This window comes from Albidovulum salinarum, assembly GCF_025673475.1.
In the GTDB taxonomy this organism is placed as follows: Bacteria; Pseudomonadota; Alphaproteobacteria; order Rhodobacterales; family Rhodobacteraceae; genus Albidovulum; species Albidovulum salinarum.
Genome location: NZ_JAOVQO010000007.1, coordinates 55394 through 166839, shown reverse-complemented (window position 1 = coordinate 166839; position 111446 = coordinate 55394). Strand labels below are relative to the sequence as shown.

Below are 111446 nucleotides of genomic sequence, written 5' to 3'. Positions count from 1 at the left end.
GGCCACCAGTGCTACCCGCACAAGATCCTCACCGGCCGCCGCGACCGGATCCGCACGCTGCGCCAGAAGGGCGGGCTCTCGGGCTTCACCAAGCGCTCGGAAAGCCCCTACGACCCCTTCGGCGCCGCCCATTCGTCGACCTCGATCTCGGCCGCGCTCGGCTTCGCCGCCGCCCGCGATCTCGGCGGCGAGGCGGGCGACGCGGTGGCGGTGATCGGCGACGGCGCGATGTCGGCGGGCATGGCCTACGAGGCGATGAACAATGCCGGCCACCTCGGCAAGCGGCTCTTCGTCATCCTCAATGACAACGAGATGTCGATCGCGCCGCCGGTGGGCGCGATGTCGGCCTATCTCTCGCGGCTCTATGCCGGCGCGCCGTTCCAGGAGTTCAAGGCCGCCGCCAAGGGCGCGATAAGCCTCCTGCCCGAGCCCTTCCAGGAAGGTGCCCGCCGCGCCAAGGAGATGCTGAAGGGCATGACCATCGGCGGCACTCTTTTTGAGGAGCTCGGGTTTTCCTACATCGGCCCGATCGACGGGCATGACCTCGACCAGCTCCTGCCGGTGCTGCGCACGGTGCATGAACGCGCCACCGGCCCGATCCTCCTCCATGTGCTGACCAAGAAGGGCAAGGGCTACGGCCCGGCCGAGCGCGCCGCCGACAAGGGCCACGCCACGGCCAAGTTCGACGTCATCACCGGCGAGCAGAAGAAGGCACCCTCGAACGCGCCCTCCTACACCAGGGTCTTCGCGGAGGCGCTGGTCCGGCAGGGCGAGCGTGACGACAAGATCGTCGCGGTCACCGCGGCGATGCCCGACGGCACCGGCCTCAACCTTTTCGCCGAACGCTTCCCGAAACGCTGCTTCGACGTCGGCATCGCGGAGCAGCACGCCGTCACCTTCGCCGCCGGCCTCGCCGCAGCGGGGCTTAAACCCTTCTGCGCGCTCTACTCGACCTTCCTGCAGCGCGGCTACGACCAGGTCGTGCACGACGTCGCGATCCAGCGCCTGCCGGTGCGCTTCGCGATCGACCGCGCGGGCCTAGTGGGCGCCGACGGCGCCACCCATGCCGGCGCCTTCGACATCGCCTTCCTCGCCAACCTGCCCGACATGGTGGTGATGGCCGCCGCCGACGAGGCCGAGCTCGTCCACATGGTCGCCACGGCGGCCGCGATCGACGACCGCCCCTCCGCCTTCCGCTACCCGCGCGGCGACGGCGCGGGCGTCGAGATGCCGGAACGCGGGACACCGCTCGAGATCGGCCGCGGCCGCATCGTCGCGACCGGCGGCCGCGTCGCGATCCTCTCCTTCGGCACCCGCCTCGCCGAGGTCCTGAAGGCGCGCGAAGCCCTCGCCGCACGCGGCCTCGCCCCGACGGTGGCCGACGCCCGCTTCGCCAAGCCTCTCGACCGAGACCTGATCCTGCGGCTGGTCCAAGACCACGAGGCGCTGATCACCATCGAGGAAGGCGCGATCGGCGGCTTCGGCAGCCATGTCGCCCAACTCCTCGCCGAGGAGGGCGTCTTCGACCGCGGCTACAAGTTCCGCTCGATGGTCCTGCCCGACACCTTCATCGACCAGGCGAGCCCCGAGGACATGTACGCCACCGCCGGCATGAACGCGCCCGAGATCGAGGCCAAGGTGCTCGAGGTTCTCGGCGTCGCGAGCGTCGCGACCAAGCGCGCCTGAGCCCCCTCAGCCGGTCCGGTCCATCCGGCTGGAATCGAGCTTCGCCTCGATCGCGGCGAGCCGGGTCAGCACCTCGTCGCGATAGGCATCCGTCATCGCGTGTTCCTCCTCGCCATGCGCCTCCTGCATCGAGTTGACGATGAGGCCGACGACGAGGTTCATCACCGCGAAGGTGGTCATCAGGATGAAGGGCACGAAGAAGGCCCAGGCCAGCGGATAGACCTCCATCACCGGCCGCACGATCCCCATCGACCAGCTCTCCAGCGTCATGACCTGAAAGAGCGAGTAGCCCGACCGGCCAAGCGTGCCGAACCACTCCGGGAAACTCGCGCCGAAGAGCTTCGTCGCCATCACCGAGGCGGCATAGAAGATGATTCCCATCAGCAGGAACACCGAGCCCATCCCCGGCAGCGCCGAGATAAAGCCCTCGACCACGCGCCTGAGCCTCGGCGTGACCGAGATGACCCGCAGCACCCGCAGGATCCGCAGCACCCGCAGGACCGCGAAGCCCTGTGCCGCCGGCGCCATCGCCACCGCGACGATGACGAAGTCGAAGAGGTTCCAGCCGCTGCGGAAGAACCCGAGCCGCCGCGCATAGAGCTTCGCCGCGATCTCGGCCACGAAGACCGTCAGGCAAAGCGTGTCGAGCAGGTGCAGAAGCCCGCCCGCCCGCGCCATCACCACCTGCGAGGTCTCGAGCCCGAGGATCACCGCGTTGAAAAGGATCACCCCGATGATCGCATTGCGCACGGTTGGTGTCTCAAGAAATGCCGAAACTCGTTCGCGCGGCGTCATCATGGTATCCCTCGTCCTGTTCGGCTCTCATATGGACGCAGGCGGGCGGGCCGACAAGACCGCCGGAATGACAGGAGGCACCATGTTCGGATTGATCCTCGCACTCGCGATGCTGGCACTGCCCGCCGCCGCCCAGACCGCGCCCTCGGCGGCCGAGATCGCCGCCTACGACGGGCTCCACCGCGCCGCGCAAGAGGGCGATGTCGCCACGATCCGCCGCCTCGCCGCCCAGGGCGCGAACGTCAACGCCCGCGACGGCCGCCGCCGCACCCCGGCCCATGTCGCCGCCTTCGCCTCGCAGGACGAAGCTCTCCGCGCGCTGGCCGAGGCCGGGGCGGACATGAACGCGCTCGATGCCGACGCCTACGACACCGTCACCATCGCCGCGGTCGCGAACGACCCGGACCTGATGTCGCTCGCCATCGCGCTCGGCAATGATCCGGGGCTCACGACCAGCCCCTATGACGGCACCGCGCTCATCGCCGCCGCCCATCTCGGCCATGCCGAGGTCGTGCGCCGGCTGATCGCGGCGGGCGCGCCGCTCGATCATGTTAACAATCTCGGCTGGACCGCGCTCATCGAGGCGGTGATCCTCGGCGACGGCGGGGAGAACCACCAGGCGGTGGTGCAAGCCCTCGTCACGGCGGGCGCCGATCCCGCGATCGCGGATCGCGGCGGCACGACGCCTCTCGCCCATGCCGAGGCCCGCGGCTTCGACGCGATCGCCCGGCTGATCCGAACGGCCGAGTGACCGCCCGGTCCGGCCTTGGACCCGTCAGGCCTGGTGGCCGCGCTCGATCCTCAGATACTCGCGGAGCTTCGCATCGTTGTTGCGCTCGGTGGTGCGCTCGTGCAGCGCCTTGGTGGCGGGATGCGTGCCTTCCTCGCCATGGGTCTTCTCGACCTCGACATAGTTCTTCAGACGGCCACCTTCGGGTGATTTCCGACGGTCGACGGCATGCCGGCTCATACTCTCCTCCTCCTTCGGTTTCGTCTGCCCCCAGGCGTCGGGGCGAAGTCCAGCATGGGGCCGAATCGGCCACATGACCACCCCCAATGCCCTCCTAAGTCCCGCTCCGGCCTCACTCCGCCAGCCGGGCGACGGCCCAGCGCGCGGCGTCGGCCACGGCCGGATCGGGATCGTCGCAAAGCGCCCCCGCCACCGGCCAGAGCGCCAGATTGGCAGAATTTCCGATTGCATACAACACGTTGCGCACGAACCTGTCACGCCCGATACGCTTGATCGGCGAGCCCGAGAACCGCTCCCGGAACCCCGCATCGTCGAGCATGGCGAGCTCGGCCAGTTCCGGCGCACCGACCCGCGGCCGGTAGCCGATCTCGCGCGCCGCCGCCGCGAACTTGTTCCACGGACAGGCGGCAAGACAGTCGTCGCAGCCATAGATCCGGTTGCCCACGAGGCCGCGCAACTCCTCCGCCACCGGGCCCCTGTGCTCGATCGTGAGGTAGGAGATGCAGCGCCGCGCATCGAGCTCATAGGGCGCCGGAAAGGCCGCGGTCGGACAAGCGTCCAGACAGGCCCGGCACGAGCCGCAATGGTCGCCCTCGGCCATGTCCTTCGGCAGGTCGAGCGTGGTGAAGATCGCGCCGAGAAAGAACCAGCTGCCGAGTTCGCGGCTGACGAGATTGGTGTGCTTGCCCTGCCAGCCGATCCCCGCCGCCTGCCCAAGGGGCTTTTCCATCACCGGCGCGGTATCGACGAAGACCTTGATCTCCGGCGCCGGCCCCTCCTTCGCCGCCGCCTCGATCAGCCAGCGCCCGAGCCGCTTCAGCCGCTTCTTCACCAGATCGTGGTAGTCCTTGCCCTGCGCATAGACGCTGACCGCACCGCGGTCGCGCTCTGCCAGAACCACCCGCGGATCGGCCTCCGGCGTATAGACCTCGGCGAGCATGATCACGGTGCGCGCCTCGGGCCAGAGCGCCGCGGGATCGCCGCGCCAGCCCATGCGCTCCGCCATCCAGCCCATCTGCCCGTGCCGGCCGGCCGCGACGAAGGCCGAAAGCCGCGCCGCCGCCTCCGGGATCGCCCCCGGCGCGCAGAACCCGGCCGCCGAGAATCCCTCCTCCAGCGCCCGCGCCGCGATCCGTGCCTTGAGCGCGGACATATCCATGCTCCTGCTCACTTTCTGTCCGAAAACACTCCACGGGGGTCCGGGGGTGTGAAACCCCCGGCGGCCGGGATCAGAAATCCAGATCCGCGTAATGCGGCGGCGGCGGGAAGCCCGGCACCTGGTCGGCCAGGAGCGACCGGAACGAGGGCCGCGACTTGATCTTGGCATACCAGTCCCGGACGTTCTGGCTGCGGTTCCAGTCGACGTCCGAGATGTAGTCGAGGCTCGACAGATGCGCCGCGGCGGCGAAATCGGCCAGCGTCATCTCGTTGCCGGCGAGCCAGCGGCGCTGGTCGAGCAGCCAGCTCAGGTAGTCGAGGTGGTACTTGATCCTCGTCGCGCCCGCCTTGACGTTCTTCGACTCGGGATAGCCGAGCCCCATCACCTTCTTGTTGACCCGCTCGTAGAGGAGCTTCGAGGTCACCTCGTCATGAAACTTGTCGTCGAACCAGGCGCAGAGCCTGCGCACCTCGTAGCGCGCGTCGGGATCCTTCGGCATCAGCCGCGGTTCCGGCACGGTCTCGTCGAGATATTCGCAGATCGCCTGGCTTTCCGACATCACCCGCCCGTCATGGCGCAGGACCGGGATCTTGCCGGCCGGGTTGCGGCGCAGGAAATCCGGCCCCTGTTCCCAGTAGCGCTCCTCGACCAGCTCGACCTCGATCCGCTTCTCCGCAAGCGTCAGCCGCACCTTGCGGCAAAAGGGCGAAAGCGGAACGTGGTAAAGACGGGTCATGGGCTGAACTCGGTTGCAATCTCCCCGGTGATAGCGGCGCGGCCCCGGCGGTTCAATCCTCGAAACAGGCCGAACGCCCGTCGGCGCGGATCGTCGCCGCCCCCTCGCCGATGGCGCGGGCGCGTTTCTTCAGGAAGCCCGAGGGCCGGACCGGGTTGCGGCCCTTGGGATCGGGCAGCGTCGCGGCGATCAGCGCCGCCTGCCCGGCGCCAAGCTCGCTTGCCGAAACACCGAAATAGCGTTGCGCGCCGGCCTCGGCGCCGAAGGTGCCGATCCCGGTCTCGGCGACGTTGAGATAGACCTCGAGGATCCGCCGCTTGGTCCAGACCAGTTCCACCACCGGCGTCATCAGCGCCTCCAGCGCCTTTCGCGGCCAGCTCCGCCCCTGCCAGAGAAAGACGTTCTTCACCACCTGCTGGCTGAGCGTCGAGGCCCCGCGCCCCGACCCCTCGTCGAGCGCGGCGCGGATCGCCCGCATGTCGAAGCCCCAGTGCAGGCAGAAATTCGCGTCCTCCGCCGCGACCACCGCGCGGGCCAGCTCCGGCGCGATCTCCTCGATCGGCACCCAGTCGCGGGCGATGCCGCCGCGGCGCCAGCTTTCGGCGACCATGTAGGGCGTCATGACCGGGTTGATGAGGGTGAAGGCGAGAACCAGGAACAGGAACCCTCCGACCACGCCCGCAACCCCGCGCCGGGCCCAGCGCAGAAGGTCGCGCGGCGTCAACGCCAAAACCGCTGCCGCGCCCTTCGGCGCCGCCTTCCGCCGTGGTTTCCCTGCTGTTGACCTGCCCTTCGCCATTGCCGGAACCATAGCCACGGCCGCCCCCCCGGGGTCAAGCCATTCCCGCCAGCTCAGGCCACGAAGAGCCGCGCCTCGCGCGCGTTGGCCACCGGACGCGCCGTGCGCGAACGGCGTCGCGCCGCGGCCGTCGCGAGCTCGGGGAAGATCGCCAGGATCTCCTCCCTGAGCGCCCGGTCGCTCTCCAGAATGACTTCGCCGGGATGGAAGCTTTCGGTGGCCGCGCCCTCGGCGAAGATGATCTCGTGGCGGTCGAACATCAGGTGCAGGTAATCGACCTCAGCCATCGGCGCGCGAGCGATGCCGGGCATGCCGACGAGATGCGCGGCCGCGGCCAGCACCTCGCCCTCACCGGTGACAAGTTCGGCCGGCCAGCCGCTGACCAGCATCCGGTGCTGCGGCGAGACCAGAAGCGCGCGGCGGTTGCCAAGCACACCCTCCGAGATCCGTACCGGCGCGAAGCGGTCCATGCCGCCGACCCGCCGCCGTCCTGCCCAGCGCACCGGCTGCGCCCCGTGATCCATGGTCGTCACAAGATCGCCGACGCCGATCTCCTCGACCTTCCGAGGCCCGTCGGGTGTCGCGATCAGCGTGCCCGGCGTAAAGCAGGGCGGCACCGGCCAGGGCGCCGGAGGGCTCACGACGAGATCATCGATGTTCAGCTGGGTATTGCCGTTCTGGAGATCCGGCGTGTCGTCGGCATCGGCATTCATGTCGATGGCGAAGGTCAGAAACGTGCCGTCACCGAGATCGACGCGGATGAAACCCGCCTGCTGCGTCGGATCGCCACGGACATTCCCGAACCCGAGAAACGCGTACGTAAGCTGCGTCGTGCCGCCGTCGAGCGAGACATATTCGCCAGGCTGCACCGTGCCGAGCTTGCCGTCGACATCAGTAAAGGTCAGCGACGTCCAGGCGTTGGTGACGATATTTATGTTCCCGCCCGACTGGAGCGGATCGCCGTTCACGTCCTGCGCCGTCAAAGTGAACGTGGCCATTCTTCCGACCCCTCCCACCGTTACGAACACGACTGCCGTCACGATGAGAATAAGCGCTCGCGGCGTCCAACGGAATATCCGGGAGGAAAGTCAAGGAAGTGTTGCCAAAGCCCCACTTTCGGTCGGGCATCGCTACCCGTTTCCGGCAAAGTGCCGTGCCGGAAAGCACGGGACCGGGCACTCCGCCCGGCCCCGATGATCTTGGCGCGCCCGCCTATTCGGCCGGAACCGCCTCGGCGTCCGCGCTCAGGGGATGCGGCAGGTGGACCAGCATCTCCTTCGGGCAGACCTGCAGGAAGTTCGCCCGCTCGCTCTCCCAGTGCTGCAGGATGCGGTTGGCCTTGACGCTGCCGGTTTCGGCCGCGTGGCGCTCGATCAGCCCCTTGAGCTCGGCCTCCCAATGCGGGTGGCTCACCGCGCAGGTGACGAGGCTTTCAAGGTTCATCAGCTCCTCGGACTTGCCGTCGGGATCGTAGACATAGGCCATGCCCCCGGTCATGCCGGCGCCGAAGTTCGCGCCGATCCGGCCGAGGATGACCGCGACGCCGCCGGTCATGTACTCGCAGCCGTTCGATCCGCAGCCCTCGATCACCACCTTCGCGCCCGAGTTCCGGACCGCGAAGCGCTCGCCCGCGCGGCCGGCGGCGAAGAGATAGCCGTCGGTCGCGCCGTAAAGCACGGTGTTGCCGATGATCGTGTTCTCCGACGCCTCAAGCGGCGAGGCCATCGGCGGCCTGACCACGATGAGACCGCCCGAGAGGCCCTTGCCGACATAGTCGTTGGCATCGCCCGCCACTTCGAGCTTCAGCCCCGGCGCCGCGAAGGCGCCCAAGGACTGACCGCAGGAGCCCGTCAACTTCACCGTCAGGTGGTCCGGCTGCAGCGCGTTGCGCATCCCGAAGTTCTTCACGATGAGGCTCGACGCCCGCGTCCCGATGGTGCGGTGGGTGTTCCGCACCGCATAGGAAAGCTGCATCTTCTCGCCGTCTTCGAAGAACCGCGCCCCATCGCGGATGATCTCGGCGTCGAGCGTATCCGGCACCACGTTCCGGGGCTTCGAGCGGTCGTAGACGATCTTCTCCGCGCCATCGACGGTGATGAGGAGGGGATTGAGGTCGAGATCGTCGAGATGCGCCGAACCGCGGCTCACTTGGCTCAGAAGATCCGCCCGCCCGATCACCTCGTCCAAGGACCGCGCGCCGATCTGGGCGAGGATCTCGCGCACTTCCTGGGCGTAGAAGGTGATGAGGTTCACCACCTTGTCGGCCGAGCCGGTGAACTTCTGCCGAAGCGCCTCGTTCTGGGTGCAGACGCCGACCGGGCAGGTGTTCGACTGGCACTGGCGCACCATGATGCAGCCCATCGCGATGAGCGCGGCGGTGCCGATGCCGTATTCCTCGGCTCCCATCATCGCCGCGATGACGATGTCGCGACCCGTCCGCAGCCCGCCATCGGTCCGGAGCGTGATCCGGTCGCGAAGCTTGTTCATCGCGAGAACCTGATGCGCCTCGGTCAGGCCCATCTCCCACGGCAGGCCCGCGTATTTGATCGAGGTCGCAGGCGAGGCCCCGGTGCCGCCATTGTGGCCCGAGATCAGGATCACGTCGGCCTTGGCCTTGGCCACGCCCGCGGCAATCGTGCCGACGCCGGAGGAGGCCACCAGCTTCACCGTCACCTTGGCGCGCGGGTTGATCTGCTTCAGGTCGTAGATCAGCTGCGCCAGATCCTCGATCGAGTAGATGTCATGGTGCGGCGGCGGCGAGATCAGCGTCACGCCGGGCGTCGAGTGACGCAAGCGCGCGATGAGCTTCGTCACCTTCATGCCCGGAAGCTGGCCGCCCTCGCCGGGTTTCGCTCCTTGAGCGACCTTGATCTCCAGTTCCTCGCAGGCGTTGAGGTATTCCGCCGTCACGCCGAAGCGGCCCGAGGCCACCTGCTTGATCTTGGCCGAGGGGTTGTCGCCGTTCGGCTCGGGCACGAAATGCGCCGGGTCCTCGCCGCCCTCGCCGCTATCGGACTTCGCGCCGATCCGGTTCATCGCGATGTTGAGCGTCTTGTGCGCCTCGGGGCTCAGCGCGCCGAGCGACATGCCCGGCGTCACGAACCGCTTGCGGATCGAGGTGATCGATTCCACCTCCTCGATCGGCACCGGCCGGCCCAAAGCCTTGATGTCGAGAAGGTCGCGCAGATGGATCGGCGGGTTCGCCCGCATCGCGGCCGAATACTGCTTCCAGAGGTCATAGGACGCCCGGTCGCAGGCCGATTGCAGCATGTGCATCGTCTGCGCTTCCCAGGCGTGCTTCTCGCCCGAGCGGCGCGCCTTGTAGAAGCCGCCGACCGGCAGCACGTCGGTGCCCGAGGTCCAGCCCTTGGCATGAACCTCTTCGAGCTTGTGCTGGATGCCGCTGACGCCGATCCCCGAGATCCGCGAATGCATGCCGGGGAAATACTCCGCCACCATCGCGCGCGACAGCCCGACGGCCTCGAAGTTCAAGCCTCCGCGATAGGAGGAGATGACCGAGATCCCCATCTTCGACATGATCTTAAGAAGGCCCGCGTCGATCGCGTCGCGATAGCGCCGCATCGCCTCGACCAGCGTGCCCTCGATCAGGCCGCGCCGCACGCGGTCGGCGATCGAATCCTGCGCGAGATAGGCGTTGACCGTGGTGGCGCCACAGCCGATCAGCACCGCGAAGTAATGCGGGTCGATGCATTCGGCGGCCCGCACGTTGATCGAGCAGAAGGTCCGGAGCCCCTTGCGGGTCAGCCAGCTGTGCACCGCCGAGGTCGCAAGGATCATCGGCATTGCCACCTTGTCCTCGCCCTGGTGCTGGTCGGTCAGCACGATATGCCCCGCCCCCGAGCGCACCGCGTCCTCGGCCTCGGCGCGGATCCGCTCCAGCCCCTGCCGGAGCGCGTCCTGCTGGCCGCCCGCCGCGAAGGTGCAGTCGATATGGGCCACGCTCGCGCCGAACTGGCGCACCATCTCGTCGAACTCGGCATTGGCGATGAACGGGCTTTCCAAGACCAGGATCTCGGTCTGGCTGCTGTCCTCGTCGAGCACGTTCTTGAGGTTGCCGAACCGGGTCTTGAGACTCATCACCCGGCTTTCGCGCAAGCTGTCGATCGGCGGATTGGTGACCTGGGAGAAGTTCTGCCGGAAGAAGTGCGACAGCGGCCGGTAGGTCTTCGACAGCACCGCCGCCGGGGTGTCGTCGCCCATCGACGCCACCATCTCCTTGCCGTCCTCGGCCATGGGTGCCAGCACCTGCTCGAGCTCTTCCAGCGAATAGCCCGCCGCGATCTGGCGCCGGCGCAGTTCGGCGCCCTCGAAGAGCGCCACTTCCGGCACGTCGTGCATCATCGCGTTGAGATCGACGACCTTCGACAGCCAGTCCGCGTAGGGCTGCGCGCCCGCGAGTTTGTCCTTCATCTCGGCGTCGTGGTAGAGCTTGCCCTCCACCATGTCGACCGCGATCATCTGCCCCGGCCCGAGCGCGCCCTTCTCGCGCACCCCGGCCTCGTTGACCGGCACCATGCCGACCTCGGAGCCCGCGATGAGGAGCCCCTCGCCGGTGATGACATAGCGCATCGGACGCAAGCCGTTGCGGTCGAGCCCGCCGCAGACCCAGCGCCCGTCGGTCATCGCAAGCGCCGCCGGCCCGTCCCAGGGCTCCATCACCGCGTTGCAATAGGCATACATGTGCTGCCACGCCTTCGGCATCTCGACGGCCGACTTCGACCAGGCCTCGGGCACCAGCATGGTCTTGGCCATCGGCGCCGAGCGCCCGGCGCGCACCAGCACCTCGAAGACCGCATCGAGTGCTGCCGAATCCGACGAGCCCTGCGCCACGATCGGCTTGATGTCGCCCGCCTGCTCGCCGAACGTCGCCGAGGCCATGCGGATCTCGTGGCTCTTCATCCAGTTGAGGTTGCCCTTTAGCGTGTTGATCTCGCCGTTATGGGCGAGCATGCGGAACGGCTGGGCGAGCCACCACTGCGGGAAGGTGTTGGTCGAATAGCGCTGGTGATAGATCGCGAAGGCAGACTCGAACCGCTCGTCCTTGAGGTCGGGATAGAACTCCGCGACCTGCTCGGCCAGCATCATGCCCTTGTAGATGATCGACCGGCACGACAGCGAGCAGAGATAGAGCCCCGCGATCCCCGAGGTCGCCGCGGCCTTCTCGATCCGCCGGCGGATGACGTAGAGCTCGCGCTCGAAGGTCTCCTCGTCGACGCCCTTGGAGTTCTTGATCAGGATCTGCTCGATCTCGGGCCGCGTCGCATTGGCCTTCTCGCCCAGCACTTCCGTGTTCACCGGGACATGGCGCCAGCCGTAGATGTAATAGCCCATCCGCAGGACTTCGGTCTCGACGATCGTGCGGCAGCTCTCCTGCGCGCCGAAATCGGTGCGCGGCAGGAAGACCTGGCCGACCGCGACCAGCGCCTTCATGTCGGGCTCGTGGCCGGTGCGGCGGATCTGGTCGTAGAAGAACTTGACCGGGATCTGCACATGGATCCCCGCGCCGTCGCCGGTCTTGCCGTCGGCATCGACCGCGCCCCGGTGCCAGACCGCCTTCAGCGCGTCGATCCCGTTCTCCACGACCTTGCGGGAGGCCTTGCCTTCGATCGAGACCACGAGGCCCACGCCGCAGGACGAATGCTCGTCCTCCGCGCGGTAGAGCGAGTTCTCCGCCATCCACTGGCGCTTGGCCTCCTCGGCCGCCATCCACTCTGCATCGAACCGCGTCATTGGCCTTCTCCTTCTGCACTCACCCCGATCGAGGCGAGAAATTCCGCTTCCGTCTGCCGCAGGTGGTCGCCGGCGAAAGCGAAGCCTCCGGGCTTGCGGTCGACATAGATTTCCTTGGTCAGGGGGAAGCCCCCGGCATCGTCAAAGAGCCCCGCCGAAACGGCGTGGAAATCCGCCTTCGGATCGGTCAGCCGGTACCAGAGCGGCGAGCCGCAGGTCGCGCAGCTGGCCCGCTCCGCCCAGTCCGAGGACCGGAACGACCGCACCGGCCCCTCCGCCTTCAGCGTGCCGGGCCGGGCGTCGATCTCGATGAAGACGCCGCCGGTCCAGCGCCGGCACATGCCGCAATGGCAGGCGTTGAGCTCGGGCTTCGCCGGCTCCATCGTGACGGTCACCGCGCCGCAGAGGCAGTGCCCGGTCAGGGTCCTGGCGCTCATTGCCGGTATCCTTCGCCATCGATCGGCAGCTCGGCTTGCGTCATCGTCATGTTGCAGTCGTAGCTCGGCTCGGTCGCAAGGAAGCCCTTGTCGCCGGGAAAGGCGAAATCGACCGGCGTGTCGGTGCGGCTCTCGGTCTCGCCGGAACCGGCCTCGAAGGTCTCCTGGTCGGCGAAGAAGAGCCGCCAGTCGTGATGCACGAACTGCTGGCCGGAGCGGTGCCAGAGCACCGTGCCGTCCTCGGCCTCCGCGGTCAGGTCGAACTTCGTGCGCTCCAGAACCACGCCGTCGATCGTCACCGCCTCGCCGGTCAGCGTGTCCCAGCCGGTGTAATGGCGGACCTCGCCGGTCGAGCTCTTGATCCGGAAGTCGTAATCGTCGCGCCCGGTGGCGAGCAACATGGTGAACGAGGCCGGATCGGCCTCCGACAGAATCGTGTCACGTTCGCCGGTGGTCAGGTCGTAGCTTTCGACCCAGCGGGTCTCGGCATCGACGCGGCTGGCATAGAACGGGCCGTCCTGGTCGAGATAGACCGCCCACTGGTCGCCCGGCTGGTCCTTCTCGCAGCGGTAGTGCTGCGAGACTTGGCAGCCGCGAAGCTGGACCGTGGTGAAGACCTCGCAGCCCTCCGGTGCCTTGAACTTGCCGCCCGCCGACGCCGGCAGGGCCGGGCCGAGCGCCAGGACGCCGAGGCCGATGATCGCGCCGATCCGTGTCACGTTCAGACTTCCTTCATCCTCCGGGTCAGCGGACCTGACCGATTAACCTATCCTCGGATCCGGTGAACGGACCGGATGCCATACAACTTGCCGACAGGACGCCGCCACCGCGCCGCTCCGGCTCATTCCGCCGCGACGGCCTGCGCCCCGGCGAGGTAGTCGAGCACGCTTTCCGCCGCCTCGCGCCCGTCGCGGATCGCCCAGACCACGAGGCTCGCGCCCCGCACGATGTCGCCCACCGCGAAGACGCCGGGCAGGCTGGTCGCATGGCTGCGGAAATCGGCCTTCACCGTGCCCCAGCGCGTCACTTCCAGCCCTTCCGAACCCCAGAGCTTCGGCAGGTACTCGGGCTCGAAGCCAAGCGCCTTGATCACCAGATCGGCGTCCTCGACATAATCCGCGCCCTCGATCACCTCGGGCGACTGCCGGCCCGACGCGTCCGGCGCGCCAAGCCGCATCTGCTGCACCAGAACGCCCTCGACCGCGTCGCCCGCGGTGAAGCCCTTCGGCGCGGTGAGCCAGACGAACTCGACGCCCTCCTCCTCGGCATTGGCGGTCTCGCGCTGCGAGCCCGGCATATTGGCGCGGTCGCGGCGGTAGAGGCATTTCACCGACTGCGCGCCCTGGCGGATCGCGGTGCGGACGCAGTCCATCGCGGTGTCGCCGCCGCCGATCACGACGACGCGCTTGCCCTTGGCATCGAGCTCGCCGGAGTCGAACTCCGGCACCTCGTCGCCGAAGGATTTGCGGTTCGAAGCGGTGAGATAGTCGATCGCCCGGACGATGCCCGCGGCGGTGGCGTTCGGGCCGGAAAGGTCGCGGCTCTTGTAGACGCCGGTGGCGATGATCACCGCGTCATGCTTGCCGCGGATCGCGTCGAAGCTGATGTCCTCGCCGACGTTGCAGTTCAGCACGAACTGCACGCCGCCCTGTTCGAGCTGGGCGATGCGCTGCATCACCACGTCCTTTTCCAGCTTGAAGCCGGGGATGCCGTAGGTCAGCAAGCCGCCGGCGCGGTCGTGGCGGTCATAGACCGTGACCTGCAGGCCCCGCCGCCGCAGCACGTCCGCCGCGGCGAGCCCGCCCGGCCCGGCGCCGATGATCGCGACGCTTTCGGTGCGCTCGGTAGCCGGCTTGACCGGCTTGACCCAGCCATTGTCCCAGGCGGTGTCGGTCAGGTACTTCTCCACCGCGCCGATGGTCACGGTGCCGTGGCCCGACTGCTCGATGACGCAATTGCCCTCGCAAAGCCGATCCTGCGGGCAGATCCGGCCGCAGATCTCGGGGAAGGTGTTGGTGGCCTGGCTAAGCTCGTAGGCCTCCTGCAGCCGGCCCTCGGCGGTCAGGCGCAGCCAGTCGGGGATGTTGTTGTGCAGCGGGCAATGGGTCTGGCAGTAGGGCACGCCGCACTGCGAGCAGCGGCCCGCCTGCTCGGCCGCCTTGGCGGCGGCGAACTCGCGGTAAATCTCGCTGAAATCCTGTGCGCGGACACTGGCCTCACGCTTTTCCGGCATCTCGCGCGCGCGGGTCACGAACTGGAGCATGCGGTTCTGGGCCATGGGACATCCTTCGGGCAGGCAATGCAGGGTGCGCATTGCTACTCCCGTGGCTTCGGAAATAAAAGTCAGAATGACTGACCTAGTTTGAGGATTTTTTGGCTCGAGCGGCTTTGGGGCAGGTTTTTTGACCTAAATTAGGTCAGCACACGATACCTATCTGTCAGAACCCCATACTCAGAGCCGCCAGAGCCACCGTTCCGACGATGATTCGCCACCAGCCGAAGAGCCCGTATCCGTGCCGGCTGACGTACCCGAGAAGCCAGTTGACGACGAGCACCGCGGCGACGAAGGCGACCGCGAAGCCGATCGCGATCTCCCACACCGCACCGAGGTCGAGCACGTCGCGGTTCTTGTAAAGATCATAGGTGAAGGCCCCGGCCATCGTCGGCATCGACAGGAAGAACGAGAACTCCGCCGCCGACCTCTTGTCGGCCCCGAGCGCCAGCGCCCCCACGATCGTCGCCCCCGAGCGCGAGACGCCGGGAATCATCGCGAGGCACTGGATCACCCCGATCCCGAAAGCCATCGGGATCGGGAACCGCTCGGCATCATGATGGCGCGGCGTCAGCGGCAGCCGATCGACGATCAGCAGCACCACGCCGCCGAGGATCAGCATCGAGGCGATGAGCCGCGGGCTTTCGAACAGCACGGTCTTGATCACGTCATGGGCAAGCACCCCCACGACCACCGCCGGCAGGAAGGCGATCAGCACCGAGGCGGCGAACCGCTGCGCATGGCGGTCGTTCGGCAACCCGACGATGGTACGGCCGATCTTCGCGGCATAAACACCCATGACCGCCAGTACCGCGCCGAGCTGGATCACCACCTCGAAGGTCTTGCCCGCGCTCTCGAAGCCGAGGAAATGCCCGGCGAGCAGGATATGGCCGGTCGAGGAGACCGGAATGAACTCGGTCAGCCCTTCGAGAAGGCCCAGCAGCAGGGCGCTCAGCGTGGTGTCGCTCATTGTCGGGGATTTCCTTGCTGGCCAGAACCGAACCGGCAGCGAGCCTAGCCAAGGCCCGGCGTGGAGGCAAGGTCGGCCGCCCTTCCGCCCCCGGCAATCCTCGGGTGCCAGCGGCCGTCAGGCGTCCTTCAGCCCGCGGCGGCCTCGGGGTTGGCGCCTCCGGCCGGTAAGGCCACATCCCCGCAGGGCGTCTCGAACGGGGCGCGGCTGCCGGCATCTCGGTGCCCGGCGAAACACGCGGTCCGACTGGCCGCGCCATCCATGTCGGCCTTCGGGCTTTCCTGCGACAGGACCAAGACATTCGAGGCGCCGGACAGCTTGTCGTAGAGTGCGACCAACCGGTGATACTCGAGATGCTCGACCCGAAACCCGCGGAACCCGAGCCCGCGGTCGGCGTGACGCCGGGAGCCGGTTCAGCCGTGCCGGCGCAGGTTCTTAGCCGAGGCCTTGATCGCGTCATACTGGCCCGAGGGCCGGAACCGCCAGAGGTAATCCGGCACCACCGCAGAGAACGGGGTCGCGGCGATCCCGAGATCGGCCAGCCCCTTGGCCTCGTCCGAAACGACGTTGTCGCGCCGCAGGCTCTTTACCTGGTCGCGCGTCAGCACCTTGTTGCTGACCAGACGGCCGGTGACGACCGAGCCGAAGTCCAGCAGCGAGGCCATGATCCGCGCGATCCAGAACGGCATGTTGAGCACGAGGCGCCGGCGATTGATCACCGCGAGCATGTCCTGCATCAGCTTGCGGAAGCTCGCGACCTCGGGGCCGCCAAGCTCGTAGGTGCCGTGGGCCTCGCCAAGGATGCCCCTGACCGCGGCCTTGGCGACGTCGTCGACATAGACCGGCTGGAACTTCGTCGCCGCCCCGACCACGGGCAGGATCGGCCCGAGGCGCGACATCGACGCGAAGCGGTTGAAGAACCCGTCCTCGGGGCCGAACATGACCGAGGGGCGCAGGATCAGCGCCTCGGGGAAATGCATCCGCACGGCAGCCTCGCCATCGGCCTTGGTGCGGGCGTAATCGCTGTCGCTCAGCGCGTCTGCGCCGATGGCCGAGATATGGACCATGGTCCCGACGCCGGTCTCGGCGGCGATTCGAGCGATCCGCGCGGCGCCTTCGGCCTGCACCGCCTCGAAGTTGTTCCGGCCGCCCTTGTCGAAGGTGCCGACGCAATTCACGACCGCGTCTGCCCCGCTCATCGCGGCCCGCACCGATGCGTCATCACGGATGTTGGCGAAGACCGGCTCGACCTGGCCGACGGCGCCGTAGGGCTTGACGAACAGCGCCTCGTTCGGGCGGCGGCAGGCGACGCGGACGCGCCAACCCTCCTTGGCCATGCGCCTTGCGATGTACCGCCCGAGAAATCCCGAACCGCCGTAGATCGTTACGAGTTTCGACATGGGCAAGCCTCCGGCAATCATCCGCTCTTGCCCCTGATTAGCGCCGCGCGACGTTGTGAACAAGGCGCGAATGATCGCAGGCGGGATTCGTGCCGGACCCCGTTGACAGTGCATCGCGGCCCCTATACATCGCCCGTCACGACACCTGCCCAGGTGGCGGAATTGGTAGACGCGCACGGTTCAGGTCCGTGTGCCGCAAGGCGTGGAGGTTCGAGTCCTCTCCTGGGCACCAAGTCTTTCCAAAGCCCTTGGAAATTCGATTTTCCGAGGGTTTTTTGTTGCCCGGACGGTTCCCGCGCCACCGGCCTGCCGTGACAGCACCGAAGCAAATGTAACCCGCGGACCGGCATCAGCCTCTTTCGTTTCTGCCGCGGGAGGAAGCTGCTAAGATCCGATCCTCGGAGGTGGCCATGCGAAAGATCCAGGCTCAGGGCGTTCACCACATCACGCTGATGGGGGCGGACCGCAAGACGTCGATCGACTTCTGGGAAGGGCTGCTTGGCATGCCCTTCGTCTTCGATCAGCCCAACCTCGACAATCCGGGCGAAGGGCATCTCTATTTCGATCCCGGCGACGGGCGGCTCATCACCGTCTTCACCAACGAGGACCGGGCGGCCGATCCGACGCCGCGCCGGCCGTTGCCGGGCGAGGTGCACCACATCGCCTTCGCCGTTTCCAAGGCGAGCTTCTCGCAAGCCGTCGAGCGGCTCGACGAACGCGGCGTCAGCCATTCCGGCGTGAAGGATCGCGGCTTCATGGATTCGATCTATTTCCGCGATCCGCTGGGCCTTCTGGTGGAGCTCGCCGCCTACAGGTTCGAGCCGCCCTTCGGCTACAGCCATGCCGACGTGCTGCACGAGGCGCACCGGATCCGGGTGGAACGGGGCGACTACAACATCGCCGAGATCCACCTCGCCGACGCGATCGAGGTGCTGATCGCGCGGCGACAGGGCTCGCTCTCGCAGGACCGGGCGCCGAAGGATCCCTACAAGAGTTGAGGGCGCGCAGGCTGCAGGATAGCCCCAGTCCGAGGTCGGAAACGCGAATGGCGGCGCCGGGGCGCCGCCATTCGCTGTTTTCGGAGCGGCGATCTCAGCCGAAATCGACGGCACGGTCGCCTTCGGCATCCTTCACCCGCGTCGGCAGGCCGATGCGGTTCAGGAGGCTGATGAAGGGCTTCGGGTCGAGATCCTCGACATTGGCCATCTTTTTCACGTCCCAGGTGCCGTTGGCGATCAGGATCGCCGCGGCGACCGGCGGAACGCCGGCGGTGTAGGAGATGCCTTGGCTGCCCACCTCGTTGAACGCTTCCTTGTGGTCGGCGACGTTGTAGATGAAGACCTCGGCCGGCTTGCCGTCCTTGGTGCCCTTCACCAGATCGCCGATGCAGGTCTTGCCGGTATAGCCGGGCGCAAGGCTCGCCGGATCGGGCAGGCAGGCCTTCACGACCTTCAGCGGCACGACCTCCAACCCCTCGGCGGTCGTCACCGGCTGCTCCGAAAGCAGCCCGATCGACTTCAGCACCGTGAAGACGTTGATGTAGTGATCGCCGAAGCCCATCCAGAACCGCACGTCCGCCTTGGGATAGCGGTTGGCGAGCGAATGCACCTCGTCATGGCCCGACATGTAAGCCTTCTGCTTGCCGACGACAGGCAGATCCCACTCCTTGCCCACCTCGAACATCCTGTTCTCGCGCCACTCGCCGCCCTGCCAGGAATAGACCGTGCCGGTGAACTCGCGGAAATTGATCTCGGGATCGAAGTTCGTCGCGAAATACTTGCCGTGGGAGCCGGCATTGATGTCGACGATGTCGATAGACTCGATGGTGTCGAGATACTGGTCCTCGGCGAGCCGCGCATAGGCATTCACCACGCCGGGATCGAAGCCGACGCCGAGGATCGCCGTCACGCCCGCCTTCGCGCAGGCCTCGCGCTTCTTCCATTCGTAGTTCGCGTACCAGGGCGGGGTTTCGCAGATCTTCGCCGGATCTTCGTGGATCGCCGTGTCCATATAGGCGACACCGGTCTCGATACAGGCATCGAGGACCGACATGTTGACGTAGGGCGTGCCCACGTTGATCACGATCTGGCTTCCGGTCTTGCGGATGAGATCCGCCACCGCGCTCGTATCCTTGGCGTCGAGCGCATGCGCCTCGAACGTGCCTGCGACCTTCATCGCGCCCTTCTCGTGGACGCTCGCGATGATGTCGTCGCATTTCGATTTCGTCCGGCTGGCAATGTACAGCGCGCCCAACACGTCGTTATGCTGCGCGCATTTATGCGCCACGACCTGCGCGACGCCGCCGGCGCCAATGATCAGCACGTTCTTTTTCACTTCGGTGTGTCTCCCTTCGTCAGGCGGGGAATGGAACCTCAGGAGAGGCTGTCCTGGTAATCCTGATAGCCGAATTCGCGAACCAGGCGGATGGTCCCGTCAAGTTCGCGAATCGCGATTGCCGGCATGTTGACGCCGTTGAACCAGTTCTTCTTGACCATCGTGTAACCGGCCGCGTCGCGGACCGAGATCCGGTCGCCGACGGCGAGCGGGCGTTCGAACCGCGCCTCGCCGAAGATGTCGCCGGCCAGGCAGGATTTCCCGCAGATCTGGTATTCGTGATCCCCGGTCTGCGGCAGCTTGGCGCTTTCGCGGTAGATCAGGAGATCGAGCATGTGCGCCTCGATCGAGCTGTCCACGATCGCGAGATCCTTGCCGTTGTTGAGAAGGTCGAGCACGGTCACCTCGAGCGAGGTCGAGTTGGTGATCGCGGCCTCGCCCGGTTCCAGGTAGACCTGCACGCCGAACTTCCCGGCGAAAGCCTTCAGCCGGGCTGCCAGCGCGTCGACCGGATAGCCCTCGCCGGTGAAATGGATGCCGCCGCCGAGGCTGACCCATTCGACCTTTTCGAGAAGGTCGCCGAACTCCGCCTCGATCCGGGAAAGCTGGTGGTCGAAGAGGTCGAAATCGCGGTTCTCGCAATTGTAGTGGATCATGAAGCCCGAGATCCGGTCGATCACGGCCATGATCTTCGTCGCGTCCCATTCGCCGAGCCGAGAGAACGGCCGCGCCGGGTCGGCGAGGTCGAAGCCGGAGGTCGAGAAGCGCGGATTGAGGCGCAGACCACGCTGGATGCCCGCCGACTGGTTGTCGAAGCGTTCGAGCTGACCGATCGAGTTGAAGATGATCTTGTCGGCGTAACCCACCGCCTCCGCGATCTCGTGATCGGCCCAGGCGACGGAATAGGCGTGGGTCTCCTTGCCGAACTTCTCGCGCCCGAGCCGCAGCTCGAAGAGCGAGGAGGAGGTCGTGCCGTCCATATGCTCGCGCATCAGGTCGAAGGCCGACCAGGTCGCAAAGCACTTGAGCGCCAGGAGCGCCTTGGCGCCGGAACCCTCGCGCAGCCGGTCGATGACTTCCATGTTGCGAAGCAGCTTCGCCTTGTCGATCAGATAGAAGGGTGTCTGGATCACGCGCGCCCCCCGGTCGGCAAGTGGAAGCGTCGGTATAATTCCGCGGACCTTCACGCGCAAGTGCGGCTTGGCCGCGCCCTGCGCAAGGGCTCAGATCATCCGGATCGTATCCTTGTCGACCGCGAGCATGTAGCCGCGCCGGGCGATGTTCTTCACGAGAAGCTCGGACACGATCTGGTTTCCGAGCGCATCCCTCAATCGCTTGATCCGCATCGCGCCCGCGCTCTCGTCGCAATCGGCGGCGTTCTTGCCCGAGATCACCGCCTCGATCTCGGCGCCCGACATCACGTCGTCGTCCATCCGCGCCTCGGCGAGGACTGAAAGCGTCTCGACCGCGGCGGGGGTGAGCTTGAACTCCATGTTGTTCAGCACGACCGCGTTCTGCGCCCGGCTGATCAGGAGCGAGGAGATCTGGATGCCCTGACGCTCGATCTCGCCCATGCGCTTGTTGAGAGCGACGATCATCACGAGAAAGACGAGCGCCGCGATCAGAAGCCCGGTCGCGAACAGCAGGAGCACGAAGATCACCATCCGGTAGCTCGTCAGCACCTCGGCGAAGGCGGTGCCGGACTGGGCGAGAACCTCGAGGAGCTTGATCTGCTCGCGTGTCGTGAGCGCGTCGTTCTCGATGAAGATGCGCTCGACGCGGGCGTTGAAGATGTTGGCGTCGGGGAGCGACAGAAAGAGGAACACGGCCGCGAGCGCGAGGATGCCGACGATTCCGGCAATGCCCCAGACCACGACCCGGTTGCCGGAGCGCAGGGCTTCGGTTGTCACGCTGGTGATCTCGGCCAATTCGTTGTCCCCGGTGCGGTTATCCGCCGCCAAGGATGGACACAATGGCCAGCAGCGTCCAGCCTTCCTTTTTCAGTCTCGGCGCCAGTGCCTTGGCGGCGGCCTCTTTCGAGGCGCAGGCGCTGTCGGGCAGTTGCGCGGTGCCGAAATCGAGGCGCAGGGGATTGTCCTGCTTCGCCTTGTATTCGACGCGGCAGGCGGCGGAGGCCGGATCGGCCTGCGTCAGGGCGGCGAGCGCCAGGAGGATGGGTGCCATGCGTTTCATCATGCCGCCAACCTGCGACGGCGCAAAAGGCTAATCAATAACAAAGCCGTGCCGCGCCGGAGTTATCCGCTAGCAAGGTGGCGTTATTGCTTGTCCCGGGCAGCCGGCGCCAGTTTCGGCCATGACCCGGGCGGCATCGCGCCCTGCCCGCCACCTCATAGCAAGGAGATCCACGATGATGAATCGACTGATCGCCGCAGCTGCCGCCGCCGCCCTAGCCCTGTCCTCCATGGTGGCCACGCCGGCCGCCGCGCTCGACAATGACGAGGCGCTCGGCCTCGCGCTTGGCGCCATCACGCTCGGGCTGATCCTCAACGAGTCCAACAAGCGCAAGTCCTATGGCTATGCCTCGCCGAGCCGGTCCTATCAGCCTTACCGGCCCTACCGGGGTTACGACGACAACCGTCGCTACTTCGACGACCGCGACGACCGCGACGACCGGCATGTCTACAAGCGCAAGCACGCCCACAAGCGGCACAAGCACTATGGCCACGCGCGCCGTCAACTGATCCCGGCGCAATGCGTGTTCCCGATCCGCAGCGGGCACGGCCGCCGCGACGTCGTGTCGGCGCGCTGCCTGGCCGAGTTCGGCCGCGGCTACCGCCTGCCGGACAATTGCGCCTTCCGCATCCGCGACCGCTGGGGCAACCGCACGGTCTACGGCACGAATTGCCTCCAGAGCCGGGGGTTCCAGATCGCACGAGTCCGCTGAAGCGCGGGCCGGTCGAGCAGTCGGCGACGGTTAATGTTGTGCACCGAAGCCGGACCTGAGGGCGGGTGATCATCACCCGCCCTTTTTTTCTTGCGCCCGCCGCCCCGCCGCGCAAGGTGGCCGCATGACCAGCACACCCGATTTCAGCTTCGAAGAGGCCGCCTTCGCGCGGGGCCTGATCTATGTCGCCGGCGTCGACGAGGTCGGCCGGGGCCCGCTCTGCGGCCCGGTCGTCGCCGCCGCCGTGCGGCTCGATCCGCTGAGGATTCCGCCCGGTCTCAACGATTCAAAGAAACTTACGCAGGCCCGGCGCGAGGCACTGGCGGCCGAGATCATGGCGCGGGCCGATGTCGCCGTGGCCGAGGCGAGCGTCGAGGAGATCGACCGGCTCAACATCCTCCAGGCGAGCCATCTGGCGATGTGCCGGGCGGTCGCCGGGCTGGCACAAGCGCCTGACCATGTGCTCGTCGACGGCAACCGGCTGCCACGCGACCTCGCGCTTTCGGCCGAGGCGGTGGTGAAGGGCGATGCGCGGTCGCAGTCGATCGCGGCGGCTTCGATCGTCGCCAAGGTGTGGCGCGATCGCATCATGGTGGATTTGGCGCAACAGCATCCTGGCTACGGCTGGGAAAGAAACGCCGGTTACCCGACCAAAGACCACCTCGAGGCGCTCCGAAATCTCGGTGTGACCCCACACCATAGACGTTCGTTCAAGCCGGTGCACCATATCTTGTATCAAGACCAAACCATAAGCCGTTGATTCAAAAAAGAATTTGACGGCGAATCGGTCCTGACTCATCTTGGAAGCAACAAGAACGGCGCCAACGCCGGGGATGAGGCAGCGATGACGAAGACGATGGTGAAGGGGGCCCTGGGGCTTCCGCGCAATGAAATTCTGGCCGGAGATTGCATCGAGGTGATGCGCTCGCTGCCCGAGGGCTCGGTGGATCTGATCTTCGCGGATCCGCCCTATAACCTGCAACTTCGCGGTGACCTGCACCGCCCCGACAACTCCAAGGTCGACGCGGTCGACGACCATTGGGACCAGTTCGACAGCTTCAAGGCCTATGACAAGTTCACGAAGGACTGGCTCGCCGCCGCCCGCCGTCTCCTGAAGCCCAATGGCGCGATCTGGGTCATCGGCTCCTACCACAACGTCTTCCGCATGGGGGCGGAACTGCAGAACCAGGGGTTCTGGATCCTCAACGACGTGGTCTGGCGCAAGTCGAACCCGATGCCAAACTTCCGCGGCAAGCGGCTGACCAACGCCCATGAGACGCTGATCTGGGCCTCGAAGTCCGAAGCCGGCAAGTACACCTTCAACTACGAGGCGCTGAAGGCGCTGAACGACGGCGTGCAGATGCGCTCGGACTGGGTGATCCCGCTGTGCACCGGCCATGAGCGGCTGAAGGACTCGAACGGCGACAAGGCGCACCCCACCCAGAAGCCCGAGGCACTTCTGCACCGGATCCTCGTCGGCACGACCAATCCGGGCGACGTGGTGCTCGACCCGTTCTTCGGCACCGGCACGACCGGCGCCGTCGCCAAGATGCTCGGCCGCGACTTCATCGGCATCGAACGCGAGGAGAGCTACCGCGAAGCAGCGGCGAAACGGATCGCCAAGATCCGCAAGTTTGACCGCGAGGCGCTGGAGACGAGCCAGTCGAAACGCGCCGAACCGCGCGTGCCCTTCGGCCAGGTCGTGGAGCGTGGCATGCTGCGCCCGGGCGAGGAACTCTACTCGATCGGCAACCGCTTCAAGGCCAAGGTGCGCGCGGACGGCACCCTCATTGGCAATGACGTCAAGGGCTCGATCCACCAGGTCGGTGCGCATCTGGAAGGGGCACCATCCTGCAACGGCTGGACCTACTGGCACTTCAAGCGCGACGGGAAGATGGTGCCGATCGACCTTCTGCGCCAGCAGATCCGGGCCGAGATGGACGACGCCCGCCCGCATTGAGAAACACGTTACCGCCGGTGCCTGTGGGGAGTACCACGGCACAACCTTGCCCCGCCGGATTGCACCCCCGGCGGGGTTTTTTTGTTCGCGGCCGGCCTTCCGCGTTTATGCCCGCACGGGTCGGCGGCAGCCCAGCGCGGCGTTCGTGACCTCCGGCATAACGTCCGAGTCCTCATGGCAAAAAAAGATGCTACACTGCTCAGATTCGAACAAAACCGAATAGCAAACTGGACTTTTATAACCTTCTCGTCTGCCGATCGAGAAATGGCGCTCAAGCCCACGGCACCTATCAGGGAGGACGTTGATGAATATCAAATCCGTGTGCATTGTGGCCGCCGGGCTGGCCTTCGCAACCGCACCACTTGCGCAAACGACCGGAACCGAAACCGGAGACGCGACCGCCGCCGTCGCGGACACCGAAGCCCTGCTCACACAGACAGAGCTGGAGTCCCTTGTCGCGCCTGTCGCGCTCTATCCCGATACGCTTCTCATGCAAATCCTCATCGCCGCGACCGCGCCGCTCGACGTGATCAAGGCTGACAATTTCCTGCAGTCCAATCCCGATGCGGACCCCGACGCGCTCAAGCAGGAGATCGAGGCCACAGACTGGGACATGAGCGTACAGGTTCTCGCGACCGCGTTTCCCGACGTTATCGGCGACATGGCCGACAACATCGAGTGGACCGAGACGATGGGCGACGCGATGCTAGTGCAAAGCGACGACGTCATGAGCGCCATCCAGACCATGCGCCAGTCGGCGATCAACAACCAGGTGCTCGTCAGTGGTGAGCAGCAAACGGTGGAGGTGACCCGCGACGAAACCACCCAGGCGGAGACCATCATCATCCAGCCGACAAATCCCGAAGTGGTCTATGTTCCGCAATACGATCACAACACGGTCTTCAGCGATGTCGGTGGCGTCCTGCTCACCGGCGCCATGATCTGGGGAACCGTGTCGATCATCGACGAGATCTTCGACGATGACGACGACTGGAACAACTACTGGGGCTGCCGCAATTGCGGTGGCTGGAACGGTCAACCGATCATCCGCAATCCCAACATCGACATCGACGTCGACGGCAATGTCAACATCGGGAACAGGGTCGATATCGACCGGGACAAGATCGCCTGGAAGCCGGACAACAGCAGGCAGATCCAGGCCAAGCAGCGCATCGAGAGGAACCGGAACGAATCCGGCAACACCAAGTTGAAGATCGACAAACGTCCATCGAGGCAAGACGAGTTGCGCAGCTCGATCGGCAATCGGACGGGAACCCGCGACATATCCCGCAGGACCGACCGCGACAGGGCGGGCAATCTCCCGCAAGTCGATCGACCATCGAAGGTCAGCCCCGACCGCAAGGCCGACGCCGTTCGGAAGACCAAGTCCGGCGACCGGGGTGTACGGTCCTCTGCGACCCGAAAGCCATCCGCCTCCAAACCGATCGCAAAGAGCGGATCGGGGCCCAAGAAGCCCGCGAAGTCCGCAGCACCCGCGAAAAGGAACAGTGCTCTGAACAAAACCGCGCCCGCCAAGAATACGAAAGCCGCATCGCGGCGCGGCAACAAGGGCGGCTCGGCGCAGATCAAGAGGAGAAGATGACATGAAGATGCCTGCATCCACCGCGGCCTGTCTGCTTGCCGTCGCGACGACCTCCTCCGCGCTTGCCGCCCCGGCCGTCTATGACGCCCCGCAGGACGCGCTGTCCGCCCTGATCTCGGCCGTGGAGGACCGAGACCGCGCAGCGATCCTCGCGGTCTTCGGCGAGGAGGCGGAGGATCTCTTTTCCGAGGATGGCAAGGAACTGAGGCGCCAGCGCCGGCAGTTCCTCGAAATGTACGCGGAGGGTTACCGCTTCGTGCCGCAGGAAGACGGCGGCGTCGTGCTCGAGCTCGGTACCGACGGCTGGCCGTTTCCCATCCCCCTCGCGCAAGGAGACGCCGGCTGGTCATTCGACGTCGAGGCAGGCCGGGTGGAAATGGCCGCCCGCGAGATCGGCATGAACGAGATCGAGGTGATGACCCTGCTCGACGCCTATCTGGACCTTCAGATCCAGTACCGGCTGACCGATCACGACGGCGACGGCGTGATGGAATTCGCGCAATCCGTGGTGTCTTCGGAAGGTCAGCGGGACGGGCTCTACTGGCCGGGGGACGACAGTCCCATCGGCGAGGCCGGCGCCCGTGCCTCGCTCGACGGGTTCAACGACGGGACCGAGGACGTTCCGCCCGAACCCTACAAGGGCTACTACTTCCGGATCCTGACAGGCCAGACCCAGAACGCCCCCGGCGGCGAGATGAGCTATGTCGTCAACGGCAACATGATCGGCGGCCACGCGGTGCTCGCGATCCCGGCCGATTACGGCGCATCCGGCGTGCACAGCTTCATGGCTTCCGAGAACGGCACGATCCTGGAGGCGGATCTCGGCGAGGAAACGCTCGACAAGGGTTTCGCAATCACGCTTTACGATCCCGGCGAAGGATGGACACCGACCGAGCTGGAGGAATAGCGCGAGACGCGGGTTTCGGATGGTGTGAGGAAAACGAGCGGCCGGATTGCCCGACGGCGCCAAATCAATGCCTTGTCGGACGCCAGGTCCTCTGGATCGGTTCGCAGGGAGCTGCAACGGCGTCTCGCCGTGGCCGCTTGTTGCGCCGGTGGCGAGTACAGTGGTGAGCCCGACAGGATTCGAACCTGTGACCCACTGATTAAAAGTCAGTTGCTCTACCAACTGAGCTACGGGCCCATCACAGGGCGCCTCTTTATGAACCCCGCTCGGGGTGGTCAAGAGCAAAAGAAGCCGCCACTGGCAAAATCCTTTCACGCGGCGTATATGCGCGCCATGAGACAGATGCAGCCGCCCCAGGGCCTGCCGTTCATCAAGATGCACGGCGCGGGCAATGACTTCGTGATCCTCGATTCACGAGGGCGGCAGCCCGTGACCACGCCTGCGCTCGCTGCGGCACTCGGCGACCGTCATCGCGGCGTCGGCTTCGACCAACTCGCCGAGATCCGCGACGCCGAGGGTGCCGATTTCACGCTCGACTTCTGGAACAACGACGGCAGCCGCGCCGGCGCCTGCGGCAATGCCTCGCGCTGCGTCGCGGATCTGGTAATGGCGGGGCTCGGCCGCGACTCCGTCCGCTTCGGGACCGCGCGCGGCACGCTCGCCGCGAAGCGACGCGCCGACGGGCTCGTCAGCGTCAACATGGGCGCGCCGATCCTCGACTGGGACGGCGTGCCGCTCGCGGAGCCGAGCGACCTGTTGCACCTGCCGATTCCGGGCGATCCGGCCGCAGTCGGCATGGGCAACCCGCATTGCGTCTTCTTCGTCGACGATGCCGAGGCGATCGACCTTGCCCGCGAGGGCGCGAAGATCGAGCATCATCCCCTGTTCCCCAAGGCCACCAATGTCGAATACGCAAGCCTGACCGGCGCCGACCGGCTCAGGATGCGGGTCTGGGAACGCGGCACCGGCATCACGCTCGCCTGCGGCTCAGGCGCCTGCGCCACCGCGGTCGCGGCGCATCTCAGGGGCCTGGCCGGGCGGCATGTGGTACTCGACCTCGACGGCGGCACGCTGGAGATCGACTGGCGCGACGACGGGGTCTGGATGACCGGCCCGACGGCGAGGGTCTTCGACGGCTGGCTCGCACCCGAATTCCTCGCCGCGCACGCATGATCGCGCCGGTTTTCTCCACCCTCGGCTGCCGTCTCAACGCCTACGAGACCGAGGCGATGAAGGAGCTTGCCGAACAGGCAGGGATCGAGGGCGCCGTCATCGTCAACACCTGCGCGGTGACCGCCGAGGCGGTGCGCAAGGCCAAGCAGGAGATCCGCAGGCTCCGCCGCGAGAACCCCGAGGCGGTGCTGATCGTCACCGGCTGCGCGGCGCAGGTGGAGCCCGAGACCTTCGCGGCGATGCCGGAGGTAACCCGCGTCATCGGCAATACCGAGAAGATGCAAGCCGAGACCTGGCGCGCGCTGAAGGCCCCCGATCTGATCGGCGAGACCGAGCGCGTGATGGTCGACGACATCATGTCGGTGACCGAGACCGCCGGGCATCTCATCGACGGATTCGGCCGGCACAGAGCCTATGTTCAGGTCCAGAACGGCTGCGACCACCGCTGCACCTTCTGCATCATCCCCTATGGGCGCGGCAATTCGCGCTCGGTCCCGGCCGGCGTGGTGGTCGACCAGATCCGGCGGCTCGTCGACAAGGGCTTCCTCGAAGTGGTGCTGACCGGGGTCGACCTGACCTCCTGGGGCGCCGACCTGCCGGGCCAGCCCCGGCTCGGCGATCTGGTGATGCGGATCCTCAGGCTGGTGCCGGACCTCGCCCGGCTCCGCATCTCCTCGATCGATTCGATCGAGGCGGACGATAACCTGATGCTGGCGATCGCCACCGAGCCGCGCCTCATGCCGCATCTCCACCTCTCGCTCCAGCATGGCGACGACCTGATCCTGAAACGGATGAAGCGCCGTCACCTCCGCGACGACGCGATCCGCTTTTGCGAGGAGGCGCGGCGGCTCCGCCCCGACATCGTCTTCGGCGCCGATATCATCGCGGGTTTCCCGACCGAGTCCGAGGCGATGTTCGCCAATTCGCTGAAGCTCGTCGAGGACTGCGGACTGACCTTCCTCCACGTCTTCCCCTACTCGCGCCGCGACGGTACGCCCGCCGCGCGGATGCCGCAGGTGAATGGCCCCGCGATCAAGGAGCGGGCCGCCCAGCTCCGCGCCGCGGGCGAGGCGGCGCTGTCGCGCCATCTCGTCGCGCAGCAGGGGCGCAGCCACCGGATCCTCACCGAAGGCCCGCGCCTCGGCCGCACCGAGCAGTTCACCGAGGTCGACTTCGCCACAGACCAGCCCGAGGGCACGATCGTCACTGCGACGATCACCGGCCGCGACGGCGAGCGGCTTTGCGCCTGAGCGCCCGCCGGGGCGAGTGATCCCGATCAGTCCCGGACGCGGCGGCGGCGCTACCCTATCCCCGAGGAATCGCGTGTAACCGGGGAGATGTTGACATGAAAACTGCAATGATAAGCGCCGCCTGCATGGCCCTTGGCCTCGGCGCGGCGACCGCGGCGGGGGCGCAGGACGGGGATGTCGGCGCGGCGCTTTACGCGGACTATTGCGCTGCCTGCCACGGCGCGAACGCGCTCGGCGACGGCGACATGGCCAATGTCATGACGATTCCCTCGCCGAACCTGACACTGTTGGCGCAGGCCAATGACGGCGAGTTCCCGATGCTGAAGGTGATCCACATCATCGACGGGCGCACCGGAATCCGTGCCCACGGCGGCCCGATGCCGGTCTTCGGGCGCGTCTTCGCCTCGAGCGAGCCGGGGCCGGCGAACCCATACGGCTCTGTGCTCGAAGTGCGTGGCCGCACGCTGTCGCTCGCGCTCTACCTCGAATCGCTCCAGAAGTAGACCGCTACGCCCCCTTGCACCGCCGCCGCCCGGCCCCCACTTCCGGGCAAGCCATGTTGCGCGGGGCCGCGCCAGGCTTTATTGGCAGGCACGGCTAGCAAAGGACGGGATATGGCGGTGCAACTTCATCAGGGCGACCTGCCCGACGGGCTCGATCTCGGCCCCGTTGTCGCGATCGACACCGAAACGATGGGGCTCGATCCCCGCCGAGACCGGCTCTGCGTCGTGCAGCTGTCGGCCGGCGACGGCAACGCGCATCTCGTCCAGATCGCGAAAGGCCAGAAAAGCGCGCCCAATCTGGAGCGGCTCCTTGCCGATTCGAACGTGCTGAAGCTCTTTCATTTCGGCCGCTTCGACATCGCCGCGCTGAAAGCCGCCTTCGGCGTCACCACCGCGCCGGTCTACTGCACCAAGATCGCCTCCAAGCTCATCCGCACCTTCACCGACCGCCACGGGCTGAAATACCTGTTGCAGGAGCTTGTCGGCATCGACATTTCCAAGCAGCAGCAGACCTCCGACTGGGGCGCGGCGAAACTCACCGAGGCGCAGCAGGACTATGCCGCCTCGGACGTGCTCTACCTGCACCGGATCAAGGCCGAGCTCGACGCCCGCCTCGCCCGCGAGGGCCGGACCGACCTGGCCAAGGCCTGCTTCGACTTCCTGCCCACCCGCGCGACGCTCGACCTGCTCGGTTGGGACGACACCGCCGACATCTTTACCCACTGAGCCATGACCGAGCCCGAGATCTTCCTCGCCACCGCCCGCCGCGTCATCGAGATCGAGGCACGCGGCCTCGATGCGCTCGCTGCCGCGCTCGGCGACAGCGTCGCGGCCGCGATCCGGCTGATCCTCGACGCCAAGGGCCGGGTGATCGTCTCGGGCATGGGCAAGTCCGGCCATGTCGGCCGCAAGATCGCGGCGACGCTCGCCTCGACCGGCACACCCGCGCAATACGTCCACCCCGCCGAGGCGAGCCACGGCGATCTCGGCATGGTGACCGAGGGCGACGTGGCGCTCGTCCTGTCGAACTCGGGCGAAACGCCGGAGCTTTCGGACATCATCGCCCATACCCGCCGGTTCGGCATCCCGCTGATCGGCGTCGCGAGCCGGGCCGAGTCGACGCTCCTGCGCCAGTCGGACGTGGCGATCGTCCTGCCCCGCGCCGAGGAAGCCTGCGGCACCGGCATCGTGCCGACCACCTCGACAACGATGACGTTGGCGCTCGGCGACGCGATCGCGGTAGCGCTGATGGAGCACCGGCGCTTCACGCCCGAGCATTTCCGCACCTTCCATCCCGGCGGCAAGCTCGGCGCGAAGCTCCTGAAGGCGGGCGACCTGATGCATGACGGTGCCGACCTGCCGCTGGTTCCCGAAGCGACACCGATGACCGAGGCGCTCCTCGTGATGAGCCAGAAGGGCTTCGGCGTGGTCGGCGTGACCGATGCGGCGGGCCGGCTCGCCGGGATCGTCACCGACGGCGACCTGCGCCGCCACATGCACGGGCTTCTCGACCACACTGCGGGCGACGTGATGACGCGGGATCCCCGGACCATCGGTCCCGACCAGCTCGCCGAGGAGGCGGTCGCGCTGATGAAGGACCGCAAGATCACCTGCCTCTTCGTCGTGGCGCCGGACGGCGACGGCCGCGCGGCCGGCATTCTCAACATTCACGACTGCCTGCGCGCCGGCGTGGTCTAGGGCGATGGCCGCGCGCGACAACCTGCATTCCCGCGTGGTCTTCTGGCTGAAGGTCGCGCTGCCGCTCGCGGCTCTCGTGATCCTGTCCACGCTGTTCCTCGTCTCGCGCCGGATCGACACCGACGCGGCGCTTCCGTACACCGACATCGACGTCGAGGAGCTCGCCCGCGACCGGCGCATGATCGCGCCGCAATATTCCGGCGTCACCTCCGACGGCGGCGCGGTCACGGTGGATGCCGAGACGGCCTGGCCCGACACCGACGGCGGCAATGCCAACGCCAAGGCGGTGATCGCCGCCTATGATCTCAAGGACGGGCAGCGGATCGATCTCGTCGCCTCCACCGGGCGGCTCGACAACGACGCCGGGCGCATGCGTCTGGGCGGCGGTGTCGAGATTGTGACCTCGACCGGCTACCGGATGGTCACGGAACGTCTTGACGGCGCGCTCGACCGGACCGAACTTTTCGCCGACAGCGCCGTCGACGCCTGGGCGCCGTTCGGAACGATCACAGCCGGCCGGATGCAGATCACGCTCGAAGGGAGCGAGGCTCCCGGCTACGTTCTGGTTTTCAACGGTGGCGTGAAACTGATATACGAGCCTGCGAACTGAAGGATCCCGCATGCCGACGATTTTCCGCGCCCTGACGGCCGCTTTGGCCCTGGCGGCTGCCGCGCCGCTGGCGGCGCGCGCCCAGACGGCCGAGGTCGCCTTCGGCGGGATCAAGGCCGATCCCGAACTGCCGGTCGAGGTCACCTCCGAGAGACTCGCGGTCAACCAGAACGACGGTACCGCGCTCTTCACCGGCGATGTCGTGGTCATCCAGGGCGAGATGCGGCTGACCGCGCCGAAGGTGCTGGTCGAATACGCCACCGGCGACCAGCGGCGGATCGAGCGGATGCACGCGACCGGCGGGGTGACGTTGGTCAGCGCCACCGAGGCCGCGGAATCCGACGAGGCGGTCTACACGGTCGATACCGGCGAAGTGGTAATGACCGGGAGCGTGCTTCTCACCCAGGCGGGCAGCACTATTGCCGGCAAGGTTCTGACCGTCGACCTGACGACCGGAACCGGCCAGATGGAAGGCCGGGTACGCACCATCCTCCAGCCGGGCACGCAGAAATGAACGTCCGGTCGACGCTCACCGTGGCCGAGGGCGAGGCCGGTCTCAGGGTTCGCCAGCTGCGCAAGAGCTATCGCCGCCGCCCGGTGATCCGCGATGTCTCGCTCGATCTCGCGCGGGGCGAGGTGGTGGCGCTGCTCGGTCCCAACGGCTCGGGCAAGACGACGTGCTTTTACAACATCGCCGGGCTGATCGCGCCGGATGCCGGCCAGGTCATGCTCGACGGCCGCGACGTGAGCGGCCTTCCGATGTACCGCCGCGCCCGGCTCGGCATCGGTTACCTGCCGCAGGAAGTCTCGATCTTCCGGGGTCTCTCGGTCGAGGACAACATCCTCGCCGTGCTCGAGATCACCGAGAGCGACGTCCACAAACGCCGCGAGCGGCTTGAGGAGCTTCTGTCGGAATTCTCCATCACCCATCTGCGCCGCGCCCCCGCGCTGGCTTTGTCGGGCGGCGAGCGGCGCCGGGTGGAGATCGCGCGCTGTCTTGCCGCCGATCCGAAATACCTGCTCTTGGACGAGCCCTTCGCCGGTGTCGACCCGATCTCGGTCGGTGACATCCGCGCCCTGGTCCACGACCTCAAGACCCGCGGCATCGGCGTGCTGATCACCGACCACAATGTCCGCGAGACGCTGGAAATCGTCGACCGGGCCTATATCCTGCATGACGGCGCGGTGCTGATGAGCGGCAGCGCCGAGGAGGTCGTGCGCGATGAGAATGTCCGCCGGGTCTATCTCGGTCAGAGTTTCCGGATCTCCTGAGCCATCGGGGCCTCGATGGCGCTGACTGCCCGGCTTGACCTCGCGCAGCGGCAGCGGCTCGCGGTGTCGCCGCAGTTGCGCCAGTCGCTCGCGATCCTGCGCCTGCCGACGGCCGCCCTCGCCGAGGAGATCGCCCGGGAGGCGGCCGAGAATCCGTTCCTGACCGTCGCTGATCCCGGCACCGGATCGAGCGCATACGACTACGCGCTCGCCACCACCGCCGCGACGGAATCGCTGGTGGAAAGCCTGCACCGCCAGATCGCGCTGCAGCGGCTCGGGTCGGTCGAGCAGGCCGCCGCGCTCTACCTCGTCGGCGAGCTCAGGGAGGACGGCTATCTCGACCAACCACTTGGGGAACTGGCCGATGCAACCGGCCTCCCCCGTGCCATCCTCGAAGCCGGGCTCGCCGCTTTGCAACGCTGCGAGCCGGCGGGAATCGGCGCACGGACGCTCGCGGAGTGCCTTGAGCTGCAACTCGCCGAGGCTGGGCTGGAACGCAGTCTGGCCCGTGCCGTCGCGCTCCGGATCGATGATTTCGCGCTCGAACGCTGGGCCCGGCTTGGCCGCGAACTCGGCCTCGCGCCCGCCGAGTTGACGCGGATCTCCGGTCTTCTGCGCGGCCTGTCCTCTGCGCCGGTGCGCGATGATCGGGACATGGTGGCGATGATCGTGCCGGAACTCGTGGTCGAAACGGGTCCGCAGGGGCAGATCTCCGTTGTGCCCGTGCACTCCGCGTTTCCGCGGCTCGGCGTGCTGGATGCGCGCCGCGACACGCTCGACACCGACGCGCTCAGGGCGCTCTACGACCGCGCCAGCCTGATGGCGCGCGGAGTCGCGGCGCGAAGCGAAACCCTATTGCGGATCGGCCGCTTCATCGCGACGACGCAGTCGGCCTTCTTCCTCGGCTCCCATGACACGATCCGGCCGGTCACGCGCGCGGAGGCCGCCGCGGCACTCTCCATGCACGGCTCGACGCTTGGCCGCGCACTGGCGGGCAAGGCGCTCATGGCCGGGAACCGTGTGTACCCGCTTTCTCACTTCTTCTCGCGCGCATTGAACGGCCCCGACGGCCGTGTGTCTCCGTTCGACGTCCAGCGGCGGATGCGTGAGCTGATCGCCGCTGAATCCGCCGATGCGCCCCTTGCAGACGAAGTTATTTGTGCACAGTTGAGGAGAGAGGGCGTTGACATCGCCCGCAGAACTGTCGCCAAATACCGCAAATGCATGCGCATACCCTCATCGTTCGGGCGAAAGCGTCGGAAGGTTTCCACACAGAACCAGCCGCGGACGGTGCACAAGAACGACAAGATTTCCTGACCCGAGCACACGGCATTCGCCGGACCGGCGCCGCAAAGGGCGGGCCGGAACCGACCCATCAAGTAGAAGGAGGTGTCATGCGATACAGGATCAGTGGCAAGCAGATCGACGTGGGTGACGCTCTGCAGACCCATGTCAAGTCCGAGCTGGGCGAGACCGTGGAGAAGTTCTCGCAGCGGCCCACCGACGCGACCGTCATCTTCGCCCGCGACGCCTACGAATACAGTTGCGAGACCACGGTCCATCTCTCGACCGGCCTGACCGCAGCCGCAAAGGGCCACGCCACCGACATCTACGCGGCCTTCGAGAACTGCCGCGAGAAGATGGAAAAGCAGTTGCGCCGCTACAAGCGCCGGCTGAAGGACCATCACCGCGATCGGACGGAGCCTGTTGAATTCGCGGGCGCGCCCATGTATGTGCTCGCCGCGAATGGCGAGACGTCGGACATGGAGCCGGACAGCCTGCAGCCGATGATCATCGCCGAGATGGAGACGAGGATCCCCTCGCTCTCGGTCGGCGAGGCGGTGATGCAGATGGAATTGGCCGGCACACCGCTTCTGGTGTTCCGCAACGAGAAGAACGGCGGGGTCAGTGTCGTCCACCGCCGCGACGATGGAAACGTGGGCTGGATCGATACGTCGGCCGGCTAGGATAGCGCCGGCCCGCCGGCGTGAGACAGTAGAGGCAAATGGACCTTTCGAGCCTTCTCAAGCCGGCGGCGGTCCGGGTTATCGGTCACGCAACCAGCAAGAAACGCCTGTTTCAGGATCTTGCGGAAGTGGCGCATTCGGTCTGCGGGCTGGATGCGTCCGAAGCTGTCGACGCGCTGCAGGAGCGTGAAAGCCTCGGGCCGACCGGCGTCGGCCACGGCGTGGCGCTGCCGCATGCACGAATCGATGGCCTGGATCAGGTCGTCGGCGTCTTCCTGCGGCTGGAGAAGCCGCTGGATTTCGACGCCGTCGACCGCCAGCCCGTCGATCTGGTCTTCGCCCTCTTCGCGCCGAAGGATTCCGGGGTCGAGCACCTGAAGGCGCTGGCCTCGGTCTCGCGCCGGATGCGCGACCCGGCCACCTGCGTCAAGCTGCGCGCCAACAACGATCCCGCAGCGCTCCATGCGGTGCTGACCGAAGCGCGCTCCTCCCAGGCGGCGTGAGCGGCGCTCAGGCCCCCGAGCTCCAGTTCCCGAAACCGTAAGACACGTAGTCACGCCCGTACGCGTCGCGCGCCGCCTTCTCGAGTTCGGCGTCATAGATCCGCGCCAGCGGCACCAAGGCAAGCTCCGGCCCGGCTGCCGGCGGAGTCGGCGCATCATGAAGCCCGACGGACCGTACGAGATAGGCAAGATCTTCGACGAGATGGTCCTCGCGGCACAGAAGGTCGGGAGTCGCGAACTGCGCGAAGCCCTGGATCACGGACCACTGGCTGGCCCACAGCACGTCCTGCCGGATCGAGGTCTGGCCGTTCAGATTGACCGTCACGAATCTCAGGAACGCGAGAAAGGCGGCCCGATAGGCCGTGTCGCCCAGCCCTTCGATTTCGTCCTCGGGCGGAAACGGCACATCGTGTCGCTTGCGCAGCGCGGTGCGAATATCCGTGTAGGTGTCGCTGGTCAGAACCTCACTGAACGCCTCGTTCGCGCGCGCGAGCGGATGGCGCAGGACCGTGAAGCTGCGGTGGCCCGGCCGGTCGCGCTTCCAGGCGCGCAGCGTCATATTGTTGAACCCGTCAACGAGACCGCCCGATCCGAGCTGCGACAGCCAGGCGCGCAGATCCTCGTCCCGCCTTGGGCGGATCGGAACGTAGAGCAGGGGCGCGCCGGCCGCAGCGACCGCCTGAGGCGTGCCGGGCCCGCGACGCGGCTCGAAATTGGGCGTGCGAGAGAGGTTGGCCCAGTCGATCCGCTGCAGCGCGGCCTCCATCTCGGGAAAGTTGCGGACCTTCTGCTCCATGTCCTCGGGATTCTGCCGCACGAGCTTGTTGGAGATCCGCGCGACTTCCGCGTCGACGCCAAGGAATCGAAGGAGCCCGTTGATCACGTTGACCCGAAGCGAATCCTCGTAATCGAGGTAGAAGGCGGTCTGTCCGGAGACCTGAAGCGCGCTGAGCAGACGGAGCTGGAACGCCTGCCGTTCGGCGAGGAACGACTCGAATTCCTCGAACTGGAACACCGGCTGCCAAGTGGTCCGGTGCTTCACATTGGTCATCTTCCAGCGTTTGGTCGCGTTTGCGATCCGCAGGCTGATGAACGAGTCGACCGGGTTGCGTGTCAGCACGATCTTGGCGCAGCGCGGATCCGCGAGAATCGCGTCGAGCACCCGCGGCTCGTGGTCGTGGAAGAACCGGAAGCCGTTCAAACCCTCGGCATTGCGGATCCGGTCGAGCAGTTCCATCGGGTCGCGCTGCCGCTCGGCCATGGTGATGCCGAGGATCTCTTCGATATTCGGCCCGCCGATATGGACCGGGTTGAACGCCTCGCTGTGGCAACTGATGCCCGGAGCCGTCGAAAGCGTCGACTCGATCAGGTTCGAGCCGGTGCGCATCTCGCCAAAGATCACGAAATAGTCGAAATCGCCCCGCAACCGGCGTCCTCCTTAGCGAACCAGATAGGGGCGTGCACAGTCCTGCACTGCCGGCCGTTGCGCGCCGGCTAAACTGACGTCTCCGACCAGCGTCGGCTGCATGCCCTCGTTCTTGAGCCGTTGCAGAAACGCTTGGAATCCTGACAGGTCCGCCATCCGCGGAGCCTCGGCCAAGGGAGGCGCCCCACGCGGCCGGATCTCGTCTAAGATCGGTTGCAGGGATTCCATCGGGCTTTCGATAAACTCTGCCATCGTCCAACTCCGCACACGCGCCTTGACCTGCATCGACCGCAGGATCGCCAGGTGCTCGGCCTCGCGCTTTTGCAGCAAGGCCGCCTTGCGGCGGATATCGGGGAAATCGCCGCCGGATTGCCAGAGCCGCACCGCCCAGGTGCCGGAAATCACCGAGATCTGCGCATTGGGATCGGCGGCCATAAACGCGTTGCAGGCCTGGTTGTCACGGGGGCTGAACTGGAAGACTTGCCGCTCTCCGCGGGAGTTCCAGACCAGGTTGGTGAGGAAGGAGCGCGGATTGTAGTCGCGCAAGGTTGCATCGGCACTGAGGGCGCCGTTGAAGACGGAGGCGCCACCCGAGAACTCCGCGCCTTCCGGGCTGAAGAGATGGCCGTGCACGCGGCCGCCGATCGTCTTGGCCAGCCAGAGGTCGAAATCCTCGAACAGGTCGGTAAAGCCGTGAAACACCGAATAAGGTGCGCAGGTCCTGCCGTTCTCGCGGTCATTCCTCGGAAAGCGGCTTTGCATGTAAAGACCGGGCCGGCCGCGCACCCGCCGTTCGACCGCGCTGGAAAACAGCCTGTCGATCTTGCCCGGATTGGGCTCGGCCCGCTCCGGCTGCGCCTCGGAGGGCGCGAGCAGCGTGCGGTAGAGGCGGTCGGCGCGCGGCCAGATCTTGCGCGCGACGAAACAGTCGGACCGACGGAGAAGCTGCAGGTGATCGTCGTAGAACGTGTGCGGTTTGCCCTGATTGTCAAATTTCGACAGCGTCAGGGAGCGGCTTTCGATCTGCCGCGAATGGCGCCTCGCCAGTGTCTGGAAATAGCTCTCGTCAGGGATCCAGACACGCCGGAAGTACCGGTCGACGGCGGGCCGGTCGGGAGCGTCGAGGATCGCCGACAGCGTCTGGCGGGTCAGGCACCACCATTGCGAGCCGAGATGCGGCACGATCCCGTCGGGAATCCGGCGCCGGAGCTTGAGCCGCCGCTGCAGGTTCACATAGGCGTCGAACAGCGCCCTTTGGCGGCGCCAGGAAAACGGGAACCGGTACATGAACCGCTCGACATCGAGGCCGCCCACGGTCCAGCCGACATCTGCGGTGGTCACACTCTCGATGAAATCGGTGTCCGGGCGCGCGTCGAGATAGGTGGTGAGTTCCTCGACCGGCCGGAGCGGCAGGCAGGAACCGGAGGCGAGGTAGACATGCCGGACATGCGCATGCTGCGCCAGCATCTGCGCCGCGGCGGCCTGGGTCGCGGCCACCAGCGACCAGGTTCCCCATTCGCAGGCGAAGCGCTCGCAAAAGCTCACGTTGCCAAGGTCGGCGAGCATGCCGGTCATCGCACGAAACGCCCGCGGCTTCACCCGGCGATCGACGTGGATGACGACGGGGCAGCCGGCCTCGGCCCAGAACCGCGCCACCTGGGCGGCGCGGTCGAGTGCGGTGTGGCACATCATGATGAAACCGAGCGTCATGCCCAGTTGCCCTTCGACATCAGCCCGAGGATCTCGAGCTGGCGCCAGTTGATGTATTTCTCGGACCATCTGCACCACAGGTCGGGCTGTTCTTTCAGGGCTTCGGCATAGGCGGCGTATTCCCGGCCGGTGGCGAAGTGCTCTTGCCGCGTCAACTCCTCGTCGACCTTGGCCTCGAAAGTCGACAGGAATTTGGCGTGCAGCAGGCATCCTGAAGCCTTTTCGCCGCCCATCTCGTCATAGGTCAGGTTCAGAGAGCGCGGCAGCAACGTGTGAGTCGAGCTGACAAAGCAGTAGTCCCAGCGCCATTTCACCAGCGGGATCTTGTTCAGGCTCGGCGCCTCCTTGGGCGTTTCCGCGAACATGACCCGCGCCCGCGGTCCGCCCTGGATCCAGAGGTTTCCGAACTCGGCGTTCTTCGAGATCGTGTAGTTGCCGCTGTCGAAATGATCGGCGATCGTGAACGGGTTCATGCCCTCGCGATAGGACACTGAGTTGATCGCGCCTTTCGGGTACATGTCGACGAGCATGGCCGGGAAGCTGCGGGTCTCGTAGGTGTCGAGCCAGTCGGTCAAAGCGCGGATCGGCCGCGTGTCGCAGAACGGGTAGACGAAGAACTCGTCGACATCGAGCGCGAGCACCCAGTGCTCGCGCGCGTGGCGCATCAGGATCCAGTTGAGCCAGTCGACACCGTAGCGCGCCTCGCGGTAGCTCGCCCGCGTCGTCCACAGGGTCACGTCCTCCTGCGCGGCGAGATACTCGCGCGAGCCGTCATCGGAGCCGTTGTCGACGAACAGGAAGTGACCGACCCCGAGCTCGCGGTAATAGCGCAGGAAATAGGGCAGCCGGATCCGTTCGTTACGGAGCACCGCGGCGACGAGAATGTCGCTGCGCCGGATCCGCCGCAGCCGGTCCGCCACCATCGACAAATCGCGGCGCTTACGGAACGCGCGGAACCGCATCCTCTTGCGCATGAGCCGCAAACGATATCGCTTCCAGACTCCCAACCCGACCCTCTCGCCCCGCAATATTAGGCGGCCGCGTCATCCTTGACGCATTCTGATTAAGGTGAGGTTGCACCAACTGGCCGGATCGCGGCCGAAATGTCCGCTTCCGTTCCTGCCCGTCAGTTCCAGCCCCAACAGAACTTTCTTGTTGGGACGGGACAATACAGGTGGCGACCCTTCAGGTAAACTGCGGAATGACGATCAAACCGGCCGCCGCACGGCGCAGAGGCAGCGCGGTCACGCCCCGTCGTAGCCGCCGGAGCGGTGCCAGCGCCAGGCATCGGCGATCATCGTCGCGAGGTCGGACCGCGCCGGCCGCCAGCCGAGTTCCTGCGCCGCGCGCGCGCTGCCGCAGACGAGGCTCACCGCGTCGCCGGCACGGCGCGCGCCGAAGGTCACCGGCACCTCGCGGTTGGTGACCGCGCGCGACTGGTCGATCACCTCGCGCACCGAGAACCCCCGCCCCGTGCCGAGGCAGTAGACCCGCGAGCCCTTGCCCGCCTCAAGCCACCGCAGCCCGGCCACATGTGCGTCCACGAGATCGGCCACATGGACGTAGTCGCGGACGCAGGTTCCGTCGCGGGTCGGATAGTCGGTGCCGAACACCGTCAGCGCCGCGCGCCGTCCCTCGATCGCGTCGAGCATCAGCGGGATGAGATGGGTCTCGGGCCGGTGGCACTCGCCCACTTCGGCCTCGGGATCGGCGCCGGCGACGTTGAAATAGCGGAAGATCACCGCTTCGAGCCCCTGGCTCGCGCCGAAGTCGCCGAGCATCTGCTCGATCGCGAGCTTCGACTTGCCATAGGCGTTCAATGGTTCCTGCGGCGTCTCCTCGTCGAGCATCACGCCGTCCTGGTCGCCATAGGTCGCACAGGTCGACGAGAAGACGAAGCGCCGGCAATCCGCGGCCAGAGCCGCCTCGACGAGGTTGAGCGCGCCGAGCACGTTCACGCGCCAGTAGGGGCCGGGGTCGCGCATCGCGTCGCCGACGAGGCTCAACGCGGCGAAATGCATCACCGCCTCGGGCCGCCAGCGCGCGAAGACCTCGTCAAGCCGGGCCCGGTCGGAAAGGTCGCCCTCTTCTAACGGGCCGAACTTCACGGCCGCCCGCCAGCCGGTGGCGAGGTTGTCGAAAGTTACCGGAACGTAGCCCGCCGCCTTGAGCGCCTTGCAGGCGTGAGCTCCGATATACCCCGCGCCCCCGGTGACGAGGATGTGCCGGTCCATCGACGCTATTCGGCCGCCTTCTGCATCGCGGTGATGCCGACGAGGAAGTCGCGCAACTCGTCACGCAGCTCCTCGCGGGCCAGCCCGAAGGCGACCGTCGCCTGAAGATAGCCCGCCTTCGATCCGCAATCGAACCGCTGGCCGCGGAAGCGGAAACCGTAGACGTTGTTCGACTTGGCGATCTCTTCGGCGATCGCGTCGGTCAACTGGATCTCGCCGCCGGCGCCGGTCTTCTTACGGTCGAGGTTGGTCATGATCTCGGGCGTCAGGATATAGCGCCCGATCACCGCAAGGTTCGACGGCGCATCCGCAGGCTTCGGCTTTTCCACCATGCCCTTGACCGACACGATCGAGCCCATGTCCTCGCCGATGTCGAGCACGCCGTAGGACGACGCCTTCTCCGGCGCCACTTCCATCGCGGCGACCATGTTGCCGCCGACCTCGGCATGCGCCTCGACCATCTGCTGCAGGCAGGGCTTCTCGGCGGCGATCACGTCGTCGGGCAGGATCACCGCGAAGGGTTCGTCGCCCAGAAGCCGACGCGCGCACCAGACCGCATGGCCAAGGCCAAGCGCCTTGTGCTGGCGGATGTAGGCGATGGCCCCCGATTCCATGTTGGTCGCCCGCAGTGTCTCGAGCAGCGCGGTCTTGCCGCTTGCCTCGAGCGTCGCCTCGAGCTCGTTGGCATGGTCGAAGTAATCCTCGAGCGCGCTCTTGCCGCGCGAGGTCACGAAGATGAACTCCGTGATCCCCGCCGCGCGGGCCTCGTCGATGGCGTACTGGATCAGCGGCCGGTCAACGAGCGTCATGATCTCTTTCGGAATCGACTTCGTTGCCGGCAGGAAACGCGTTCCAAGGCCAGCAACCGGAAAAATTGCTTTCGTGACTTTCGAGTTCATTTAAACCACCGTCGTTTCGTTCCCCGCGGGCCTGTCGCCCTGCGTTCGTATGCTTTGCGTCGACTGATACTCGGTTCTAATCCCGAACGACAACCATACGATGTTTTCCCTCGGTTTCCGGAAAAAAGTTCGAAAACACCTGCCCGGAGCGGCCTTTCGCCGGACAGTGTTCCGTTTCACCGTATAGTGTCCCGAATCAGGACCTTGGGCGCGCTATCAGGCCGCGCTCAGGACATGCCCATCTCGGCCAACATCGCCTCGATTCGCGGGACGTCTTCGGGGTTGTTCAGCTCCCAGAACTGCCGCCCGCGCGCCTCGACCTCGACGCAAAGAACCGTCCGTCCGCACTCGAGGAACCGGAGCTGTTCCAGACCCTCGAGAGTCTCCAGGGCACCGGTCTCCCAGCCCGGATAGGCGGCGAGCGCGGCGGGGCGGTAGGCATAGACGCCGATATGATGGAAGACCGGCGTCGCCTCGTCCGCGCCGTAACGCCGGCCGGTATATGGTATCACTTCCTTCGAGAAGTAGAGCGCCCGGCGGCCGGCGCCGAAAACCGCGGTCGTGCCACCGACGCGCCCCGCGCGGCGATCCTCGAGGAACCCGTTCAGCGCGCGGCCGTCGCAGCGCAGCACCGGCGTCGCGATATCGGCGCCGGGATCGGCCTGCAGCCCCGCGACCAGCGCCTCGACGAACCAGTGCGGCGTGAGCGGCGCGTCGCCCTGCAGGTTGACGACGATGTCATAGCGGCCGCCAAGCGCCGCATGCGCCTCGGCGCAGCGTTCGGTGCCGTTGCGGCAGGCTTCCGACGTCATCACGACCTCGGCGCCGAAACCCTCGGCTTCCGCCTTGATACGGTCATCGTCGGTCGCCACGACGACGCGGTCGACACCCTTGACCTGCGTCGCCGCTTCCCAGCTGCGCCGGATCAGCGTGCGCGCCTCGCCGTCAGCACCCTTCAGCGCGACGAGCGGCTTGCCCGGATAGCGTGTCGAGGCATAGCGGGCGGGAATGACGACGAGAACGGTCACTGTTTCACCAGAAGAACACCCGGCGCATAGGCGATGAAGAACGGGTTCTCGAAACCCGGCTTGCCGTAGGTCAGCGGACTGTGGTCGTCGAAGCGCACGACCTCGCCGCCCGCGCCGCGCAGCACCGCGTCGCCCGCGGCGGTGTCCCATTCCATCGTCCGCCCGAGCCGCGGGTAGAGATCGGCCTCGCCGGTCGCGACGAGGCAGAACTTGAGGCTCGACCCCGCGCTCGTCATGTCGCGCACCGCATATGCCGCGATGTAGTCGTCGGTCGCCTGGTCGCGATGCGACTTCGAGGCCACCACCATCAGGCCCCGGTTGTCGGGCACCGAAACCGTGATCGGCACCTGTTCGCCGGGCGCTTCCTTGTCGAAGGCGCCCTTCTCCTCCACCGCGCGGCCATCGCCGAGCGTGTAGAAGAGCCGTCCCTTGGCCGGCGCATAGACGACGCCGCGCAAGGGTACGCCGGCCTCGACATAGGCGATGTTCACGGTGAAGTCGCCGCGCCGCTGGACGAATTCCTTGGTTCCGTCCAGGGGGTCGACGATGAGGAAGGTCGAGACCGCCTGCCCGTGGCTCGCCGCCTGCTCCTCGGTCACGAGCGCCACGGCGGGAAACGCCTCGGCGAGTCCTTCGGAAATCAGCGCATCTGCAGCCTCGTCGGCCTCGGTCACCGGGCTCGCGTCGGACTTGGACCGCACCTCGAAATCGGGGGAACTGTAGATCTCCATGATCCGGTCCCCGGCCTCGAGCGCGAGGCGCCGCATCACCATTGTCAGGCGGTCGAAATCCAAGGCGGCATCTCCTCATTCGGTGCGAGTTGATCGGCAGAGCGGTTCACCTTATGATCGCCCGCTAAGGGATCGGCAAGATTTCCGGGCGAAAAAACACCAGTCTCAGGCATCATCAGCGGAATCGGGCAGAGCGGCATGTTCGGAGTAGAGCGGCGGAAATCCCGGCTGAACTCGTCGCTGGCGATCCTCGAACTCATCTATCACAGCACGGTGCGCGCGATCCGGCGCAACCACAAGAATGCCTTGGTGGGGCTTCTGACCAACATCCTGCAGACGGTGATCTTCATCGGCGCCTTCATCGTAACTTTCAACCTGCTCGGCATGCGCGGCAGCGCGATTCGCGGCGATTTCACCGTCTACATCATGACGGGCATCTTCACGTTCATGTGCAACATCAAGACGTCGGGCGCGGTCATCGGCTCGGAAGGTCCGACCTCGGGAATGATGCTGCACGCGCCGATGAACACCGCCATCGCGATCGGCTCGGCGGCGCTCGCGGCTCTCTACACCCAGGTCCTGTCGATCGTCGTGATACTCGGGGTCTATCACATGGCCTACGCGCCGGTGCAGATCGAAGATCCCGTTGGCGCGCTGGGAATGCTCATCCTCTCCTGGCTCTACGGGATCGGGATCGGCATGGTCGTGCTCGCGATCAAGCCGTGGTGGCCGGCGTTCGCACGCGTCGCGCAACAGATCTACACCCGCGTCAACATGTTCGCCTCGGGTAAGATGTTCGTCGGCAACACACTCAGCTTCTCGCTGCTGGCGATGTTCGACTGGAACCCGCTCTTTCACATCATCGACCAGATGCGCGGCTTCGTGTTCATCAACTACAATCCGCACAACTCGTCGCTGACCTACCCTGTCTATTTCACGCTCGCGCTGATCGCCGTCGGGCTGATGGGCGAGTTCAAGACCCGCAAACACGCCTCAGCGAGCTGGAACGCGGCGCGCTGATCCGGGTGCTCCGTCGCGGATTTCGACAGTTGGGCCGGCGAGTGTGGCCGTGATTGGGCCCGGCGTCTTGCTCTGTCGGTCTTTGTCCGGGTGGCGATTCGCAGTTCAGTCCACGACCCGGAGCGTGAGGTTGATGCGTCCGCCTTTCGGCAGGAGCGTCGATGAGCCGGACGCGATCCGGTCGACGCCATGATAGGCGAGCCGCGCCTCCCCGCCGAGCGCCAGGACGTCACCGGAACGAAGCCAGAAGCTTTTCGTCGGCCCGCCGCGGGTCGTGCCGCCGATCCGAAACCGGGCGTCGTCACCGAGGCTGATCGACAGGACCGGCCAGCGGAAATCGGCCTCGTCACGGTCCTGATGCAGGCCCATCCGCGCGTCTACATCGTAGAAATTCACCAGACAGCAATCGGGAGCGCGCTCCGCGCCCACGAGACGGCGCCAGACCGCCTGTACCCGCTCCGGGATCGGCGGCCAGTCTGAGCCACAGGGATGGCGCGGAACGTAGCGGTAGCCCTTCCGGTCCGCGTACCAGCCGTATTTCCCGGCCGAGGTCATCCGCACCGACATCGGCTTGCCCCATGGGGTCAGCGGCGAGAACAGGGGCGCAGCCGCGACGACGGCGCGGATATCCCCGACCAGCGCAGCTTGTTCGTCTGCGTCGAGATAGAGAGCATACAAGGCCGCGCCCGCGATCCGGGCGGTGGGATCGGGCGGTACGGGCGACGCCGGAGAGTGGTCGCGATTTTCCACGGATTTTCCCTGTTTTTCCCGCCGTCACGGCGCTTGCAGCGTCAGATTCCCCTCCTTATATACCCCACGAAGCCGGTCGGGATCACCCGGCCGAAATCTAGGGATCGGCGTCAGGGGCCGCGATCGGATCTGGCGCCACATCATCGCCGAAGGAAAGGTACATACATGGCCAAAGTCATCGGGATCGACCTCGGGACCACGAACTCCTGCGTCGCCATCATGGACGGGGCGCAGCCGCGCGTCATCGAGAACTCGGAAGGCGCCCGCACCACGCCCTCCGTCGTCGGCTTCACCGACAGCGAGCGTCTCGTCGGCCAGCCGGCCAAGCGCCAGGCGGTCACCAACCCGACCAACACGGTCTATGCCGTCAAGCGCCTGATCGGCCGCCGCATCGGCGACGCCGAGGTCGAGAAGGACAAGAAGCTCGTCCCCTACCACATCGTGGACGGCGGCAACGGCGACGCCTGGGTCGAGGTGAAGGGTGAGAAGTACTCTCCCGCGCAGATCTCCGCTGTGATCCTGCAGAAGATGAAGGAAACCGCCGAAAGCTACCTCGGCGAATCGGTCACCCAGGCGGTCATCACCGTCCCGGCCTATTTCAACGACGCCCAGCGTCAGGCCACCAAGGACGCCGGCAAGATCGCCGGTCTCGAAGTCCTGCGGATCATCAACGAGCCGACGGCGGCGGCACTCGCCTACGGTCTCGACAAGAAGGAAACCCGGACCATCGCGGTCTATGACCTCGGCGGCGGCACCTTCGACATCACCATCCTCGAAATCGACGATGGCCTCTTCGAGGTGAAGTCGACCAACGGCGACACCTTCCTCGGCGGCGAGGACTTCGACATGCGCATCGTGAACTACCTCGCCGAGGAGTTCAAAAAGGAGCATGGCGTCGACCTGACCGGCGACAAGATGGCGCTGCAGCGTCTCAAGGAAGCGGCCGAGAAGGCGAAGATCGAGCTTTCTTCCAGCCAGCAGACCGAGATCAACCAGCCGTTCATCTCGATGGACAAGAACACCGGCACGCCGCTGCACATGGTCATGAAGCTGACCCGTGCGAAGCTCGAATCGCTGGTCGCGGACCTTATCAAGAAGTCGATGAAGCCTTGCGCCGACGCGCTCAAGGATGCCGGACTTTCCAAGGGCGACATCGACGAGGTCGTGCTCGTCGGTGGCATGACCCGGATGCCGAAGGTGATCGAGGAAGTGACGAACTTCTTCGGCAAGGAGCCGCACAAGGGCGTGAACCCGGACGAGGTCGTGGCGCTTGGTGCGGCGATCCAGGCCGGCGTGCTGCAGGGCGACGTGAAGGACGTGGTCCTGCTCGACGTGACCCCGCTCTCGCTCGGCATCGAGACGCTCGGCGGTGTCTTCACCCGCCTCATCGACCGCAACACCACGATCCCCACGAAGAAGAGCCAGATCTTCTCGACGGCCGAAGACAACCAGAACGCGGTGACGATCCGGGTCTTCCAGGGCGAGCGCGAGATGGCAGCGGACAACAAGCTCCTCGGCCAGTTCAACCTCGAGGAAATCCCGCCCGCGCCGCGCGGCCTGCCGCAGATCGAGGTGACCTTCGACATCGACGCGAACGGCATCGTCTCGGTCAACGCCAAGGACAAGGGCACCGGCAAGGCGCAGCAGATCACCATCCAGGCCTCGGGCGGACTTTCCGACGACGAGATCGAGAAGATGGTCAAGGACGCCGAGGCCAATGCCGAGGGCGACAAGAAGCGCAAGGAGCTGGTGGAGGCCAAGAACCAGGCCGAAAGCCTGATCCACTCCACCCGCAAGGCGCTCGAGGAGCATGGCGACAAGGTCGACGCCTCCACCGTCGAGGCGATCGAGCTGGCCATCGGCGCGCTCGAGGAAACGCTGAAGTCCGAGGATGCCGGCAAGATCAAGGGCGGCATCCAGAACGTCACCGACGCGGCGATGAAGCTCGGCGAGGCGATCTACAAGGCGCAACAGGCCGAAGGCGCGGCGCCGGAAGGTGACGACGAGGGTCCGCGCGGCGTCGATGACGACATCGTGGATGCCGACTTCGAGGATCTGGGCGAAGACAAGCGCAAGTAACGCGACCGGAACCCCGGGGCCGGCCTGACGCGCGTCGGGCCGGCCCGCGCGTTCCCCGAGAGGGCGAAGAATGGCGAAACGCGACTTCTACGAGGTTCTGGGTGTCGGACGCGGCGCATCGGCCGACGAGATCAAGAAGGCCTATCGGGCGAAGGCCAAGGAGCTTCACCCCGATCGCAACAAGGACAAGCCGGAGGCCGAGGCCCAGTTCAAGGAAGTGAACGAGGCCTACGACGTCCTCAAGGACGACACCCGCAAGGCGGCCTATGACCGCTTCGGCCATGCCGCCTTCGAGGGCGGAATGGGTGGCGGTCCGCGCGGCGGCGGGCGCGGCGGCTATGGCCAGCAGGGCGATTTCGCCAGCGCCTTCTCTGACGTGTTCGAGGACCTCTTCGGCGACTTCATGGGCGGCCGCGGCGGCGCCGGCGGACGAAACCGCGCCCAGCGCGGCTCGGACTTGCGCTACAATCTTCGGGTCACGCTCGAGGAGGCCTATAGCGGTGCCCAGAAGTCGATCACCGTGCCGACCTCGGTTGCCTGCGGCATCTGCAACGGCACCGGGGCCGAGGGCGGCGCCGAACCGCAGACCTGCCCGACCTGTTCGGGCATGGGCAAGGTCCGTGCCCAGCAGGGCTTCTTCACGGTCGAGCGCACCTGCCCGACATGCGGCGGGCTCGGCCAGACGATCAAGAACCCGTGCAAGGTCTGCCACGGCGCCGGGCGTACCGAGAAGGAGCGCCAGCTTTCCGTCAACATCCCCGCGGGGGTCGAGACCGGCACGCGGATCCGCCTCGCCGGCGAGGGGGAAGCCGGGTTGCGCGGCGGTCCGGCCGGCGACCTTTACATCTTCATCGAGGTCCGCGAACACGCGCTTTTCCAGCGCGACGGGGTCAACCTCTTCTGCCGGGTGCCGATCTGGATGACCACCGCGGCGCTCGGCGGCGAGGTCGAGGTGCCAACGATCGACGGCGGCCGCAGCCGGGTGAAGATCCCGTCGGGGGCGCAGACCGGCAAGCAGCTGCGGCTGCGCGGCAAGGGCATGCCGGCGCTGCGCGGCGGCGGCGTCGGCGACATGCTGATCGAGATTGCGGTCGAAACGCCGGTGAACCTCACCGCGCAGCAGCGCGAGCTCCTGCGCGAGTTCGAACGCCTGAGCGAGGACAACAACCCCGAAGGTTCGTCGTTCTTCTCCAAGGTCAAGAGCTTCTGGGACGGCATGAAGGGCTGAGCCGGGCCTCCTGAGAAGGTTGAATTTGAAGGCGCGGCTCTCCGGCTGCGCCGTTTGTCTTTCGGGCGCATGTTAACCAATCCTTCACCACGACGCGGGAATCTGGCCGCATGGGACCGACTCGCGCCTTTCATGAAGCTCCGATGCCGCTCTTTCCGGGCGACGAAGCGCTCGCGGTCGCGCTGCCCGAGGGCAGGCTGCCCTCCTACATCAAGGACCACCGCCAACGGTTGCGCGCCCGTTTCATGGACGGCGGCGCGGCGGCGATTCCCGACTATGAACTCCTTGAACTCGTGCTTTTCCGAGCGATCCCGCGCCAGGATGTGAAGCCTCTCGCCCGTCGGCTGCTCGACCTGTTCGGCGATTTCAACCGCGTGCTCTCCGCGCCGGCGCACCGGCTCACCGAGGTGCAGGGCGTCGGTGACGCCGTGGTGCAGGAGCTGAAGATCGTCGAGGCGGCGGCGCACCGGCTGGCGCGAACCAGGGTGATGCACCGCGCCGTCCTGTCGTCGTGGGACCAGCTTCTCGACTATTGCCGCACCGCGATGGCGCATCGGGAGACCGAGCAGTTCCGGGTGCTCTACCTCGACCGCAAGAACGTGCTGATCGCCGACGAGGAACAGGCGCGCGGCACCGTGGACCATGTGCCGGTCTATCCGCGCGAAGTGGTCAAGCGGGCGCTGGAGCTCAATGCGAGCGCTCTCATCCTCGTCCACAACCACCCTTCGGGCGACCCGACGCCGTCGGAGCAGGACATCGTCGTCACCGGCCAGATCCAGGACGCCGCTCGCGTCATGGGGATCGTCGTCCACGACCATCTGATCGTCGGCAAATCGCGCGAACTCAGCTTCCGGGCCGAGGGGTACTTCTGATGAACCGGCCCGGATCATGAGACTCCGGCAATCGTGGCGTATACGCGCGTTGCACCCGGACCGCAGTTGCGTCGCGCGGTCCGGGCGTGACATTACACACGACCATTCGTGAAAATGGCGGGCCCCGGTCCGGGTACCCGCCATCAATACGCAGCCGTTGGCATATTCCCTTAAGCCGTGCGTCCGTCTTGCTATGCGGTCGGTAGTACGAACCCGCGTCAGGCCAGCCGGCCGTGGCAATGCTTGAACTTTTCCCCCGACCCGCACGGGCAGGGATCGTTACGTCCGGGGTCGCCCCAGCTTGCCGGATCCGTCTCATCGAATCCCGCCGCCGCCCCGGCCATCGCGGCAACCGGAGCCGCCGCCGCAGCATTGGCGTTCTGGGCGGCCTGCTGCTCGTTGATCTGGCGCAACATTGCCTGCTGCTCCTCCTCGGTCATCGGCCGGACCTGAGCGAGCTTGCGCGTCACGTCCTCGCGCAGGCCGTCGAGCAGATTCTCGAAGAGCGTGAAGGCCTCGGTCTTGTACTCCGACAGCGGATCGCGCTGCGCATAGCCGCGGAAGCCAACGACCGAGCGCAGGTGTTCCAGCGTCACCAGATGCTCGCGCCACTTGGTGTCGATGGTCTGCAGCAGGAACTGCTTCTCGATCTGGCGCATGGTTTCGGCCCCGAACGCCTCGGCCTTTTCGGCCATCAGCTCGTCGGAGGCCTTGCAGACCCGCTCGCGCATCTCTTCCTGATCGACGCCTTCCTCGGCCGCCCAGTCCGCGACCGGAAGCGCGAGCGCCAGCTTCTCCTTCACCGCGGCGTCGAGCCCGGAGATGTTCCACTGTTCGGCATAGCTTTTCGGCGGCAGGAACTGGTCCACTACGTCGTCGATGACCTGGTGGCGCATGTCGCCGACGATCTCCTCGAGATCCTCGGCCTCCATGATCTCCAGCCGCTGGCTGAAGATCACCTTGCGCTGGTCGTTCATCACGTCGTCGAACTTCAGGAGCTGCTTGCGGATGTCGAAGTTGCGGCCCTCAACCTTGGCCTGGGCCCGCTCCAGCGACTTGTTCACCCAAGGGTGGATGATCGCCTCGCCCTCCTTCATGCCGAGCGTCGACAGAACCTTGTCGAGCCGCTCGGACCCGAAGATCCGCATCAGGTCGTCCTCGAGCGAAAGGTAGAACGACGACCGCCCCGGATCGCCCTGACGGCCCGACCGGCCGCGCAACTGGTTGTCGATGCGCCGGCTCTCGTGCCGCTCGGAGGCAAGGACGAAGAGCCCGCCGGCCTCGAGGACCTGTTTCTTCTCCTCGGCATGCTCCGCCTCGATCCGGGCGCGGATCTCGTCGGGATGGGCTTCGGGATCGGCGGCAAGCGCCTCCATCACCTTCATCTCGACATTGCCGCCAAGCTGGATGTCGGTACCGCGACCGGCCATGTTCGTTGCGATCGTCACCGCCCCGACCTTGCCGGCATCCGCGACGATCTTCGCCTCCTGCTCGTGCTGGCGGGCATTGAGCACGTTGTGCCTGATGCCTTCCTTCTTCAGCAGTTCCGAGAGCATTTCGGACTTCTCGATCGAGGTCGTGCCGACGAGGACCGGCTGGCCCTTCTCGTTGGCGGTCTTGATTCGCTTTAGGATCGCTTCGTATTTCTCTCGCGCCGTGCGATAGACCTGGTCGTGGTCGTCCTTCCGTGCCACCGGCCGGTTGGTCGGCACCTCGACCACGCCGAGCCCGTAGATTTCCATGAATTCCTCGGCCTCGGTCGAAGCCGTGCCGGTCATCCCGCCGAGCTTGTCATAGAGGCGGAAGTAGTTCTGGAAGGTCACCGAGGCGAGTGTCACGTTCTCGGGCTGGATCGACACGCCTTCCTTGGCCTCGATCGCCTGATGGAGGCCGTCCGAGAGCCGCCGGCCCTGCATCATCCGGCCGGTGAATTCGTCAATGAGCACGATCTCGCCATTGCGGACGATGTAGTGCTGGTCCTTGTGAAAGAGCGTATGCGCCCGCATCGCCTGGGTGGCGTGGTGGACGATGGTGGTCGATTCCGGGTCGTAGAGCGTCTGGCCTTCGGGCAGCACGCCGGCCTCGGTCAGCCGCTGTTCGAGGTATTCGTTGCCCTCCTCGGTGAAGGTCGCGTTGCGCGCCTTCTCGTCGAGCTTGTAGTGCTCCTCGGTCAGTTCCGGGATGAAGGCGTCGAGCGTCTTGTAGAGCTCCGACCGGTCCTGGCTCGGCCCCGAGATGATCAGCGGCGTCCGCGCCTCGTCGATCAGGATCGAGTCGACCTCGTCGACGATGGCGAAGAAATGCCCGCGCTGCATCATCTCGTCGATCGAATTGCGCATGTTGTCGCGCAGGTAGTCGAAGCCGAGCTCGTTGTTCGTGGCGTAGGTGATGTCGGCTTCGTAGGCGGACTTCTTCTCCTCGGCCGACTGGAACGGATAGACGACGCCGGTGGTCAGGCCGAGCGCGCCGTAGACCTTGCTCATCCATTCCGCGTCGCGCTTGGCGAGGTAGTCGTTGACGGTGACGATATGCACACCCTTGCCCGAGAGGGCGTTCAGGTAGGCCGGGAAGGTCGCGACCAGCGTCTTGCCCTCGCCGGTCTTCATTTCGGCGATGTTGCCCTGATGGAGGAAGATCCCGCCCATGAGCTGCACGTCGAAGGCCCGAAGCCCCAGCGCCCGCTTCGCCGCCTCGCGGCAGTTGGCGAAGGCCTCGACCAGCACCGAGTCGAGGCTCTCGCCCGACTGCACCCGCTTGGCCAGCTCCTCGGTCTTCTCCTTTATCCCCTCGTCGGTGAGGTTCTGGAACTCCGGTTCCAGCGCGTTGATCTTCGCCACCAGCGGGCGGACCGACTTGACCATGCGGTCGTTCGGCGTGCCGAAGACCTTCTTCGCGATTGTTCCGAGGCCCAGCATTTTTTCTCCGCTCGGGTTCGACTGACTGACCTGTGAAGAAACGCGGCCTTGCCGCTGCCTCGCGCTGTGCCTAGAACGGCTGCGAAACCGGGTGCGGCTCGGCCCTCACGGGACCATCGCGATGTAAGGGTCTGCCGTCCGATAGTCAACGTCGCGCCCCGTGCGCGGCCCGATGAGGAGTTGAGATCATGCTGAAACCAGCCGCCCGCCTTGGCGCTGTTGCCCTGTCGCTGGCGCTGTCCGCGCCCGTCATCGCCGCCGAACCGAGCGCCGAAACCGTCGTCGCCACCGTCAACGGCGTGGACATCACGCTCGGCCACATGATCGCTTTGCGCGAGAGCCTGCCGCCGCAGTATCTCCAACTCGACGACGAGACGCTGTTCAACGGCATCCTCGACCAGATCATCCAGCAGGCCGCGCTCGCCGAGGCCGCCGAAGCCGACATGGACACGCGCGACGAGCTTTTCCTCGACAACCAGCGCCGCAGCTACCTCGCCGGCACCACGCTCGAGGAAACCGCCGCCTCTGCGGTCACCGACGAGGCGGTGCAGTCGCTCTACGACGAGAAATACGCCAACACCGATCCAGGCACCGAATACAACGCCGCCCATATCCTCGTCGCGACCGAGGACGAGGCCAAGGCCATCAAGGCCGAACTTGACGGCGGCGCCGATTTTGCCGTGATCGCCAAGGAGAAATCTACCGATCGTGGCTCGGCGGAAGCCGGTGGCGACCTTGGCTGGTTCGGCGTCGGCATGATGGTGAAGCCCTTCGAGGACGCGGTTCTGGCGATGGAGGCCGGCACGGTCTCCGATCCGGTCCAGTCCGATTTCGGCTGGCACCTGATCAAGCTCAACGAGACCCGCGCCGCCACCGCGCCGACGATCGAGGACGTGCGCGCCGAACTCGAAAGCGAGTTGCAGGGCTCGGCAGTCGAGGCCAAGGTGACGGAACTGACCGAGGCGGCGAAGGTCGAGAAGATGGTCGAGGGAATCGATCCCGCCATCCTCAAGAACACCGCGCTCATCGAGAACTGACAACGCCGGAACGGGGGACCGACATGGCCAAGAAGGACGACGACTGGAAGGCCGAGGCGAAGAAGCTGAAGGATCAGGTCAAGCGGCTGCGCAAGACCATCGAGGACCGCGTCCTGCCGGCCCTGGGCGAGACTGTCGAGGCCGGCGTCGACGCCGTGATCGACGCGGTCGCGACCGGTGCGGAAGCGGTCAGCGCGCGGGTGAAGCAGCCGAGCCCGGTCTCGCCGCTCGCCCCGCAGGACGGTTTCCCCGCGCTGCCGGTGATCGACGGCGTGGAGTTCGCCGCCGTCGAGGCCGGGGTGCGCTACAAGAACCGCACCGACGTGATGCTGGTGCGGCTCGCCCCCGGCACCGCGATCGCGGGCGCCTTCACCCGCTCGGCCACCCGCGCGGCCTGCGTGCTCGACTGCGAGGCCAAGCTCGCCGGGAAGCCCGCCTCCGAGGAGGGCGCGGCGATCGTCGTCAACTCCGGCAACGCCAACGCCTTCACCGGCAAGGCCGGGCAGGAGTCGGTCGACGCTGTCACCGATGCCGTCGCCCGGGCGCTCTCGATCCCGTCATCGCGGGTCTTCTCCTCCTCGACCGGCGTGATCGGCGAACCCCTGCCGCATGGCCGGATCACCGCCAAGCTTGGTGATCTCAGAACCGCGCTCGACGCCGGCGGGATCGAGCTGGCGGCGCGCGCGATCATGACGACCGACACCTTCCCCAAGGGCGCCTCCGCCGAGATCAAGGGCGACGGCGGGCCGATCCGCATCGCCGGCATCGCCAAGGGCTCCGGCATGATCGCGCCCGACATGGCGACGATGCTTGTCTACATCTTCACCGACGCGAGGATCTCCTCGGCCAACCTGCAGAAAATGGTCTCGCGCCAGGTCGACGCCTCGTTCAACGCGATCACTGTGGACAGCGACACCTCGACCTCCGACGCGCTGATCGTCGCGGCGACCGGCAAGAGCCCAGCCGCCGAGATCGCGGACATGCGCTCGGCGCCCGCCAAGGCCTTCGAAAAGGCGCTCGGCGTGGTGATGCTGGATCTGGCGAAACAGGTGGTGCGCGACGGCGAAGGGGCGACGAAATTCGTCGAGGTCCGCGTCACCGGCGCAGCCGACGCCAGCGACGCCCACAGGGTCGCGATGGCGATCGCCAACTCGCCGCTCGTGAAGACCGCGATCGCGGGCGAGGACCCGAACTGGGGGCGCATCGTCATGGCGGTCGGCAAGTCCGGCGCCAAGGCCGACCGCGACACGCTGTCGATCCGTCTGGGCGACCTGCTCCTGGCCGAGAAGGGCTGGCGCAGCCCGGACTACAGCGAGGAGGAGGCGGCCGCCTACATGAAGCGCGACGAGCTGGTGATCTCGGTCGACCTCGGCCTCGGCAAGGGCGCGCGCACGGTCTGGACCTGCGACCTCACGCATCGCTACATCGACATCAACGCCGACTACCGGTCGTGAGAACGCTCCTCGTCTCGGCGGTGGCGCTCATAGATCCCGACGGCCGGGTGCTCCTTGCACGCCGGCCGGAGGGCAAGTCGATGGCGGGCCTGTGGGAGTTTCCCGGCGGCAAGGTCGAACCCGGCGAGACGCCGGAGGCCGCGCTGATCCGCGAACTGCACGAGGAACTTGGCATCGACACCTGGGCAAGCTGCCTTGCGCCGCTGACGTTCGCGAGCCATGCCTACGACGACTTCCACCTGCTGATGCCGCTCTTCGCCTGCCGGAAATGGCAGGGCATGCTGCAGTCGCGCGAGGGTCAGGAACTGGCCTGGGTCCGCCCGAAGGACCTGCGCAGCTACCCGATGCCGCCCGCCGACGTCCCGCTCATCCCGATCCTGCGCGACTGGCTCTGATAGCCACCCGAGCGACGATCTGCCAACAAAGTGGGGTGTCCGCAAATCGTGCTGGCCGGGTTTGAACCCAAAGCCACATGGCGGCATCGCATTCCCAGAGCTGTGCTCGGGAAATCAGTAAGAGTGCGTTTCACAAACCAGAATGCTCGTTCGTGAGGTGAAAAAGTCCCGTGCGAAGGGGATATCAACGCCGAGCGCTGCAGGCGGGTGTTCTTCGCAGACACGCAGCATGTCTTTGTGCATGTCTATTGTGCCATTGAAAATCGAATCGCCCCTCTTGTCCGGCCTTCTTGTTTCCCAGACAGCTTCGCGATCGACAGTAATTCGAAATCCGGTTTGCTCACAAAGACCGCATGCGCCTCGGAGAGTCGGCGCGCGATAATCGACGGTCTCAAAAACGACCTTCTTGTTCTCGATCATGCACTCTGCCGGGTCCTCGTTAAGGGCATGCAAATCGCGGGGAGCATCTCGCTCTCGGGCATCTGAATGGAGCTGCCCCCTCCGACTTCAGTCCGAAATACCCTGACGAAGAAATGCTGCTGATAGGAAATGCCATCAAGCTCGTAGCAATGTGCCAGAACCACGGATCCCCATTCATCCGCCTGGGCTTGCACGAAGCAAGCGAGTTGGATTGCCAAGCTCAACAAGATAGATCTGAAACTTGGCAAAAGAGGGCGCCTGTTAACAAAATTCTCTGCGAACGGTCCGATCATAGGCATGAATCCGCTGCGCATGCAAAGGTCTGCCGGGTCCACAAGGCGGACCAACACGACTTGCGGACATCTCCAAAGAAAAAGCCGCCCGAACCCGGGCGGCCTTTCCAATTCACAATCGCGGGCGCGATCAGGCGAGCTTGCGCTCGACCTCCTCGCGCTCGAAGATCTCGATGACGTCGCCCGGGCGGATGTCGTCGTAGTTCTCGAACGCCATGCCGCATTCCTGGCCGGACTGCACTTCCTTGACCTCATCCTTGAAGCGCTTCAGCGTCTTCAGCGTGCCCTCGTGGATCACGACATCGTCGCGCAGGAGCCGGACGCCGGCCGAGCGACGCGCCACGCCCTCGGTGACGAGGCAGCCCGCGACCTTGCCGACGCCGGAGACCTTGAAGACCTCCTTGATCGACGCATAGCCGATGAAGTTCTCGCGGATCTCGGCCGAGAGAAGCCCCGAGGCCGCCTTCTTCACGTCGTCCACGAGATCGTAGATGACCGAGTAGTAGCGGATCTCGACGCCCTTCTGGTTCGCCGCCGTCCGCGCCGGCGCGTTGGCCCGCACGTTGAAGCCGATCACCGGAGCACCCGACGCTTCGGCAAGACCGATATCCGATTCGGTGATCGCGCCGACGCCGTAATGCAGCACGCGGACGCGCACTTCCTCGTTGCCGATCTTCTCCATCGCCTGGACGATCGCCTCGGCGGAACCCTGCACGTCGGCCTTCACCACAATCGGCAGCTCGGAAATGTTCTTGTCTTCCTTGGCCTTGGCCATGAGCTGTTCGAGCGTCGTCGCCGCGCCGGCCGCCGCGCGCTTGTCCTTTGCGGCCTGCTCACGGTAGTTCGCGATCTCGCGCGCCTGCGCCTCGGTCTCGACCACGTTGAGGACGTCGCCGGCCTCCGGCGTGCCGTTGAGGCCAAGGACCTCGACCGGCACCGACGGCCCGGCCTCGGTTACCCGCTCGCCCTGGTCGTTGATCAGCGCGCGCACCTTGCCCCACTGCTCGCCGACGACGAAGATGTCGCCCTGCTTCAGCGTGCCGTGCTGGACGAGAACCGTGGCAACCGGGCCGCGGCCGACGTCGAGCTTGGCCTCGATCACCGCACCCATCGCGGCGCGTTCCGGGTTGGCCTTGAGTTCGAGGATCTCCGCCTGCAGCGCGATCGCCTCGAGGAGGCTGTCGAGCCCCTTGCCGGTCTTGGCCGAAACCTCGACATCCTGCACCTCGCCCGACATCGCCTCGACGACAACCTCGTGCTGCAGCAGATCGGTCCGCACTTTCTGCGGATTGGCGGACGGCTTGTCGCATTTGTTGATCGCGACGATCATCGGCACCTTGGCGGCCTTGGCGTGGTTGATCGCCTCGATCGTCTGCGGCATGACCGCGTCATCGGCGGCGACCACGAGCACGACGATATCCGTCACCTGCGCGCCGCGGGCGCGCATCGAGGTGAAGGCGGCGTGGCCCGGCGTGTCGAGGAAGGTCAGCACGGCACCCGACTCGGTCGTCACCTGGTAGGCGCCGATGTGCTGGGTGATGCCGCCGGCCTCGCCGGAGACGACGTTGGTCTGGCGGATCGCGTCGAGCAGCGAGGTCTTGCCGTGGTCGACATGGCCCATGATCGTGATGATCGGCGGGCGCGGCTGAAGATCCTCGGCCTTGTCCTCGACCGTGTCGATGACCTGCTCGACGTCGGCGTCGGAGACGCGGACCGCGTGGTGGCCAAACTCCTCGATCACCAGCTCGGCGGTGTCAGCGTCGATGGGCTGGTTCATGTTGACCATCATGCCCATCTTCATCAGCGCCTTGACCACGTCGGCGGCGCGCTCGGCCATCCGGTTGGCAAGTTCCGAGACGATGATCGTCTCGGGCAGCTGCACGTCGCGCGACTGCTTCTCGGCGCGCTGGCTCATGCCCATCGCCTTCTGGCGGGCACGCTCCTGCTTGCGTTTCATCGCAGCCAGCGAACGCTGGCGCCCGCCCTCGCCGGAAAGCGCCTCGGACAGTGTCAGCTTGCCGGCGCGACGGCTGTCGTCGCGCGCGCCCTTGCCGCGCGAATCCTTGTCGGCGGCGGCGCCGCGGGTGTCGCGCTCGCGGTCGGTCTTGCGCGGGCCACCGACGCTGACGCCCTTGGTCTCGGCACGGCTCGCGGCAGCCTCGACGGCCGCCGGGTCGACCGGCGCGGGTTTCGCCGCCGCCGGCTTCTTGAACTCTTCCTTGCGCGCGGCACGGGCTTCGGCTTCCTCGGCCTTGCGCGCCTCTTCCTCGGCCTTGGCCTTCAGCGCCTCTTCGCGCTCGCGATCCTCGCGCTCCTTGGCTTCGATCTCGGCGCGGCGACGCTCGCGCTCTTCCTCGCGCTGACGCTCCTCCTCGGCGCGTTGGGCGGCCTCTTCGACCTCGCGCGCCTTGGCGGCCTGCAGCGCCTTCAGACGGCGCTCCATCTCGGCATCGGAGATCCCGGCCGGACGGCGCGACGGATCGCCCGCACCCTTGGCGCCGGCAGAACCGGACGAGCCCGCAGCGGCACCGGGCTTCGGCACGACGACGCGCTTGCGTTTCGTCTCGACGACGACGCTCTTCGTCCGGCCATGCGAGAAGCTCTGCTTCACCTGGCCGGAACGCCCGCCACCGAGGCCGAGAGGTTTCTTACCGTCTGTTTCGCTCATGCCGACTTCGTATCCTTCCCGGCGGACCTTCCGCCGTCATCTTTTCGCAAACCCGAAAGCTTTGCCGCTTCCTCTACTACACGCGCAGAGAGTCCGCCAGCGGCAAGCGCGCCATGTATCACACTATCGCGGCCAAATGCCAGCCCGAGCTCCGAGGAGGTCAGGCAGCCGAACCAGCGCCCGCCCTCCGGGGTCCAGAGCTTGCCCTTGCCGCGCTCCGATCCGTCGGAGGCCTGGAGCAGCACCTTGGCCCTGCCCTCGGCCAGCCAGCCCTTGACCTTCTCGAACCCCGCGACCGCGCGGCCCGCCTTGCGCGCCAGCGACACGAGGTCGACGACCCGCCGCGCGACCGCCGCCTCGACCAGATCGGCGAGATCCGCGGGCACCGTCACCGGCGCCTTCGCGGCGCGCGAGAAGAGCCCCTTCGCCGCCGCCTTCTGGATTGCCGCCTTGTCGGCGGTGACCCAGATGCCGCGGCCCGGCAGCTTGCCGGCAAGATCTGCGACGACCTGCCCGTCGGGGCTGACGACGAAGCGGATCAGCCCGGCCTTCGGCTGCACATCGCCCGTGACGATGCAGCGCCGTTCCGGCTCGTCCCTCACCTTGTCGCTTCCCCCGCGGGTCATCGCTGTCACTCCCGAGGCCCTTGTCAGGCCTCGGCCTCCTCTTCTTCCTCGCCCTCGTCGGCCTCGGCCTCAAGCTCGGCCGGATCGACCCAGCCGAGCTGGATTCGCGCGGTCATCACGAGGTGCTGCGCCTCTTCGAGGCTCATGTCGAACTTCTCGAGGATGCCCTCGTCCTTGACCCGCTCGCCGTTCACGGTGGTCCAGCCGCCGGCCAGTTCCCAATCGGCGCAGGTGGCGAAGTCCTCGAGCGTCTTGACGTCGTCCTTGGCCAGCGCCTCGACCATCTGCGGCGTCAGCCCCTCGAACGAGATCAGGCTGTCCTCGACGCCCAGCGCGCGGGCGTTCTCGAGCGCCTTGCGGTTCTGCTCCTCGATCACGTCACGGGCGCGCGCCTGAAGCTCCTCGGCGGTCGACTCGTCGACGCCCTCGATCGACAGAAGTTCGTCGATCTCGATATAGGCGACCTCTTCGAGGCTGGTGAAGCCTTCCGCGACCAGAAGCTGGGCGAAGAACTCGTCGAGATCGAGCGCCTCGACGAAGAGCTTGGTGCGCTCGGCGAATTCCGCCTGACGCCGGCGGCTTTCCTCTTCCTCGGTGAGGATGTCGATGTCGAGCCCGGTGAGCTGCGAGGCGAGCCGCACGTTCTGGCCGCGCCGGCCGATCGCGAGCGAAAGCTGCTCGTCCGGCACCACGACCTCGATCTTGCCGGCCTCCTCGTCGATCACGACCTTCGCGACCTCGGCGGGCTGCAGCGCGTTGACGAGGAACGTCGCCTGATCCTCGTTCCACGGGATGATGTCGATCTTCTCGCCCTGAAGCTCGTTCACGACCGCCTGCACGCGGGAGCCGCGCATGCCGACGCAGGCGCCGACCGGGTCGATCGAGTTGTCATAGGAGATGACGCCGATCTTCGCGCGCGAACCGGGATCGCGGGCCACGGCCTTGATCTCGATGATGCCGTCGTAGATCTCCGGCACTTCCATCTTGAAGAGCTCGGCCATGAACTGCGGATCGGTGCGGGAAAGGAACACCTGCGGGCCGCGCGGCTCGCGGCGCACGTCCTTGATGTAGCAGCGGATGCGGTCGTTCGGGCGGTAGCTCTCGCGGCCGATCTTCTCGTTGCGGCGCAGGATCGCTTCGCCGCGGCCGATATCGACGATGATGTTGCCGTATTCCTCGCGCTTGACCACGCCGTTGATGATCGTGCCCTTGCGGTCCTTGAATTCCTCGAACTGGCGGTCGCGCTCTGCCTCGCGCACCTTCTGGAGGATGACCTGCTTGGCCGACTGCGCCGCGATCCGGCCGAGGTCCACGGGAGGCACTTCCTCGACGAAGACGTCGCCGATCTGGGGATCGGCCATGTACTGCTTGGCCTGCTTGACCGTCATCTCGGCCTGGTAGTTCTCCACCGCGTCATCCTCGACGACGGTGCGGACGCGGGTGAAGGTGGCGCGGCCGGTCTTGCGGTCGATCGCGACGCGGATGTCCATCTCCGCCCCGTAGCGAGACTTCGCGGCACGGGCGAGGCTTTCCTCCATCGCCTCGATCACGAGGCCGGGGTCGATCATCTTCTCGCGCGCGACCGCCTCGGCGGTTTGCAGCAGCTCCAGCTGGTTGGCAGAGGTAATCGCCATTCACTCCTCCTCGGAAGTCTCTTCTTCGATGTCGTCAAACGCGGATTCGTCGACGGCCTGGGTGGCCTTCTTCTGCCGCAGCATTTCGGTGATCAGCTCGTCGGTCAGCACCAGCTTGGCGTCCGAGAGCCAGTCGAACTTGAGCCCGATCGTGCCTTCCTCGATCTCGATCAGCACCTCGTCGCCCTCGGTCCCGGCGATCTGACCCTTGAACCGCTTGCGCCCGTCGATGAGCTCGGAGGTCTCGATCTTGGCCTCGTAGCCCTTCCAGGCGTCGAAATCCTTGAGCCGGGTCAGCGGCCGGTCGATGCCGGGCGAGGAGACCTCGAGGTGATAGGCCTCGTCGATCGGGTCCTCGACATCGAGGACAGCCGAGACCGCGACGGAAATCTTCCCGCAATCGTCGACGTCGATGCCACCCTCGGGCCGGTCGGCCATGATCTGCAGCGTCTTGGTATTGCCGCCCATGAGCCGGATCCGCACGAGTTCGAACCCGAGGCCTTCGATGGTCGGGGTCACGATCTCGGCGAGGCGCCGGTCGATGGCGGTCTTGGCGATCAGTTCGGTCATCGGTCTCTGTCTGTCCTGGCTTCGGGCAATAAAAAACGGGCCCTGCGGCCCGTCGATCTTTCCCGGTGGGCTGCGAGTTTGGACCCCGCAGCGCCGCTGTTGAAGCGGATATAGGCGAAAGGGGGTGAGTCTGCAAGCGCAGATGCGTTCCACCCTACCCCCCGCTTTTCCAGCCCTTGTCGCGGTGGCTGCCGTCGCAATAGGGCTTGTTGCCCGAGAGCCCGCAGCGACAGAGGACGTATTTCTCGCGGCTCGCCCCCTCGCCCGCCGGCGGTGCGCCGACAAGCTCGAGGCCGAGCACCCAGTAGGGTCCGTTCTTCTGCACCTCGATCTCGGCGCGACCGTGCGGCAGCAGGTGCTCGGGCCCCGCGAGCGCCAGCGCGCCGGAGGGACAGGCGGCGATCACCGCCTCGATTTCGTTGCGGCTTCCCCTGTCGGGCTGGACCCAGGGCTTTTCCGCCGGGTTGAAGACATGCCCGGCGATGCGGCCGCATTCGGCGGCGTGGGAGCAAAGCCGCGGGTTGTAGGTGACGGTGACCTCCTCGCCCTCGTAGGCGATCAGCCGGTCGCGCCCGGCGGCCGGGATCTCCGCGCCCGACTGAAAGCCCACGCGCTTGTGGCTGCCGTCGCAGAAAGGCTTGTTGGCGCTGTGGCCGCAGCGGCAAAGCGTGGTGACGGACTTGGTTTCCAGCATCTCCCCGTCCTCGCCCTTGAGGCGGGTCAGCCGCTTGACCACGAAGGGACCGTTCTCGCGCGCCTCGATGGTGACTTTGGTGTCATCAGTCATGCGCTTCTCCCTTAGGTTCAAAGGGCAGTGTCGGTGCGCAACCGACAGGCGTCAAATCCCGATGGCGTGAGACTCAGGCCCGAAGCCCGTCCATGATCCTTACCAGTTCGGCGCTGATCCCGGCTTCGGACAGCGCGTGACCGGCCCTCGCGACCATCCGCAGATCGGCACGCGCCCAGTTCTGCGCGAGCGTCCAGGCCGAGACCGGCGGGCAGATCATGTCGTAGCGGCCCTGCACGATCGTCGCGGGGACGTCGCGCAGCTTCGGCAGGTCGCGCAGGATCTGGCCGTCGGTCTCGAGAAACCCCTTGTTGAGGAAAAAGTGGTTCTCGAGCCTGGCGAAGGCGCGGGCATAGTCGGCCGGCGCCTCGCCGACGATCCCGTCATGCTCGACACTGGCAAGCGCGTTCTCCCAGGCCGCCCAGTTCCGGGCGTAGCGAGTCTCCTCGGCGCGGTCGCCCGAGAACAGGCGGCGATGATAGGCGGCGATCAGGTCGCCGTGTTCATCCGGCGGGATCGGCCGGGTGAAATCGGCCCAGCGGTCGGGCCAGAACGCCCCGGCGCCGCCGCCATAGAACCAGCCGAGCTCGCCCTCGGTCATCAGGAACACGCCGCGCAGCACCAGATGGCGGGCCCGTTCGGGATGGGTCTGGGCGTAGATCAAAGCGAGCGTCGCGCCCCAGCTGCCGCCGAAGACGATCCAGTTCCGGATGCCGAGCGCCTCGCGGATCCGCTCGATATCGGCGACGAGGTGCCAGGTCGTGTTCGCCTCGACGCTGGCATGGGGCCGCGAGCGGCCGCAGCCGCGCTGGTCGAAGAGGATCACCCGGTAGACCGAGGGGTCGAAATAGCGCCGCATCGCGGGCGAGCAACCGCCGCCCGGCCCGCCATGCAGGATCACCACCGGCAGGCCCGAGGGGTGGCCGCATTGTTCGACATAGATCTGGTGGCCGTCGCCCACATCCATCATGCGCTGATCGAACGGTTCGATCTGCGGATAAAGAAAGGCGCCTGCGCGCTTTTGCCCTGCGACCCGGTCCATGATTAAATTATATAACGCAATCGAAGCGGCCCGCTATGGGGTCCGACAGGAAATGCCGGAGACGATAATGCACGCCGAGACCAACACGGTCGATCCCGCCGAAGTGGCGAAGTTCGAGGCGATGGCCGCCGAATGGTGGGATCCGCATGGCAAGTTCAAGCCGCTCCACATGATGAACCCGGTGCGGCTCGACTACATCACCCGCCAGATCGCCGCAGAGTTCGGCCGCGACCTGGCGTCGGAACGGCCCTTCGACGGCTTGCGGCTGCTCGATATCGGCTGCGGTGGCGGGCTTCTCAGCGAGCCGATGGCACGGCTCGGCGCCACCGTCATCGGCGCCGACGCGGCGGCGCGCAACATTCCCGTCGCCCGGCTTCATGCCGAGGCGCAGGGGCTCGACATCGACTACCGCCACACCACCGCCGAGGCGCTCGCCGTCGCGGGCGAGGTCTTCGACGTCGTCCTCGCGATGGAGATCGTCGAGCATGTCGCCGACCCGCAGGAATTCGTGACCACCTGCCGTGAGCTTCTGAAGCCCGGCGGGCTGATGATCGCCTCGACGATCAACCGCAACACCAAGAGCTTCCTCGCTGCGATCATCGGCGCCGAATGGGTGATGCGTTGGCTGCCGAAGGGCACCCATGACTGGGCGAAGTTCATCACCCCCGACGAGCTGGCCGGGCAGATGCGCAAGGCGGGGCTTGACCCGGTCGACCGCAAGGGTTTCGTCTTCAATCCGGTGAGCTGGCAATGGTCGATCTCGGACCGCGATCTCAGCGTCAACCACGTCGCGGCGGGCCTGCGGCGCTGACCGCTACGCCTTGTCGAGCCGCAGCCTGAGTTCGCGTAGGATCGGCAGGACCGCGCGCACCTTGTCGGAACCGATCGCCTTGACGACATCGCCGATGATCGGCGCAACGGAGGCGAGCGCGGCATCGCGCGCGGCCCTTCCCGCCGGGCTGATCGAGACGAACTTGCGTCGCGCGTCGTCCCAATCGGGCCGGATATGGATATGGCCCGCCCATTCGAGCTTGCTCAACGTGTTGGTCATCGCCCCGCGGGTGACGTGAAAGGCATCCGCGAGCTGCGCCGGCGAGCGTTCGTCGTTCACATGGGCAAGGTGGTTCAGCACCGAGAAATGGCTGAGCTCCATCCCTTTCGGCAGCGCCCGGCTCACGAGGTTGCGCGCAAGCTGGTCGGCCATGAAGACCTCGGAGAAGAGCGCAATGGCCAGGGGGTCATTTGCTTCCGCCATCGGTCACGGCCCCTCGTAGTCGCGGTCGTGGGCAAGCGAGGGCACCCGGTCGCGCGCCTTCGCCACTTCGGCCAAGTCAAGATCGACATAGCTGATGCCGATCCCGGTCCCGCCGTCGCAAATGACCTCGCCCCAGGGGGCTATGGCAAGCGAATGGCCATGAGTCCGGCGCTGCCTGCCGCCATGTGCGGCGTGACTTCCGGTCTGGGCCGGGGCGAGCACATAGGCACCGTTCTCGATCGCGCGGGCGCGCAGGAGCGATTCCCAATGCGCCGCACCCGTGGTGTCGTTGAAGGCGGCGGGCACCGTCAGCACCTCGGCCCCGGCCTTGGCAAGGCGGCGGTAGAGATGCGGGAAGCGGACATCGTAGCAAACCGTCATGCCGATCGTGGCGAAGGGCGTCCCGGCCAGAACCGCCCGTGCGCCGGGGCGGTAGCCGGCCGATTCCCGGTACTGCTCTGCCTCCGACACCTTGACGTCGAACATGTGGATCTTGTCGTAACGCGCGGCGATCGCACCATCGGGACCGATCAGGAACGACCGGTTGGCGAATCGCCCGTCCGCGTCGTGGGTCTTGAGCGCGAGCGAGCCAATCAGGAGCCAGAGGCGAAGCTCCGCCGCCTCGGTCCGAAGCGCCGCGAGCGTCGGATCGTCCTCCTCGTGGCGCAGCACCGCGGTCTGGTGGTCGCGGTCCGAGGAGACGCAGTTGGTGACCTCGGGCGTCAGCACGAATCCGGCGCCCGCAGCGGCGGCTTCCCGCACCATCGTCCGGACAACCGGCAGGTTTTCCGCCGGGTCGTCGCTGGATGAGAGTTGCAGAAGCGCCGCCTTCATGACTCAAGCCGCCAGCATGGGATCGAGCTTGCCGATCCGGTCGAGCGCGTGGAGGTCGTCCGATCCACCGATGTGTGCCCCGTCGATGAAGATCTGCGGCACGGTGTAGCGACCATGCGCGCGCTCCATCATCGCGGCGCGAAGCTCGGGGTCGCCCGAGACGTCGATCTCCTCGAAAGCGACGCCCTTGGCGAGCAGCAGCCGCTTGGCGGCAAGGCAATACGGGCACCAGGGGGTAGTGTAGATCTCGACGCGGGGCATGAAGGTCCTGATCCTTTGGTCGGGGCGACTATAGGGATTTAGGCGTCCTTCGCAACGCGTGCCAGAACCAGGACCGAGACCGAGGCAGCCCCCGCGCCGAGACAGGCATCGGCCGCCACCGCAAGCGTCGCGCCCGAGGTCATCACGTCGTCAATGAGCAGAATGTCCCGGTCCCGGACCAGATTGCCGCGCCGGGGATGGAGCCGGATCGCGCCCGCGACATTGCGAAAACGGCCGTCGCGATCGCGGCCATCCTGGCTTTCGGTCCGCCGCGCGCGCTGCAGCAGGTCGGGGCAATGGTCGAGCCCGGCCTTGCGCGCGAGCGCCTTCGACAGCTCCGCCGACTGGTTGAAACGCCGCTTCAGGAGCCGTGTCCAGTGGAGCGGCACCGGCACGGCGAGCATGCCCGGCGTGACAATCGGCCGCGCCGCACGCAGGAGCCAGTCGGAGGCCGGTCGCGCGAGGTCGAGCCGGTCACCATGCTTCAGCGCAAGCACCAGCTTGCGGCCGTTGTCGGTGTAGAGCATCGCCGCCCGCCCGCGCTGCCAAGGCCGCGCGAGCGTGAGGCAATCGTCGCAATACTCCGCCCGGCCCTCGTCCTCGCCGGGCAGCGATGCGCCGCAACGGTCGCAGACGAGGCCCGTGATGAAGGGTGTCGCGCGCCAGCATGGGCCGCAGAGGCCGAAATCGGCATCGGTCGGCTCGCCGCAGCTGATGCATTGCGGTGGGAAGAGCACCGCAAGCGCGCTTTGCATTCCGCCCCGAAGGCTTCTAGTTTCGCCGATCATGACCCAGCCTCCGCCCCTCACCGACCGCGCCGCACTTCGCCGAAACCGCGCCCGCGCCCGACGCCAGCGCGCCGAGACCTTCCTGCATGACGAGGCCGCCGCCGAGATCGAGGAGAGGCTGAGCGAGGTTAACAAACGGTTTACCGCACCGGCTGTGGTCACCGGTTTCCCGGAACCTTGGGCGACGATCCTGCCCGGCGCGCGGATTGTCGAGGATACGGAAACGCTGGATCTGGAACCCGGCGCACATGACCTGGTGATTCACGGTCTGGCTTTGCACTGGGCCAACGATCCGGTCGGCCAACTCGTGCAATGCCGGCGGGCGCTGAGGCCGGACGGGCTGTTCCTCGGCGCGATGTTCGGCGGGCGCACCCTTGCCGAACTTCGCGCCGCGCTCGCCGAGGCCGAAAGCCGGATCTCGGGCGGGCTGTCGCCGCGCGTCCTGCCGATGGGCGAGATCCGTGACCTCGGCGCGCTCCTGCAGCGCGCGGGCTTCGCGCTGCCGGTCGCCGACGCGGTAAAGAAGACGGTGACCTACCGCACCGCCTTCCACCTGATCGCGGATCTGAGAGCGATGGGCGAGGGCAACGCGCTCAGCGCCCGCACCCGCCGTGCGACGCCGCGCGCGCTCTTCCCCGAGGCGGCGCGAATCTATGCGGAGAGCTATCCCGCCAACGACGGCCGCATCGCTGCGACCTTCGAGTTGATCTTTCTCACCGGCTGGGCGCCCGATCCGAGCCAGCAAAAACCGCTCCGTCCCGGCTCGGCCGCAGCGCGGCTCGCAGACGCGCTCGGTACCGCCGAGACGCCGCTCGGGCTCGTCATGAAGCCGGGCGATCATTGACGCGGGCGCCAATCCGACTATCTCGGAACTCGGACAGCAAGGGAGCGGACATGAAGGACCAGATCGACCGGCCCGGCGACGGGCGCCTCGTCCATGCACCCGCCGACCATCCGCCCGTGGCGCGGCCGCGCATCGGCATCCTCGTCGCAAATCTCGGCACGCCGGACGGCTACGACTACTGGCCGATGCGGCGCTATTTGAGCGAGTTCCTCTCCGACAAGCGGGTCATCGACTATCCGTCGTGGAAATGGCAGCCGCTCCTGCAGCTCATCATCCTGTCGAAGCGGCCCTTCACCTCGGGCGCGAACTACCGCTCGATCTGGAACCACGAGGAGGGCGAAAGCCCGCTGATGACGATCACGAAGGCGCAGGTCGCGAAGCTGCGCGAGGCCGCGGCGGCGCGGTTCGGCGACGGCGTGATGGTCGAGTTCTGCATGCGCTACGGCAATCCCTCGACGGCCAGCGTCGTGCGCCGGATGGTTGCCGCGGGCTGCGAGAAGATCCTGTTCCTGCCGCTCTACCCGCAATATGCCGGCGCAACCTCGGCCACCGCGAACGATGAGTTCTTCCGCGCCCTGATGGACGAAAAACGCCAGCCGGCGGTCAGAACCACGCCGGAGTATTTCGACCACCCGCTCTATATCGAGGCGCTGGCGCAATCGGTGGAACGCGCCTATGCCGGGCTCGATCAGAAACCGGATGTGCTTGTCGCCTCCTACCACGGGATGCCAAAGCGCTACCTGATGGAGGGTGACCCCTATCACTGCCAGTGCCAGAAGACCTCCCGGCTCCTGCGCGAGCGGCTCGGCTGGGGCGAAGGCGCGATCGACACCACGTTCCAGTCGGTCTTCGGACCTGAAGAATGGCTGCGCCCCTATACGGTGGAGCATGTCGCCGAACTGGCGAAAGCGGGAAAGAAGCGGATCGCGGTGATCTCGCCGGCGTTCTCGGCCGATTGCATCGAGACGCTGGAGGAGATCCAGGGCGAGATTCGCGAGGCTTTCGAACATGCCGGCGGCGAGAGCTTCACCTACATCCCCTGCCTCAACGACGACGACGCTCATATCGCGGCGCTGATGGCGGTCATCACCGACAATCTGTCGGGCTGGATTGCCCGACAGATGTGAAACTCAGGCAAAGAAAAAGGCGGTGGACCGAGCCACCGCCTTTTCCTTGAACGACGTGCGTCCGATCAGTTGCTGGCAGCAGCCGCGATCAGGATGAGCGCGAGGATGCCGACAACGATACCGGCCGACGAGCTGCTGGACTGCTCTTCGACGATCGGCTCCGGCTCCATGACCGGCTCAGCCATGCCACCGGCGAAAGCGGTGGTGGCGGAAATCGAAAGGGCAGCGGCAAGCGCGAGCTTTTTCATGTATTCTCTCCATTTATGCCGTAGCGAAAGTTGCGGTGAGGTCCGCCACGGTTTCATACTTCACCTCGTAATACCCACTAGCGCACAAGATTCCGACATTGCAACCGGCAGTTAGCGGGTAATACCAAAGGTTTCGCGCTTGTCGTCAAATTAGCAACACCTGTGTGCCAACTTGCGTGAGCGAATAGAGTTCGGCGATGTGTTCGTTATAAAGGCCGACGCACCCATTCGACGACCGACGGCCGATCTTGCGCGTGTCGTGCGTCCCGTGGATCCGATAATACTGCCAGGACAGGTACAGAGCGTGGGTCCCGAGCGGATTGTCCGGCCCCGGTCCGACATAGTCCGGCCATTCCGGGTTGCGCTTCTTCATTTCCGGCGTCGGGCGCCATTCCGGGCCCACGACCTTGCGCACGATCTCGGTCCGGCCGCGACGGGTCAGGTCCTCGGTCAGCGGCACGCTGGTCGGATAGAGCCGGTAGATCGTCTGGTCTTCAGACCAGAAGTGCAGCGCACGCGAAGTCGTGTCCACGAGGACCGCGCCATTCCGCGTGTTGCTGAAATAGGGTTGCCACTGCAGCGAGCGGAAGCTCGAGACGTTGCGGCGCGTGTTGGAGCCGATATCGCCCTCGACCTCGTAGGTTTCGGGACCGGTCTGCGCCAGCGCAGGCGCCGCGAGCGTCGCGCCGAACGCGGCCGCGGTTCCCAGGACCGCGCGGCGGCTGAATGTGCGGGTGGGATTGGAGCTCATCCTCAGGTCACCTTGTTCCGATGTTATTAGGCGGGCCGTTGCCCGTGACGCGGCGCAGATTATCGGCACCGGCCGGGTTTCTCAATTCACTCTGACGTCAGAACATGCCGACCGCGCAAGAACGCGTTTGAACACCGTTGGCCGAGCCTGTAAAGGACGGGATTGCAGAAACGAAGGTAGCCATTCCATGATAAGACTTCTCGGCCTGTTTCTTGTCGCCGCGCTGACCGTCGCGGGCTGCGCCACGACACCGCCGGCGGTCGGTCCTGACGGGCGCCCCCTGCCCAAGGCATATGTGATCAAGCCCGGCGACGAGGGACGCGTCACCTATTCCATGGTGGATTCGGTCAACACGCTGCGCGGCGCCTCCGGTGCCGCGCCGCTGAACCTGAATTCGCAGCTTACCGCCGCTGCGGCGACCCATTCGCGCGACATGGCCGTGCAGAACCGGCCGTGGCATTTCGGCTCCGACGGTTCCTCGCCGCTCCTGCGAGTGCAGCGCGCGGGCTATCCCGGCATGATGCTCGGCGAGAACATCTCGGAGACCTACGAGACCGAGCTCGAGACGCTCTCGGCCTGGATGGACGTGCCTGACACGCGCGCGGTGATCCTCGATCCGAACGCGCGCGATGTCGGCTTCTCCTGGTATCAGGAGCCGAGCGGCAAGATCTGGTGGACGCTGGTCACCGGCGGTTAAATCATTGCGATACAAGTGAAAAAGGCGGCCTTCGGGCCGCCTTTTCTCATGGCAGGATATAGATCGGCGTGCCGACCCGGACCATGGAGTAGACCTCCTCCATCTCGCGGTCCTTGACGGCGATGCAGCCCGCCGTCCAGTCCTTGCCGCGCCTGCGATGCTTCCTCGCACGGCCGTGGATGAAGATGTCCCCGCCCGCAGACTTGCCGATCGCATTGGCCTGGGCAACGTCCTGTTCGTTCGGATAGGAGATGCCGAGCGACAGGTGGTAGCTGCTGTTCGGGTTGCGACGGTCGATCAGATAGGCGCCCTCGGGCGTACGCTGGTCTCCTTCGTACTGCTTGTCGCCGATCGGATTGCCGCCCAGCGCAATCTTGTAACTCTTGAGCGCAGTCGTCCCGTTGACGAGATGCATCTTGCGCTCTCCCTTGTAGATGACGATCCGGGTGACCTCAGGCCCGTTGTAGGTCCGGAATTTCGATCCGCACCCGGCCAGCGCGCCCAGCGCCGCCATCCACACGAATGATCTGCGGTTCAACATGATCACTGCCCTTGCCTGCCAACTTTGTTTTCTTCCTTTTTACACGCAACTGCGCCGTACCGGAAGCAGGCAGATTTCCGCCGATGGGAAATCCGGTCAGCGCGAGAACCGGGCCACCACTTCGACATGCGGCGACCAGCGGAACTGGTCCACGACCTGGACCCAGTCGAGGCGGTAGCCGGCGGCAGCGATGATTCGCGAATCACGCGCGAAGGTGACTGGATTGCACGAGACGGCGGCAATGACGGGTACCCCCGAACCCGCGAGTTCGCGCGCCTGCGCCTCGGCCCCCGCGCGGGGCGGGTCGATCACCACCGCGTCGTACCGCTTCAGCTCGTCCGGCATAAGCGGCCGCCGGAACAGATCGCGTGCCTCGGTCGTGACCCGGTGCAGCCCCTCGGCGCGCCGCCAGCCGGCATCGAGCGCGGCGAGCATCGCTGCCTCACCCTCGACCGCATGGATCTCGGCATTCTCGGCCAGGGGCAGCGCGAAGGTCCCGCAGCCGGAAAAGAGGTCGGCAATCCGCCGCGCGTTGCCGACCGCGTCGCGCACCGCCGCGACCAGCGCCGCCTCGCCTTCCTCCGTGGCCTGCAGAAAGGCGCCGGCCGGCGGAGAGACGCTTGCCGCGCCAAAGCGTTGTACCGGCGGGCGGCGATTGGCTACAGGCTCCCCGTCCCAGCTCATCCGTGCGAACCCAGCGCGGCGCGCAAGATCCGCGAGCGCCGAAAACAGGCTCTGTTCCAGCGGTTTTCCACCCGAAACCGCCAGATCGACGCCGCCGTCGCTGCGCGTGACAGTGAGCGCGAGCTCGCCCTTCCGCGAGGCGCCGAGCATGGTGATTTCGCTCAGGACCGGCATCACGGCGATCAGATCGGGATGCAGGAGCAGGCACCCCGGCACCTCCACGAACGTATCCGAAGCGCGACCATGAAAGCCGACGAGCGCGCCCTTCTTCGTCCGCCGCCCGGCCAGCGTCGCCCGGCGTCGGGAGTGCGCGGCGGAGGTGACGACCGGGCGGAACTCCGCCTCCAGCCGCTGCGCGGCAAGCGCGGTGCGCACCACGTCCGCCTTCCAGTCGGCGACGAACGCATCCGAGGCATGCATCAGCGCGCAGCCGCCGCAGGCGCGGTAATGCGGACAGGCAGGCTTGACCCGGCCGGGCGACGGCGTGACGATCTTCGGGCTCGCCATGCGGCCGGCCTCGACCTCGCCCTCGACGACCTCGCCGGGCAGGGCCATCGGCACGAAGACCGGACCTTCGGCGATCCCGTCGCCGAGATGGCCGAGACGCTCGATGGTCAGCCTCACTCCGCCGCCTCCTCGACGCAGATGAAGCCGCCCGACTGCCGGTCCCAGTAGCGCGCGTAAAGCCCGCCAAGCGCCAGCAGCTCGGCATGGCTGCCTTGCTCGACGATCCGGCCCTGATCGAGCACCACGATCCGGTCCATCTCGGCGATGGTCGAGAGCCGGTGGGCGATCGCGAGCACGGTCTTGCCCTCCATCACCCGGTGCAACGCGCCCTGAACCTGCGCCTCGACCTCGCTGTCGAGCGCCGAGGTCGCCTCGTCCAGCACCAGGATCGGCGCGTCCTTCAGGAAGGCGCGGGCCAGTGCAATGCGCTGACGCTGGCCGCCCGAGAGCTTCACCCCGCGTTCGCCGAGATGCGCGTCATATCCCATGCGGCCCTTGTGGTCCTGCAGCGTCCGGATGAACTCGTCCGCTTCGGCGGCCTTGGCGGCGGCGATCATCTCCTCCTCGGTCGCGTTGGGGCGGCCGTAGAGGATATTGTCGCGTGCTGACCGGTTGAACATCGCGGTCTCCTGCGTGACCATCGCGATCTGGTGGCGCAGGCTCTCCTGAGTGACCTCTCTCACGTCGCGACCGTCCACCAGAATCCGCCCCTTTTCGGCGTCATAGAGCCTGAGAAGCAGCGCCACCAGCGTCGATTTCCCGGCGCCGGAGGCACCGACGATGCCGATCTTCTCGCCCGGCCGCACGGTCAGCTTGACCCCGTCGAGCCCGCCCTTCTTGCGGCCATAGGCGAAACTCACAGCGTCGAAGCGAACCTCGCCCGCGATCTGGTGAAGCCGGCCGGCATCGGGCGCATCGGTCAGGGTATGGGGCGGGGTCAGGGTGCGGATGCCGTCCTCCACCTCGCCGATCGACGCATAGATCGACATGAGGGTAAAGCTGACCCAGCCGGTCATCTGCGCGATGCGGATGGAGACCGCCCCGGCGGCGGCAATGTCGCCCGCCGTGGCGTGGCCGAGCGACCAGAGCCAGAGCGTGCCGCCGATCAAGATCACCGGAAGCACCCCGGCAATGGTCATCAGCGCCAACCGGAACCAGGCCGAGAGCACCCCGAAATCGAGCGCGGTCTCGCGGAAGCCCGACATTGCGCGCAAGGCCGCCTTGTCCTCGTGATCGGCATGGGCGAAGAGCTTTACGGTCTTGATGTTGGTGATCGTGTCGACCACCTGCCCGGTCACCATCGCCCGCGCTCCGGCCCGCGCCGCCGATTTGCCGCGCACGCGGGGCAGGAAGGCGCGGATCAGGGCGAGATAGGCAATGATCCAGACGCCCAGCGCCGCTGCCATCCAGGGGTCGATCGTCAGGAGGAACAGCACCGAGCCGATCATCGACGCGAGCGCGAAGGCGATGGTGTTGATCGACTCGCTCGCGACATCGGTCACCGCCCGCGCGGCCTGCATCTGCTTCTGCGCGATCCGCCCGGCGAAGTCGTTGTCGAAGAAGGTGACCGCCTGCCCCATCGTCCAGCGATGCAGCCGGGAGAGCACCAGCGGCAGCACGTTCGGCTGCACCACGATCGAGTTCGACGCGGCCGAAAGCCCGAAGGCGACGGGGCGCAGCACGACGAGGAAGATCACGAAGCCCAGAAGCATCGGCCAGTGATCGGCGAAGACCGTCGCGGCATCGCCGGTCCCGGCGAGATCGACGACGCGTCCGAGATACCAGGCGGTCAAGACCTCCATCGTGCCGGCCGCGGCCGAGAGGATCGCGGCCAGCACGAGCGGCCCCCAGGCGCCGGAAAGGCACCACAGGAGGAACGCGCCGAGCGTTCTCGGCGGAGGGCCTTCGGCGGGGCGAAAGGCGTCGATCATGTCGCCCATCTTCATTCCGCGGCCTCCTGCTCCTCGTCCGTGCCAATGAAGCCGCCAGACTGCCTCTCCCAGAAACGGGCGTAAAGGCCGCCTTTCGCCAGCAGCTCGGCGTGGGTTCCCTCTTCGGCGATGCGGCCGTCGTCGAGCACAACGATCCGGTCCATCCGCGCGATGGTCGAAAGCCGGTGCGCGATGGCGATCACGGTCTTGCCCTCCATGACGCCGTAGAGCGTCTCCTGGATCGCCGCCTCGACCTCGCTGTCGAGCGCCGAGGTTGCCTCGTCCAGGACAAGGATCGGCGCGTTCTTCAGGATCACGCGCGCGAGCGCCACCCGCTGGCGCTGGCCGCCCGACAGCTTCACCCCGCGCTCGCCGACCTGCGCGTCATAGCCGGTACGACCCTCGGGATCGGTCAAGTCGCGGATGAAGTCATGAGCCTCGGCTCGCGTCGCGGCGTCGATCATCTCCTCGTCTCCTGCGTCAGGCCGGCCATAGAGGATATTGTCCCGGACCGAACGATGGAGCAGGGACGAATCCTGCTGCACCATACCGATCTTCCGCCGCAAGCTGTCCTGCGTGACATGGGCGATGTCCTGACCGTCGATCAGGATGCGCCCGCCCTCGGCGTCGTAGAAGCGCAGCATGAGCTTCACGAGCGTCGTCTTACCCGAACCCGAGCGGCCGACAAGGCCGATCTTCTCGCCCGGCTGGATGGCCAGGTCGACTCCGGCAAGGCCACCCGACCCGCGCCCGTAGTGGTGCGAAAGGGACTGCATCTCGATCCGGCCCGCGCGGTGGTCCAGCGGCTTCGCGCCCGTGCGGTCGAGCAGCGCGACGGGCTGCGCGATGGTTTCCATCCCCTCGCGCACAACGCCCAGCGCCTGAACGAGGTTCGACGTCGCCCACATGATCCAGTAGGTCATGTTGTTGAGCCTGAGGACAAGTGCGGTTGCCGCCGCAACGAGGCCGATCGTCGCCTGGCCATGATACCAGAGCAACAGGGCCAGCCCGGTGACCGCGACGATGAGACACCCGTTCAGAATGGTCAGTGTGACGTCCATCTTGGTGATGAGTCGCATTTCCGTCTGAGCCGTCTTTCGCGCATTCTCGATCGCTTCACCCGCATAGCTGACCTCGCGGTCATCGTGCGCGAACATCTTGACGGAATGGATGTTGGTGTAGCTGTCGACGACCCGACCCGTCACGACCGACCGCGCATCCGAGGCGGCGGTCGACGCGGGGCCCACCCGCTTCACGGTCCAGCGCAGAAGCACAATGTAAAGCACGATCCAGACGATGAGCGGCACGACGAGCCGGACATCGGCCAGAGACAAAAGCGCGACCGATCCGATCAGGGTTGTGACGGCGAACGCAACCGCGTCGAAGGTCTGAAAGACCGCATCGTTTGCGGCGGGCGGCGTTTGCATGATCCGGTTGGCGATCCGCCCGGCGAAGTCGTTCTCGAACCAGCCGACAGGCTGGCGCAGGACGTGGCGATGCGACCGCCAGCGGATGAGCGCCCCGAAGTTCGGCATGATCGTGTTGTGGAGAAGCGCCACGTCGATGCCGCTGAGGATCGGACGCAGCAGCAAGACCGCCAGAGCGGCAAGGATGAACTCGGTGCCGTTCGCGGCCAAGATCTCGGCCGGCGCGCCGCTGCTCAGGAGATCGACGAGCCGACCGACATACCAGATCAGCGCGATCTCGATCATCGCGACGAGCGTCGTGAAGATCGCCGTGACGACGAAAACCGCGCGGAACGGCCGTGCGTACTCCATCAGGAACGGGAGCACGTGCCGGGGCGGCGTATCGGTCTCTTCATAGCTGACATAGGGGTCAACGAGGTTTTCGAAGAAGCGGAACATGGAGTGAATCCGTCAGAGGCAATATGGGAACAGGCGGTGCGTCGCGGGACCGCCCCTACGGGATCGATCCGGCTCAGGTGCTCGGTCGAAAGATCCCGTACATCATATTGCAACCCTCCGTTTGACGTTCCTCCGATAGCGCAATCGCGCGACTTTGTCACGCGCGGGATTGTACCACGGTGCGTGGTACAGTCTCAGTGCCGGACGAGTTCCACGATCGACAGCACGATCAGACCCGCCATGACGAGGTTGAAGACCTTGAGCCGCTTCGCCGTGGTCAGCCATCGCGCGATCGCCTGCCCGGCGTAGCACCAGGTCGCGCCCGAGCCGAGGCCGAGCGTCAGGAACACCGCGGTGACGATCGCCGCCGTGGTGATCGGCGCCGCTGGCAGGATGAACTGCGAGGTCGCCGCGACAGCCATCGACCAGGCCTTGGGATTGACCCACTGAAAACCCAGCGCCTCGATATAGGTCATCGGCCGCGCATCGGCGGTTTTCGACCCTATCCCGCCCGAAGTCGCGACTTTCCAGGCGATCCACAGGAGCAGTGCCGCGCCGCCCCAGCGCAGGGCCTCGCGGAGGATCGCGCTCGCCTGAAAGAGGCCGCCGAGCGCGAGGCCGACCACCAGCAACATCAGCGGGAAGCCGGTTGCCACGCCCAGCCAGTGCGGAATGGTCCGGCGGAAGCCGAAATTCGCGCCCGACGCCGCGAGCATCGCGTTGTTGGGGCCCGGCGTGAACAGCGTGGCGATGGCCAGCGCGACAAGCGCCGGGAAGGCTTCGGGCGGCATTGCGGACCCTCGAATGTGGAATGCCGCGCATCCTGACCGAAGCGGCCGGCGGATTTCAACCCAGCAATTGTTCCCGTGACAATTTGAAATCCGACGCGATCCAGCGCGTCTCGAGCTCCTTCAGCCGCGCGCCGAGCGCCAGCCCGGAGAGCGCCGGCATCAGATCGGCGGCGCGGATCGGAAACTCGGCGGCGGCGCCTTTCGCGACCTCGGCTTCCCAGCCCTCGGGCAGCGAAGCCGCAAGCAGGGCCGCGCGCAGCAGGACAATGTCGCGCGCCATGCCCGCATCGTGACGGTAGGCCAGCTCCGCCGGTGCCACCGTGCCGCCGATCCCGTCGGTCAGGATCTCCAGCCGACGCGCCTCGTCACGCGACAGGCGCAGCGCCTCCACGCGGTCCTGGCCGCCGAGGGCCGCGAGACGCCGCAGCCAGTCGGGCGCATAGGGCGGCTCGACATGCACGAGCGGGCCGAGCGCGCGCGGATCGGCGCCCGGCAGGATGCGGGCGAGAACGCTCGTCGCCCGCATCGCCGCGACCGCCGGGGCGGGATCGGGTGCGGCGAGCAGCCGGCGCATCTCGTGGCCGATCCGTTCGCGCGAAAGCGTGTCTATTCCAGCCGAATTGGCAGCGCAGGCGGCGATCGCCTCGGCATCCATCCCGGCCTCGGCGTCGCCGTAGAGCGCATGGAAGCGGAAGAAGCGGAGGATCCTGAGATAGTCCTCGCGGATCCGCGCATCGGCGTCGCCGACGAAGCGCACCCGGCGGGTATGAAGGTCGGGAAGCCCGCCGATCGGATCGACGATCCGGCCCTCGGCATCGGCATAGAGCGCGTTCATGGTGAAGTCGCGCCGCGCCGCGTCCTCCTCGATACGGCGCGAATAGGCCACCTTGGCGCGCCGGCCATCGGTCTCGACATCGCGGCGGAAGGTGGTGACCTCGTGCGGCTCGCCCGCAACGATGACCGTCACCGTGCCGTGCTCGATCCCGGTCGGCACCACCTTGAGCCGCGCCTTGCGGCCAAGCTCCACCACGCGGGACGGCTCTGCATCGGTCGCAATATCGATATCGGCAACAGGGCGGCCAAAGAGCGCGTTTCGGACGCAGCCGCCGACGAGATAGGCCTGATGGCCGGCATCGGTCAGAAGATGCAGCACCCGCTGCACCCCCTCCTCCGCAAGCCATTCGCCGCTGATCCTCATTCCGCCATCCGGTCCGCCAGCGCCCGGAGGATCCGCGCGGTCGCGCCCCAGATGTAATAGGGGCCGTAGGGCACGACGTAGTAGCGCCGCATTTCGCCGCGCCAGCGCCGGCCCTCGATCCGGAACCGCGCCGGGTCCGCGACATGGGCGAGCGGCACCGAGAACACCTCGTCGACTTCTCCGGCCTCCGGCGCGGGTTCGAAAGCGTGTCTGATCCGGCCGAAAACCGGGGTCACGGAGAAACCGGTCACGGTCTCATGCGCCGCCCAGGTGCCCAGGATCTCGACCGCGCCCTGCGGAAGGCCGATCTCCTCGCGCGCCTCGCGCAGGGCTGCCTCGACCGGGCCGGCATCGGTCGCATCGACCTTGCCGCCGGGAAAGGCGATCTGGCCGGGATGGTGCTTCAGCCGCGACGAGCGTTTGGTCAGCACCACCTCGATCCCCGCCGGGCCGCAGAGGAACGGCACCAGCACCGCCGCCGGCCGGAGCACGCGGCCTTCGGGCAGCACAATGCCGGGGTTGAGATCGTAATCCGACGTGTCGCGGCCCGGCCGTTCCAGCGCCCGCAGCACCGCGGCCAGCGGGTCACTCACCGTCATCGGGCGTCCTGGTCGCCTCGAAACCGAGCGTCGCGGGATCGAACTCGTAATGCGCGCCGCAGAACTGGCAATCGGCGGTGACGATGCCGTCGTCGGTGGTCATGTGACCGATATCCTTGGCCGAATAGATCGACAGGCTGTCGCGTACCTTGTCCGAAGAGCAGGAACAGCCGAATTGTACCGACTGCGCATCGAAGACCCGCGGCACTTCCTCGTGGAAGAGCCGCACCAGGAGATCGGTCGGCGCGAGTTGCGGACCGATCAGTTCCAGCTCCTCGACGGTGTCGAGCAGGAGGTTGGCGCGGGACCAGTTCTCGCCCTCCTCGCCGTCGAGAATGTCCTCGGCCGCGAGCAGTCCGCCCTCGCCGCTACCGCCGTCGCTGGTGATTGGCGCCGAGGCCTTCGGCATGTGCTGCAGCATCACCCCGCCGGCGCGCCAGTGTTCGGACTCGCCCGGCAGGGTCGAACGTCCGAAGGACAGCGCAAAGCGTGTCGGAAGCTGCTCCGACTGGGCGAAATACGTCTCTGCGCAGGCCGAAAGCGAGCCGCCCGACAGGGGTGTGATGCCCTGATAGGGGACGTTGCCGGCACCCTGGTCGAGCAGAATCGCGAAATAGCCCTCGCCGATCTGGGCAAAGCCAGGTGCCGCGGGATGCACCCGCTCCGCGTCATAGGACGCCCAGGCGCGGATCCGCGCGGAGGCGCCGTCGGCCGAAGGCGCGTAGTAATCGGTGGCGATGATCCGCACCGGCCCGTCGCCGCGGATCTGCAGCGAGAGCTTCCAGCGCAGCTTGATCGTCTGGCCGATCAGCGCGGTCAGCAGCGCCGCCTCCGCCACCAAGGCTTCCACCGCCGGCGGATAACGGTGCTGGGTGAGGATCCGGTCGAGTACGCCGTCGAGACGCGCCACACGCCCGCGAATATCGGACCGGTCGAGCTGGAACGGCAGAACGGTATCGTCCCAGGCGATCTTGGTCAGGTTGGTCATGGGGTTTCCTTGTGGCCTGCGCCCTGCCATACCGCGACTATATGGGGACGACAACCTCGGGGCCAAGGGCGGAGCATGATAAGGCGATTCGGGGAGCCGCTGGTGCGCGGCCAGCGTTACGGGCTGCGGCACGGCGTCTATGCCGTCCTCCTGCGCGGCCGGGATGTCCTGCTCACCCACCAGGCTGAACCCGATCCGGAGTTCCAGCTCCCGGGAGGCGGCATCGACCCGGGCGAGTCGCCGCTCTGGGCGCTGCACCGCGAGGTGCGCGAAGAAACCGGCTGGTCGATCACCGCGCCGCGCCGCATCGGCGCGTTCCGGCGCTTCGTCTACATGCCCGAATACGACAAATGGGCCGAGAAGCTCTGCACGATCTACCTCGCCCGCCCCGCGCGCCGCCACGGACCGCCGACCGAGCCCGGCCACAGCGCGATCTGGATGCCCGCCGAAGCAGCGGTGCCGATCCTCGGCAACAGCGGCGACCGGCATTTCCTCGCGCGGGTGTTGCGCACGCTCTAGTCCCGGTTCGCCTTCGCACCGTGGAACTCGAAGAAGACGCCCGAGATATCGTCTCCGAATTCCGCGCCCGCGAAACTGGCCAGATCCTGCATCAGGGCGTCGAGGAATGCGGCACCCGACACTCCTGACCGCAGGGTCATCAGCTGGGCGAGCTCATCTTCGCCAAGCTGCACACCCGCCTGATTCTCGGCCTCAGTGATCCCGTCGGACATCAGGAACAGCCGGTCGCCAGCCGAAAGCTGCGCCTCGAACGGCTCGTACCCGGCCTCCTCGATAAGGCCGATCGGCAGCCCACCCTGCCCGAGGTATTCCACCCGCCCGTCGGCACGCAGGATCGCCGGATAGGGATGGCCGGCCTGCACCATGACCACCCGGCCGGTCACGAGATCGACATCGGCATAGGCCAAGGTGAAGTAGTTCTCGGTCTGCAACTCGCGGAACACGAGACGATTCAGTTGCTCGGCGAGGTCCGCCGGATCGCGCGCGTCGTAGATCCCGAACTCGGTCAAGACCAGCGCCACGTTCTGCTCGGGAGAATTGCCCGACAGGTAGCCCGCCAGGCGCGCGGTCATCAGCGCGGAGGTGATGCCGTGACCGGAAACGTCAATCGAGAACAATCCGACCCGGCGGGCGTTGATCGGGAAGAACCCGACGAGGTCGCCGCCGACATGGCCGGAGGGACGAAGAAGCAGGCTGACCTCGGCATTGCCGAAACTGCGGTGCCGCTCGCGGACCAGGCTTTGCTGCAGCTTTCTCGCCTCCACGAGGTCGCGGTCAACTGAATCGTAGATCGCCTGAAGCTCATCCAGGGTGGAGGACAGCAGGCGGTTCTTCTCGGTGAGCTCGCGCTCCATCCTGAGAATGCGTTCCCCCGCAGCGATTCGGGCCCGCAGCTCATCCCCGCTGACCGGCTTGGTGAGGAAATCATCGGCACCGCTTTCCAGACCGCGGGCAATCTCGGCCGATTCCGTCTTGGAGGTCAGGAGGATGAAGTAGGTGTAGCCACTCTGCAGACGGTCGCGGAGGGCCTGGCAGAACTCGATCCCGGTCATGCCCGGCATCATCCAGTCCGAGATCACGAGGTCGGGTGCGGTGGCCGCCGAGATATCCAGCGCCTCCTCAGCACTTCCGGCCTCGAGCACTTCGTATCCCGAGCGCGCCAACTGGGAACTGAGGATCCGCCGCTGCATTCGGCTGTCGTCGACCACCATCACGCGGCGCACCGCGGCCGCGGCACGCGCCGAGCCGGTTTCTATGGTCGGACTTGCTTGCACTCACATGATCCTTCGCCCGGACGTTCCGGTCGTCGCGGAACGCTAGCGCCGGCCAGGTTAAGATCGCCTGAACAGGGTCCCGCGGTCGGGGTCTGCCACCGGTTAACCTGCCCGCAAGACTCCGCGCATAGAGTTCCGGCACAAGGTATTTTTCGCCGGGATGGGCTCGATGATAAATTGGACGCGGGTGGACGATTTGCGGGCCGAGGTCGGCGCCGACGGCCTTGACGAGATCGTGGAACTGTTTCTGGACGAGGTCGAGGGGATCGTGAGGCGGCTCGGCTCTACCCCGGAGCCGGCGCGCTTCGAGGCCGATCTGCATTTCATGAAAGGCGGCGCCTGGAACCTCGGCTTTGCCGAGTTCGGCGCGCTGTGCCAGGACGGCGAGCGCCGCGCCGCGACCGGCCGTGCGGGCGAGATCGACATCGGCCGCATCGTCGCAAGTTATTTTGCGTCCAAGACCGAGTTCATGGCCGGACTCGCCGCCGGCGCAGGCACCGGCGCGTCCGCAGCTTGAACGCAATGCTCAGATCAGGAACTCGGCCAGCGCCTCGTCCTCGGTGATATCCCGGTAAGTAAAGGCCGCGTCGTCGAACTTCGCGCGCAGCGCGACGAAATTGTCGGCGCTCTTGGTTTCGATACCGATCAGGACCGAACCGAAGTTGCGGGCAGACTTCTTCAGGTACTCGAACCGGGCAATGTCGTCATCCGGGCCGAGCATGCTGAGAAACTCGCGCAGCGCGCCGGGACGCTGCGGCATGCGCAGGATGAAGTACTTCTTCAGCCCGGAATACCGCTGGGCGCGTTCCTTGACCTCCGGCAGGCGTTCGAAATCGAAATTGCCGCCGGAGGTGACGCAGACCACCCGCTTGCCGCGGATCGTCTCGGCCAGAACCGGAAGCACGTCGACCGACAGCGCGCCCGCGGGCTCCAGCACGATGCCCTCGGCGTTCAGCATCTCCAGCATCGTCACGCAGATCCGGTCCTCCGGCGCGGCGAGGATCTGCTCGGCCCGCGCCCAGCTCAGGCGCTCGAACGGCTCGGCGCCGATCCGGGCCACCGCGGCGCCGTCGACGAAACTGTTGAGTCGCTTCAGCGTCACCGGCTCCCCGGCCGCAACGGCGGCGGCAAGGCTCGCGCCGCCGGCGGGTTCGACGAAGCGATAGTCGGTCTGCGGAGCGACTTCGGCAAGATATCCGGTCACGCCCGAGGCGAGGCCACCGCCGCCGACCGGCAGGATCACCAGATCGGGCGCCTCGCCCAACTGATCAAGGATCTCGACCGCCACGCTGGCCTGTCCCTCGATCACGTCGGGGTCGTCGAACGGCGAGAGGAAGTGTGCTTCGGCCTCGACGCAGTAACGCTGCGCAGCCGCGAGCGTCTGGTCAAAATAGTCGCCGACCAGTTTGATTTCGACACTATCCTGCCCGAAAACCTTGGTCTTGTCGATTTTCTGCTGCGGCGTCGTGACCGGCATGAAGATCGTGCCGCGGACCCCGAAATGGCGGCAGGCATAGGCGACGCCCTGGGCGTGGTTGCCAGCACTGGCACAGACGAAATGGCCGTGCGCGGGGTCGGCGGCCAGCGTCTTGCGCATCGCGGTGAAGGCGCCGCGCAGCTTGTAGCTGCGCACCGGAGTCAGATCCTCGCGCTTGAGCCAGATCTCGGCACCGTACCGGGCCGAGAGGTGGTCGTTGCGCTGCAGCGGCGTTGGCGGGAACAGGCTCCGCAGCGCCTCGGTCGCCTGCCGTGCCGCCTTTGCAAAACCGTCCATTACCGTGCCTCCGCTCGTGATCCGGCTCTTCGGCCACGAACGGGCGCGACTGTCAAGGAAGCGATGCCCGCTTGGGCACCCGTTGCTTGCCCTTGCGTCGAAACTCCGCTAATCGCGGGCGCGATTGCCCCCTCGCCGACGGAGTGCCCCATGTCCGCGCCCAAGAAAGTCGTCCTTGCCTATTCCGGCGGTCTCGACACCTCGATCATCCTGAAATGGCTGCAGACCGAATATGGCTGCGAGGTCGTGACCTTCACCGCCGATCTCGGCCAGGGCGAGGAGCTGGACCCGGCGCGCCGGAAGGCCGAGCTTCTGGGGATCAAGCCGGAGAACATCTACATCGAGGATGTGCGCGAGGAGTTCGTGCGCGACTTCGTCTTCCCGATGTTCCGCGCGAACGCGCTTTACGAGGGGCTTTACCTCCTCGGCACCTCGATCGCCCGGCCGCTGATCTCCAAGCGGCTGGTGGAGATCGCCGCCGAGACCGGCGCCGACGCAGTGGCGCATGGCGCGACCGGCAAGGGCAACGACCAGGTGCGGTTCGAGCTTTCGGCCTACGCGCTCAATCCCCACATCAAGGTCATCGCGCCGTGGCGCGAATGGGACCTGACCTCGCGCACCCGGCTTCTGGAGTTCGCCGAGGCGAACCAGATCCCGATCGCCAAGGACAAGCGCGGCGAGGCGCCGTTCTCGGTCGATGCGAACCTCCTTCACACCTCCTCCGAGGGCAAGGTGCTGGAGAACCCCGGCGACGAGGCGCCGGACTACGTCTACCAGCGCACCGTGCACCCCGAGGAAGCGCCCGACACGCCCGAAATGGTGGAGATCACCTTCGAGAAGGGCGACGCCGTCGCGATCAACGGCGAGGCGATGAGCCCGGCTTCGATCCTGACGAAGCTCAATGAGCTTGGGGGCAAGCATGGCGTCGGCCGGCTCGACCTCGTGGAGAACCGCTTCGTTGGCATGAAGTCGCGCGGAGTCTACGAGACGCCGGGCGGCACGGTGCTTCTGGAAGCCCACCGCGGCATCGAGCAGATCACGCTGGATGCGGGCGCCGGGCATCTCAAGGACTCGATCATGCCGCGCTATGCCGAGCTCATTTACAACGGCTTCTGGTTCTCGCCCGAGCGCGAGATGCTGCAGGCGCTGATCGACAAAAGCCAGGAGCATGTCTCCGGCACCGTCCGCGTGAAGCTCTACAAGGGCTCGGCCCGGACCGTCGCGCGCTGGTCGGATCACTCGCTTTACAGCGAGAAGCACGTCACCTTTGAGGAAGATGCCGGCGCCTACGACCAGAAGGATGCCGAGGGCTTCATCCGCCTCAACGCGCTGCGCCTGAAGCTGATCGCCACGCGCAATGAGCGGGTGAAGGGCTGAGGCCTTCGTGACGCAACGCTCCGGTTGCACCTCGCGGGCGGCCAATCCTAGATCCTTCCGGACAACCGGGAGGATCTCATGCCGCTAGACGCCATCGCCGCCGACATTGCCAGAACGCTCGAAACCCGGACCTTCTCCGGGTCGCTCAAGTTCGACTGCGGCAATGCGGGGGTGATCGTGCTCGCCGAAGGCACCGCCTGCACCACAGACCGCGAGACCGACTGCACGCTGACGATCTCCGAGGACAATCTCGTGAAGCTCCTGACCGGCAAGCTCAACCCGATGACCGGGGTGGTGCTCGGCAAGCTGAAGGTCTCGGGCGACCTCGGCGTGGCGATGGGGCTTGCGAAGCTTCTGGGTTAAACAGTCTCTATTCCGGCTGAAATCGCGCCTGACGGGCGGTTGCTCACGACGCTTCACGGGAAGATGACTTGCCGTGGGCCCGAGTTCCGCCATGCTTCGGCAAACCGGAGGACGCCATGCTGAGACTTGCCCTTGCCCTGACTTTTCTCGCCAGCCCGGCCCTGGCCGCGACCGAAACCGCGATCGTCGCGGGCGGGTGTTTCTGGTGCGTGGAGGCGGATTTCGAAAGTGTGCCGGGGGTGAAGGAGGTCGTCTCGGGCTATACCGGCGGCAAGACTGCCAATCCGACCTACAAGCAGGTCAGCCGCGGCGGCACCGGCCATTACGAGGCGGTCGAGATCCGCTACGACCCGGATAAGATCGGCTATCCGAAGATCCTCGAGATGTTCTTCCGCTCGGTCGACCCGACCGATGCCGGTGGCCAGTTCTGCGACCGGGGCGAAAGCTATCGCACTGCGGTCTTCGTGAAAGACCAGGGTCAGCGCAACGCTGCCGAAGCCGCGAAGGCCGCGGCGGAACTGGCGCTTGGCCAGAAGATCGTGACGCCGATCCTGAAGGCGAAGCCGTTCTACAAGGCCGAGGCCTACCACCAGAATTACTACAAGGGCACCGACCTGGTCCTCACCCGGCGCGGCCCGAAGCGGCAGGCGGAGGCCTACAAGTTCTACCGCAAGGCCTGCGGCCGTGACGCGCGGATACAGGCGCTTTGGGGCAGCGCGGCGCCCTTCGCCCACTAGGCCCGGAAGGCCTCAACCTCGTCGAGCGTCGGGATCGCGTCGGCGGTGCCGTGGCGCGTGACCTTGAGGCTCGCCGCCGCGCCGGCAAGCGACAGCGCCGCGGCCGGCGGGCGGCCGGCATCGCGGGCGGCCGCGAAATAGCCCGCGAACGTGTCGCCTGCGCCGGTCGTGTCGACCGCGTGGACCTTCACGGGCGCGGCAACGGCGCGGTCGCCCTCCCGCGAGCGCCATTCGGCGCCTTCGGCGCCGCGCGTTACCAGAAGTTCCGGCACGTCGATCAGGTCGAGCCCGATCCCCATCGCGGCAGCGAGCTGGTCCGCCTCGACGGCATTCAGGGCCAGAACGGTGACGTTTTCCAGCACGGCCTGCACCGCGCCGATGTCGAAGGGGGCGGCGGAATAGATCACCCGCATGCCAAGCTCGCGCGCCAGTGCGGCCGCTTCGGCCTGATGCGCCGTCTCGTTTTGCAAGAGCAGCGTGTCGCTTGGCCCGGCACCGGCAAGCGCGGCGTCGATCAAGGAGAACGGCAGCGCCCAGTTGGCACCGGGAAAGAGCACGATAGCGTTCTCGCCGCCCGCATCGACATTGATGATCGCATGGCCCGAAGGCGTGTCGAGCCGGGCGATGTGCCGGGTATCGACCCCCCATCCGGCGAGCCGGTCGACCGCCCAGGTACCATCGGATCCTACCGCGCCGATATGGACGACCCTCGCCCCGGCCTTGGCGGCGGCGGCGGACTGGTTCGCGCCCTTGCCGCCAAGTCCCACCGTGTAGCTCTCGGCCGCCAGCGTCTCTCCGGGCGCCGGCAGATGCGGCACCCGGTAGAAGTGGTCGATATTGATCGAGCCGAGATTGTAGATCGTCATCCCTGTCCCAGCCGGCAGGCGGCGATCACCGCCATGTTGAGGATATCGTTGACCGTGGAGCCCATCGAACAGATCTGGATCGGCTTGTCGACACCTGTGAGGATCGGGCCGATCACGGTCGCGCCCGCCATCTCTTGCAACAGCTTCACCGAGATCGAGGCCGAATGCCGCGCCGGCACGACGAGCACGTTGGCTGGGCCCGAGAGCCGGCAGAACGGGTAATGTGCCATCTGTTCGGGGTTGAGAGCGACATCCACCGTCATCTCGCCCTCGTATTCGAAGTCGACTCCGCGCTTGTCGAGCACGCGCGGCGCTTGGTGCATCTTGGTTGCGCGCTCCGAGACCGGGTAGCCGAAGGTCGAGAACGACAGGAACGCGACGCGCGGCTCGATCCCGAGGCCACGCGCGACGAGCGCGCCGCGCTCGGCGATGTCGGCGAGGTCGTTCTCGTCGGGCCATTCATGCACCAGCGTGTCGCCGAGAAAGATGATCCGGCCACGATGGACGATCGCGGTGATGCCGACGGCGCCATCCTCGGCCTTCACGTCGAAGACGTGGTTGATGAGGCCGAGCACATGGGCCGATTTGCGCGTGGCCCCGGAAACGAGTCCATCGCCGTGACCATGCGCCAGCATCAGTGCCGAGAAGACGTGCCGGTCGCGGGCGGCTAGACGATGGACGTCGTGCCAGTCAAAGCCCTTGCGTTGCAGGCGCTCGTAGAGGAACTCTTTGTAAGTATCGAGATGCTTGGTGTTGGCGGCGTTCACCACCTCGATCTCGCCGACCGCGTCGACAAGGCCTTCGATGGTCAGCTTCTCGGCCACATCGTGCTCGCGACCGACCACCAGCGCCTTGCCGAGCCCGGCGCGCTGATAGGCCACCGCCGCGCGCAGCACGCGCGGGTCGTCGCCCTCGGCGAAGATCATCCGCGCCTGGGCGGCGCGGGCGCGGGCGTGGATGCCCTGCAGGATCGACGCCGTCGGGTCCATGCGGCTCTTGAGGTGGAGCTCGTAGGCCTCCATGTCGATAATCGGACGGCGGGCGACGCCGGTATGCATCCCGGCCCTGGCGACCGCCGGCGGGATGACGTGGATCAGGCGCGGATCGAACGGCGTCGGGATGATGTAGTCGCGTCCGAAGGAGAGCTTGCGGCCATAGGCCATCGCCACCTCTTCCGGCACCGGCTGGCGGGCCAGTTTCGCCAGCGCCTCGGCGCAGGCGATCTTCATCTCGTCATTGATCGCGCGGGCGTGGATGTCGAGGGCACCGCGGAAGAGATAGGGAAAGCCGAGGACGTTGTTGACCTGGTTCGGGTAGTCCGACCGGCCGGTGGCGACAATCGCGTCCTCGCGCACCTCATGCGCCTCTTCCGGCGTGATCTCGGGATCGGGGTTGGCCATCGCGAAGATGACCGGATTCGGCGCCATCGAGGCGACCATCTCCTGCGTCACCGCGCCCTTGGCCGACACGCCGAGGAAGACGTCGGCGCCGCGCATCGCGTCCTCGAGCGTCCGCGCGTCGGTCTTGATCGCATGGGCCGATTTCCACTGGTTCATGCCTTCCTGGCGGCCCTGGTAGATGACCCCCTTGGTATCGCACATGATGCAGTTTTCCGGCCGCGCGCCCATGGTCTTGATCAGCTCAAGGCAGGCGATGCCCGCCGCCCCGGCGCCGTTCAGAACGATCCGGCAATCTTCGAGCCGCTTGCCCGACAGTTCCAGCGCGTTGATGAGCCCGGCGGCACAGATGACGGCGGTGCCGTGCTGGTCGTCATGGAACACCGGAATGTCCATGATCTCCTTCAGCCGGCTCTCGATGATGAAGCATTCCGGCGCCTTGATGTCCTCAAGGTTGATGCCGCCGAAGGTCGGGCCCATCAGGCTGACGGCCTTGATGATTTCGTCGGCATCCTCGGTATCGAGCTCGATGTCGATCGCGTTCACGTCGGCGAAGCGCTTGAAGAGGACCGCCTTGCCTTCCATCACCGGCTTCGAGGCCAGGGCTCCGAGATTGCCGAGCCCGAGGATCGCGGTGCCGTTAGACACGACCGCGACCATGTTGCCCTTCACCGTGTAGTCATAGGCCGTCCCCGGATCGGCCGCGATCGCCTCGACCGGCACCGCGACACCCGGCGAATAGGCGAGCGAAAGATCGCGCTGCGTCGCCATCGGCTTCGACGCGTTGATCTCGTACTTCCCGGGCGTGGGGTTCAGGTGGTAGGCAAGCGCCTCTTCGGGCGTGACGCGGTTCTTCGGGGCCATAAGCGACGTTTCCTTGATCGTTTCCGCCGTCATAGCGCCGCTTCCCTCGGGTCACAATGCACCGATTAGCGGCTTTTCCCCGGGAGCGCGGTTTTGTAGGGTCGCGGCGAGGATCGAGGGGGTGCGCGTGAACGCTCAGGACGGCAATGTGACGCCGATGATGGCGCAGTTTCTGGAGATCAAGGGGCGTTATCCGGACGCGCTCCTTTTCTACCGGATGGGCGATTTCTACGAGATGTTCTTCGATGATGCCGAGGCGGCGGCTTCGGCGCTCGACATCGCGCTGACCAAGCGCGGCCAGCATCTCGGCCAGGACATTCCGATGTGCGGCGTCCCGGTGCATTCCGCCGAGGGTTATCTTCTGACGCTCATCCGCAAGGGCTTCCGCGTCGCCATCGCCGAGCAGATGGAGGACCCGGCCGAGGCGAAGAAACGCGGCTCGAAATCGGTCGTGGCGCGCGACGTGGTGCGACTGGTGACGCCCGGAACGCTGACCGAGGAGTCGCTTCTGGAGGCACGGCGCCACAACTTCCTCGCCGCCTGGGCCGAGGTGCGCGACACGGCCGCCCTCGCCTGGGTCGATATCTCCACCGGCGAGTTTCGCGTGATCCCCTGCCCGATCTCCCGGCTCTCGCCGGAACTCGCGCGACTTGGCGCGCGCGAGGTCGTCGTCAGCGAGACGAAAGAGGCCGACCTGGCTGGATTAGTGTCTGATTCCGGGGCCGCGATGACGCCGCTCTCGCGCGGGTCCTTCGACAGTACCGGGGCCGAGAAACGCCTTTGCGAGCTTTTCGACGTCGCCACGCTCGACGCCTTCGGCAGTTTCGACCGGGCAGAGGCCTCGGCGATGGGCGCGATCGTCGACTATCTCGACCTCACCCAGCGCGGCAAGCTGCCGCTCCTGCGCCCGCCGGTGAAGGAAATGCCGGGCGGCTCGGTGCAGATCGACGCCGCGACGCGACGCAATCTGGAGATCACCCAGTCGCTCTCGGGCGGTCGCGACGGCTCGCTGATCGCCGCGATCGACCGCACCGTGACCGCAGGCGGAGCGCGGCTTCTCGAACGGCGGCTCTCCGCCCCCTCGCGCGACCTCGCCGAGATCCGCGCGCGGCTCGAAGCGGTGCGGTTCCTCGCGGGCGAAGCCCGGCTCGCCGAGGCGCTACGCGCCGATCTCAGGAAGGCGCCCGACATCGACCGGGCACTGTCGCGGCTCGCCCTCGACCGGGGCGGACCGCGCGATCTCGCCGCGATCCGCGCCGGGCTCGCCGAGGCCGGCTCCATCGCCCGGCGGCTTGACGGAGACATACCGGCCCGGCTCGCCGGCGCCGCCAAGGATCTCGTCGGTTTCGGCGATCTCGTTGCCTATCTCGATGCAGCCCTGGTGGCGGAGCCGCCGCTTCTGGCCCGCGACGGCGGCTTCATCGCGGCCGGCCACAATCCGGAACTCGACGAGGCGCGGCAACTGCGCGACGAGGGTCGCGGCGTGATCGCTCGGATGCAGGCCGACTACATCACCGAGACGGGTATCCAGAGCCTCAAGATCAAGCACAACAACGTGCTTGGCTATTTCATCGAGACGACCGCGACCCATGCCGAGAAGATGCTCTCGGCGCCGCTGAACGAGACCTTCATCCATCGCCAGACCACGGCCAACCAGGTGCGCTTCACCACGGTCCCGCTGTCGGAGATGGAGACCCGGATCCTCAACGCCGGAAACCTCGCGCTCGAGATCGAAAAAAGGCTCTATGACGGCCTGAAAGCGATGGTTCTCGACACCTCCGTCCTCATCTCGCAAGCGGCCCGTGCGCTCTCGGAGATCGACCTCACCGCCGCCTTCGCCGATATCGCTCGCGGCGAGGACTGGTGCGAACCCACGGTCGACGACAGCCGCGCCTTCGAGATCGAGGGCGGGCGGCATCCCGTCGTGGAACGCGCGCTGAAACGCACAGGCGAGCCCTTCATCGCCAATGACTGCCTGCTGACCAGCGGCGAGACTCCGGCGATCTGGCTCCTGACCGGCCCGAACATGGCCGGCAAGTCGACCTTCCTGCGCCAGAACGCGCTCCTCGCGCTCCTCGCGCAGGCCGGCAGCTTCGTCCCGGCGCGCCGCGCCCACATCGGCCTCGTCAGCCAGCTCTTCAGCCGGGTCGGCGCGGCCGACGACCTCGCCCGCGGTCGCTCCACCTTCATGGTCGAGATGGTCGAGACGGCGGCGATCCTCAACCAGGCCGACGACCGGGCGCTCGTCATCCTCGACGAGATCGGCCGCGGCACCGCGACCTATGACGGCCTTTCGATCGCCTGGGCGACGCTCGAACACCTGCATGACGTGAACCGCACAAGGGCGCTCTTCGCCACCCATTACCACGAGATGACCGCGCTCGCGCACAAGCTCGACGGGGTCGAGAACGCCACTGTCGCGGTCAAGGAATGGGAAGGCGAGGTGATCTTCCTGCACGAGGTCCGAAAGGGCGCGGCTGATCGCAGCTACGGCGTGCAGGTCGCTCGCCTCGCGGGACTGCCGACGGCCGTTGTCGAACGGGCAAAGATCGTGCTGGACGCGCTGGAGAAAGGCGAACGCGAGGGCGGAACCCGCAAGCACACGCTGATCGACGACCTGCCGCTCTTCAGTGCCGCGCCCGCCGCCACGGCGCGGCCGGTCAAACAGGAGTCGCAGCTGGAAGACCGGCTGTCCGCCCTTCATCCCGACGAGATGACCCCACTCGAAGCCCTGGCCGCGCTCTACGAGCTCAAGGCCCTGACCGGCGACTGAGACGCGACCTCATCCCTTCTTCATTGCGGAAATACCCCACGGGGGTGCGGGGGTGTGAAACCCCCGCCCTCGACGCCGGAACTCAGGACTTCGGCATCGAGCTGACGCCGACCTGCGCCGGGCGCAGCAGCCGTTCGTGGAGCATGAAGCCCTCGGTCATCACCTGGATGATGTCCCCCGCCTTGGTGCCGGGCACCGGCGCCTCGAACATCGCCTGATGCAGTTGCGGGTCGAAGCTCTCGCCGACCGCCGGCACGACCGGCTGGACGCCATGCTTACCGAGGACGCTGATCAACTCGCGCATGGTCAGCTCGACGCCCTCGATGAGGCCCTTGGCGGCAACGCGGCTTTCCTCGCTGGCCGCATCGAGCGCGCGCTTGAGGTTGTCGTAGACCGGCAGGAGATCGCGGGCGAGCTTGGAGCCGCCATATTGCTCGGCTTCGCGACGGTCGCGCTCGCCGCGCTTGCGGATGTTCTCGGCGTCCGCGAGCGCACGCATGAATCGGTCGCGCATCTCGTCACGTTCGGCCCGAAGCGCCTCAAGCTCTCCGGCCATCACGTCGATCTCGAGTCCCTCGTCGCCGATCAGCGCCTGATCCTCGGCAATCTCGTCTTTCTTCATGTCACTCATGGTCTTATCCCTTGCGCTCCCCGGACAAGAGCCGTCCGACGAGTTGCGCCGTGTAGTCGACGATCGGCACGATGCGGCCATAGTTCAGCCGCGTCGGACCGATCACACCCACGGCACCGATGATCTTACGGTCAGCGTTCATATAGGGAGAGACCACCAGAGAGGAACCCGAAAGTGAGAAAAGCTTGTTCTCGGAGCCGATAAAAATGCGCACACCTTCACCGGCCTCGGCAAGTTCGAGAAATTCCGCGATGTCGCGCTTGCGTTCCAGATCGTCGAAGAGCGTGCGGATCCGGTCAAGATCGGCCTCGTCGGCCTGGTCGATCAGGTTCGCCCGACCCCGGACGATGAGCCGCTCCGTCGCCTCGCCCGGATTCTCCCAGACCGCAAGCCCGCTTTCCACGAGTGCGTGCGCGGCGGCGTCGAGCTCCTGACGGCGCCGGGCAATCTCGGTCCGCATATGGACGCGAAGTTCGGAAAGTGTCCGGCCCTCGGCCAGCACGTTGAGGAAGTTGGCTGCCTCGCGCATCGAGGACGGCGTCTGGCCGAGAGGCGGAGTAAAGACACGGTTCTCGACCTGGCCGTCGGCGAAGACAAGCACCACGAGCGCGCGTTCGGGACCGAGGCTCACGAATTCTATGTGGCGGATCGGGGCTTCGTGCTTCGGCGTCAACACGAGGCTCGCGCCGTGAGTAATTCCGGACAGAGCCTGGCCGACGCGGTCGAGAAGCGAAGCGACCCCCGGCTCCTTGCCGCCCGTCGTCGCATCGATCGCTTCGCGGTCCTGGAGCGAGAGCGTCGAGACCTCCATCAACCCGTCGACGAACATCCTGAGACCGAGCTGGGTCGGGATCCGGCCGGCCGAGGTGTGGGGGCTGTCGAGAAGGCCGAGATATTCGAGATCCTGCATCACGTTGCGGATCGTCGCGGCCGAGACCTTCTCGCTCATCGCGTGGGTCAATGTGCGCGAGCCGACCGGATCACCGCTGTCGAGATACCCTTCGACCACGCGCCGGAACACCTCCCGCGAACGGTCGTTCATCTCGGCCAGGATCTTTGCTCTGTCATTCATCGCCAACCCCATATGGGTGCGGGACAGTTAAAGAGCCAAGACCCCAACCGTCAATCGGGGTTGCATCCGCGGCCAAGCGGCCTGTATCTGGCCGAAAGAGCGAGGAAAGGACGATCCATGCGACCCTCTGGCCGGAAACTCGACGAGATGCGGGCGATCTCGATCGAAACGGGTGTCACCAAACACGCCGAGGGATCCTGCCTGATCCGTTGCGGCGACACCCATGTGCTCTGCACCGCGACGATCGAGGACAAGGCGCCCTCGTTCCTGAAGGGCACCGGACTCGGCTGGGTCACGGCCGAATACGGCATGCTGCCCCGCGCCACCAACACCCGCAATCGTCGTGAGGCGGCCGCCGGCAAGCAATCGGGAAGAACTCAAGAAATTCAAAGGCTTATCGGTCGTGCGCTGCGAGCCGGCGTGGACCGGGTGGCGCTTGGTGAGCGCCAGATCGTCGTGGATTGCGACGTGATCCAGGCCGACGGAGGCACCCGCTGCGCGGCGATCACCGGCGGTTGGGTGGCGCTCAGACTGGCGGTCAACAAGCTCCTCAAGGCCGGGGTCGTGACCTCGGATCCGATCGTCGATCATGTGGCCGCGGTTTCTTGCGGTATCTATGCCGGCCAGCCGATCGCCGATCTCGATTACGCCGAGGACAGCGAGGCGGGAACCGACGGCAATTTCATCCTCACCGGACGCGGGCGTCTGATCGAGGTGCAGATGTCGGCCGAGGGCGCGACCTTCTCGCGCGACGAGATGGGCCGGCTCCTCGATCTCGCCGAGGCCGGGATCGCACGACTGGTCGAGGCGCAGAAGGCAGCGATCTGATGCGGAAGTTCTCGGGCAAGCGGCTGCTGGTGGCGACCCACAACAAGGGCAAGCTGGCCGAGATCGCGGCACTTCTGGAACCCTACGGCATCGCCTGCGTCAGCGGCGGCGAGATGGGGCTGCCGGAGCCCGAGGAAACCGAGACGACCTTCGTCGGCAATGCCCGCATCAAGGCCCATGCCGCCGCAATGACGACAGGGCTCCCCGCGCTCGCCGATGACAGCGGCATCGAGGTCGACGGTCTTGGCGGCGCGCCGGGCGTCTATACCGCCGATTGGGCGATGACGCCTTCGGGGCGGGATTTCGTGCAGGCCATGACCCGGGCCTGGGATGAGCTGGAGCGCGCGGGCGCCCCCTACCCCCGCCGTGCGCGGTTCCGGGCGACGATGGTTTTGGCCTGGCCGGACGGTCACGACGAGGTGTTCGAAGGCAAGGTAGAGGGCCAGGTCGTCTGGCCAATGCGCGGGGCCCAAGGACACGGCTACGATCCGATGTTCCAGCCGGATGGCTACGACGTGACTTTCGCGGAGATGGATCCGGCCGAGAAGAACCGGATCAGTCACCGCGCTGATGCGTTCGGAAAGCTGGTGGCCTGTTTCGAGGGAAGCGACGCATGAAGCGGATATCGACCGGATCGCCGTTCGAAGCGACGATGGGTTATAGCCGGGCAGTCGTGAAGGGTGGCTGGTGTTTTGTGTCGGGCGTGACCGGCTATGATTACGCCACGATGACGATCCCGGAGCAAATCGCAGATCAGGCACGGAACTGCTTCTCGACGATCCGCGATGTCCTGGGTGAGGCTGGATTCACCCTCGAGGATGTGGTGCGAGTGCAGTATACGGTGACCGATGCCGCGCTGGTCGAGGACCTGGTGCCGGCGCTCGGAGAGGCGTTCGGCGAGATCCGGCCGGCGGCGACCATGGTGGTCGCGGGGCTGATCCGGCCAGAAATGAAGGTCGAGATCGAGGTCACCGCCTTCAAAGGGTGAAGACGGGTCGGACCGGAGTGGCATTGATGGAAGACTGGCAGCACGGTGGTTTTGGGCTTTATTTGCACTGGCCGTTCTGCGCGTCTAAATGCCCCTATTGCGATTTCAACTCCCACGTCGCGGCCGAGATCGATCAGGAGCGCTGGAAGCGGGCCTATCTCTCGGAGATCGAGCGGGTCGGACGCGAGACCGAGGGACGTATCCTCAACACCGTATTCTTCGGCGGCGGCACGCCGTCGCTGATGGCGCCCGAACTGGTGGCGGCGATCCTCGACAAGGTGCGTGCGACCTGGAGGATGGCGAACGATCTCGAAGTGACGCTCGAGGCCAATCCCGGCAGCGTCGAGGCCGGGCGGTTCCGCGGCTATGCCGAGGCCGGGGTCAACCGGATCTCGATGGGTATTCAGGCGTTGAACGACGTTGATCTGAAGCGGCTCGGGCGGCTGCATTCGGTCACGGAGGCGCGTGCGGCGTTCGATGTGGCGCGCGATGTTTTCGCCCGGGTGAGCTTCGATCTCATCTACGCGCGTCAGGATCAAGATCTGCGCGCTTGGGAGACGGAACTTGGCGAAGCGATGGCGATGGCGGTGGATCACCTGTCGCTCTATCAGCTGACGATCGAGGATGGAACAGCCTTCGGCGCCCGCCACGCGGCGGGTGGTTTGAGGGGATTGCCCGAGGACGATCTGTCGGCAGATATGTATCTGAAAACACAAGATATTCTAGGACCCTCCGGTATGCCCGCCTACGAGGTGTCGAACCACGCGCGGGATGGGGCGGAGAGCCGGCACAACCTGATCTACTGGCGCTATGGCGATTACGCCGGGATCGGGCCGGGAGCACACGGCCGGCTGACGCTCAAAGGACAGAGGTTTGCGACGGAAACGCCGCTCGCTCCTTCCAGATGGCTACAGCAGGTCGAGGCGGCAGGCCACGGAGAGTCTCCGCGCGAAGCTATTTCGGAGGCCGATCAGGCCGGCGAATACCTGATGATGGCGCTGAGGCTGGTCGAGGGCATGGATATGAACCGGTATGCGCAGCTTGCTGGAGTCGGGTTGTATGAGATCGCCGTGGACCGACTTGAAGAGCTCGGGATGCTACGCCGCGATGGCACGCGAATTGCCGCGACGGCAGCAGGTCGTGCCGTATTAAACGCCGTAATTCGCGAGTTGATGCCATGATCCGCCCGATCTGGCTGCTCGCGGGCGGCGCAGCCCTGGCATTGGCCGCGGCCGGAATCGTGCTCCCGCTCTTGCCGACGGTCCCTTTTCTGCTGCTCGCGGCTTTCTGTTTCGCAAGGGGGTCGGAGCGGATGCATGGCTGGCTTGTGGCGCATCATCAGTTCGGACCGCCAATCCGGGACTGGCAGGAGCGTGGCGCGGTCTCGCGGCGCGTAAAGTGGATAGCGAGCGCGTCGATTGCAGCTGCGCTGTGCCTCGCCGCGGCATTCCGCCTGCCCCTCGGGCTGCTGGCCGTGCAGGCCGTCGTTCTCTGTGGCGTGCTGCTGTTTCTTTGGACGCGGCCTGAGGCCTAGCGAGTCGAACTCAGGATCTGGCAGAGCTCGTCAAGCTCGTCGAGCGTTCGGTAAGTGATCATCAGATTGCCGCCGTCATGGCCCTTGTGGTCGATCACTACCTTCATCTTCAGATTGGCCGAGAGATCCTGTTCGAGAACGCGGGTATCGGCGTCCTTCTCCGGGCGCGCCGCCTGTCGCGGTGCGGTTGTTTTGGCCGGAGCCTTGGCCAGCCGCTCGGTTTCGCGTACCGAAAGACCCTTTGCGATGACCTGCCGTGCCAGGGCGACGGGATTGTCCGTGGTGACGAGCGCGCGGGCATGCCCGGCGGTCAGCTGACCTTCACGCAGCCAGGTCTGGACCTCGTCGGGCAGGGTCAGCAGCCGCAGGAGATTGGCGATGTGGCTGCGGCTCTTCGAGAGGCCTTCCGCGAGCTTCTCCTGGGTGTGACCGAACCGGTCCATGAGCTGACGGTAACCCATCGCCTCTTCGACCGGGTTCAGGTCGGCGCGCTGGATGTTTTCGATGATCGCGACTTCAAGCACCTCGGTATCGGTGAATTCCCGAACGACGACCGGAACGTCGTGAAGTTGCGCCATCTGCGCGGCGCGCCAGCGTCGCTCGCCGGCTACAATCTCGTAACTATCTGATTTTCTTGGATTTTGCCTGACAATTAGTGGCTGAATAATGCCCTTCGCGCGGATCGATGCGGCAAGCTCCTCAAGCTGCTCGCGCGGAAAATCCCGGCGGGGCTGGTCGGGATTGGGCTCGAGCTTCTCAACCGGCACGCGCGCGTCTGACCGCCGAGGGCGGTCACCAAGCGAGTCCTCCGCCCGGTCAAGATTGACGTCCGCCATAAGGGCCGAAAGACCGCGGCCGAGACCGCGCCGTTCGCTCTTTCTGTCTGACATGTGTTGCCCTTTCCTAGCTCTTCCCGTGCCGCGCCAGCATTTCCTGCGCAAGCGCGCGATAGGCAAGACTTCCCTTCGACATCGTGTCGTAAACGAGAACCGGCACCGCGTAGGACGGTGCCTCGCTCAGCCGGACATTGCGTGGCACGACCGTCTCATACACCAGCGCGCCGAGGTTGTCGCGGGCATCAGCCTCTACCTGTTGTGAGAGATTGTTCCGGCTATCATACATCGTGAGGACGATGCCCTCGATCCGCAGATCCGCATTGGCGGTTTGCCGGACTTGCCGGATCGACAGCATCAGCTGCGAAAGGCCCTCGAGCGCATAGAATTCGGCCTGCAGCGGCACCAGGACCGAATGTGCGGCGACCATCGCGTTGACGGTGAGCAGGCTGAGCGAAGGCGGACAATCGATCAGGATGTAGTCAAAGTCAAAACTGTCGATCGCCGGCTGTCGCAGCGCGTCGTGCAAAAGAAAGCTGCGCTTTTCGTTCGCGACAAGCTCAATGTCGGCCGACGAGAGATCGGTCGTTGCGGGACAGAGCCAGAGCCCCTCGACTTTCGTCGGGCGAATCACGTCCATCAGTGATGCGTCTTCGATCAGGAGATCGTAGGTGGTCCTTTCCCGCTGCGCGGGCTCAATGCCGAGGCCGGTTGACGCGTTGCCCTGAGGATCGATGTCGACGAGGAGCACGCTCAAACCCTCTTCGGCGAGCGCCGCGGAAAGATTGATCGCGGTCGTGGTTTTGCCCACCCCGCCCTTCTGGTTGGCGACTGCGATGATTCGCGGGCCCGGCGGACGAGTCGGATCAGACACGCGTGATACCTCCGATGGTCAGGATGACGGCGTCGGGATCCGTCCTGCTCGGTGTCTTTTGATAGGAAAACTTCCAATCTTCAAGCGCTTGATCGATCTCGACCTGATGATTCGCGCCTTTAGGGAACAAGGCGACACCGCCGGTTGCGAGGTGCCGATCAGCAAAGCGCACAAGCGTCGCAAGAGGCGCAAGCGCTCGCGCCGAAACGACCTCGGCCTTGAGAGGCTCGAGCGCTTCGATTCGCTCGGCCCGAACCTCGGTCGTGAGGCCGAGTTCGCGGCTTACCGTGTCAAGGAACGCGGCCTTCCGCTGATCGCTTTCCACAAGCGTTACTCTCAGGTCCGGGCGCTCGTCCGCCGCCAGAATCGCGGCAACGAGCCCCGGAAAGCCGCCACCGCTCCCAAGGTCGGTCCAAGTCCGGGCTACTGGAGGAGCCAAGTCGAAGATCTGCACCGAGTCGGCAAGATGCCGGCGTCTTACGTCATCGATCGTCGAGCGCGCGACGAGATTGATCGCCGGATTCCATTTCCGGAGTATGGAAACGTAGCCTTCAAACCGATCAGATGTTTCACGTGAAACATTCCGCCCGAAGTCAAAGATCTCGCCCACGCCTACCCCGCCGTGCGCTGCTTATCAGCGCGCCGCAGCGCCGCCAAGATGACCGTCAACGCCGCCGGCGTAATGCCATCGATACGGCTCGCATGTCCTAGAGTTCTCGGCTGCGCGCGCATTAGCTTCTCGCGCAGTTCGTAGGACAATCCGCGCAGCGCCGTATAATCGAAATCTGCTGGGATTTCATGATGTTCATCTCGCTGCATCGCTGCAACATCGGATCTTTGCCGGTCGATATAATTGGCGTAAAGCGCGTCGCGTGCGAGTTGCTCCTGGATTTCGAGGTCGATATCCGCAAGCGCCGGATCGATTCGCACCAGTGTCGAAAAATCCACATCCGGAAAGGACAGCAGTGCAAAAGCCGAACGGCGCTGTCCGTCCTGGCTGATGCTGATACCCCACTCCGCCGCTTCGCGCGGCGTGATTTGAACCGCCTCCAGCGCCGACCGGCCCGCGGTGAGTCGTTCCATCTTTCCGAGGAAGCGCAGTCGCCGATCTTCTTCGACACATCCGAGTTCGATACCGAATCCCGTGAGTCGCTGGTCCGCATTATCGGCGCGCAGCGACAACCGGAATTCCGCGCGCGACGTGAACATACGGTATGGCTCTGTCACGCCACGCGTTACCAGATCGTCGATCATCACGCCGATATAGCTCTTCGTGCGGCTGAAGGTCACCGGTGGCCGGCCCAGTGCAGCGAGTCCAGCGTTAAGCCCCGCGACGAGGCCCTGCGCCGCGGCCTCCTCATATCCTGTAGTTCCGTTTATTTGGCCCGCAAGATATAGACCCGGTACCTGCTTCACCGCCAGAGTCGGCGCCAGCGCGCGGGGATCCACGTAGTCATATTCGATCGCGTAACCGGGCTGCAGTATCTCCACGGCTTCAAGCCCGGCGATCGAGCGAACGTAGGACTCCTGCACATCCAGCGGCAACGATGTTGAAATACCATTGGGATAGACTGTCGGATCGTCCAACCCTTCCGGCTCAAGAAATACCTGGTGCGACGTTTTGTCGGCAAATCGAACGACTTTGTCCTCGATCGAGGGGCAGTAGCGCGGACCAACGCCCTCAATATGGCCGCCATACATGGCAGAGCGCGAAAGGTTGTCCCGAATCAACGCATGGGTGCGCTCGTTCGTATGAGTTATTGCACAACTGATCTGGCGCGCGAACGGGCGCCGATTGAGGAAGGAAAACAGCACTGGCTCCGCGTCGCCGTCCTGAAGCTCCAAGCCATCCCAGTTGATCGTGCGTCCATCAAGCCGCGGCGGCGTTCCCGTCTTGAGCCGGCCAAGCGGAAGTCCAAATCCATCAATTCGTTCGGCCAACCGGACTGAGGGCCTGTCGCCGATTCGGCCTCCCGGCTGGCGCTGATCGCCGATATGGATCACTCCGCGAAGGAACGTGCCAGAGGTCAGGACAACGGCATGGGCTTCAATGACCGCGCCATCAGCGAGAACGACACCGGCAACTCCCTGATCATGAATTCGGAAATCAATGACTTCGCCCTCTATCAGGACGAGGTCGGGCCGCGCTTCCATCTCCGAGATCATAGCCTGCCGGTAGAGTTTTCGATCCGCTTGAGCACGCGGTCCCTGGACCGCTGGCCCCTTGCGCCGATTAAGGAGCCGGAACTGGATGCCGGCTTTATCCGCCACCCGCCCCATCACGCCATCGAGCGCATCGACCTCGCGGACGAGATGGCCCTTACCAAGCCCTCCGATCGCCGGATTGCAAGACATCACGCCAATACCATCTCGGCGCAGCGTCACAAGTGCCGTCGAAGCACCGAGCCGCGCCGCTGCATGAGCCGCCTCGACCCCTGCATGCCCGCCACCGACCACCACGACGTCAAAATGTTTCACGTGAAACACTCCTCACTTGCCGATGCAGAAACTCGAGAAGATTTCATCGAGAAGATCCTCAACATCAACACGCCCGACCAGAGAATCGAGCGCCCTCACGGCATGCCGGAGATTTTCGGCAGCCAGCTCCGCCCGATCCGGTCCGTTTCTTACCTCATCACGCGCCGATTCCATAGACCCCACGGCGCGCTCGATTGCCAATCGATGCCGCTCGCGCGTGATAAGCCCCGCGGAACCGGCGCGCTTCCCGAGTCGCTCCGAAATCGCCGCAATCAGCTCCGACACGCCCTGCCCCGTCATTCCCGAGACACCCATTCTTGACCCGCCACCCGCGCTGAGATCCGCCTTCGCGCTGACGACGATATCCTCGGTCCGCGGCTCGATCATCGGCACAGCTTCACCTTCGACCAGAAACACCCGAAGATCGGCGAGGCGCGCCCGCGCCAGAGCGCGCTCCACACCGATGCTTTCCACATGGTCGTCCGTCTCTCGCAACCCTGCGGTATCGAGCAACGTCACCGCCAGACCGTCGAGATCCATACGCACTTCAATCACGTCCCGCGTCGTACCGGCAACTTCGGACGTGATTGCTGCGTCGCGCCCGGCCAGTGCATTGAGCAGCGTCGATTTCCCGGCATTCGGACGGCCGACGATGGCGACCTCGAAACCTTCCCGGACCCGCTCCGCCGCCCCGAAACCCCTCATCTCACGCCGCAGTTCCTCGGCGACCGCGTCGATAAGCGCCAAAACCTCCGGTGTTACATCCACCGGCACATCCTCGTCCGCAAAATCGATCGTCGCCTCCAAGAGCGCCGCCGCGCGAATCAGATCGCGGCGCCACCCTTCGGCGCGCGCCCCGACCGCCCCTGACAGCACCCGCAGCGCCTGTTTGCGTTGCGCCTCGGTTTCCGCCTCGATGAGATCTGCAAGTCCCTCGACCTGCGCAAGGTCGAGCCGACCATTCTCCAGCGCCCGCCGCGTGAACTCTCCCGCGTCCGCGGGGCGCAGACCCGGCCGCTCCGATAACGCCTTCAGCACCGCCGCGACGGTTGCGGTCGCGCCATGCACCTGCAGCTCTGCCGTCTCTTCCCCGGTGAAACTCGCCCCCGCCGCATAGGTCACGATCATTGCTTCGTCGATCACCTCTCCGTCGAGCCTCAGCTTCCGAAGACCGGCCCGTCGCGGCGGCGGCAAACTCCCGGCGAGAAACCTGACCGCGGGCCAGGCGTCCGGACCTGAAATCCGGATGACCGCAATACCCGCCTTGCCCCGCGCCGAAGCCAGGGCGTAGATCGTGTCCATGGTCATAACCTATTGTTTTACCTAAATAAATTAGGCGTTCATCGAGTCGAAGAACTCGGAGTTCGTCTTGGTTTGCTTGAGCTTGGAGATCAGGAACTCGATCGCGTCCGTCGTTCCCATCGGGTTGAGGATGCGGCGCAGGACGTACGTTTTCTGCAGATCGTTCTTGTCCACCAAGAGATCTTCCTTCCGGGTTCCGGACTTGAGGATATCCATGGCCGGATAGACCCGCTTGTCCGCGACCTTGCGGTCGAGCACGATCTCCGAGTTGCCGGTACCCTTGAATTCTTCGAAGATCACCTCGTCCATCCGGCTTCCGGTATCGATCAGCGCGGTCGCAATGATCGTCAGCGAACCGCCCTCCTCGATGTTGCGCGCCGCCCCGAAGAACCGCTTCGGCCGCTGCAGCGCGTTCGCGTCGACGCCGCCGGTCAGCACCTTGCCCGAGGACGGCACGACGGTGTTGAACGCCCGCCCGAGGCGGGTGATCGAGTCGAGCAGGATCACCACATCGCGCTTGTGCTCCACGAGCCGCTTCGCCTTCTCGATCACCATGTCGCTCACCGCGACGTGGCGCGTCGCCGGTTCGTCGAAGGTCGAGGAGATAACCTCGCCCTTCACGCTGCGCTGCATGTCCGTCACTTCTTCCGGACGCTCGTCGATCAGAAGCACGATCAGATAGCATTCCGGGTGGTTGGTCTCGATCGAATGCGCGATGTTCTGCAGAAGCACGGTCTTGCCGGTCCTTGGCGGCGCCACGATCAAAGCGCGCTGCCCCTTCCCGATCGGCGCAACCAGGTCGATGATCCGCGCCGAACGATCCTTGATGGTCGGATCCTCGATTTCCATCTTGAGCCGCTCGTCGGGATAGAGCGGCGTCAGGTTGTCGAACGCGACCTTGTGCCGCGCCTTCTCCGGGTTCTCGAAGTTGATCGACGTCACCTTGGTCAGCGCGAAGTAACGCTCGTTCTCGCCGGGCGCGCGGATCACCCCTTCGACGGTGTCGCCGGTGCGCAGCGAGTACTGGCGCAGCATGTCGGGGCTGACATAGATGTCATCCGGACCCGGCAGGTAGTTAGCCTCGGGCGAACGCAGGAAGCCGAACCCGTCCTGAAGCACCTCCAGCACGCCGTCTCCGCCGATCTCCCAGCCTTCCTCGGCATGCTCCTTCAGGATCGAGAACATCATCTCGCCCTTGCGCATCGTCGAGGCGTTCTCGACCTCGAGGTCCTCGGCCATGGCCAGCAGGTCAGCCGGGCTCTTTGCCTTCAGTTCGGCAAGGTTCAGTCGCTCTTGGGTCATTGGGAACCGATCGTATCAGGCACGGCCCTCGGGGCGGCGCGAAGGGTCATCAGGGGAAATACCGCACGCCGGACGGCGGGGCTTGGCCGATCCTTACACGCGCATACGCCTCGGAGTCAATCTCCGCTCAGAACCGAACGATGACCGAGACCACGATGATGACCAGCAGCACCGTCGGAATCTCATTCATCAGCCGGTAGGTGCGACCCGTCCGGCTGTTCCGCCCGGCAACGAAATCCTTGCGCCGATACCCCAGCCAATGATGAAACCATGTCATCACGATCACCGCACCAGCCTTGGTCCAGGGCCAGATCGCACTCCAATCGACGATCCCCGGCGTGAACACCAGGCAAAGCCCGAACACCCAGGTCGCCGTCATCGCGGGGTTCATAATCAGCCGCAGAAGTTTGCGCTCCATCACCTGAAACAGGCGGTCGGTCTCGCCGCCGGATTCCACGGACTCGGCGTGATAGACGAAAAGCCGCGGCAGGTAGAACAGCCCCGCCATCCAGGCGATCACAGAGATTACATGGAACACCTTGGTCCATGGATAGATCGCCACCAGAAGGTCCGTCACCTGCCCGCTCCCTCGCATCCGTTCGCGTTTCTTCCTAATCAATGAATATGGAAAGAAAAGAGATGTAGTAGATATTGGGCCTGTGGATGACAGGGATTACACCCGGAATACAGTGGACACCCACAAGCCGACAACCCTGAGGAAAGCTCCGTGCATAACTTTCGCATCAGCGCGAATTTTCGAAATTTTCTCCTTTGTATTCTATGCGTTAACTATACCCCTTTTCCGGTTGACCTGGGGATAACTTTTGTTGCCCGAAGTGCCGCCACGGCGGAGTTTTCCCCAGATCTGAGTAAGTGCGGCGCACAGGTGGATAATCCGTCATCGCGCTTGACATAACCACTCCGGTTCCGCCAGCAACGTCCGGAACCCGATTTATCCCCGGATTGATACCTGCCCTCCCCTTGGCTTTGTCCACAGAACGGTCCCCAATGCCTGAAACCGGTCGCCCGAAAATCGTCCTCGCCTCCGGCTCGGAGATCCGGGCCGGATTGCTCGCCGCAGCCGGCCTCGCCCCCGATATCCGCCCCGCCCGCGTCGACGAGGACGCGATCCGCGCCGCGCTCGAGGCCGACGGCGCCGGAGGTCGCGATCTCGCCGACGCGCTGGCCGAGATGAAGGCGAGGAAGATCTCCGAGAAGGACCCCACCGCATTGGTGATCGGCTGCGACCAGATCCTCGACTGCGAGGGGCGGATCTTCGCCAAACCCGCCGACATCGACGAGGCGCGCGACCATCTGCGCGCGCTCGCGGGACGGACTCACCGTCTCTATTCCGCAGCGATCGTCTGTCAGGCCGGAACTCCGCTCTGGCGTCATGTCGGTACTGTACGTCTGACCATGCGCGACATCTCTGACGCTTATCTCGACGCCTATCTCCACCGAAACTGGGACAGCGTTCGCCACAGCGTCGGCTGCTACAAGCTCGAAGAAGAGGGAGTGCGCCTTTTTTCCCGCATCGAAGGCGACTATTTTACCGTTCTCGGCCTGCCGCTCATCGAACTCTTGACCTGGCTCGGCATTCGGGGCGACATCGCCACATGACCGACCATCCCCGCATTCCGCTCGCCGGCGTCATCGGTTCGCCGATCGCGCATTCGAAGTCGCCGCAGCTTCATGGCCACTGGCTGAAGACCTATGGCATCCGCGGGTATTACATCCCGATGGATGTGGCGCAGTCGGATCTGCGCGAGGTGATCGCCACGCTTCCGAAAGCTGGGTTCGTCGGCGTCAACGTCACGATCCCGCACAAGGAGACGGTGCTCGCGCTCGCCGATGTCGTGACCGATCGCGCCGCCCTGATCGGCGCGGCGAACACGCTGATCTTCCGCAAGGACGGACGGATTCATGCGGACAATACCGACGGTTATGGCTTCATCGCCAATCTGAGGCAGAACGCCCCGACCTGGGCGCCGCAATCGGGAGCCGCCGCCGTCTTCGGCGCGGGCGGTGCCGCCCGCGCGGTCATCGCCTCGCTGATCGAGGTTGGCGTGCCGGAGATCCGTCTTTCAAACCGCACTCGCGCCCGTGCCGAGGCGCTCCGGCAGGAATTCGGCGCCAAGGTCATCGTCTACGACTGGGTCCACGCGGGTTCGATGCTGGAAGATGCCGTCACCGTCGTGAACACCTCCTCGCTCGGCATGGTCGGCAAGCCGGATTTCCGCGTGCCGCTCGACGCGCTTTCGAAATCCGCGGTGGTGACGGATCTCGTCTATACGCCCTTGCGCACGAGGCTGCTCGAAGAGGCCGAGGCGATGGGCTGCGTGACCGTGGACGGGCTCGGCATGCTCCTTCACCAGGCGGCGCCGGCGTTCGAGCGTTGGTTCGGCGCGCGTCCCGAGGTTGACCAGGCGACGCGGGACGTGGTTCTGGGCGCATGACGCGGCCTTTTCTTCTGGGTCTCACCGGCTCGATCGGCATGGGCAAGTCCACCACGGCGGCCATGTTTGCAGCTGAAGGCGTGCCGGTCTGGGACGCCGACGCCGCGGTTCATCGTCTCTATGCGAAGGGCGGCGCCGCCGTGCCGGCGATCGCCGCGCTCTGCCCCGAGGCGGTGGTCGATGGTGCGGTCGATCGCACGGGGCTCAAGACCTGGATCGCCAGCGACCCCGCCGCGCTCGCGCAGATCGAGGCCGCCGTCCACCCGTTCGTGGCCGCCGACCGTGCCGCCTTCATCGCCGGGGCCGAGGCCGACGGCGCGACCCTCGTGGTGCTGGACATCCCGCTCCTCTTCGAGACCGGCGCCGAGACCTGGCTCGACGCCACGCTTGTCGTCACCGCACCCGTCGAGACCCAGCGCGCGCGCGTCCTCGCCCGGCCTGGAATGACCGAGGCGCAGCTTGCGGCAATCCTCGCGCGGCAGATGCCGGATGCCGAGAAACGCGCCCGAGCCACCCATGTGATCGAGACCCGCAGCCTTGATCAAACCCGCGCGGCTGTGCAAAACCTGATCGCGGAGCTTCGGAACAGCCATGCGTGAAATCGTCCTCGACACCGAAACCACCGGCTTCGAACCCGCCGAAGGCGACCGCATCGTCGAGATTGGCGCGGTCGAACTATTCAACCATGTTCCGACCGGGCGGACCTATCACCAGTACATCAACCCCGAACGCGCGATGCCGACCGCAGCCTTCGAGGTCCACGGCCTCGGAGATGATTTCCTGCGCGACAAGCCGCGGTTCACCGAGATCGCCGGAGCATTTCTCGACTTCGTCGGGACGGATTCGCGGCTGGTGATCCACAACGCCGCCTTCGACATGAAGTTCCTCAATGCCGAGCTTGGCTGGGCGAGCCTTCCGCTCCTGCCGATGGACCGCGCGCTCGACACCGTCGCGATGGCGCGGCGCAAGTTCCCTGGTTCACCCGCCTCGCTCGACGCGCTCTGCCGGCGCTTCGGCATCGACAACTCGGCGCGCGAGAAGCACGGGGCGCTACTCGACAGCGAGCTTCTCGCCGAGGTCTATCTGGAACTCATCGGCGGGCGGCAGCCCGATTTTGGGCTGACGGCTGCAACCACCACACCCGGCAACGCCGCCACCGCCGGGACCTGGCGCCCGACGGCGCGGCCCGCGCCGCTTGCCCCGCGGCTCACCGCCGAAGAGGCCGAAGCGCATCGCGTCTTTGTCGAGGGGCTGGGCGCCACCGCGATCTGGGCACGGTTCGGCTAGACACCCGTCGCGCGCATCACTGCACCGAAGGTCCGCGCGAGTACCGAAAGATCGGTGCCGAGGCTGACAGAATGCCCATAGGCGGTGTCGTAGTTTGCGCGCTCCGAGAACGAGCCGCGATTTCGGCACCCGATCTGCCAAAGGCCGGTTATCCCCGGCCGCATCCGGTAATAGGCCGCATCCTGGCGGCCGTCGAGATAGAGCGCCCGCTGCTCCGGCAGGAACGGACGGGGACCGACAAGACTCATGGAGCCGGTGAGCACGTTCCAAAGTTGCGGCAGCTCATCGAGGCTGGTCCGGCGCAGGACCGCGCCGAGCCGCGTGATCCTTGGGTCCCGGGACAGTTTCTGGGTACGGCCCCATTCCGCTGCAAGGGTGGGGTCGGCCTGAAGTATCCGGGCCAACACGCTCTCGGCGTCAGGGATCATGGTCCGGACCTTCCAGCAGCGAAACGGCAATCCGTCGCGACCGATCCGTTTTTGCGAGTAGAGCGGACGACCGCCGGACAGCGCGGTGAGGCAGAGGACCGACGCCACCAGCGGCAGCACGAGCGGCAGCGCCAGGACAACCAGCGCGACATCCAGCACGCGCTTTCCAATCGCGGAATAGAAGCGCGGCGTATCGAAGGGGGCTACGTTGTGGAACTCGAAATACGGGGCGGCCATCCCGGAGAACTCCCTCGTCAATGGGTCCGGTCGGGCTCTGCATCCGGACATGCCGCAAAGCTAAGGGCTGAGTTGTTACGGATCAGTTAAGCTTAATCGGGAGTGAACGAAGCTTCGCCGACCGCGGTTGAAGTCGCTTACGCAGTATGGCGTCTCGACGTTTAATTACGCTTTATCAATACGTTATGGTCGCGGACAATCGTTTGAGTCGACAGGGCCCGAAACGCATCCCTTCCATTGTGGCCAACGAGGCACCGGATCAGCGCCGCGGACTCACACGAATCGGTTCCAGAGGTTTTCCAGCCGCTCCTGCCGTCCCGAGCGCGGTTTCGGGTCGATCCCATCGCGAAGGACCCGGTCCGAAATCTCCTCAAGTGTCGCACCTTGCAGCATTGTCCGGTTCGCAGGATCGTTCCATCCCGCATAGCGCGCCGCTCGCGCCGCCTCGAGCGCGCCGTCCTCGTACAGCGCCGCCGCCGCCTTGAACGCCCGCGCGCAGACATCCATCGCGCCGACATGGGCGAGAATAAGGTCCTCGGGGTCGAGCGACTGGCGCCGAAGTTTTGCGTCGAAATTGGTGCCGCCGGTGGTGAAACCGTCCGCGCGCAGGATCTCGTAATAGGCGCGGGCCATTTCGGGGACGGAGTCCGGGAACTGGTCGGTGTCCCAGCCCGATTGGTAATCGTTGCGGTTCATGTCGATCGAGCCGAACAGGCCGAGCGAGGCGGCGAGCGCGATCTCGTGCTCGAAGGAATGACCGGCGAGGATCGCGTGGCCCTGCTCGATGTTGACCTTGACCTCGCCCTCGAGCCCGAACCGCTTGAGGAAGCCGTAGACTGTCGCGACGTCATAGTCGTACTGGTGCTTCGACGGCTCCTGTGGTTTCGGCTCGACGAGGATCGTGCCCTTGAACCCGATCTTGTGCTTGTAATCGACGACCATCTGCAGGAACCGCCCGGCCTGTTCGGCCTCGCGCGTCAGGTCGGTGTTGAGCAGCGTCTCGTAACCCTCGCGCCCGCCCCATAGGACGTAGTTCTCGCCACCGAGGCGGTGAGTCGCGTCCATGCAGGACTTCACCGTCGCCGCGGCATAGGCGAAGACATTGGGATCCGGGTTGGTCGCGGCTCCGGCCATGAAGCGGCGGTGCGAGAAGAGGTTCGCGGTGCCCCAGAGGAGCCGCGTGCGCTGGCCCGCCATCTTCTGACCGATGTAATCGACGATCTCCTCAAGATTGCGCACGCTTTCGGCAAAGCTCGCGCCTTCGGGCCGCACGTCGGCATCGTGGAAGCAGAAGAACGGCACGCCGAGCAGGTCGAACATCTCGAACGCGGCATCTGCCTTCAGCTTGGCGTGGGCCATCGTGTCGCCGAACCACGGCCGCTCGAAGGTCGCGCCGCCGAACGGGTCGCCGCCGGGCCAGGCGAAACTGTGCCACCAGGCCACCGCGAACCGCAGCTGGTCCTCGAGCCGCTTGCCGAGCACGACCGCGTCGGGATCGTAATGGCGGTAGGCGTAATCGCTGGTGCAGTCGGGCCCCTCGTAGCGGATCTTCGGGATTCGGTCGAAGAAATGGGTCATGTCAGCCCCCTGATGGCAGTTGCGGCGGCCCGATAGCGGGCATGGCCCGCGTCGAAGGCCTCGGTGAGCGCCGCGACGGGTTCGAAGGTTCGGGCGATGGTGGGTGGCGTCGCAATCTCTGCCCCGGCGCCGGTCGCGGCCATGAACGCGAGCCGGGCAGCCCCGAAGGCGGCGCCATAATCCCCCGCGGCGGGCCGGGCGACCGGTGTGCCGAGCGCCGTGGCCAGCGCCGCGAGCCAATAATCCGATTTCGCGCCGCCGCCAGTCGCAAGCAGCCGGTCGATCCTCGAGCCGGTCGCGTAGAGCGCATCGCGGCAGTCCCGGATTGCGAAGGTCACGCCCTCGAGCACCGCGCGCGTCGCGGCCTCGCGATCGGTGGCGTGGTCGAGGCCGATGAAGGCGCCGCGGATCGCGGCGTCGTTCAGGGGCGTCCGTTCGCCGCCGAGAAAGGGAAGGAACCGGGTCTTGCCGGGCGCCTTCAGCGTGCCGAGCGCCTCGGCCAAAGCGGCAGGCTCGCTTCCGGCGAGCCGCGCAAACCAGTTCAGCGCATCGGTGGCGGCAAGGATCACCCCCATTTGGTGCCACTTGCCCGGGAGCGCGTGGCAGAAGCTGTGGACCGCCGTCGCGGGATCGGGTCTATAGCGGTCATTCGCGGCGAAAAGCACGCCCGACGTGCCGAGCGAGACGAACCCTTGCCCCGTCTTCACCACTCCAAGCCCGATTGCCGCCGCCGCGTTGTCACCCGCCCCGCCGGCCACGACTGCGCCAGGCCTCAGCCCGAACCGGCGTGCCAGTTCCGGCCGAAGTCGGCCGGACACTGCGACGCCCTCGACGAGCCGCGGCATCGCGGTGCGGTCAAGCCCGGTTGCGGCCAGAAGCGCCTCCGACCAGTCGCGCGCCCCGGTGTCGAGCCAGCTCGTGCCCGAGGCGTCCGACATCTCCGCGACATGCTCTCCGGTCAGCCAGAGCCGGAGGTAGTCCTTGGGCAGGAGCACCCGCGCCACCTGCGTAAAAAGTGCCGGTTCGTGGCGGCGGAGCCAGAGAAGCTTGGGCGCCGTGAAGCCGGGAAAGACGATGTTGCCGCTGATCCGCCGGAACGCCGGGTCGGCGTCGAACTCGGCGGCCTCCCGGTGGGCGCGGGTATCGTTCCAGAGGATGCAGGGCCTCAGCACGTTGTCGGACCGGTCGAGAAGGACTGCGCCGTGCATCTGCCCGGAAAGCCCGATCGCCTCGGCCGCTGCGCGCGCCGCCTCGGGCAGCGCGCGCAGCACCGCCTCGGCGGCGGCGATCCAATCGGCGGGCGATTGCTCGGACCAGCCGTCCCTCGGTCGCGACACGGTGAGCGGCGCCGTCGCCTCGGCCACGATGCGCTGGTCGGCGTCGATCAGAACGCCCTTCAGGCCCGACGTGCCAAGATCGAGCCCGAGGTACATCACGCCGCCTTTTCGGGCTTCTTGCCGAGGATGATCATGCCGAGGATGTCGTCGTCGGTGACCTCGTCCACGTTCACCGTGCCGACGAGCTGACCGTTCTTCATCACGCTCGCCCGGTCGCAGAGCTTCATCACATTGTGGATGTCGTGCTCGATCAGGAAGATTCCGAGCCCCTGGCGCTTCAGCTCCTCGATCAGCTCGGCGACCATCTGCGTCTCGTGCGGCCCGAGCGCAGCCGTCGGCTCGTCCATGATCAGGATCCGGGCGTTGAAATAGACCGCGCGGGCGATCGCGACCGACTGCCGCTGACCGCCCGAGAGCGCGGAGACCGGCACGTTGAACTTGCGGAAGTTCGGGTTGAGCCGGGCCATGATCTTGCGCGTCTCGGCCTCCATCCGCGCCTCGTCCACGAAGCCCATCGGCGTCACCAGCTCGCGTCCGAGGAAGAGGTTCGAGGCGGCGTCGAGATTGTCGGCGAGCGCGAGCGTCTGGTAGATAGTCTCGATATTGTAGGCGCGGGCGTCGCGCGGGTTCTGAATGCTGGCCTTCTGGCCATTGATGAAGATCTCGCCCGAATCCGCCTGGTAGGCGCCGGAGAGGCATTTGATCAGCGTCGACTTGCCAGCGCCATTGTGGCCGAGCAGGCCGACGACCTCGCCGGGATAGAGATCGACTGTGACGTGATCCACGGCCTTGATGCCGCCAAAGGCGATCGAGATGTCGCGCAGCTCGACGAGGGGGGTTCCGCGATCCTGGGTCATTTCAGGGCTCCCGTACGCTTGCGGTACTGGATGTCGATCCAGACAGCGATTACGAGGACAAGGCCGACGACGATGTTCTGGAACGGCGAGTCG

110 protein-coding genes and 2 tRNA genes (2 of these 112 running past the window's edge) are annotated in these 111446 nt (G+C 66.0%); 46 read left to right on the top strand and 66 right to left on the bottom strand.

Going from position 1 to position 111446, the window contains the following annotated elements:
* Positions 1 to 1686, top strand: partial view of a 1-deoxy-D-xylulose-5-phosphate synthase gene (gene dxs / locus OEZ60_RS09280; protein WP_263335325.1) — the 3' portion only. 231 nt of this gene lie to the left of the window's left edge; the window shows 1686 of its 1917 coding nt (coding positions 232–1917); the start codon falls outside the window, past its left edge; it ends in the stop codon at positions 1684 to 1686.
* 6 nt (positions 1687 to 1692) lie between these two features.
* Here the strand turns inward: dxs and OEZ60_RS09275 are convergent, their stop codons facing one another.
* On the bottom strand, positions 1693 to 2481 hold the full coding sequence (locus OEZ60_RS09275; protein ID WP_263335323.1) for an ion transporter: 789 nt from the start codon (positions 2479 to 2481) through the stop codon (positions 1693 to 1695).
* 82 nt (positions 2482 to 2563) lie between these two features.
* On the opposite strand from OEZ60_RS09275, the gene OEZ60_RS09270 reads away from it, so the two are divergent.
* Positions 2564 to 3232: an ankyrin repeat domain-containing protein gene (locus OEZ60_RS09270; RefSeq protein WP_263335322.1), complete on the top strand. Its 669-nt coding sequence runs from the start codon at positions 2564 to 2566 to the stop codon at positions 3230 to 3232.
* Positions 3233 to 3256: 24 nt separating this feature from the next.
* Here OEZ60_RS09270 and OEZ60_RS09265 read toward each other — a convergent pair whose 3' ends face one another.
* The 12 genes from OEZ60_RS09265 to OEZ60_RS09210 all read right to left on the bottom strand — a co-directional run bounded on the left by OEZ60_RS09265 (position 3257) and on the right by OEZ60_RS09210 (position 16975).
* A complete protein-coding gene (locus tag OEZ60_RS09265; protein ID WP_263335320.1) occupies positions 3257 to 3451 on the bottom strand; it encodes a hypothetical protein in 195 nt (64 codons plus the stop codon).
* A gap of 112 nt (positions 3452 to 3563) precedes the next feature.
* Positions 3564 to 4604 carry a tRNA epoxyqueuosine(34) reductase QueG gene (gene queG / locus OEZ60_RS09260; protein WP_263335319.1) on the bottom strand — a complete coding sequence of 347 codons (1041 nt, stop codon included), beginning with the start codon at positions 4602 to 4604 and terminating at the stop codon, positions 3564 to 3566.
* Positions 4605 to 4680: 76 nt separating this feature from the next.
* Positions 4681 to 5346 (bottom strand): FtsZ-binding protein FzlA, encoded by a 666-nt coding sequence (fzlA, locus tag OEZ60_RS09255; protein ID WP_263335317.1) that lies wholly within the window; start codon positions 5344 to 5346, stop codon positions 4681 to 4683.
* 52 nt (positions 5347 to 5398) lie between these two features.
* Positions 5399 to 6145: a monofunctional biosynthetic peptidoglycan transglycosylase gene (mtgA, locus tag OEZ60_RS09250; protein WP_263335414.1), complete on the bottom strand. Its 747-nt coding sequence runs from the start codon at positions 6143 to 6145 to the stop codon at positions 5399 to 5401.
* A 53-nt stretch (positions 6146 to 6198) separates the two neighbouring features.
* The gene (locus OEZ60_RS09245; protein WP_263335315.1) at positions 6199 to 7143 is read right to left on the bottom strand and encodes a Hint domain-containing protein; all 945 of its coding nucleotides are present in this window, start codon (positions 7141 to 7143) and stop codon (positions 6199 to 6201) included.
* 214 nt (positions 7144 to 7357) lie between these two features.
* Positions 7358 to 11896 carry a glutamate synthase large subunit gene (gene gltB, locus OEZ60_RS09240; RefSeq protein ID WP_263335313.1) on the bottom strand — a complete coding sequence of 1513 codons (4539 nt, stop codon included), beginning with the start codon at positions 11894 to 11896 and terminating at the stop codon, positions 7358 to 7360.
* Positions 11893 to 12333: a GFA family protein gene (locus tag OEZ60_RS09235; protein ID WP_263335311.1), complete on the bottom strand. Its 441-nt coding sequence runs from the start codon at positions 12331 to 12333 to the stop codon at positions 11893 to 11895. Before OEZ60_RS09235 ends, gltB begins: the two co-directional genes overlap by 4 nt.
* Positions 12330 to 13052, bottom strand: coding sequence for a hypothetical protein (locus tag OEZ60_RS09230; protein ID WP_263335310.1), 723 nt, complete (start codon positions 13050 to 13052; stop codon positions 12330 to 12332). Before OEZ60_RS09230 ends, OEZ60_RS09235 begins: the two co-directional genes overlap by 4 nt.
* A gap of 122 nt (positions 13053 to 13174) precedes the next feature.
* The gene (locus OEZ60_RS09225) at positions 13175 to 14611 is read right to left on the bottom strand and encodes an NAD(P)-dependent oxidoreductase (protein WP_263335308.1); all 1437 of its coding nucleotides are present in this window, start codon (positions 14609 to 14611) and stop codon (positions 13175 to 13177) included.
* A gap of 160 nt (positions 14612 to 14771) precedes the next feature.
* Complete coding sequence (locus tag OEZ60_RS09220) at positions 14772 to 15575, bottom strand: undecaprenyl-diphosphate phosphatase (RefSeq protein WP_263335307.1); 804 nt, start codon at positions 15573 to 15575, stop codon at positions 14772 to 14774.
* A gap of 128 nt (positions 15576 to 15703) precedes the next feature.
* On the bottom strand, positions 15704 to 15913 hold the full coding sequence (locus OEZ60_RS09215; RefSeq protein ID WP_263335305.1) for a hypothetical protein: 210 nt from the start codon (positions 15911 to 15913) through the stop codon (positions 15704 to 15706).
* A gap of 75 nt (positions 15914 to 15988) precedes the next feature.
* The gene (locus tag OEZ60_RS09210; protein ID WP_263335303.1) at positions 15989 to 16975 is read right to left on the bottom strand and encodes a complex I NDUFA9 subunit family protein; all 987 of its coding nucleotides are present in this window, start codon (positions 16973 to 16975) and stop codon (positions 15989 to 15991) included.
* A 147-nt stretch (positions 16976 to 17122) separates the two neighbouring features.
* On the opposite strand from OEZ60_RS09210, the gene OEZ60_RS09205 reads away from it, so the two are divergent.
* Both OEZ60_RS09205 and OEZ60_RS09200 read left to right on the top strand, forming a co-directional pair.
* A tRNA-Leu gene (locus OEZ60_RS09205) sits at positions 17123 to 17207 on the top strand.
* 178 nt (positions 17208 to 17385) lie between these two features.
* On the top strand, positions 17386 to 17973 hold the full coding sequence (locus tag OEZ60_RS09200; RefSeq protein ID WP_263335302.1) for a VOC family protein: 588 nt from the start codon (positions 17386 to 17388) through the stop codon (positions 17971 to 17973).
* A gap of 94 nt (positions 17974 to 18067) precedes the next feature.
* Here the strand turns inward: OEZ60_RS09200 and OEZ60_RS09195 are convergent, their stop codons facing one another.
* The 4 genes from OEZ60_RS09195 to OEZ60_RS09180 form a co-directional block, all read right to left on the bottom strand.
* Positions 18068 to 19309, bottom strand: a complete 1242-nt coding sequence (locus OEZ60_RS09195; RefSeq protein WP_263335301.1) for a saccharopine dehydrogenase family protein — start codon at positions 19307 to 19309, stop codon at positions 18068 to 18070.
* Positions 19310 to 19347: 38 nt separating this feature from the next.
* Positions 19348 to 20442, bottom strand: coding sequence for a carboxynorspermidine decarboxylase (locus OEZ60_RS09190; RefSeq protein WP_263335299.1), 1095 nt, complete (start codon positions 20440 to 20442; stop codon positions 19348 to 19350).
* Between the two features lie 90 nt (positions 20443 to 20532).
* Positions 20533 to 21237: a winged helix-turn-helix domain-containing protein gene (locus OEZ60_RS09185; protein WP_263335412.1), complete on the bottom strand. Its 705-nt coding sequence runs from the start codon at positions 21235 to 21237 to the stop codon at positions 20533 to 20535.
* A 19-nt stretch (positions 21238 to 21256) separates the two neighbouring features.
* A complete protein-coding gene (locus OEZ60_RS09180) occupies positions 21257 to 21493 on the bottom strand; it encodes a hypothetical protein (protein WP_263335298.1) in 237 nt (78 codons plus the stop codon).
* Between the two features lie 184 nt (positions 21494 to 21677).
* On the opposite strand from OEZ60_RS09180, the gene OEZ60_RS09175 reads away from it, so the two are divergent.
* The 5 genes from OEZ60_RS09175 to OEZ60_RS09155 all read left to right on the top strand — a co-directional run bounded on the left by OEZ60_RS09175 (position 21678) and on the right by OEZ60_RS09155 (position 26684).
* Positions 21678 to 22214 carry a hypothetical protein gene (locus OEZ60_RS09175; protein ID WP_263335295.1) on the top strand — a complete coding sequence of 179 codons (537 nt, stop codon included), beginning with the start codon at positions 21678 to 21680 and terminating at the stop codon, positions 22212 to 22214.
* A 124-nt stretch (positions 22215 to 22338) separates the two neighbouring features.
* The gene (locus OEZ60_RS09170) at positions 22339 to 22974 is read left to right on the top strand and encodes a ribonuclease HII (protein ID WP_263335294.1); all 636 of its coding nucleotides are present in this window, start codon (positions 22339 to 22341) and stop codon (positions 22972 to 22974) included.
* A gap of 84 nt (positions 22975 to 23058) precedes the next feature.
* Positions 23059 to 24174 carry a site-specific DNA-methyltransferase gene (locus OEZ60_RS09165; RefSeq protein WP_263335292.1) on the top strand — a complete coding sequence of 372 codons (1116 nt, stop codon included), beginning with the start codon at positions 23059 to 23061 and terminating at the stop codon, positions 24172 to 24174.
* A gap of 304 nt (positions 24175 to 24478) precedes the next feature.
* Positions 24479 to 25777: a DUF3300 domain-containing protein gene (locus tag OEZ60_RS09160; protein WP_263335290.1), complete on the top strand. Its 1299-nt coding sequence runs from the start codon at positions 24479 to 24481 to the stop codon at positions 25775 to 25777.
* A 1-nt stretch (position 25778) separates the two neighbouring features.
* Positions 25779 to 26684 carry a DUF2950 domain-containing protein gene (locus tag OEZ60_RS09155; protein ID WP_263335289.1) on the top strand — a complete coding sequence of 302 codons (906 nt, stop codon included), beginning with the start codon at positions 25779 to 25781 and terminating at the stop codon, positions 26682 to 26684.
* A gap of 161 nt (positions 26685 to 26845) precedes the next feature.
* Here the strand turns inward: OEZ60_RS09155 and OEZ60_RS09150 are convergent.
* A tRNA-Lys gene (locus tag OEZ60_RS09150) sits at positions 26846 to 26921 on the bottom strand.
* Positions 26922 to 27017: 96 nt separating this feature from the next.
* On the opposite strand from OEZ60_RS09150, the gene dapF reads away from it, so the two are divergent.
* From dapF to OEZ60_RS09095, 11 genes are all read left to right on the top strand, one after another.
* Entirely contained in the window at positions 27018 to 27857 is an 840-nt protein-coding gene (dapF, locus tag OEZ60_RS09145; protein ID WP_263335287.1) for a diaminopimelate epimerase, read from the top strand.
* Entirely contained in the window at positions 27854 to 29107 is a 1254-nt protein-coding gene (mtaB, locus tag OEZ60_RS09140; protein ID WP_263335285.1) for a tRNA (N(6)-L-threonylcarbamoyladenosine(37)-C(2))-methylthiotransferase MtaB, read from the top strand. The genes dapF and mtaB overlap by 4 nt, the downstream gene beginning before the upstream one ends.
* 95 nt (positions 29108 to 29202) lie before the next feature.
* Positions 29203 to 29610, top strand: a complete 408-nt coding sequence (locus tag OEZ60_RS09135) for a c-type cytochrome (RefSeq protein ID WP_263335283.1) — start codon at positions 29203 to 29205, stop codon at positions 29608 to 29610.
* Between the two features lie 111 nt (positions 29611 to 29721).
* Positions 29722 to 30336: a ribonuclease D gene (locus OEZ60_RS09130; protein WP_263335282.1), complete on the top strand. Its 615-nt coding sequence runs from the start codon at positions 29722 to 29724 to the stop codon at positions 30334 to 30336.
* Between the two features lie 3 nt (positions 30337 to 30339).
* Positions 30340 to 31308 carry a KpsF/GutQ family sugar-phosphate isomerase gene (locus OEZ60_RS09125; RefSeq protein ID WP_263335280.1) on the top strand — a complete coding sequence of 323 codons (969 nt, stop codon included), beginning with the start codon at positions 30340 to 30342 and terminating at the stop codon, positions 31306 to 31308.
* A gap of 4 nt (positions 31309 to 31312) precedes the next feature.
* Positions 31313 to 31918, top strand: a complete 606-nt coding sequence (locus OEZ60_RS09120) for a hypothetical protein (RefSeq protein WP_263335278.1) — start codon at positions 31313 to 31315, stop codon at positions 31916 to 31918.
* Positions 31919 to 31928: 10 nt separating this feature from the next.
* Positions 31929 to 32432 carry a lipopolysaccharide transport periplasmic protein LptA gene (lptA, locus tag OEZ60_RS09115; RefSeq protein WP_263335277.1) on the top strand — a complete coding sequence of 168 codons (504 nt, stop codon included), beginning with the start codon at positions 31929 to 31931 and terminating at the stop codon, positions 32430 to 32432.
* Positions 32429 to 33190, top strand: a complete 762-nt coding sequence (gene lptB / locus OEZ60_RS09110) for an LPS export ABC transporter ATP-binding protein (RefSeq protein ID WP_263335275.1) — start codon at positions 32429 to 32431, stop codon at positions 33188 to 33190. Before lptA ends, lptB begins: the two co-directional genes overlap by 4 nt.
* A gap of 15 nt (positions 33191 to 33205) precedes the next feature.
* Positions 33206 to 34507: an RNA polymerase factor sigma-54 gene (locus tag OEZ60_RS09105; RefSeq protein ID WP_263335273.1), complete on the top strand. Its 1302-nt coding sequence runs from the start codon at positions 33206 to 33208 to the stop codon at positions 34505 to 34507.
* Between the two features lie 77 nt (positions 34508 to 34584).
* Entirely contained in the window at positions 34585 to 35157 is a 573-nt protein-coding gene (gene hpf, locus OEZ60_RS09100) for a ribosome hibernation-promoting factor, HPF/YfiA family (protein ID WP_263335271.1), read from the top strand.
* Between the two features lie 38 nt (positions 35158 to 35195).
* The gene (locus OEZ60_RS09095) at positions 35196 to 35660 is read left to right on the top strand and encodes a PTS sugar transporter subunit IIA (RefSeq protein WP_263335269.1); all 465 of its coding nucleotides are present in this window, start codon (positions 35196 to 35198) and stop codon (positions 35658 to 35660) included.
* Positions 35661 to 35667: 7 nt separating this feature from the next.
* Here OEZ60_RS09095 and OEZ60_RS09090 read toward each other — a convergent pair whose 3' ends face one another.
* The 7 genes from OEZ60_RS09090 to cysQ form a co-directional block, all read right to left on the bottom strand.
* Complete coding sequence (locus tag OEZ60_RS09090; RefSeq protein WP_263335267.1) at positions 35668 to 37086, bottom strand: sulfotransferase domain-containing protein; 1419 nt, start codon at positions 37084 to 37086, stop codon at positions 35668 to 35670.
* Between the two features lie 12 nt (positions 37087 to 37098).
* Positions 37099 to 38796 carry a beta-1,6-N-acetylglucosaminyltransferase gene (locus OEZ60_RS09085; protein WP_263335265.1) on the bottom strand — a complete coding sequence of 566 codons (1698 nt, stop codon included), beginning with the start codon at positions 38794 to 38796 and terminating at the stop codon, positions 37099 to 37101.
* Complete coding sequence (locus OEZ60_RS09080; RefSeq protein WP_263335263.1) at positions 38793 to 39770, bottom strand: glycosyltransferase family 2 protein; 978 nt, start codon at positions 39768 to 39770, stop codon at positions 38793 to 38795. The genes OEZ60_RS09085 and OEZ60_RS09080 overlap by 4 nt, the downstream gene beginning before the upstream one ends.
* Before the next feature lie 270 nt (positions 39771 to 40040).
* Positions 40041 to 41030 carry a UDP-glucose 4-epimerase GalE gene (gene galE, locus OEZ60_RS09075; protein ID WP_263335261.1) on the bottom strand — a complete coding sequence of 330 codons (990 nt, stop codon included), beginning with the start codon at positions 41028 to 41030 and terminating at the stop codon, positions 40041 to 40043.
* 5 nt (positions 41031 to 41035) lie between these two features.
* Positions 41036 to 41929, bottom strand: a complete 894-nt coding sequence (gene galU / locus OEZ60_RS09070; RefSeq protein WP_263335260.1) for a UTP--glucose-1-phosphate uridylyltransferase GalU — start codon at positions 41927 to 41929, stop codon at positions 41036 to 41038.
* A gap of 227 nt (positions 41930 to 42156) precedes the next feature.
* Positions 42157 to 42957: a 3-deoxy-manno-octulosonate cytidylyltransferase gene (locus OEZ60_RS09065; RefSeq protein ID WP_263335258.1), complete on the bottom strand. Its 801-nt coding sequence runs from the start codon at positions 42955 to 42957 to the stop codon at positions 42157 to 42159.
* Positions 42954 to 43751 carry a 3'(2'),5'-bisphosphate nucleotidase CysQ gene (cysQ, locus tag OEZ60_RS09060; RefSeq protein WP_263335256.1) on the bottom strand — a complete coding sequence of 266 codons (798 nt, stop codon included), beginning with the start codon at positions 43749 to 43751 and terminating at the stop codon, positions 42954 to 42956. The genes OEZ60_RS09065 and cysQ overlap by 4 nt, the downstream gene beginning before the upstream one ends.
* Positions 43752 to 43886: 135 nt before the next feature.
* Between cysQ and OEZ60_RS09055 the strand changes: the two genes are divergently transcribed.
* Positions 43887 to 44708, top strand: a complete 822-nt coding sequence (locus tag OEZ60_RS09055; protein ID WP_263335254.1) for an ABC transporter permease — start codon at positions 43887 to 43889, stop codon at positions 44706 to 44708.
* A 105-nt stretch (positions 44709 to 44813) separates the two neighbouring features.
* Here OEZ60_RS09055 and OEZ60_RS09050 read toward each other — a convergent pair whose 3' ends face one another.
* Positions 44814 to 45458 (bottom strand): alpha-ketoglutarate-dependent dioxygenase AlkB family protein, encoded by a 645-nt coding sequence (locus tag OEZ60_RS09050; RefSeq protein WP_411709792.1) that lies wholly within the window; start codon positions 45456 to 45458, stop codon positions 44814 to 44816.
* Positions 45459 to 45623: 165 nt separating this feature from the next.
* Here OEZ60_RS09050 and dnaK point away from each other — a divergent pair, with 165 nt between their 5' ends.
* From dnaK to radC, 3 genes are all read left to right on the top strand, one after another.
* Positions 45624 to 47537 (top strand): molecular chaperone DnaK, encoded by a 1914-nt coding sequence (gene dnaK, locus OEZ60_RS09045; protein WP_263335252.1) that lies wholly within the window; start codon positions 45624 to 45626, stop codon positions 47535 to 47537.
* Positions 47538 to 47607: 70 nt separating this feature from the next.
* Positions 47608 to 48765: a molecular chaperone DnaJ gene (dnaJ, locus tag OEZ60_RS09040; protein ID WP_263335249.1), complete on the top strand. Its 1158-nt coding sequence runs from the start codon at positions 47608 to 47610 to the stop codon at positions 48763 to 48765.
* A gap of 110 nt (positions 48766 to 48875) precedes the next feature.
* Positions 48876 to 49637, top strand: coding sequence for a RadC family protein (gene radC, locus OEZ60_RS09035; protein WP_263335247.1), 762 nt, complete (start codon positions 48876 to 48878; stop codon positions 49635 to 49637).
* 218 nt (positions 49638 to 49855) lie between these two features.
* Here radC and secA read toward each other — a convergent pair whose 3' ends face one another.
* The gene (gene secA / locus OEZ60_RS09030) at positions 49856 to 52552 is read right to left on the bottom strand and encodes a preprotein translocase subunit SecA (RefSeq protein WP_263335245.1); all 2697 of its coding nucleotides are present in this window, start codon (positions 52550 to 52552) and stop codon (positions 49856 to 49858) included.
* A gap of 188 nt (positions 52553 to 52740) precedes the next feature.
* Here secA and OEZ60_RS09025 point away from each other — a divergent pair, with 188 nt between their 5' ends.
* The 3 genes from OEZ60_RS09025 to mutT are packed head-to-tail and all read left to right on the top strand — an operon-like array spanning position 52741 to position 55438.
* The gene (locus OEZ60_RS09025; protein ID WP_263335244.1) at positions 52741 to 53589 is read left to right on the top strand and encodes a peptidylprolyl isomerase; all 849 of its coding nucleotides are present in this window, start codon (positions 52741 to 52743) and stop codon (positions 53587 to 53589) included.
* Between the two features lie 23 nt (positions 53590 to 53612).
* A complete protein-coding gene (gene argJ, locus OEZ60_RS09020) occupies positions 53613 to 55043 on the top strand; it encodes a bifunctional glutamate N-acetyltransferase/amino-acid acetyltransferase ArgJ (protein ID WP_263335242.1) in 1431 nt (476 codons plus the stop codon).
* Complete coding sequence (gene mutT / locus OEZ60_RS09015; RefSeq protein WP_263335240.1) at positions 55040 to 55438, top strand: 8-oxo-dGTP diphosphatase MutT; 399 nt, start codon at positions 55040 to 55042, stop codon at positions 55436 to 55438. Before argJ ends, mutT begins: the two co-directional genes overlap by 4 nt.
* A 114-nt stretch (positions 55439 to 55552) precedes the next feature.
* Here mutT and OEZ60_RS09010 read toward each other — a convergent pair whose 3' ends face one another.
* From OEZ60_RS09010 to pip, 7 genes are all read right to left on the bottom strand, one after another.
* The gene (locus tag OEZ60_RS09010) at positions 55553 to 55858 is read right to left on the bottom strand and encodes a hypothetical protein (protein ID WP_263335238.1); all 306 of its coding nucleotides are present in this window, start codon (positions 55856 to 55858) and stop codon (positions 55553 to 55555) included.
* Between the two features lie 423 nt (positions 55859 to 56281).
* The gene (gene infB, locus OEZ60_RS09005; protein ID WP_263335236.1) at positions 56282 to 58819 is read right to left on the bottom strand and encodes a translation initiation factor IF-2; all 2538 of its coding nucleotides are present in this window, start codon (positions 58817 to 58819) and stop codon (positions 56282 to 56284) included.
* Positions 58816 to 59445, bottom strand: coding sequence for an RNA-binding protein (locus tag OEZ60_RS09000; protein ID WP_263335234.1), 630 nt, complete (start codon positions 59443 to 59445; stop codon positions 58816 to 58818). The genes infB and OEZ60_RS09000 overlap by 4 nt, the downstream gene beginning before the upstream one ends.
* A 23-nt stretch (positions 59446 to 59468) precedes the next feature.
* On the bottom strand, positions 59469 to 61079 hold the full coding sequence (nusA, locus tag OEZ60_RS08995) for a transcription termination factor NusA (RefSeq protein ID WP_263335232.1): 1611 nt from the start codon (positions 61077 to 61079) through the stop codon (positions 59469 to 59471).
* Positions 61080 to 61649, bottom strand: a complete 570-nt coding sequence (rimP, locus tag OEZ60_RS08990; RefSeq protein ID WP_263335230.1) for a ribosome maturation factor RimP — start codon at positions 61647 to 61649, stop codon at positions 61080 to 61082.
* 154 nt (positions 61650 to 61803) lie between these two features.
* Positions 61804 to 62436 carry a CDGSH iron-sulfur domain-containing protein gene (locus OEZ60_RS08985; protein ID WP_263335228.1) on the bottom strand — a complete coding sequence of 211 codons (633 nt, stop codon included), beginning with the start codon at positions 62434 to 62436 and terminating at the stop codon, positions 61804 to 61806.
* Between the two features lie 73 nt (positions 62437 to 62509).
* On the bottom strand, positions 62510 to 63478 hold the full coding sequence (pip, locus tag OEZ60_RS08980) for a prolyl aminopeptidase (protein ID WP_263335226.1): 969 nt from the start codon (positions 63476 to 63478) through the stop codon (positions 62510 to 62512).
* A gap of 67 nt (positions 63479 to 63545) precedes the next feature.
* On the opposite strand from pip, the gene ubiG reads away from it, so the two are divergent.
* On the top strand, positions 63546 to 64289 hold the full coding sequence (gene ubiG / locus OEZ60_RS08975; RefSeq protein WP_263335224.1) for a bifunctional 2-polyprenyl-6-hydroxyphenol methylase/3-demethylubiquinol 3-O-methyltransferase UbiG: 744 nt from the start codon (positions 63546 to 63548) through the stop codon (positions 64287 to 64289).
* A 3-nt stretch (positions 64290 to 64292) separates the two neighbouring features.
* Here the strand turns inward: ubiG and OEZ60_RS08970 are convergent, their stop codons facing one another.
* From OEZ60_RS08970 to OEZ60_RS08955, 4 genes are read right to left on the bottom strand one after another with little or no spacing between them, the layout of a single operon-like run.
* Positions 64293 to 64733, bottom strand: coding sequence for a MarR family winged helix-turn-helix transcriptional regulator (locus OEZ60_RS08970; RefSeq protein ID WP_263335222.1), 441 nt, complete (start codon positions 64731 to 64733; stop codon positions 64293 to 64295).
* Positions 64734 to 64736: 3 nt separating this feature from the next.
* Positions 64737 to 65567: a carbon-nitrogen hydrolase family protein gene (locus OEZ60_RS08965; RefSeq protein WP_263335220.1), complete on the bottom strand. Its 831-nt coding sequence runs from the start codon at positions 65565 to 65567 to the stop codon at positions 64737 to 64739.
* Positions 65568 to 65570: 3 nt separating this feature from the next.
* Complete coding sequence (gene grxC, locus OEZ60_RS08960; RefSeq protein ID WP_263335218.1) at positions 65571 to 65828, bottom strand: glutaredoxin 3; 258 nt, start codon at positions 65826 to 65828, stop codon at positions 65571 to 65573.
* A gap of 38 nt (positions 65829 to 65866) precedes the next feature.
* On the bottom strand, positions 65867 to 66583 hold the full coding sequence (locus OEZ60_RS08955; protein WP_263335217.1) for a ComF family protein: 717 nt from the start codon (positions 66581 to 66583) through the stop codon (positions 65867 to 65869).
* Positions 66584 to 66614: 31 nt separating this feature from the next.
* Between OEZ60_RS08955 and OEZ60_RS08950 the strand changes: the two genes are divergently transcribed.
* Positions 66615 to 67460: a methyltransferase domain-containing protein gene (locus tag OEZ60_RS08950; RefSeq protein WP_263335215.1), complete on the top strand. Its 846-nt coding sequence runs from the start codon at positions 66615 to 66617 to the stop codon at positions 67458 to 67460.
* Between the two features lie 50 nt (positions 67461 to 67510).
* A complete protein-coding gene (gene hemH / locus OEZ60_RS08945; protein WP_263335213.1) occupies positions 67511 to 68587 on the top strand; it encodes a ferrochelatase in 1077 nt (358 codons plus the stop codon).
* A 65-nt stretch (positions 68588 to 68652) separates the two neighbouring features.
* Here hemH and OEZ60_RS08940 read toward each other — a convergent pair whose 3' ends face one another.
* Positions 68653 to 68835 (bottom strand): hypothetical protein, encoded by a 183-nt coding sequence (locus tag OEZ60_RS08940; RefSeq protein ID WP_263335211.1) that lies wholly within the window; start codon positions 68833 to 68835, stop codon positions 68653 to 68655.
* A 145-nt stretch (positions 68836 to 68980) separates the two neighbouring features.
* Positions 68981 to 69586 carry a L,D-transpeptidase gene (locus OEZ60_RS08935; RefSeq protein ID WP_263335210.1) on the bottom strand — a complete coding sequence of 202 codons (606 nt, stop codon included), beginning with the start codon at positions 69584 to 69586 and terminating at the stop codon, positions 68981 to 68983.
* 187 nt (positions 69587 to 69773) lie between these two features.
* Here OEZ60_RS08935 and dalA point away from each other — a divergent pair, with 187 nt between their 5' ends.
* Positions 69774 to 70283 carry a divisome-associated lipoprotein DalA gene (gene dalA / locus OEZ60_RS08930; RefSeq protein WP_263335208.1) on the top strand — a complete coding sequence of 170 codons (510 nt, stop codon included), beginning with the start codon at positions 69774 to 69776 and terminating at the stop codon, positions 70281 to 70283.
* Positions 70284 to 70329: 46 nt separating this feature from the next.
* On the opposite strand, the gene OEZ60_RS08925 is transcribed toward dalA, so the two are convergent.
* The 8 genes from OEZ60_RS08925 to hslO all read right to left on the bottom strand — a co-directional run bounded on the left by OEZ60_RS08925 (position 70330) and on the right by hslO (position 79387).
* Positions 70330 to 70797, bottom strand: coding sequence for a L,D-transpeptidase family protein (locus OEZ60_RS08925; protein WP_263335207.1), 468 nt, complete (start codon positions 70795 to 70797; stop codon positions 70330 to 70332).
* 123 nt (positions 70798 to 70920) lie between these two features.
* Positions 70921 to 72132 carry a class I SAM-dependent RNA methyltransferase gene (locus OEZ60_RS08920; protein WP_263335205.1) on the bottom strand — a complete coding sequence of 404 codons (1212 nt, stop codon included), beginning with the start codon at positions 72130 to 72132 and terminating at the stop codon, positions 70921 to 70923.
* Positions 72129 to 73961, bottom strand: coding sequence for an ABC transporter ATP-binding protein (locus OEZ60_RS08915; protein ID WP_263335204.1), 1833 nt, complete (start codon positions 73959 to 73961; stop codon positions 72129 to 72131). The genes OEZ60_RS08920 and OEZ60_RS08915 overlap by 4 nt, the downstream gene beginning before the upstream one ends.
* Complete coding sequence (locus OEZ60_RS08910) at positions 73958 to 75811, bottom strand: ABC transporter ATP-binding protein (RefSeq protein ID WP_263335202.1); 1854 nt, start codon at positions 75809 to 75811, stop codon at positions 73958 to 73960. The genes OEZ60_RS08915 and OEZ60_RS08910 overlap by 4 nt, the downstream gene beginning before the upstream one ends.
* A gap of 194 nt (positions 75812 to 76005) precedes the next feature.
* Positions 76006 to 76602: a LysE family translocator gene (locus OEZ60_RS08905; RefSeq protein WP_263335201.1), complete on the bottom strand. Its 597-nt coding sequence runs from the start codon at positions 76600 to 76602 to the stop codon at positions 76006 to 76008.
* 55 nt (positions 76603 to 76657) lie between these two features.
* Complete coding sequence (locus OEZ60_RS08900; protein WP_263335200.1) at positions 76658 to 77800, bottom strand: CCA tRNA nucleotidyltransferase; 1143 nt, start codon at positions 77798 to 77800, stop codon at positions 76658 to 76660.
* Positions 77797 to 78399: a CoA pyrophosphatase gene (locus tag OEZ60_RS08895; RefSeq protein ID WP_263335198.1), complete on the bottom strand. Its 603-nt coding sequence runs from the start codon at positions 78397 to 78399 to the stop codon at positions 77797 to 77799. Before OEZ60_RS08895 ends, OEZ60_RS08900 begins: the two co-directional genes overlap by 4 nt.
* Positions 78386 to 79387, bottom strand: coding sequence for an Hsp33 family molecular chaperone HslO (gene hslO, locus OEZ60_RS08890; protein WP_263335197.1), 1002 nt, complete (start codon positions 79385 to 79387; stop codon positions 78386 to 78388). Before hslO ends, OEZ60_RS08895 begins: the two co-directional genes overlap by 14 nt.
* Before the next feature lie 75 nt (positions 79388 to 79462).
* On the opposite strand from hslO, the gene OEZ60_RS08885 reads away from it, so the two are divergent.
* Complete coding sequence (locus OEZ60_RS08885) at positions 79463 to 79906, top strand: NUDIX hydrolase (protein ID WP_263335196.1); 444 nt, start codon at positions 79463 to 79465, stop codon at positions 79904 to 79906.
* Here the strand turns inward: OEZ60_RS08885 and OEZ60_RS08880 are convergent.
* Positions 79903 to 81117: a PP2C family protein-serine/threonine phosphatase gene (locus OEZ60_RS08880; RefSeq protein WP_263335409.1), complete on the bottom strand. Its 1215-nt coding sequence runs from the start codon at positions 81115 to 81117 to the stop codon at positions 79903 to 79905. The two genes, OEZ60_RS08885 and OEZ60_RS08880, sit on opposite strands and share 4 nt — an antisense overlap.
* A gap of 232 nt (positions 81118 to 81349) precedes the next feature.
* On the opposite strand from OEZ60_RS08880, the gene OEZ60_RS08875 reads away from it, so the two are divergent.
* Positions 81350 to 81697, top strand: coding sequence for an Hpt domain-containing protein (locus OEZ60_RS08875; protein ID WP_263335194.1), 348 nt, complete (start codon positions 81350 to 81352; stop codon positions 81695 to 81697).
* Positions 81698 to 81706: 9 nt separating this feature from the next.
* On the opposite strand, the gene ilvA is transcribed toward OEZ60_RS08875, so the two are convergent.
* Positions 81707 to 82954, bottom strand: coding sequence for a threonine ammonia-lyase IlvA (gene ilvA / locus OEZ60_RS08870; protein WP_263335193.1), 1248 nt, complete (start codon positions 82952 to 82954; stop codon positions 81707 to 81709).
* Between the two features lie 150 nt (positions 82955 to 83104).
* Between ilvA and OEZ60_RS08865 the strand changes: the two genes are divergently transcribed.
* The 3 genes from OEZ60_RS08865 (at position 83105) to msrA (ending at position 85431) form a co-directional block, all read left to right on the top strand.
* On the top strand, positions 83105 to 84331 hold the full coding sequence (locus OEZ60_RS08865) for an argininosuccinate synthase (protein ID WP_263335191.1): 1227 nt from the start codon (positions 83105 to 83107) through the stop codon (positions 84329 to 84331).
* Between the two features lie 78 nt (positions 84332 to 84409).
* Positions 84410 to 84694 carry an SCP2 sterol-binding domain-containing protein gene (locus tag OEZ60_RS08860; protein WP_263335190.1) on the top strand — a complete coding sequence of 95 codons (285 nt, stop codon included), beginning with the start codon at positions 84410 to 84412 and terminating at the stop codon, positions 84692 to 84694.
* Between the two features lie 116 nt (positions 84695 to 84810).
* Positions 84811 to 85431 (top strand): peptide-methionine (S)-S-oxide reductase MsrA, encoded by a 621-nt coding sequence (msrA, locus tag OEZ60_RS08855; protein ID WP_263335188.1) that lies wholly within the window; start codon positions 84811 to 84813, stop codon positions 85429 to 85431.
* Here the strand turns inward: msrA and OEZ60_RS08850 are convergent.
* Both OEZ60_RS08850 and OEZ60_RS08845 read right to left on the bottom strand, forming a co-directional pair.
* On the bottom strand, positions 85428 to 86297 hold the full coding sequence (locus OEZ60_RS08850) for a PfkB family carbohydrate kinase (protein WP_263335187.1): 870 nt from the start codon (positions 86295 to 86297) through the stop codon (positions 85428 to 85430). The two genes, msrA and OEZ60_RS08850, sit on opposite strands and share 4 nt — an antisense overlap.
* Positions 86294 to 88558, bottom strand: coding sequence for an NADP-dependent malic enzyme (locus OEZ60_RS08845; RefSeq protein WP_263335407.1), 2265 nt, complete (start codon positions 88556 to 88558; stop codon positions 86294 to 86296). Before OEZ60_RS08845 ends, OEZ60_RS08850 begins: the two co-directional genes overlap by 4 nt.
* A 157-nt stretch (positions 88559 to 88715) precedes the next feature.
* On the opposite strand from OEZ60_RS08845, the gene mutS reads away from it, so the two are divergent.
* Positions 88716 to 91331: a DNA mismatch repair protein MutS gene (gene mutS, locus OEZ60_RS08840; RefSeq protein WP_263335405.1), complete on the top strand. Its 2616-nt coding sequence runs from the start codon at positions 88716 to 88718 to the stop codon at positions 91329 to 91331.
* 82 nt (positions 91332 to 91413) lie between these two features.
* On the opposite strand, the gene OEZ60_RS08835 is transcribed toward mutS, so the two are convergent.
* Positions 91414 to 91962, bottom strand: a complete 549-nt coding sequence (locus tag OEZ60_RS08835; protein WP_263335185.1) for a nucleotide exchange factor GrpE — start codon at positions 91960 to 91962, stop codon at positions 91414 to 91416.
* 4 nt (positions 91963 to 91966) lie between these two features.
* Positions 91967 to 93034, bottom strand: a complete 1068-nt coding sequence (hrcA, locus tag OEZ60_RS08830) for a heat-inducible transcriptional repressor HrcA (RefSeq protein WP_263335184.1) — start codon at positions 93032 to 93034, stop codon at positions 91967 to 91969.
* 117 nt (positions 93035 to 93151) lie between these two features.
* Between hrcA and rph the strand changes: the two genes are divergently transcribed.
* Genes rph through OEZ60_RS08805 form a run of 5 tightly spaced genes read left to right on the top strand, consistent with a single transcriptional unit; the run spans position 93152 to position 96384 of the window.
* Entirely contained in the window at positions 93152 to 93862 is a 711-nt protein-coding gene (gene rph, locus OEZ60_RS08825) for a ribonuclease PH (protein ID WP_263335181.1), read from the top strand.
* Positions 93862 to 94479, top strand: coding sequence for an RdgB/HAM1 family non-canonical purine NTP pyrophosphatase (gene rdgB / locus OEZ60_RS08820; protein ID WP_263335179.1), 618 nt, complete (start codon positions 93862 to 93864; stop codon positions 94477 to 94479). The genes rph and rdgB overlap by 1 nt, the downstream gene beginning before the upstream one ends.
* Positions 94476 to 94850: a RidA family protein gene (locus tag OEZ60_RS08815; protein ID WP_263335178.1), complete on the top strand. Its 375-nt coding sequence runs from the start codon at positions 94476 to 94478 to the stop codon at positions 94848 to 94850. The genes rdgB and OEZ60_RS08815 overlap by 4 nt, the downstream gene beginning before the upstream one ends.
* A gap of 26 nt (positions 94851 to 94876) precedes the next feature.
* Positions 94877 to 96031, top strand: coding sequence for a radical SAM family heme chaperone HemW (gene hemW / locus OEZ60_RS08810; RefSeq protein ID WP_263335176.1), 1155 nt, complete (start codon positions 94877 to 94879; stop codon positions 96029 to 96031).
* Positions 96031 to 96384 (top strand): YbaN family protein, encoded by a 354-nt coding sequence (locus tag OEZ60_RS08805; RefSeq protein ID WP_263335404.1) that lies wholly within the window; start codon positions 96031 to 96033, stop codon positions 96382 to 96384. The genes hemW and OEZ60_RS08805 overlap by 1 nt, the downstream gene beginning before the upstream one ends.
* Here OEZ60_RS08805 and OEZ60_RS08800 read toward each other — a convergent pair.
* From OEZ60_RS08800 to hemJ, 7 genes are all read right to left on the bottom strand, one after another.
* Positions 96381 to 97274: a ParB/RepB/Spo0J family partition protein gene (locus OEZ60_RS08800; RefSeq protein WP_263335402.1), complete on the bottom strand. Its 894-nt coding sequence runs from the start codon at positions 97272 to 97274 to the stop codon at positions 96381 to 96383. The genes OEZ60_RS08805 and OEZ60_RS08800 overlap by 4 nt on opposite strands.
* Before the next feature lie 13 nt (positions 97275 to 97287).
* Positions 97288 to 98091 carry a ParA family protein gene (locus OEZ60_RS08795; RefSeq protein ID WP_263335174.1) on the bottom strand — a complete coding sequence of 268 codons (804 nt, stop codon included), beginning with the start codon at positions 98089 to 98091 and terminating at the stop codon, positions 97288 to 97290.
* Positions 98084 to 98701 (bottom strand): 16S rRNA (guanine(527)-N(7))-methyltransferase RsmG, encoded by a 618-nt coding sequence (rsmG, locus tag OEZ60_RS08790; protein WP_263335173.1) that lies wholly within the window; start codon positions 98699 to 98701, stop codon positions 98084 to 98086. The genes OEZ60_RS08795 and rsmG overlap by 8 nt, the downstream gene beginning before the upstream one ends.
* 2 nt (positions 98702 to 98703) lie before the next feature.
* Positions 98704 to 100569 (bottom strand): tRNA uridine-5-carboxymethylaminomethyl(34) synthesis enzyme MnmG, encoded by a 1866-nt coding sequence (mnmG, locus tag OEZ60_RS08785; protein ID WP_263335171.1) that lies wholly within the window; start codon positions 100567 to 100569, stop codon positions 98704 to 98706.
* A 12-nt stretch (positions 100570 to 100581) separates the two neighbouring features.
* Entirely contained in the window at positions 100582 to 101871 is a 1290-nt protein-coding gene (gene mnmE, locus OEZ60_RS08780) for a tRNA uridine-5-carboxymethylaminomethyl(34) synthesis GTPase MnmE (protein WP_263335170.1), read from the bottom strand.
* Between the two features lie 30 nt (positions 101872 to 101901).
* Positions 101902 to 103173: a transcription termination factor Rho gene (gene rho, locus OEZ60_RS08775; protein ID WP_263335168.1), complete on the bottom strand. Its 1272-nt coding sequence runs from the start codon at positions 103171 to 103173 to the stop codon at positions 101902 to 101904.
* Between the two features lie 127 nt (positions 103174 to 103300).
* Positions 103301 to 103768, bottom strand: coding sequence for a protoporphyrinogen oxidase HemJ (gene hemJ, locus OEZ60_RS08770; RefSeq protein WP_263335167.1), 468 nt, complete (start codon positions 103766 to 103768; stop codon positions 103301 to 103303).
* A gap of 413 nt (positions 103769 to 104181) precedes the next feature.
* Between hemJ and OEZ60_RS08765 the strand changes: the two genes are divergently transcribed.
* From OEZ60_RS08765 to dnaQ, 4 genes are read left to right on the top strand one after another with little or no spacing between them, the layout of a single operon-like run.
* Positions 104182 to 104793, top strand: a complete 612-nt coding sequence (locus OEZ60_RS08765; protein WP_263335165.1) for a Maf family protein — start codon at positions 104182 to 104184, stop codon at positions 104791 to 104793.
* Positions 104790 to 105629, top strand: coding sequence for a shikimate dehydrogenase (locus tag OEZ60_RS08760; RefSeq protein ID WP_263335163.1), 840 nt, complete (start codon positions 104790 to 104792; stop codon positions 105627 to 105629). Before OEZ60_RS08765 ends, OEZ60_RS08760 begins: the two co-directional genes overlap by 4 nt.
* Positions 105626 to 106228 carry a dephospho-CoA kinase gene (gene coaE / locus OEZ60_RS08755; protein WP_263335161.1) on the top strand — a complete coding sequence of 201 codons (603 nt, stop codon included), beginning with the start codon at positions 105626 to 105628 and terminating at the stop codon, positions 106226 to 106228. The genes OEZ60_RS08760 and coaE overlap by 4 nt, the downstream gene beginning before the upstream one ends.
* Complete coding sequence (dnaQ, locus tag OEZ60_RS08750; protein ID WP_263335159.1) at positions 106221 to 106916, top strand: DNA polymerase III subunit epsilon; 696 nt, start codon at positions 106221 to 106223, stop codon at positions 106914 to 106916. Before coaE ends, dnaQ begins: the two co-directional genes overlap by 8 nt.
* On the opposite strand, the gene OEZ60_RS08745 is transcribed toward dnaQ, so the two are convergent.
* The 5 genes from OEZ60_RS08745 to OEZ60_RS08725 all read right to left on the bottom strand — a co-directional run.
* Entirely contained in the window at positions 106913 to 107581 is a 669-nt protein-coding gene (locus OEZ60_RS08745; protein WP_263335158.1) for a sugar transferase, read from the bottom strand. The two genes, dnaQ and OEZ60_RS08745, sit on opposite strands and share 4 nt — an antisense overlap.
* 273 nt (positions 107582 to 107854) lie before the next feature.
* Positions 107855 to 109159, bottom strand: coding sequence for a xylose isomerase (gene xylA, locus OEZ60_RS08740; RefSeq protein ID WP_263335156.1), 1305 nt, complete (start codon positions 109157 to 109159; stop codon positions 107855 to 107857).
* Positions 109156 to 110592 carry a xylulokinase gene (gene xylB / locus OEZ60_RS08735; protein WP_263335155.1) on the bottom strand — a complete coding sequence of 479 codons (1437 nt, stop codon included), beginning with the start codon at positions 110590 to 110592 and terminating at the stop codon, positions 109156 to 109158. The genes xylA and xylB overlap by 4 nt, the downstream gene beginning before the upstream one ends.
* A complete protein-coding gene (locus tag OEZ60_RS08730) occupies positions 110592 to 111353 on the bottom strand; it encodes an ATP-binding cassette domain-containing protein (protein ID WP_263335153.1) in 762 nt (253 codons plus the stop codon). Before OEZ60_RS08730 ends, xylB begins: the two co-directional genes overlap by 1 nt.
* Positions 111350 to 111446: the 3' end of a sugar ABC transporter permease gene (locus tag OEZ60_RS08725; protein WP_263335152.1), read on the bottom strand. It continues 1256 nt past the right edge of the window; only the last 97 of its 1353 coding nucleotides appear in the window; its start codon lies off the right edge, out of view — the gene reads right to left on this strand; the stop codon is at positions 111350 to 111352. Before OEZ60_RS08725 ends, OEZ60_RS08730 begins: the two co-directional genes overlap by 4 nt.

Excerpts from the sequence above, each read along its gene's own strand:
- OEZ60_RS08985 (WP_263335228.1), bottom strand. The coding sequence starts at position 62,436 with ATGACTGATGACACCAAAGTCACCATCGAGGCGCGCGAGAACGGTCCC.
- OEZ60_RS08940 (WP_263335211.1), bottom strand. The coding sequence starts at position 68,835 with ATGAAAAAGCTCGCGCTTGCCGCTGCCCTTTCGATTTCCGCCACCACC.
- ubiG (WP_263335224.1), top strand. The coding sequence starts at position 63,546 with ATGCACGCCGAGACCAACACGGTCGATCCCGCCGAAGTGGCGAAGTTC.
- OEZ60_RS09245 (WP_263335315.1), bottom strand. The coding sequence starts at position 7,143 with ATGGCCACGTTCACTTTGACGGCGCAGGACGTGAACGGCGATCCGCTC.
- OEZ60_RS09105 (WP_263335273.1), top strand. The coding sequence starts at position 33,206 with ATGGCGCTGACTGCCCGGCTTGACCTCGCGCAGCGGCAGCGGCTCGCG.
- dnaQ (WP_263335159.1), top strand. The coding sequence starts at position 106,221 with ATGCGTGAAATCGTCCTCGACACCGAAACCACCGGCTTCGAACCCGCC.
- dapF (WP_263335287.1), top strand. The coding sequence starts at position 27,018 with ATGAGACAGATGCAGCCGCCCCAGGGCCTGCCGTTCATCAAGATGCAC.
- OEZ60_RS08885 (WP_263335196.1), top strand. The coding sequence starts at position 79,463 with ATGATAAGGCGATTCGGGGAGCCGCTGGTGCGCGGCCAGCGTTACGGG.
- xylB (WP_263335155.1), bottom strand. The coding sequence starts at position 110,592 with ATGTACCTCGGGCTCGATCTTGGCACGTCGGGCCTGAAGGGCGTTCTG.
- grxC (WP_263335218.1), bottom strand. The coding sequence starts at position 65,828 with ATGCCCCGCGTCGAGATCTACACTACCCCCTGGTGCCCGTATTGCCTT.
- hemW (WP_263335176.1), top strand. The coding sequence starts at position 94,877 with ATGGAAGACTGGCAGCACGGTGGTTTTGGGCTTTATTTGCACTGGCCG.
- lptA (WP_263335277.1), top strand. The coding sequence starts at position 31,929 with ATGCCGACGATTTTCCGCGCCCTGACGGCCGCTTTGGCCCTGGCGGCT.
- OEZ60_RS08845 (WP_263335407.1), bottom strand. The coding sequence starts at position 88,558 with ATGGCCCCGAAGAACCGCGTCACGCCCGAAGAGGCGCTTGCCTACCAC.
- OEZ60_RS09155 (WP_263335289.1), top strand. The coding sequence starts at position 25,779 with ATGAAGATGCCTGCATCCACCGCGGCCTGTCTGCTTGCCGTCGCGACG.
- OEZ60_RS08730 (WP_263335153.1), bottom strand. The coding sequence starts at position 111,353 with ATGACCCAGGATCGCGGAACCCCCCTCGTCGAGCTGCGCGACATCTCG.
- radC (WP_263335247.1), top strand. The coding sequence starts at position 48,876 with ATGGGACCGACTCGCGCCTTTCATGAAGCTCCGATGCCGCTCTTTCCG.
- queG (WP_263335319.1), bottom strand. The coding sequence starts at position 4,604 with ATGTCCGCGCTCAAGGCACGGATCGCGGCGCGGGCGCTGGAGGAGGGA.
- coaE (WP_263335161.1), top strand. The coding sequence starts at position 105,626 with ATGACGCGGCCTTTTCTTCTGGGTCTCACCGGCTCGATCGGCATGGGC.
- OEZ60_RS08900 (WP_263335200.1), bottom strand. The coding sequence starts at position 77,800 with ATGAGGATCAGCGGCGAATGGCTTGCGGAGGAGGGGGTGCAGCGGGTG.
- OEZ60_RS08815 (WP_263335178.1), top strand. The coding sequence starts at position 94,476 with ATGAAGCGGATATCGACCGGATCGCCGTTCGAAGCGACGATGGGTTAT.
- mtgA (WP_263335414.1), bottom strand. The coding sequence starts at position 6,145 with ATGGCGAAGGGCAGGTCAACAGCAGGGAAACCACGGCGGAAGGCGGCG.
- hemH (WP_263335213.1), top strand. The coding sequence starts at position 67,511 with ATGAAGGACCAGATCGACCGGCCCGGCGACGGGCGCCTCGTCCATGCA.
- OEZ60_RS08970 (WP_263335222.1), bottom strand. The coding sequence starts at position 64,733 with ATGGCGGAAGCAAATGACCCCCTGGCCATTGCGCTCTTCTCCGAGGTC.
- hpf (WP_263335271.1), top strand. The coding sequence starts at position 34,585 with ATGCGATACAGGATCAGTGGCAAGCAGATCGACGTGGGTGACGCTCTG.
- OEZ60_RS08850 (WP_263335187.1), bottom strand. The coding sequence starts at position 86,297 with ATGACGATCTACAATCTCGGCTCGATCAATATCGACCACTTCTACCGG.
- OEZ60_RS09270 (WP_263335322.1), top strand. The coding sequence starts at position 2,564 with ATGTTCGGATTGATCCTCGCACTCGCGATGCTGGCACTGCCCGCCGCC.
- dnaK (WP_263335252.1), top strand. The coding sequence starts at position 45,624 with ATGGCCAAAGTCATCGGGATCGACCTCGGGACCACGAACTCCTGCGTC.
- infB (WP_263335236.1), bottom strand. The coding sequence starts at position 58,819 with ATGAGCGAAACAGACGGTAAGAAACCTCTCGGCCTCGGTGGCGGGCGT.
- OEZ60_RS08905 (WP_263335201.1), bottom strand. The coding sequence starts at position 76,602 with ATGCCGCCCGAAGCCTTCCCGGCGCTTGTCGCGCTGGCCATCGCCACG.
- OEZ60_RS08860 (WP_263335190.1), top strand. The coding sequence starts at position 84,410 with ATGCCGCTAGACGCCATCGCCGCCGACATTGCCAGAACGCTCGAAACC.
- OEZ60_RS09160 (WP_263335290.1), top strand. The coding sequence starts at position 24,479 with ATGAATATCAAATCCGTGTGCATTGTGGCCGCCGGGCTGGCCTTCGCA.
- mnmE (WP_263335170.1), bottom strand. The coding sequence starts at position 101,871 with ATGGACACGATCTACGCCCTGGCTTCGGCGCGGGGCAAGGCGGGTATT.
- OEZ60_RS08910 (WP_263335202.1), bottom strand. The coding sequence starts at position 75,811 with ATGTTCCGCTTCTTCGAAAACCTCGTTGACCCCTATGTCAGCTATGAA.
- hemJ (WP_263335167.1), bottom strand. The coding sequence starts at position 103,768 with ATGCGAGGGAGCGGGCAGGTGACGGACCTTCTGGTGGCGATCTATCCA.
- OEZ60_RS09130 (WP_263335282.1), top strand. The coding sequence starts at position 29,722 with ATGGCGGTGCAACTTCATCAGGGCGACCTGCCCGACGGGCTCGATCTC.
- OEZ60_RS09000 (WP_263335234.1), bottom strand. The coding sequence starts at position 59,445 with ATGACCCGCGGGGGAAGCGACAAGGTGAGGGACGAGCCGGAACGGCGC.
- ilvA (WP_263335193.1), bottom strand. The coding sequence starts at position 82,954 with ATGGACGGTTTTGCAAAGGCGGCACGGCAGGCGACCGAGGCGCTGCGG.
- OEZ60_RS09180 (WP_263335298.1), bottom strand. The coding sequence starts at position 21,493 with ATGGCACCCATCCTCCTGGCGCTCGCCGCCCTGACGCAGGCCGATCCG.
- OEZ60_RS09010 (WP_263335238.1), bottom strand. The coding sequence starts at position 55,858 with ATGATCGAGAACAAGAAGGTCGTTTTTGAGACCGTCGATTATCGCGCG.
- OEZ60_RS08915 (WP_263335204.1), bottom strand. The coding sequence starts at position 73,961 with ATGAAGATGGGCGACATGATCGACGCCTTTCGCCCCGCCGAAGGCCCT.
- OEZ60_RS09095 (WP_263335269.1), top strand. The coding sequence starts at position 35,196 with ATGGACCTTTCGAGCCTTCTCAAGCCGGCGGCGGTCCGGGTTATCGGT.
- msrA (WP_263335188.1), top strand. The coding sequence starts at position 84,811 with ATGCTGAGACTTGCCCTTGCCCTGACTTTTCTCGCCAGCCCGGCCCTG.
- OEZ60_RS08760 (WP_263335163.1), top strand. The coding sequence starts at position 104,790 with ATGACCGACCATCCCCGCATTCCGCTCGCCGGCGTCATCGGTTCGCCG.
- OEZ60_RS09210 (WP_263335303.1), bottom strand. The coding sequence starts at position 16,975 with ATGTCGAAACTCGTAACGATCTACGGCGGTTCGGGATTTCTCGGGCGG.
- rho (WP_263335168.1), bottom strand. The coding sequence starts at position 103,173 with ATGACCCAAGAGCGACTGAACCTTGCCGAACTGAAGGCAAAGAGCCCG.
- rimP (WP_263335230.1), bottom strand. The coding sequence starts at position 61,649 with ATGACCGAACTGATCGCCAAGACCGCCATCGACCGGCGCCTCGCCGAG.
- OEZ60_RS09080 (WP_263335263.1), bottom strand. The coding sequence starts at position 39,770 with ATGCGCAAGAGGATGCGGTTCCGCGCGTTCCGTAAGCGCCGCGATTTG.
- OEZ60_RS09225 (WP_263335308.1), bottom strand. The coding sequence starts at position 14,611 with ATGGCCCAGAACCGCATGCTCCAGTTCGTGACCCGCGCGCGCGAGATG.
- OEZ60_RS09165 (WP_263335292.1), top strand. The coding sequence starts at position 23,059 with ATGACGAAGACGATGGTGAAGGGGGCCCTGGGGCTTCCGCGCAATGAA.
- hrcA (WP_263335184.1), bottom strand. The coding sequence starts at position 93,034 with ATGAATGACAGAGCAAAGATCCTGGCCGAGATGAACGACCGTTCGCGG.
- OEZ60_RS09170 (WP_263335294.1), top strand. The coding sequence starts at position 22,339 with ATGACCAGCACACCCGATTTCAGCTTCGAAGAGGCCGCCTTCGCGCGG.
- OEZ60_RS08965 (WP_263335220.1), bottom strand. The coding sequence starts at position 65,567 with ATGAAGGCGGCGCTTCTGCAACTCTCATCCAGCGACGACCCGGCGGAA.
- OEZ60_RS09275 (WP_263335323.1), bottom strand. The coding sequence starts at position 2,481 with ATGACGCCGCGCGAACGAGTTTCGGCATTTCTTGAGACACCAACCGTG.
- secA (WP_263335245.1), bottom strand. The coding sequence starts at position 52,552 with ATGCTGGGCCTCGGAACAATCGCGAAGAAGGTCTTCGGCACGCCGAAC.
- OEZ60_RS08935 (WP_263335210.1), bottom strand. The coding sequence starts at position 69,586 with ATGAGCTCCAATCCCACCCGCACATTCAGCCGCCGCGCGGTCCTGGGA.
- rdgB (WP_263335179.1), top strand. The coding sequence starts at position 93,862 with ATGCGGAAGTTCTCGGGCAAGCGGCTGCTGGTGGCGACCCACAACAAG.
- gltB (WP_263335313.1), bottom strand. The coding sequence starts at position 11,896 with ATGACGCGGTTCGATGCAGAGTGGATGGCGGCCGAGGAGGCCAAGCGC.
- OEZ60_RS08895 (WP_263335198.1), bottom strand. The coding sequence starts at position 78,399 with ATGACGGTGAGTGACCCGCTGGCCGCGGTGCTGCGGGCGCTGGAACGG.
- OEZ60_RS09135 (WP_263335283.1), top strand. The coding sequence starts at position 29,203 with ATGAAAACTGCAATGATAAGCGCCGCCTGCATGGCCCTTGGCCTCGGC.
- rph (WP_263335181.1), top strand. The coding sequence starts at position 93,152 with ATGCGACCCTCTGGCCGGAAACTCGACGAGATGCGGGCGATCTCGATC.
- OEZ60_RS08800 (WP_263335402.1), bottom strand. The coding sequence starts at position 97,274 with ATGTCAGACAGAAAGAGCGAACGGCGCGGTCTCGGCCGCGGTCTTTCG.
- OEZ60_RS09125 (WP_263335280.1), top strand. The coding sequence starts at position 30,340 with ATGACCGAGCCCGAGATCTTCCTCGCCACCGCCCGCCGCGTCATCGAG.
- mutS (WP_263335405.1), top strand. The coding sequence starts at position 88,716 with ATGATGGCGCAGTTTCTGGAGATCAAGGGGCGTTATCCGGACGCGCTC.
- OEZ60_RS09175 (WP_263335295.1), top strand. The coding sequence starts at position 21,678 with ATGATGAATCGACTGATCGCCGCAGCTGCCGCCGCCGCCCTAGCCCTG.
- OEZ60_RS08745 (WP_263335158.1), bottom strand. The coding sequence starts at position 107,581 with ATGGCCGCCCCGTATTTCGAGTTCCACAACGTAGCCCCCTTCGATACG.
- OEZ60_RS09025 (WP_263335244.1), top strand. The coding sequence starts at position 52,741 with ATGCTGAAACCAGCCGCCCGCCTTGGCGCTGTTGCCCTGTCGCTGGCG.
- dnaJ (WP_263335249.1), top strand. The coding sequence starts at position 47,608 with ATGGCGAAACGCGACTTCTACGAGGTTCTGGGTGTCGGACGCGGCGCA.
- OEZ60_RS08835 (WP_263335185.1), bottom strand. The coding sequence starts at position 91,962 with ATGAGTGACATGAAGAAAGACGAGATTGCCGAGGATCAGGCGCTGATC.
- OEZ60_RS08865 (WP_263335191.1), top strand. The coding sequence starts at position 83,105 with ATGTCCGCGCCCAAGAAAGTCGTCCTTGCCTATTCCGGCGGTCTCGAC.
- OEZ60_RS09220 (WP_263335307.1), bottom strand. The coding sequence starts at position 15,575 with ATGAGCGACACCACGCTGAGCGCCCTGCTGCTGGGCCTTCTCGAAGGG.
- OEZ60_RS09200 (WP_263335302.1), top strand. The coding sequence starts at position 17,386 with ATGCGAAAGATCCAGGCTCAGGGCGTTCACCACATCACGCTGATGGGG.
- OEZ60_RS09055 (WP_263335254.1), top strand. The coding sequence starts at position 43,887 with ATGTTCGGAGTAGAGCGGCGGAAATCCCGGCTGAACTCGTCGCTGGCG.
- OEZ60_RS08950 (WP_263335215.1), top strand. The coding sequence starts at position 66,615 with ATGACCCAGCCTCCGCCCCTCACCGACCGCGCCGCACTTCGCCGAAAC.
- dalA (WP_263335208.1), top strand. The coding sequence starts at position 69,774 with ATGATAAGACTTCTCGGCCTGTTTCTTGTCGCCGCGCTGACCGTCGCG.
- OEZ60_RS09235 (WP_263335311.1), bottom strand. The coding sequence starts at position 12,333 with ATGAGCGCCAGGACCCTGACCGGGCACTGCCTCTGCGGCGCGGTGACC.
- OEZ60_RS09120 (WP_263335278.1), top strand. The coding sequence starts at position 31,313 with ATGGCCGCGCGCGACAACCTGCATTCCCGCGTGGTCTTCTGGCTGAAG.
- nusA (WP_263335232.1), bottom strand. The coding sequence starts at position 61,079 with ATGGCGATTACCTCTGCCAACCAGCTGGAGCTGCTGCAAACCGCCGAG.
- OEZ60_RS09265 (WP_263335320.1), bottom strand. The coding sequence starts at position 3,451 with ATGAGCCGGCATGCCGTCGACCGTCGGAAATCACCCGAAGGTGGCCGT.
- hslO (WP_263335197.1), bottom strand. The coding sequence starts at position 79,387 with ATGACCAACCTGACCAAGATCGCCTGGGACGATACCGTTCTGCCGTTC.
- pip (WP_263335226.1), bottom strand. The coding sequence starts at position 63,478 with ATGGACCGGGTCGCAGGGCAAAAGCGCGCAGGCGCCTTTCTTTATCCG.
- galE (WP_263335261.1), bottom strand. The coding sequence starts at position 41,030 with ATGGACCGGCACATCCTCGTCACCGGGGGCGCGGGGTATATCGGAGCT.
- fzlA (WP_263335317.1), bottom strand. The coding sequence starts at position 5,346 with ATGACCCGTCTTTACCACGTTCCGCTTTCGCCCTTTTGCCGCAAGGTG.
- lptB (WP_263335275.1), top strand. The coding sequence starts at position 32,429 with ATGAACGTCCGGTCGACGCTCACCGTGGCCGAGGGCGAGGCCGGTCTC.
- OEZ60_RS08925 (WP_263335207.1), bottom strand. The coding sequence starts at position 70,797 with ATGGCGGCGCTGGGCGCGCTGGCCGGGTGCGGATCGAAATTCCGGACC.
- argJ (WP_263335242.1), top strand. The coding sequence starts at position 53,613 with ATGGCCAAGAAGGACGACGACTGGAAGGCCGAGGCGAAGAAGCTGAAG.
- xylA (WP_263335156.1), bottom strand. The coding sequence starts at position 109,159 with ATGACCCATTTCTTCGACCGAATCCCGAAGATCCGCTACGAGGGGCCC.
- mtaB (WP_263335285.1), top strand. The coding sequence starts at position 27,854 with ATGATCGCGCCGGTTTTCTCCACCCTCGGCTGCCGTCTCAACGCCTAC.
- OEZ60_RS09085 (WP_263335265.1), bottom strand. The coding sequence starts at position 38,796 with ATGACGCTCGGTTTCATCATGATGTGCCACACCGCACTCGACCGCGCC.
- OEZ60_RS08880 (WP_263335409.1), bottom strand. The coding sequence starts at position 81,117 with ATGGTGGTCGACGACAGCCGAATGCAGCGGCGGATCCTCAGTTCCCAG.
- OEZ60_RS08875 (WP_263335194.1), top strand. The coding sequence starts at position 81,350 with ATGATAAATTGGACGCGGGTGGACGATTTGCGGGCCGAGGTCGGCGCC.
- OEZ60_RS08955 (WP_263335217.1), bottom strand. The coding sequence starts at position 66,583 with ATGCAAAGCGCGCTTGCGGTGCTCTTCCCACCGCAATGCATCAGCTGC.
- OEZ60_RS08765 (WP_263335165.1), top strand. The coding sequence starts at position 104,182 with ATGCCTGAAACCGGTCGCCCGAAAATCGTCCTCGCCTCCGGCTCGGAG.
- galU (WP_263335260.1), bottom strand. The coding sequence starts at position 41,929 with ATGAACTCGAAAGTCACGAAAGCAATTTTTCCGGTTGCTGGCCTTGGA.